Raw genomic sequence first — 107,845 nt, 5'->3', positions numbered from 1 at the left:
TTCGCCGTAGCGTTGCCGACCAGGAAGGTCCTGTCATTGATCTCGGTCATTCCGCCCACGCCGGTGATGTGGACGTACTGGTTGTTCGACATGCCGTGACCGTTCGAGGTGATGGTGATCGAGCAGTCGTTGTTCTGACACTTCCGGACCGTGGCGCTGCCCGTGTAGGTGTCGTACCGGTTTCCATTCACCTCGCCGCCGCCGAGGCTATAGAGCTGGAAGGTGTCATTGGTCTTGTTCTTGACCAGGTAGGCCTTGTTGTTCAGCTGGGTCATGCCCGCCGCGCCGGCGATCCAGACAACGTCGTTGTTGCTGAAGCCGTGACCTGCCGAGGTGATTACGACGGGCTTCGCGGCGGTCGCCGCGCTGATGGGTTTGCCGGCGGTCCCCTCGAGGTTGATCACCGCGCCGGTGATCGGGGTCGAACCGATGGGCGTGCCGCGGATCGCAGCGGCGTTGGAGCCGACGTTCACGGCCATTGAATAGGGCACCAGGGCCAGCTTCGAATAATAGGGCGTCTGGATCGGCTGGACGATGATGTCGACCAGCTCCGTGGCGGCGGCCTTCAGGTCGATGATGCGCTGGCCGGCCATCGAGCCGGTGACGTCGAGCACCAGGGCCACCTCGATGTTGCGCGACGACCGGTCGACTTCCGAATGGCCGCCGACCGGCAGGTAGTCGTCCATCATCTGGCCGTAGGGCGGCAGGAAGATGTTGGCGACGAGGGTCTTCACCTGCACCCGGGCGTCGGCGATGACCACGTCGTCGTCGCTCAGGGTGAAGGTGGTCTGGTCCTCTTCGAGGGTGACGTTCGAATAGGCCTGCAGATTGGCTTTCAGGGCCGCGAGGCCGACCCGCCGCAGGTCCTCGTCCGCCGTATAGGGCGACCGCGCCGCCGCCAGGGTTGCGGCATCGAGGGCATCCTGCAGGTTCACCTTGACGGTCGACAGCCTGTGGACGTCGATCCCGCCGAAGGTCATCAGAATCAGCACCGGCAGGCTGAGGCCGAACAGCATCGCCACATTGCCGCGCTTGTCCCCGGCCACGCGCCGCGCAAGGCTGCGCGCGCCGCCGCAAACACCGTCAATCCAGGCCTTCAGCCCCATAGCCGTCCCAGCCGCGGTCCGTCGCGGGCGCAATCCACCCGCGATCATCCGCACAACTGTGACGCAACCCGGTTAAGAGAAGGTCCAACGCCGACGGTTAACCGTCGTCATTCGAATGACCCTGCGAGCAATCGCCGCTCACGCCTCCCAGCCGCAGGTCTTGCCGCGGTTCCGTTCGGTCAGCCAGACGTTCAGCGGCGCGAAATAGTCGGCGATCGCCGAGGCGTCGTTCTCGCGCTGGCCGGTGAAGGCCTGCATCGCCTCGGGCCATGGGCGCGACTGGCCCATCTCCATCATGGCGTTGAAGCGCTCGCCCACTTCCTTGTTTCCGTAGATCGAGCAGCGGTGAAGCGGACCGGTCCAGCCGGCCTGCTCGCAGGCGGCGCGGTGGAACTGGAACTGGTAGATGTGGGCCAGGAAGTAGCGGGTGTACGGAGTGTTGCCCGGGATGTGGTATTTGGCGCCCGGATCGAAGGCGTTGTCCGGCCGCGGCCCGGGCGGAACCAGCCCCTGATAACGCAGCATGTTGGCGGTCCAGGCGTCATTATATTCCGCCGGCGTGGTCTCACCGTCGAACACGTCCCAGCGCCAGCGGTCGACCATCAGGCCGAAGGGCAGGAAGGCGATCTTGTCGAGCGCCATCTTGAGCAGGAAGGGAATGTCCTCCTCCTCGCCCGGCACCGTGTCCAGCAGGCCGATCTGGTTCAGGTAGGTGGGGGTCAGGGCCGACAGGCCGACGAAGTCGCCGATGGCCTCGTGGAAGCCGTCGTTCGCGCCGTTCTTGAACAGGAAGGGCTGATCCTTGTAGGCGCGCTGGTAGTAGTTGTGCCCGAGCTCGTGGTGGACGGTGTAGAAGTCGTCGCCGTTCACCTGGGTGCACATCTTGATGCGGATGTCCTCGGCGTTGTCGAGGTCCCAGGCCGAGGCGTGGCAGACCACCTCGCGATCCTGCGGCCGGGTGATCATCGACCGCTCCCAGAAGGTCTGCGGCAGCGGGTCGAGGCCCAGCGAGACGTAGAAATTCTCGCCGGTCCTGACCATCTTCTCGGCGTCGTAGTCGGCGGCCTCAAGCAATTTGGTCAGGTCGTAGCTGGACTCGCCGCCCGAGGTCGGGGCCACGACGTCGTAGATGTTGCCCCACTGCTGCGACCACATGTTGCCGAGCAGGTCGGCGCGGATCGGGCCGGTCTCGGGCTGCACCGCGTCGCCGTATTTGGCGTTGAGCCGGTCGCGCACATAGCAGTGCAGGTTCTCGTAGAAGGGCTTCACCTGTTCCCACAGCCGGTCGGTCTCGGCCGCGAAGGCGTCCGGGTCCATGTCGTAGCCGGCCCGCCACATCGCGCCGGTGTCGGCGAAGCCGAGCTCGCGCGAGCCCTCGTTGGCGATCTCGACCATGCGGGCGTAGTCGGCGGCCATGACCGGGGAAACGGTGCGCCAACCCTCATAGAGCGCCTCCAGTTCGGCGGGGTCGCGCGACTCGGCCATCAGGATGGAGGCCTCGTCGAGGGTGATCTGTTCGCCCTTGAACTCGAATTTGCCGGTCGCATAGGTCGAGTCGAGACGAGTGGTGATCTCGGCCAGTTCGGTGGCCGCGCCGGGGCGGTTGGGCGCCGGCAGGACGATGCCGAGGCGCAGCAGGTTCAGCTTGCGCCGGACATCGGCGGGGACCTCGACGTCGTTGAAGCGGGCCGCGCCGTTGGCCAGCTCGACCTGCAGCTCGGTGTATTCGGCGTTGATCCGGCTCTCCAGCCACATGGTGTCGTGGGTGATGTTGGTGGCCCGGGTCCACTGGATGCGGGCGGCCTCCTCGCTGAGGTCGGCGAGGCGCTTCTCGGCGTCGGCGACGAAGGCGGTGGCGGCTTCCGCGGTGGCGGCCGGAACGGCGGCGGCCGGGGCGCCCGGGTTCTGCGCGTCGTTCCAGACATGGGGCTCGTGAGCCGCATAGGCGGCGCAGCCAGCCGTGGTCATGAGAGCGCAAACGGCGGCGGCCGTCATCAGGGTGCGTTTCATCGAAATCCTCCCGGGGCGTCGTATCAGGCGGTTGCTCCGCCTTGTCGACGCGCAGGTGAGGCGAGCGGAGCCGTTGCGTCAAGCGTGACGGCTAGTCGAGTACGCAGGCGGCGAGCCCGTCGTTGCGCACCGTGCCCATCGCCGCCTGCACCCGCGACGCGCGACGGCGGACGTAGGGACCGGGCGATGACGCGTTGTATCGCCGGGGCGAGGGCAGGATGGCGGCCAGCCGGGCCGCCTCGCGGGCGCTCAGGTCCGAGGCGGACTTGCCGAACCAGTGCCGCGCGGCCGCCTCGGCCCCGTAGACGCCCGGTGCCCACTCCGCCACGTTCAGATAGACCTCGACGATCCGGCGCTTGCCCCAGAGGGTCTCGATCAGGACCGTATAGCCGGCCTCCAGCCCCTTGCGGACCCAGTCACGGCCCGGCCACAGGAAGACGTTCTTGGCGGTCTGCTGGCTGATGGTGGAACCGCCGCGTAGACGGCCGGCGCCGCGTTTCTCCGCCCGGGCGTTGGCCTTCAACGCCTTCTCGATCGCCTTCATGTCGAAGCCGCGGTGCGCGCAGAAGGTCGAGTCCTCGGAGGCGATGACCGCCTCGACGAGGCGCGGCGAAATCTCGTCGAGCGACCGCCAGCGGTATGACAGGCCCTCCCCCTCCAGCGACCGGCTGACCATCAGGAAGGTCGTGGGCGGGGGAACGAAGCGATGGATGCCGACGCTGGCGAGCAGCAACAGAACGAGTGTCAGCAGCACCGTCAGTACTGGCCGCTTGCGCTTTCGTTTCGGGGGCCCCGCCATGGACGGATGGTGGCGCGGACAAGGGGGCCGACGCAAGGCCGATCCGGTCAGAGGTCGGCCACGCCCGCCTCGCCATCCTCGTCGGCCCAGGCGACGCGGCGGGCGTCGGGGCTCATGGCCAGGGCGGTGATCGGCGCGCTCTTTTCCGCCTTGAGGAAATTCAGGCCCTGCCCGGCCGGATCGGCCAGCCAGACCCGTCCGTCGCTGAGACCGGCGGCGAGAATCCCATGCCTGGGCTGCGACGCGACCAGCGCGACCAGGCTGCCCTCGTCGAAGCCGATCTCGGTGGCCTCGCGGCCCATCGGTCCGTTCGAGCCGATGAAGGGCCACAGCACCGCGCCCTGCGCCCCGGAGGTGGCCAGCAGCTGGCCGTTGGACAGGAAGCTCATCGAGCGAACCTTGGACGGATAGCCGCCCATGCGCAGGTTCTTCTGGTCCTTGACGCGCCAGCCGTGCAGCTGGCTGTCCTGCATGGCGGTGATGACGAAGGCGCCGTCGGGCGACCACGTCACCGCCGTGTGCGAGCCGGCCCACTTGAGGAAGGTCGGCTTCTGCTCGGCGATGCGGGCGAACCACAGGGCCGCGCCGCCGTAGGTCGAGGTCGCGATGCGCCGGCCCTTGGGCTCGAACGCCACGCCCGAGACGGTGCGTTCATGCGCGAAGTCACGGCGGAAGCCGGCGTCCTTCGCGTCGATCACCGACAGGGTCTTGCCGGCCGAGAAGGCGATCAGGCCGCTCTCGGCCGAGGCGTCGATGGCGTCGATCCACTGGCCCCTGGCCGTGGCCAGCACCCCGGCCTCGCCGCGCCGGTGCCAGATCACCCGGCCGTCGTCGCCGCCGGTGACGACGCCGTCGCCGGAGGGGTGGACGGCGGCGCACAATATGGCCCCGTCATGGGCGGCGCTGAACTCGCCGCCCTCGAAGCGCACCGAGCCGTCGCCGAGCGCGAACACCGCGCTGGCGTTGTCGAACAGGGCGGCGGTGACCTGGGCGTCGAAGGTGTTGGTCTTCATGAGGTCCGTTTAGAGGCCGCGGGCGGCGCGTCAACGCGCAACGGAGCGTCAGGCGCGAGGATGCGTCTCGACCCAGCGGCGGGTCATCAGGTCCGCATTGGCGTAGGCTTCCTGCAGCTCGACGTTCCAGTACGTCAGGCGGTCGAGCGGGATCGGCTTTCCGGACACGGCGCAGACCACATAGTCGCCGGTCTGCAGCACGTCGAAGTCCGGTGTGCCGTAATGCAGGATCGCCTGACGGGTCTCGACGGAGAGGGGTTTCGGCGGAGGGTTCACCAGGGCAGCTCCCGACCATTCCAGCCGACGAAGCGGTGTTCGCCGCTCCCGGCGTGGGCTTCGATCTGGTCGGCGATGCCGCGGGCGCTGGTCGGCACGTCGATGGTTGCGCCCCGGCCGCCCATGGCCGTCTTGACCCAGCCCGGATTGACCGACAGCACCGTCAGCTCCCGCGCCCGGCCCGGCCCGACCCAGAGGCTGCGGACCAGCATGTTCTGCGCCGCCTTCGAGGCGCGGTAGATGTCGTAGCCGCCGGAGGTGTTGTCGGCGATCGAGGCCATGCCGGTGGACATCAGGGCGATGACTCCGGTCTTCGGCCGCACCCGGTCCACCAGCGCCCAGGCGAGGCGCGCCGGGCCGAAGGCGTTTGTCTGCATGACCTGGTCGATCTCCCCGTGCGAGGCCGTGGTCATCTCCTCGGGCCCCATGATCCCGGCGTTGACGAACAGCAGGTCCAGCGGCCCTTCGATCCGGCTGGCGAGCGCCTGGATGTCGCTGTCACGGGTGACGTCGGCGCGGGCGGCGGTGAGCCGGCCCGCCCGGTCCATGGCGGTGAGTTCAGCCTCGGCCGCCGCGTCGCGGACGGTGGCGATGACGGACCAGCCGCGGGCCAGATACTCCTCGACCAGGCCGAGCCCTATGCCGCGCGAGGCGCCGACGATGAGGGCGGTCTTTGCATCGGCCATGGCCGGGCTCCTTCAGGTCCTCAGGCGGCGCAAGCCTCGAAACCCTTGCGCAGTTCCGCCTCGTCCAGGTCGCGGCCGATGAAGACGGCGCGGGACCAGCGGCGCTCGATCGTCCCCCACGGCTTCTGCAGTTCGCCCTCGAGGATCATGTGCACGGCCTGGAAGACCAGGCGGCGGTCCTCGCCGGCCACGTCGATGATGCCCTTGGCGCGCAGGATGTTCTGGCCCTGCTCGCCCAGCAGCCGGTCGAGCCAGGCGGTGAATTTGGTCCCGTCCATGGGCCGGTCCAGCGACAGGGAGATGCCCTTGATGTCGTCCTCGTGGGCGTGGCCGCGCGCGCCGTGGGCGTGCCCATGGTCGTGGTCGTGGTCGTGGTCATGGTCATGGTGATCATGACCGCAGTGTTCGTCGTGAACGTGGCCTTCCTCGCCGTGCGCGGGGTTGGCGAACTCGGGATTGATGTCGAGGATGCGCTCGAGATCGAAGCCGCCGAGGCCCAGCACCTGGTCCAGCGGCACATTGGCGCGTTCGGCGCGAGTGATGGGGGCGAGCGGGTTGAGTTTGCGCAGCCGCCGCTCGACCTCGGCCAGCTCCGCTTCCGAGGCGAGATCGACCTTGTTGAGGATGATGCGGTCGGCGAAGGCGACCTGCTCGCGCGCCTCCTTCGAGTCGTCGAGGCGGGCCATGACGTGTTTGGCGTCGACCAGGGCCGTGACGCTGTCGAGCTGGGTCTTGGCCTTGACGTCCTCGTCGACGAAGAAGGTCTGGGCCACCGGGCCGGGGTCGGCCAGGCCCGTGGTCTCGACGATGATGGCGTCGAAGGCGGGCTTGCCCGGGCGCTGGCGCTTCATCAGGCCGGCGACGACGCGGATCAGGTCGCCGCGCACGGTGCAGCAGACGCAGCCGTTGTTCATCTCGAACACGTCCTCGTCGGCGCCGACGACCAGGTCGTTGTCGATGCCGATCTCACCGAACTCGTTGACGATGACGGCGTAGCGCTTGCCGTGGTCCTCGGTGAGGATGCGGTTGAGCAGGGTGGTCTTGCCGGCGCCGAGGTAGCCGGTGAGGACGGTGACGGGGATCTTGTCTGACATGGGCCGCTAGATGGCGGCTGCGAGGCCGCTTGTGAAGGTCAGCAGTCGGGACAATCCGGCAGGGGGCCGGCTTCCAGCTGCAGGGTGGTGTGGCCGATGGCGAAGCGGGCGCGGGCCATGGCGTGCGCCTCGGCCAGCAAAGCTTCCGGATCGGACCGGTCGTGGACCAGATGGGCGGTCAGGGCCGTGTCTGTCGTAGACATCCCCCAGATGTGCAGGTCGTGCACGGAACTCACGCCCGGCAGCGCCAGAAACGCGCCGCGGATCGCCTCGACGTCGACGCCGCGCGGCGCCGCATCCATCGCCAGGTTGACCGAGTCCTTGAGCAAGCCCCAGGTGCCGAACAGGATCACCGCGACGATGACCAGGCTGACGATCGGGTCGATGATCGACCAGCCTGTGAACAGGATGATCGCTCCGGCGATGACCACGCCGATCGACACCGCCGCGTCGGCGAGCATGTGCAGATAGGCCCCGCGGGCGTTGAGATCCGAATGCTGGTCGCGCATGAACAGCAGGGCGGTGCCCAGGTTGATGACGAAGCCGATGCCGGCGACGATCATGACGATGCCCGACTGGACCTCCGCGTCGCCGTCGAGCCGCTGCGCCGCCTCGACCGCGATGGCGCCGCAGGCGAAGATCAGCAGGATGGCGTTGGCCAGCGCGGCCAGCACGGTCGCCTTGCCGTAGCCGTAGGTCTTCTGGGGCCCGCCCGCGCGCCGCGCCAGCCAAGCCGCTCCGCCGGCCATGGCCAGGCCCAGCACGTCCGACAGATTGTGGCCCGCGTCGGCCAGCAGGGCGGTCGACCCGCTCCACAGTCCGGCCCCGACCTCGCAGCCGACGAAGGCGAGATTGACGATCAGCCCGACGGCGTAGCGCCAGTCCCCGGTGTCGACGGGACCGTGGTGATGACCGTGCGCATGGCCATGATCGTGATGATCGTGGTCATGGTCGTGTGAGTGGGCGTTCGCCATCCGCAGAGCTTTAGTGCTGATGCATGACGACGAGAAGGCCGATCGCGATCAGGGCCAGGCCCAGCACCGCGCCTTCGTACCGGGCCCAGCGCTCGAGCCGCAGCACCGACCATCCGGTCCGGGCCAGCAGGGTGAACGCGGCCATGCCCAGCACCGTCCCCGCGGCGAACACGAGGGTCAGCGCCGTCAGCACGCCCACCCCGCCCTGCGCCTGATTCAGATAGAACGGCAGCAACACCTCGCCGGGCGACACCGCCATCATCACCACCAGCCCCCAGAAGGCGGCGGCGTGCGACACGGCCGGCTCGGGCAGGTCCAGCGGCGGACCGCCGGCCAGTTGCGGCCGCCGGATCAGCGCGCGGCCGAGATAGAAGACGCCGAACAGGAACAGCAGGATCGCCGACAGGTGGGGCAGCACGCCGCCGATCCACGGGTCGAGCGCCAGCCCGGCGACGACGATCAGGCTGCCCACCAGGGCGGTGGCGGCGATATGGGCGAGGCCCGCCGCGGTCACGGCCGCCAGCACCCGGCCCAGGCTCCAGCGCTGGGCCCGGCCGACCAGCACGAACGGCAGCCAGTGCGTCGGCAGGGCCGCGTGCAGGAAGGCGGTCGCGAAACCGCCGCCCAGCAGGGACAGAAGGATCATCTGATCGGAGGCGGGCGGCGTCATCACCGCTCTCTAGCGTGTTACTTTATAACAGTCGAGGCCGCGGCCGAGAATTCCGTTTCCGCCGCCTGGTTTCCGGGTTTTTCGGCCCGTCCGCGTTGACTCCGAGGGCGCCTTCCGTATATGTCGCCGCTCTTCGCCCGAGGGGAACCCCCGTCGGGCTTATTCTTTTTGCGTTTCGCTGAGGCTTCAACATGTACGCGGTGATCAAGACCGGCGGCAAGCAGTACCGGGTTCAGCCGGGCGACGTCATCGTGGTCGAGAAGCTCGACGGCGAGGCCGGCTCCAACGTGTCGTTCGGCGACGTGCTGATGCTGGGCGGCGACAAGGGCGTGACCCTGGGCGCCCCGATGATCGCCGGCGCGACCGTCGCCGCGACGCTGGTCGAAACCCGCAAGGGCGAGAAGATCAAGATCTTCAAGAAGATCCGTCGTCAGGGCTATCGCCGCACCAACGGCCATCGCCAGATGGAATCGGTCCTGCGCATCACCGGCATCGAAGGCGCCGGCGAAAAGGCCAAGTGGGACGGCGAAGCGTCGCTGATGACCAAGGCCGAGATGAACCTGCGCGCTCGCGGCCTGGCCCCGCGCGTTGAAGAAACCGAAGCCAAGCCGGCGAAGAAGGCCGCGGCTCCGAAGGCCGCCAAGGCCGAAGCCCCGAAGGCCGAAGCCGCCGCTGAAAAGCCGGCCGCCGCCAAGAAGGCTCCGGCCAAGAAGGCCGCGCCCAAGGCGAAGCCCGCCTCCACCGACGAAGCGTAAGAACGAAGAGACAGGAGCAAACCCATGGCTCACAAGAAATCCGGTGGTTCGTCGCGCAACGGTCGCGACTCCGAGTCGAAGCGCCTCGGCGTGAAGAAGTTCGGCGGCGAGCGCGTGCTGGCCGGCAACATCCTCGTGCGTCAGCGCGGCACCACCTTCCATCCGGGTGAGAACGTCGGCCTTGGCCGCGACCACACCCTGTTCGCCACCGTGCACGGCGCCGTGAAGTTCACCAAAAAGGCGAACGGCCGATGCTACGTGTCGATTCTTCCGACCACCGAGCAGGCTATGGCCGCCGAGTAAGCGCGAACGGAACATCTCCCGGATCGCGCAAGGCTCAAGAGCCGCGATCCGGACCAAGGGAATTATTTCCGCGGGGAGTCTGGATCACCAGGCTCCCCGTTTTCGTTCCCCGCCTCGAAGCCGCCCGAGCCCTCCAAGGAGGCGGCAGATCGAACGAGGCCGCATCATGTGCGTGATCGAACCCTCTCCCGTCGTCGAGACGCGGCGCCTGGCCCTGCGCGCGCCGGGCCCGCAGGACATCGGCCGTCTGGCCACCCTCGCCAACGATCCGGACATCGCACGCATGACCCTGCGCATGCCGCACCCCTATTCGGCGGACGACGCCGAGGCCTTCGTGCTGGCCGTGGCGGGGCAGGATCCGGCCCGCGCCGCGACCTTCCTGATCGAACATGAGGACCATGGCCCGGTCGGCGTCATCGGCCTGTTCGAGGACGGCGATCCCGCGCCCGAGGTCGGCTACTGGATCGGCCGGCCGTTCTGGGGTCGGGGCTATGCGACCGAGGCGCTGGAAGGCGCTCTGGTCTGGGCGTCACGCCGCTGGCGTCGCCGCGCCCTGGTCGCCGGCCACTTCACCGACAACCCCGCGTCGGGACGGGTGCTGGAGAAGGCCGGCTTCCTCTACACGGGCGAGGTTCGCCGCGGCTTCAGCAAGGCGCGCGGCGGCGACGCGCGGACGCGGCGGATGGTCTGGCTGGCTTGATGCGGGGGGCGCTATCGTTCGCCGCGCGGCGGCTCACTGCCTGAGCGCGACAGCCATACCGCCAGGCCGTCGGGTCGGGAGGCCCCCGGAGGGCCGACGACCGCGGCTAACCGAAAAGAGTCGGGCCGAACACCGCGGCCATGACGACCGCTCCGGCGCCGACGGCGACGATCGCGCCGGCGATGAAGGCCATCCATGTCCGCGCCGCGCGCTGGCGGCGCAGGCCGCTGGTCTTGACCGACCTCAGCATGACGCCGGGCTTGGGCCCGAAAACTTCCGAGCCTGAAATGTTGTGCTGGGACATGAACGCGCTCCCTGATCCACCGCCCCTTGCGGGTCAGGAGGACCGAAGCGGTGCGGACAAGGCGAAACAATGGCGAACGGCGCTCGCCCACCGATCCGTGATCGGGTGAACCCCGTTCGATCCGGCGCTCAGCCGCAGAATACCAGGCGGCCGCCCCAGGTCCGGTAGTAGCCGCTGCCCGGGTCGTAGGAGCGGTAGGTCGCGCGGCACCAGTCGACGCGGTCGGGGTCGCGGCCCTGGCCGTAGCGGCCCTGACCGCCCGGATAGACGACGTCGGGCCGCCCGTAGGCTCCGTGGTAAGCCGTCCCCGCCGACTGTCCGTGGCCATAGCTGTAGCTGTAGCCATGGCCGTAGCCGCGCCGCCGGGTCGCGTACCGGCTGTCGTGGCCATGGCCGTAAGCCCGGGCGTAGCGGCCGTCGTTGTGGCCGTAGCCCGCCAGCGTCCGATAATCGCGCCGCGCCTGGGCGCTGACGCGATGGCGCTGGTCGCGCCAGCGGGCGTCGCAATCGGTGCGGCTGGCGTCCCAGAAGGCGTCGCAGCGATAGTCCCCCGGCCGGTCCAGCTGGCTGCGCCAGTCGAAGGCGGACGGGGCCTGACCGCCCCGGTGGTGACCATGGCCGCTGTGGCCCCACGACTGGGCCGAGGCGGAGCCGGCCGCCAAGGCGCAGCCAGCGGTCAGGATCAGGGTGGTCAGGAACGGGCGGCGCATGGTTAATCCTCCAGAGCGGCCCGTTACGCGGCCTGAAAAGACAAACTGACGAACGCTACAGGGTGACGGAAACGCGCCCGCCCCGCGTATCGACGTGGCGCATCAGCACGACCCGCTCCTCGCCGTCGGCGCTGACCGGGGCGATGATGAACCAGCCGCCGTCCGGCAGGCCGGAGAAGCTGAAGCGGCCGTCCTCGCAGGTGGTCGAGCGGACGTAGGAGCGATAGTCGGCGTTGGGATCCGCCACGGTCCGGGCGCGGACGATGGCCTCGGGCACCGCGGCCCGGTCGGTCGAGCCGTAGAGGGTGCGGAAGCGGGCGCGGGTGTAGGGCGTGTCCGGGGTCAGGCCGATCGAACCGGTGCAGTCGAAGGCCTGTCCGTTGCGGCGATAGTCGATCCGTCCGTCGATCGAGGCGCGTCCGGCGGCCGTCGACCAGGCGAAGTCGTCGGCGCGGAACACGCCCGGGGCGCCGCCCGGCGCCGGCCCCGGACCGAAGCCGCCGCCCATCGGAACGGTCTCGCAAGCCGCCAGCAGGCCGCCGGCGGCCACGGCGGCGAGCAACGGAAGGATGAGTTTGCGGGATGTCGTCTGGGCGGCCATGGGCTCTCTCCGTCACGGGTGCGGGTCGAACATCCGATGAGACGATCAACGCCGCGGCAAGGTCAAGGTTGCGAGCCCCGGGACGCTGGTCCAAAAGCTCGGGCAACCCGGCGCAGACCGGGTATAGGGAATCCCCATGACAGTCACGTTTGACGACATTCTGGCGGCGCGGGACCGCATCGCCGGCCAGGTGGATCGCACCCCCGTGCGCTATTCCCGCAAGCTGTCGCAGCTGACCGGCGCCGAGGTCTGGATCAAGTACGACAACCTGCACTTCACCGGCAGCTTCAAGGAGCGCGGCGCCCTCAACCGGCTGCTGCAGCTGACGCCGGACGAGCGCAGGCGCGGCGTGGTGGCGGCCTCGGCCGGCAATCACGCCCAGGCGCTGGCCTATCACGGCGCCCGGCTGGGCGTGCCGGTGACCATCGTCATGCCCGAGGGCACGCCCTTCGTGAAGGCGGACGGCACCCGGGCCCACGGCGCCACGGTGGTGATCAAGGGCGCCGACTTCTCGGGCTCGACCGAGGAGGCCCACCGTTTCCGGGACGAGGAGGGCATGGTCTTCATCTCGGCCTTCGACGACGCGGGCATCGTCGCCGGCCAGGGGGTCTGCGGCCTGGAGTTCATGGAGGACGCGCCCGACCTCGACGTGCTGATCATCCCCGTCGGCGGCGGCGGGCTGATCGCCGGCTCGGCCATCGCCGCCAAGGGGATCAAGCCCTCGATCCGCATCTTCGGCGTCGAGGCGGCCATGTACCCGTCCTTCAATGCGAGACGCCGCGGCGAGACGGCGAAATGCAGCGGCCAGACCATCGCCGAGGGCATCGCCATCAAGGCGGTCGGCGACATCCCCTTCGCCCTGGCCGATCCGCTGGTCGAGGAGGTGCTGGTCGTCGACGAGGCGGACTTCGAGAAGGGCGTCGCCTTCCTCGCCACGCTGGAGAAGACGGTCGCCGAGGGCGCGGGCGCCGGCGGGCTGGCGGCCATGCTGGCCTACCCCGACAAATTCCGCGGCTTGAAGGTCGGCCTCGAGCTGACCGGCGGCAATATCGACTCCCGCATGCTGGCGGTGGTGCTGAACCGCGAACTGGTGCGCGAGAAGCGGCTGGTCGTGTACCGCATCCTCGGTGACGACCGCCCCGGCATGCTGTCGAAGATGAGCGCGGTGATCGGTGGTCTCGGCGGCAACATCATCGACGTGGTGCACAACCGCCTGGCGCTGGACGTCCCGGCCAAGGGCGCGGAGTTCGACATCATGGTCGAGACGCGCGGCGAGGCGCACGCCGACGAGATCAGACACGGACTGGAAGAGGCAGGCTATGCGCTACGGATGGGCTAGGACGGCGGCCGCGCTGGCCATGATGGCGGCGCTGGCGGCGTGCGGGCGCGGGGCTCCGGCCGGCGATCCGCAGGCCGCCGAGAACCTGCGCGAGGCCGAGTTCTTCATGACCTCGAACGCCCGGGCCAAGGACGTCCAGACCCTGCCGTCGGGCGTGCAGTACAAGGTGCTGCAGGCGGGACCGCCCGGGGGCGAGCGCCCGGACGGCAACGATCTGGTTCGCGTGGACTACGAGGGCTCGCTGACCGACGGCACGGTGTTCGACAGCTCGTTCGAGCGTGGCCAGCCGGCGGTGTTCACGGTCGAGGAGGGCATCTCCGGCTCGGTCATCCCCGGCATGCGCGATGCGCTCCAGCATATGAGCGTCGGCGACGAGTGGCTGGTCTACATCCCGCCCGCGATCGGCTACGGCGAGACGGCCGCGGGCGACATCCCGCCCAACAGCGTGCTGATCTTCCGGCTCAAGCTGCTCGACATCGCCCGGGCCCCCGGCGGTTCGACCGCCGTCGCCACGGCCCACGGCTGATCTAGTCGACGGCGGGCGGCGCCGGCATCAGGTCACCGAACGGCGCGGCGTCTTCCAGCGCCCGCCGGAACGACGGCCGCGCCATCAGCCGCCCGTGCCACGCCTTCAGCCGCGGCCGGTCGCCGAACGGGACCAGCCGCCGGGCGTAGGTCAGGATCGGCGCCGCGGCGCAGTCGGCCAGGGTGAAGGTCTCGCCCGCGCCCCAGGTCCGCCCGTCCGACAGCCGCTGCTCCAGCAGGTTCCACGCCGTGACGATCTCGCGTTCGTCGAGGGTCATCACCGCCTCGGGCGGCGGACCCGCGCGGCCGAGGCGGTGGAAAATGATCCGGTTCATCGGGCCGCCGACATAGGTGTCGATGATGCGGTCCACCCAGCGCGCCTCCATCGCCGTCTCCGGATCGGTCGGGATCAACCGTCCGCCGCCGGCCAGCCGGTCGAGATATTCGATCACGATGCTGGACTCGAGGATCGTCCGGCCCGCCGCCGGATCGACCAGCACCGGCATCTTGGCGAAGGGCGAGATCGCAAGGAAGGCGGCCATGACGGCCTCGTCCGCGTAGTCGACCAGCTTCGGCTCAAACGCCAGGCCCAGCTCGTAGAGGGCGACAAGGCCCTTCTGGCCATAGGCGGAATAGGGATGGGACCACAGCACCAGGGTCATCAGGCGGCTTCCTTTTGCGCATCCAGCCAGGCGGCGAGTTGAGCCATGCCGACGGCGGTGCCCTCCTCGCGCTCGGCCCACCCGTCCTCGCCGAAATAGACGCCCTGCTCGTTGAAGATCAGCCGCGCGCCATCGCGGTCCGGAAGCACCTCCACCGAGGCGATCGAAGCGGACAGTTTCCGCCCGCCCACGTGCATCACGAAGGCGAAGACGAACCGGCGGCCCGGAACGATATCGAGATAGGTCCCCTCGAACAGGTGTTCGGCGCCGTCGGCGCCGCCGCCCCGGCTGATCTCACGACCGTCGACGCGAAAGTCGAGCGTCTCGATAACGGGCGCGCGGACATCCTCGCATCCCATCCAGCGCTGTTTGACGTCGCGATCGGTGAAGGCGCGGAACACCCGCTCGGGCGCGGCGTCGTAGCGCCGCTCGATCGTGAAGGACCCGAAGAAGAGACGGTCGGCCGTCATCGCCCGCCTCCGTGTCCGTTGCGGCCGATGCGCAGGTGCGTCGCGCGTTCGCCGACGGTGCTTTCGATCAGCTCATAGCCCAGGGCCGGCAGATCGAGACCGGCCCAGAACGGCTCGCCCCGACCCAGCAGGACAGGCGAGACGGCCACGTGCATCTCGTCGATCAGGCCGGCGCGCAGGTACTGGCGGATCGTCTCCGCCCCGCCGCCGATGCGGATGTCCCGGTCGCCGGCTGCCGCGCGCGCCCGCTTCAGCGCCGCCTCGATTCCGCCGGTCTCGAAATGGAAGACCGTGCCGCCCTTCATCTCGAACGAGGCGCGGGGGTGATGCGTCAGGACGAAGACGGGACAGCGATACGGCGGCTCCTCGCCCCACCAGCCCTTCCATCCGTCGTCGGGCCAGGGCCCGCGCGAGGGGGCGAACATGTTGCGCCCGAGGATCCAGGCGCCGATCCCGTCCATGCCGCGTCTGGCGAACCCCTCGTCCACGCCGGTCTGTCCGTGACCCTTGCCGTACATCTTCTGAAAGGTGTCGGTCGGGAAGAACCATTCGTGCAGTTCCTCGCCGCCCACGCCCAACGGATCCTGCAGGCTCTGGTCGGGCCCGGCGCCGAAGCCGTCGACGGACACCGCGAAGCTGCTGACGCGAACCTTGCCGGCCATCACGAATGCTCCTTCAGTTCGCGGGCGAGCTTGTCGAGCATCTCGCCGCAGCCGTGCTCGCGCATGGCGATTTCCTGACGCGGGTCGCCACCGAAATAGGCGCCCTGTTCCGTATAGATCAGCCGCGTGCCCGAGCCGTCGGCGACCAGTTCGGTCGTGGCCAGCGAAGCCGAGGCGCGTTCCTTGCCCGCCGCGGTCACCCGGCCCATCACATAGCTGACGATGATGCGTCGGTTATCGACGATATCCAGGTGCTCGGTGTCGTTGAACCAGGTCTCGTTGCTCTCGTCGCCGAACCGGAAACTGCCGCCGGCATAGCCCCCGACGCGGAAGTCGTACGTCCAGTCGTGGATGGTCCAGTTCTCGCCCTCCACGAACCAGCGGCGGAAGGCGACGGGGTCCGAGTACGCTCGGAACACGCGCTCGGGCGAGGCGTCGTAGCGGCGCTCGATGGTGAAGGTCCCATGAGCGATCTCGGGATTGGGGATGGTCATGACCCTGGCTCCTCGTCGGGCTTCGTTTCGTCCAGAAAGGCGCCGAGCCGGTCGAGGCTGCGCTCGACGGACCGGCGGCGGTCGTTGATCCAGCGCTCGGCGGCGCTGAGTGTTCGGGGATCGACGCGGCAGGTGCGGACGCGGCCGACCTTCTCCGAAACCACCAGGCCCGCGCCCTCCAGGATCTTCAGGTGCTGCATCACCGCCGACACGGACATCGGCAGGGGTTCGGCCAATTGGCTGACCGTGGCCGGGCCGGCGGACAGCCGTTCGACCATGCGCCGCCGGGTCGGATCCGACAGGGCCTGGAAGGCGAGATCGAGCGGCTCCTGATACTGAAGCATTCACTTAAGTATCATGACGCACGCCGCCGCCGCAAGCCCCTGCGCCGCAACCCCTCGTTAATCGGCGCAGCGCACGCTTGAGCTTGTCCACCTCCGGAGCGGCGTGATGTCGACCATCCAGACCTCCACCTATCGCCGTCAGCGCGATCATTTCGAGCCGCAGGACGCCGACCCGCAGGAGCAGCGGCGGCTGCGCGGCCTGCTCGAGCAGATCGACTATTCGGCCTTCGTGGCCAATCGTGAGGTGATCGCCGCCGCCCTTCCCGGACTGGACGCCCAGGTGTTCCAGCGGCTGGCGGTCCAGACGGCGGCCGCCCGCGCCAAATGGGTCGGCGAAGCCCTGCGCCAGAGCGAATCGGGCGCGCCCTCGACGGTCGACCAGATCGCCCGGCTGACCTCGGCCCGCACGGCCTATGAGGAATTGGCCGAGGCCTATGAGGGCCTGCGCCGCATGGTCGAGCGCGGCTATCTGGCGATCAAGACCGCCTAGGCTCCGGGCGTCAGCGGCTGCGGCCGGGTCGCGATCGGCGCGTCCGGATCGGCCGGTGGGCGTTCGGCCGTGGTCGGCGGCGGGCCGGCCGGCGCGGCCGGAACGATCTCGATCCGCGGCGCGGTCGCCGCCGGCGCCACGGCCGGCGTCGTGGCGGCGGGCGTCGGCGCTTCGTACGGAACAGGGGCGGACGGCTGCACCGACGCGGGCTGGAGCGCGGGGCGGGTCGCGGCCGGACGCTCGGCCGTCGGGGGCGCGGCGCGGACCGGAGAGGGAGCCGCCACGGAAACCGCCTCGACGAGCGGCTGTTCAGGGAGGGGGACAGCCTCGACGGCGGAGGCGATCTCGATTGGCGCGGGAGTCGGGACGGACGCCTCCGTAGACGGGGCCGGCGGGGGCGAAGCGGCGGGCGGCTGCGTCAGCATCCATCCGCCGACGGCGAGGGCCGCGAGCACCACCGCGGCCGCTCCGGCATAGAGGGGCGCGCGGCCGACGGAGCGCCGGCGCGTGGCGGCCGGAGCCGGCGTCGGAGCCGTCGCCGGACGGGCGGGGGCCTCGACCGAGGCCGCGGTCGGGCGCCGGGGTTCGGCGATATCCGGAAGCGGCGCGAGCGGCCGCACAGCCAGATCGGGCTCGGAGGCCGGGCGACGGGCGGGCGGCTCCGCCAGGGGTGCGGCGGGCTTGGGCGTCGGTGCGCGCTCGGGGGCCGGGCCCGCGCGCGGGATCAACGACCCGCTCAGAATGGCGCCCCGGGGCGAGGGGGCCGGGGCGGCCTTCGGCGGCTCCGGCAGCGGCGGGAGACGCTCGCCCTTCGGCAGCGGGCCGGCCCGGAACACGGTCGCCGGGGGGCGGCCCCAGGTCACCGGGCGGCGGGCGAAGGGGGCGGGCGAACCGTTCGGGGACTGGTTGTCGTCGGTGGGCATGAACTCTCCCGCGCCGGCGAGGCGCGCTTCAGAAACGCGAAGACCGGGCCAGATTGCGGAGCGATCTGGCCCGTTTCGTGACGCCAGCCTGACGATCAGGGTTCTTCAATACTAGTTTTTCAGCCGATATCCGGTCCGGAACATCCAGCCGACCACCCCCAGGCAGATCAGGAAGAAGCCCAGCGTCGCCGCGAGGCTGATCCCGATGCCCACGTCGCCGCTGCCGAAGAAGGTCCAGCGGAATCCGGAGATCAGATAGACGACCGGATTGAACAGGGTCACGGTCCGCCACGCCTCCGGCAGCATGTCGATCGAATAGAACGACCCGCCGAGGAAGGTCAGCGGCGTCACCACCAGCATCGGGATCATCTGCAGCTGTTCGAAACCGTTGGCCCAGATGCCGATGATGAAGCCGAACAGGCTGAAGGTCGTCGAGATCAGGATCAGGAAGGCCAGCATCTCGACCGGATGCAGGATGTTCAGGGGCACGAACAGCGCCGCCGTGGCGAGGATGATCAGCCCCAGCACCGCCGACTTGGTCGCCGCCGCCCCGACATAGGCGATGACGATCTCGAGCGGCGACACCGGCGCCGACAGCAGCTCGTAGATGGTGCCGGTGAATTTGGGGAAGTAGATGCCGAACGAGGCGTTGAAGATCGACTGGGTGAACAGGCTCAGCATGATCAGGCCCGGCACGATGAAGGCGCCGTAGGGCACCCCGTCGATCTCGGTCATGCGGCTGCCGATGGCCGAGCCGAAGACCACGAAATACAGGGCCGTGGTGATCACCGGGGTGACGATGCTCTGCCACACCGTCCGCAGGGCGCGCGCCATCTCAAATTTGTAGATGGCCCAGACGCCATAGCCGTTGAAGGTCAGGCTGTTCATGCGGCCGCTCCCTTGTCGCGGTGGACCAGGCTGACGAAGATATCCTCCAGTGAGCTCTGGCTGGTGTTCAGGTCCTTGAAGGCGATCCCCAGGTCGCTGAGCTTGCGCAGCAGCGACGGCACGCCCGTCTTCTCCTGATTGGAATCGAAGACGTATTCGAGTTCGTGTCCCTCGGCCTTGAGCGTCACGTTCCATTCGACCAGGTCCGCCGGCACGGCGTCCAGCGGGTCCTGCAGGTTCAGGGTCAGGGTCTTCTTGCCCAGCTTCTTCATCAGGGCGGTCTTCTCCTCGACCAGGATCAGTTCGCCCTTGAGGATCACCCCGACCCGGTCGGCCATCTCCTCGGCCTCCTCGATGTAGTGGGTGGTCAGGATGATGGTGACGCCGCTCTCGCGCAGGCGGCGGACCAGGTTCCACATGTCGCGGCGCAGCTCGACGTCGACGCCGGCGGTCGGCTCGTCGAGGAACAGGATGTCGGGCTCGTGGCTCAGCGCCTTGGCGATCATCACCCGACGCTTCATGCCCCCGGACAGGGTCATGATCTTGTCGTTGCGCTTCTCCCACAGCGACAGCTCGCGCAGGACGCTCTCGATATGGGCGGGATTCGGCGCCTTGCCGAACAGGCCGCGGCTGAAGGTCACCGTGGCCATCACCGTCTCGAAGGCGTCGGTGGTCAGCTCCTGCGGCACCAGGCCGATCTTTTCGCGCGCCCGGCGGTAGTCGGACTGGATGTCATGGCCGTCGGCGATGATCGTGCCCGTGGTCGGGGTGACGATGCCGCACACCACCGAGATCAGCGTGGTCTTGCCCGCGCCGTTCGGACCCAGAAGCGCGAAGATCTCGCCCTTGCCGATGGTCAGATTGATGGGTTTGAGGGCCTGGAGGCCCGACTTGTAGGTCTTGGTCAGACCGTCGATGGAGATCACAGGCTGCATGCGCGCCCTCCCTGAGCGCGCAGCAGATATGCGTCCGCCTGCCGCACCTCAAGGCCGGAGCGAAGATAGCGGAGCCATATTTCACTCCAGGGGTTACGCACGCCGTGCCGAACGCCCTCGCCTCCCTCCGTCACAGTCTCGCGCGTCTCGGCGACATGGGGCGTCGACGGTCGCCCTTGCTGCGGCGCGTTCCGCCGCTGCACGACCTGGTCGAACTGGCGGCGCGGATCGGCTACGGCGCCCGGGGCTTCGTCTATCTGTCGGTCGGCGTGCTGATCCTGCTGGCGGCGGTCGATCTGATCGGCGACGCGGTCGGCACGAAGGGCGCGCTGGCCTGGCTGGCGCAGAGGCCGCTCGGCCGGTTGTGGGCCTTCCTGATCGGGCTGGGCCTCGCCGCCTTCGTGATGTGGCGGGTCCTGCAGGCCGTGTTCGACGCCGATCATGAAGGCGTGTCATGGCGAGCGCTGGGCACGCGCCTGAGCCAGATGTTCAGCGGCCTGAGCTACGCCGCCCTGGCCGTCGCCGCCTTCGGCCTCATGGCGGGGACGCCGGCCGATCCCGCCAGCGAGGGAGTGACCCGGAGCCAGAGCCAAGCCGCGGCCGTCCTCGACCTGCCGCTGGGCCAGTGGCTGCTCGTCGCCGGCGGCCTGACGATCTTCGGCATCGGCGTGAGCAATATCGTCAAGGCCTGGCGGGAGGATTTCACCGAGTACCTGGCCTGTTCGGCCCGGCTGTGCCGGCGCGTCGCACCGCTGGCGCGGGCGGGACACGTCGCCCGCGGCCTGGCCTATCTGCCGCTCGCGAGTCTCGTCGTCCTCGCCGGTCTCGACGCGCGCGCGTCCGAAGTCACCAGTTTCGGATCGGCGCTGGACGCGGTGGAACGCCAGCCGGCCGGACCGTGGATTCTGGCCCTGGCGGCGTTGGGGTTCGTCGCTTTCGGGGCCTTCTCATTCGTCGAGGCGCGGTTCCGGCGCATCCGACCGCCGCGCGAACTCAAGGCCCCTCTCTGAGCCGCAGGGCTGCACGGGCCGGTCGCGTCGTCGGTCGGGGAGGCGTAGACTGATCCGTCCGCCGTTTCCCGCGTTCTGATCTCCGTCATCTTGTGGAGGCCGCCATGGCGCGCCTGAAGCCGATCACCGCAACCCTCGTCCTGCTTACGCTTGCCGGGTGCGGCGGCGGCGAGGCCCTCGATCCCATGGCCGGCTTCGGGCCCAACCCGGTGCTGCCGGAGCCGCAGCGCTCCCTCATCCCGGTGGTCCATGTCGCCGAGGCCGTGGGCTGGCCGGCGGGGCGGACCCCGACACCCGCTGCCGGATTCAGGGTGCAGGCCTTCGCGTCCGGACTGGATCATCCCCGCTGGCTCCACCGCCTGCCCAACGGCGACATCCTGGTGGCCGAGACCAACGCCCCGCCCAAGCCGGAGGGCACGGAGGACGGCGGCATCCGCGCCTTCTTCCAGAACCTTTTCATGAAGAAGGCGGGGGCCGAGGTCCCCAGCGCCAACCGCATCACCCTGCTGCGCGACGCCGACGGCGACGGCGTGGCCGAGACGAAGACGGCGTTTCTCGAGAACCTGATGTCGCCGTTCGGCATGGCCCTGGTGGGAGACACCCTCTACGTCGCCAATGCCGACGCCGTCGTCGCCTTCCCCTACCGGACCGGCGAGACCCGGATCACGGCCGCGCCGCGCCGGGTCGCCGACCTGCCCGCCGGCCGCAACCACCACTGGACGAAGAGCCTGGTGGCCAGCCCGGACGGGTCGCGCCTCTATGTCGGGGTCGGCTCGAACTCCAACGTCGGCGAGAACGGGCTGGACGAGGAGGTCGACCGGGCCGCGATCCTCGAGATCGACCCGGCGACGGGCGCGCGCCGCGTCTTCGCCTCGGGCCTGCGCAACCCCGTCGGCCTGGCCTGGCAGCCGGACAGCGGCCGGCTCTGGGTCTCCGTCAATGAACGGGACGAGCTCGGCAACGACCTGGTTCCCGACTACATGACCTCGGTGACGCCGGGCGGCTTCTACGGCTGGCCGTGGAGCTATTACGGCCAGATCGTCGACGACCGGGTCGAGCCGCCCAACCCGGCCATGGTGGCCCGGGCCATAAAGCCGGACTACGCCCTGGGCGCCCACACCGCCTCGCTGGGGCTGACCTTCGGCGAGGGCGAGCTGTTTCCGGCCCGCTATCGGGGCGGGGCCTTCGTCGGCCAGCACGGCTCGTGGAACCGCAATCCGCGCAACGGCTATGAGGTCATCTTCGTGCCGTTCGTGAACGGCGTCCCGGCCGGACCGCCGGAGGATATCCTGTCCGGCTTTCTCGACGACCAGGATCAGGCCATGGGCCGGCCGGTCGGCGTCCAGTTCGACGCGCGCGGGGCCCTGCTGGTGGCGGACGACGTGGGCAACGTCATCTGGCGGGTGTCGCCCGCCTGACAGGCGAAGCCCCGGCGAAGCGATCCGCCGGGGCTCGTCCATTCAGGCTTCGGATCAGTCCGCCGGCTGGATCACGATGACCGGCGTCTGACCGGGCGCCGGCGTGGTGTTCAGGGTCGCCGTATAGGGCTGCGGGCTCACCGGTTCGACCGGGGCCACGACGCGGGGCGTGGGCGCCCGCGCCGGGGTGGCGGTCCGGACCGGAGCGACCCGGCGGGTGGGAGCTGGCGCGGTGCGGCGGACCACGGGCGCCGGCGCGGGCGGGGTCTCGGCCGCCGGGGCGGCTTCGACGGGGGCGACTTCGGCCGCCAGGGGCTGGGGCGGCAGCACGGGCGCGGTCGCGGCGGGTTCGGCCAGCGGGGCGGGAGCGGGGGCGTTGCGATCACCCATCACAAGCGCCGCGGCTGCGACGCCCAGCACCAGCACGCTGACCGGGGCGAGGATCATCCACGTCTTGACCCCGCTCTTGCGGTTCCGGACGCCGCGGCGGTTACGCGCGTAGACGGGAACGAAGGGCTCCTCGCGAACGCCTTCGATGGGAGCGTGCGGCGGCTGGGGCCGGTCATGAGGGTAGGTCAGGGTCATCACGTTCCTCCAATTCAGTGATTACCGAACCCTCTCGCCAGATCACGGTTCCGCGAACCCGTGAACGCCCCGAAGAAACACTGTTGTCGACACAGTTTCGCCCGCCAGGGTCCAGCTTTGTGGCGAACCTCTACTCTTCGCATTCAGCCAGATGCTCTCGGCAGCGGGCGTCGCCTCCCGAAATGACCTTCCGGTGCTTGACGTTACGGAATAGCCGCTTCGGCGCCACGGCCCGACGTAAACCGGCGTTCGACGCCTCGCAAAGCCGCTCAGCATTCCCCCGCCGGTTGACCCGGACCGGCGGCTTGTTCATCACCATCAGAAGCGTCTTTTGGCGGAGTGGATGGGACTATGGGGCTGGTGGCGAACATCCGGCGCGACATGCGGTTCGCGAAGGGGCTGCGCCGACTGCTCAAGCGCATCAAGCCGATCGACCTCGACAGCCCGGATCTGGTCTGTGACGACTGGGAAGAGGCGGTCGACAAGTTCCCGGACCACGTGGCCATCCAGGACGATCGGGTCGCCCTGACCTATCGCGAGCTGGACGCCATGGCCAACCGGTTCGGCCACTGGGCCCAGAGCCGGCGGCTGAAGCGCGGCGACACCATCGCCCTGGTGATGCTGAACCGGGCCGAATACATCGCCGCCTGGATGGGCTTCTCCAAGGTCGGAGTGGCCACCGCCCTGATCAACACCAACCTGACCGGCCACGCCCTGGCCCACTGCCTGTCGATTTCCAACGCCTCCCAGGTGGTCACCGACGTCGAGTCGTGGCGCAAGGTCGAGGAGGCCCGCCCCTTCGCCGGCCGCAACCTGATGCTCTGGGTGCTCGGGCTCGCCGACGCCGACGAGGCCGACGAGCGCCGCGGCCTCGACAAGCCGGTCCGGGGCGGATCGTCGGTGCGCCCGGCCCGCTCGGTGCGTTCGGGTCTGACCAACCGCGACACGGCCCTGTACATCTACACCTCGGGCACCACCGGCATGCCCAAGGCCGCCAAGGTCACCCACGCCCGCGCCCGCACCTATATACGCGCCTTCGCCGGGGCCACGGCGGCGACGGACAAGGACGTCACCTTCAACGTTCTGCCGCTCTATCACTCCACCGGCGGTCTCGTCGGCATCGGTCCGGCCCTGCTCAACGGCGGCAAGCTGGTGCTGCGCAAGCGCTTCTCGGCCTCGAACTTCTGGCCAGACGTGAAGGCGTCGGGCGCGACCCTGTTCGTCTACATCGGCGAGCTGTGCCGCTATCTGGTCAATTGTCCGGAGAATCCCGATGAGCGGGCGCACAAGCTGCGGCTGGCCTTCGGCAACGGCCTGCGCCCCGATGTGTGGGCCGACTTCCAGACCCGCTTCGCCGTCCCCGAAATCCTCGAGTTCTACGGCTCGACCGAAGGCAACGTCTCGCTGTTCAATTTCGACGGCAAGCCGGGGGCCATCGGCCGCGCGCCCGGCTTCCTGAAGAAGCAGATCAATTTCCGCCTCGTGCGCTTCGATATCGACAGCGAGGAGCCGGTGCGCGGTCCCGACGGCCTGTGCCAGCCGGTCAGGGCGGGCGAGGTCGGCGAGGCCATCGGCCGGATCGGCGACGACACCCGCCACGCCTTCACCGGCTACGCCGACAAGACCGCCTCGGAAAAGAAGATCCTGCGCGACGTCTTCGTGCGCGGCGACCGCTGGTTCCGCACCGGAGACCTGATGAAGCAGGACTCCGAGGGCTACGTCTATTTCATCGACCGGATCGGCGACACCTATCGCTGGAAGGGCGAGAACGTCTCAACGGCCGAGGTCGAACAGCGGCTGGCCGACGCACCCGGCGTCCGGGAGGTCATCGCCTACGGCGTGCCGGTGCCGGGCCACGACGGCAAGGCCGGCATGGCCGCCCTGGTCATCGACGGCCGCTTCGGGGCCCGGGCCTTCGCCGACTGGGTTGACCAGGAACTGCCGGTCTACGCCCGGCCGGCCTTCCTGCGCATCATCAAGTCCGCCGACACCACCGGCACCTTCAAATACCGCAAGATGGACCTTGTCGCCGACGGCTTCGATCCCGCCCGGGTGGACGGGCCGATCTACGTGCGGGGCGGCAAGAGCGGCTACACCAAGCTGAGCGACGCGGCGCGGCAAGCGATTCTGGGCGGCGAGACGCGACTCTAGGCGCGGATGCAACCGGGCCTTAATGTTTAACGGCGAAGGTCTGCGTCTCGCGCGCAGGACTACCGCCCCTCCATGTTCCAGATAATCGGCATCGTGCTGCTGTTCGGCCTCGTGTTCGGCAGCTACATCATCTCCGGCGGCAAGTTCGAGGTGATCCTGCACGCCCTGCCGCACGAGATGATGGCCATCGGCGGCGCGGGCCTCGCCGCCTTCCTGATCTCCAACAGCGTCCCGGTGCTGAAGTCGACGATGAGCGGCCTGGGCAAGACCTTCGCGGGCCCGAAGTGGAAGAAGCAGGACTATACCGACCTGCTCTCTTTGCTGTTCCAACTGACCAAGACGATGAAGTCCAAGGGCGTCATCGCCCTGGAGAGCCACATCGAGAAGCCGGCCGAAAGCCCCATCTTCCAGAAATACCCCAAGGTGCTGAAGGACCATTTCGCCACCGACTTCATCTGCGACACCCTGCGCATGATGACCATGAACCTCGAGGATCCGCACCAGATCGAGAGCGCCATGGAAAAGCAGCTGGAGAAGCATCACCACGAGGCGCTCGGCGCCCCGCATGCCCTGCAGCAGCTGGCCGACGCCCTGCCGGCGCTGGGCATCGTCGCCGCCGTGCTGGGGGTCATCAAGACCATGGGCGCAATCACCGAGCCGCCCGCCATCCTCGGCGGCATGATCGGCGGCGCCCTGGTCGGCACCTTCCTCGGCGTCTTCCTGGCCTATGGCCTGGTCGGCCCTCTGGCGGCGCGGCTGAAGGCGATCGTCGACGAGGAGTCCGCCTTCTACAAGATCATCCAGTCGGTGCTCGTCGCCCACCTGCACGGCAATGCGGCGCAGATCTCGGTCGAAATCGGCCGCGGCGACATCCCGTCCTCGGCCCAGCCGTCCTTCCTCGAGCTGGAAGAGTCGCTGCAGGGCGCGCCCAGCGAGGCCTGACGACCCGCGGGTCACGGGACCATCACGCGCCCTCACCAACCATCACGGTTTCGGGAACAGCGGATGGCCCCGCCGGTTACCCGCGCGACCGATCGTGGGAGCGGGCGGCTGTTTCGCCCGGCGATCGCTCGGAGGAACACGCATGAAGCTGATGATCATCACCGCCGCAGCCCTCGGGGCCCTGACGCTGACCGCCTGCACCCAGGCGGAGGACACCACCGCCGAGGACGCCACGATGGCGGGCGAGGCCGCTACAACGACCGCGCCCGCGACCGATGGGGCCATGGCTCCGGCGGACGGCGCGACGCCAGACGCGACGACCTATCCCGACGCCACGACTCCGCCGGGCGAGACGCCGCCGACCCTCCCGCCCGAGAACGCCACCACCTCGCCGGCGACGACATCGCCGCCGCCGATGTAGGCTTTCAGGCGATGGATCACGAAAGGGGACTGTCGCCGCAGTCCCCTTTTTCGTGCGACATGACGACAGTTCACGAACGCGTGAGAATTTCGCTTGCGTATCGGCTCACGAACCCGTTATCTCGGACCTGCGAGGATTCATGACCTCGTTGACCCTTCTGAAGGAAGAAACACCATGCGCATCGTTGCTCTGATCGCCGCCTCGGCCGCCGCTCTGGCCCTGGCCGCCTGCCAACCCGCCGAGAAGACCGAAGAAGCCCCGGCTGCCGAAGCCACCGTCGAAGCCCCGGCTGCTGACGCCGCGATGGCCCCGGCCGCCGACGCGACCGCCCCGGCCGCCGACGCCGCCGCCACCACCGAGGCCCCGGCTGCCGAAGCCGCCGCCGAAGCTCCGGCCGCTCAGTAATATCTGGGTTGCGGACCTTCGGGTCCGTTCGGAAAGGGTCGCCCTCACGGGCGGCCCTTTTTCGTTGCGCGGCGCGGACCGTGGAGCTTGCGCCAAATTCACTTGCGGCTTCGGTCCGACCGTCGGTATCTCGGAGCGTCGGGACACTGTCGTCCGTTCGAACGAAGGATCTCCCCATGCGCATCGTCGCCCTGATCGCCGCCTCGGCCGCCGCCCTGGCCCTGGCCGCCTGTAACAACAACGCCGAAGAGAAGGCCCCGGAAGCCGCGTCCGAAGCCGCCGAGGCGTCCGGCATCGCCGACCAGTCCGCCGTCACGGTGACCGAGGAACAGGCCGCCGCCGACGCCAAGGCCGCCGCCGACGCCGCCGCGGCGTCGGAAATGGCGCAGGCCGAGCCTGCCCCGGCCACGCCTGTCGAAGGTCACTGACGCCGTCCGGCGATCGAAGCCGAACACGGGGGCCGTTCGAAAGGACGGCCCCTTTTCGTCGCTCCCTTCCCGGGCTACGGCCCGCGGCATGACTGACGACCGTTCGCCCCGACTGGTCTGGACCGAGGACGGCGCGCCGCGCTCAGGCCGCTTCGACGACGTCTATTTCTCGCGCGAGGACGGCTTGGCCGAGAGCCGGGCGGTCTTTCTCGCCGGCTGCGGCCTGCCCGAGGCATGGCGCGGCCGCGGGCGCTTCACCGTCGCCGAACTGGGCTTCGGCACCGGCCTCAACATCGCCGCCCTGCTGGATCTGTGGCGCCGCGAAGGCCCGGCGGAGGGCCGGCTGCACATCTTTTCCGTCGAAGGTTTCCCGCTCGGTCACGACGAGGCGGCCCGGGCGCTGGAAGCCTGGCCGGAACTGGCCGAGCCCGTTCGGGCCCTGCTGGACGTGTGGCCGCCCCCGACCCCGGGCTTTCACCGCATCGACCTGCCCGGGTTCAACGCCACGCTCGATCTCGCGGTCGGCGAGGCCGCCTGGGCCCTGTCGCAGTGGTCGGGCCGCGCCGACGCCTGGTTCCTCGACGGCTTTGCGCCCTCGACCAATCCGGAGATGTGGTCGGACGCGGTGCTGGACGGCGTGGCGGCCCGCTCGGCGGCGGGCGCCCGGGTCGCAACCTTCACCGTGGCCGGCGCGGTGCGGCGGGGTCTGTCGGAGCGGGGCTTCGCCGTCGAGAAACGGCCCGGTCACGGAAGGAAGCGCGAGCGGCTGGAGGCGCGCCTGCCGGGCGCCCGCGAGGCCGAAGCCGCGCCCGCCGTGGCGATCATCGGCGCGGGTATCGCCGGAGCCGCCCTGGCCAAGGCGTTCGCCGCCCTTGGCCTGACCTGCACGGTTGTCGAGGAAAGCCGCCCCGGCGCCGGCGGCTCGGGCTTTCCGTCGGCCCTGGTCACGCCCCGGCTGGACGCGGGAGACACAGGCATCGCGACCCTCTACGCCCAGGCCCTGTCCCGCGCTCGCGCCCTCTACGCGGCGGTTCCTCGCGCCATTCTCGCGGAGGGGGTGCTGCAGCTGGAACAGACGGCGCGGGACGTCGGCCGCTTCGCCAAGATCGCCGCCCAGGACATCTGGCCGGACGGGGCGATGGCGCCGCTGGACGACTCCGCCTGCGCCGGGCGGTTGGGCGAGCCCGTGGAAACCGGCGGCCTGCTCATGCGCGACGCCCTCGCCCTTGATCCACGTCCGGTGCTCGATATCTGGCTCGCCGAAGCCAATCGGACGACGGCGAGCGTGGCGCGGCTGGAGCCGGCCCCCGGCGGCTGGCGGCTGCTCGACCGGTCCGGCGAGCCAATCCTCGAGGCCGCGATCGTGGTGGTCGCCGCCGGCTGGGGCGCCGCCGCCCTCGTCCCCGACCTGCCGCTAGGCCCGGTGCGCGGCCAGGCCGACTGGGTCGAAGGGGTCGCGAGCGCGCCCGCCGCCTGGGGCGGCTATGCGACGCCGACCGCCACGGGCTTGCTGTTCGGGGCGACCCATGATCGGGGCGACACGTCGGTAGAGGCCGATTCCGGGTCGGCGGCGCGCAATCTCCGGACCCTCGGCGCGCGCCTGCCGCAGTTGGCCGCGCGGGTCGCCGCCGCGGGGCCGGCCCGCGGCCGCGCCGCCGTCCGGGCCACGACGCCGGACCGGCTGCCCTTGGCGGGCGCGCTGGCTCCGGGCCTGTTCGTCCTGAGCGGACTCGGCTCGCGCGGCTTCTGCGCCGCGCCCCTGCTGGCCGAGCACGTCGCCGCCCTGACGATCGACATTCCCTCGCCGCTCCCGGCGGCTCTGGCGAAGCGCGTCGAGCCGAACCGATTCGTGATGTCCACCCCTCTTGCGAAACCTTCGCAGGGGGTGGACGCTGACGGCGCGGCAGGCGTGCGCGCCGCGCCGAACGGAGATCGATCATGACCCGTCTCGTTTCATCCGCCGCCGTCGCGGCCATAACCGCCCTGGCTGCCTCCTGCGCCCCCGTCGACGGCGCCGCGTCCGGCGCCGGCGCTTCCGCCCGAGCGGAACGCCAGTGCTTCAACACCGAGCAGGTGCGTAACTTCCGGCAGGGCGAGACCGGCCGACTCTACGTCCGGGCCTTGCAGGACCAGGTCTTCGAACTGAACACGTCCGGCGGCTGCATGGATCTGGACATCGCCCACCGGTTGACCATCACGGCCGACCCGCCCTTGGGCGGAAGCCGCATCTGCACGGGCGACTGGGCGCGGATCACCCTGCCCGGCTCGGCGGCGCCCAGCGTCATGTGCCGCGCGCGGGTGGATCGTGCGCTGACCGCCGAAGAGGTCGCGGCCCTGCCTGACGCCCACAGGCCGTGAGGCCGGGGAGTCCCAGGTCCCGATCGATCGCCGTCGTCGCCGTCGCCGCGCTGGCGCTCGGCGCCGTCGCGCCCGCGCCGCCGACCACGCCGGCCGACGAAGGATCGACGGAGCGGCAGTGCTTCCGGCCGCAGACGGTGCGCAACTATCGGACCGACCACGACACGACAGTCTATGTCCGCGACCTGCGGGGCCAGGTGTTCGAGTTGCAGACGACCGGATGCCGCGGCCTGTCGGCCTCGCGAACCCTCGGAATTTTGGCGCAGACCGGCGGCAGGGCCTGCGTCGGCGATTCCGTGACCGTGTCCACGGCCGGTCCCTCGCTTATGGGCGAGAACAACTCGGTCTGCTCGGCGCGGGTCACCCGCAAGCTCAGCGAAGCCGGGGTCGAGGCCCTGCCGTCGCGCCTGCGCCCCTGACTCAGGCTTTCTGGGCGTAGCCGAGGCGCTGGTTCAGCTTTTCGATCAGGTCGATGGCGGTGTCGGCGATGATCGAGCCGGGCGGGTAGACCGCCGCCGCGCCCATGTTGATCAGGGTCTGGACGTCCGACGGCGGTATCACCCCGCCGACCACGATCATGATGTCCGGGCGGCCGAGCTTCTCCAGCTCGGCCTTCAGCTCGGGCACGAGGGTCAGGTGGCCCGCCGCCAGCGATGACGCGCCCACCGCATGCACGCCGCGCGTCACCGCCTCCTTCGCGGCCTCGGCCGGGGTCTGGAACAGCGAACCCGCCGTGGCCTCGAAGCCGAGATCGCCATAGGCGGTGGCGATGACCTTCTGGCCCCGGTCGTGGCCGTCCTGGCCCAGCTTGGCGATCAGGATGCGGGGCGGTCCGCCGTCGTTCTCCACGAAGGCGGCGACCATGCCGCGGGCGCGGGCGATCTTCGGATCGTCGCCGGCCTCCTTCGCATAGACGCCCGAGACCGTCTTCACCGTGGCCACGTGGCGGCCGAAGGCGGCTTCCAGCGCGTCGGAGATCTCGCCGACGGTGGCGTAGGCGCGGGCGGCCTCGACCGACAGCTGCAGCAGGTTGGCGTTCCCGCGCGCGCCTTCGGTCAGGGCGTCGAGCGCGGCCTGCGTCCTCGCCTCGTCGCGCTCGGCGCGGAGGCGCTTCAGCTTGTCCAGCTGGGACGCCAGCACGGCGGCGTTGTCGACCTTGAGCACCGGGATGTCGTCGACGTGGTCGGCGAGGTAGCGGTTCACACCGACCACGGTCTGCTGGCCGGTGTCGATGCGGGCCTGGGTCTTCGCCGCCGACTCTTCGATGCGCAGCTTGGGCACGCCGGCCTCGATGGCCTTGGCCATGCCGCCCAGCGCCTCGACCTCGGCCATGTGGGCGCGGGCGCGTTCGGCCAGTTCGTGGGTCAGGCGCTCGACATAGTAGCTGCCGCCCCACGGATCGATCACCTTCGTCAGCCCGGTCTCCATCTGCAGCAGCAGCTGGGTGTTGCGGGCGATGCGGGCCGAGAAGTCGGTCGGCAGGGCCAGCGCCTCGTCGAGGCTGTTGGTGTGCAGGCTCTGGGTCTGGCCGCCCGCCGCCGCCATGGCCTCGACCATGGTGCGGGAGACGTTGTTGAACACGTCCTGCGCCGCCAGCGACCAGCCGGAGGTCTGGCAGTGCGCCCGCAGCGACAGGGAGCGCGGGTCCTTGGCGCCGAATTTCGACACCGCCTCGGCCCACAGCAGGCGACCGGCGCGCAGCTTGGCCACCTCCATGAAATAGTTCATGCCGACGGCCCAGAAGAACGACAGGCGCGGCGCGAACCGGTCGATGGCCATGCCGGCCTCGACCCCGGCCTTCATGTATTCGATGCCGTCCGCCAGCGTGTAGGCCAGCTCCAGATCGGCCGAAGCCCCGGCCTCCTGCATGTGGTAGCCGCTGATCGAAATCGAGTTGAATTTCGGCGCGTGCTCGGCGGTCCAGGCGAAGATGTCCGAGATGATCCGCATGCTCGGTTCGGGCGGGTAGATGTAGGTGTTGCGGACCATGAACTCCTTGAGGATGTCGTTCTGGATGGTCCCGGTCAGGTCCTTGTGCGCGACGCCCTGCTCCTCGGCCGCCACGATATAGAGCGCCAGCACGGGCAGGACCGCGCCGTTCATGGTCATCGACACGCTCATTTTGTCGAGCGGAATGCCGTCGAACAGGGTGCGCATGTCGTAGATTGAGTCGATGGCCACGCCGGCCATGCCGACGTCGCCCTTCACCCGCGGATGGTCGCTGTCGTAGCCGCGGTGGGTGGCCAGGTCGAAGGCGATCGACAACCCCTTCTGACCCGCCTCGAGGTTGCGACGGTAGAAGGCGTTCGACGCCTCGGCGGTGGAAAAGCCGGCGTACTGGCGGATGGTCCACGGGTTGGACGCATACATCGTCGGGTACGGACCGCGGTGATAGGGCGCGATGCCGGGCAGGCCGTCGATGAAGTCCAGCCCCTCCACGGTCGAGCCGTCGTAGGCGGTCGGGACTGTCAGGCCCTCGGGGGTCTTCCATGGGTCGCGGGCCGGGCCGGCGCCGACGGGGCCGAGGTCCAGGTCGATCTTCGCGAAATCGGGGAAGCTCATCGGCCGGCCTCCTGCGCTTCGAAGGGGGCGGCGAGGCGGATCGGAGTCAGGGGCACGCAGGCGTCGCCGCCGCCTTCCGGGACGGCGAGGCGGTCGGGCTCGACCGGGGCCGGGCGGGGGTGCTGGTCGACGAATTTGGTCACCCCGACCATCTGGGCCGCGCCGCTTTGGAGCGCCGCCTCGAGCGACTGCCGGGCGCGGGCCACGCGGGGCTGGAGCAGGTGGCCGCGCAGGGCCTCGACGATGCCGCCCTCGGCTTCGATGATCCGGAACTCGGCCCAGCCGGCCTCGGCCAGTTCGCGGGTGCGGTGGTCGAGGAACCAGGACCCCGCCGCCGGATCGTCAACCCGGCCGACGTGGGCCTCTTCCATCAGCACCAGCTGGGTGTTGCGGGCCTGCCGCCGGGCGAAGGCGTCGGGGCGGCCGCTTGCCCGCGAGAAGCCGTCCAGCACAACGGCGTCCGCGCCGCCGACCGCGCCCGCGAACCCGGCGGCCGTCAGCCGGAGCAGGTTCGGCCACGGATCGCGCGCCGACAGCATCCGCCGCGAGGACCGCGCCTCAATGACGGCGGGCGTCTCCGCCCCGAAGGCCCGGCTGAGCGAACGCCACATCAGGCGCAGGGCCCGGACCTTGGCGAGGCTGTCGAAATATTCCTGGTCGGCCGCGACGCCGAGCACCACGCCCTTCAGCGCCTGTTCCGCCGTCATGCCGACCTCGACGGCGGCCTTGACCAGCGCCACGGCGTTGGCCGCCGCGAAGGCCAGTTCCTGGCCGATCGAGCCGCCCGCCTCATGGACCACACGGCCGCTGGCGAGGAAGAAGCTCGCCTCCGGATAGGCGCCGGCATGCCGGGCCGCCGTGTTGGCGGCCAGCGTCAGGTGCTCCTCCAGCGAGCGTGGAGCCTCGCCGGTTTCCGCGAAGGCCGAAACGGGATCCATGTGGAACATCAGCCGGGCCCGGGGCGAGCCCTTGGCCGCCACCGCCAGCGCATTGGCCGCTTCGGGACCGTCGAGCCCGGCGTCGAGCCCGACCGCCGCCAGTTCCAGCGCCACGCCGTCAAGCGCGCGCGCCAGCGGCTCGCTGTCGGCCAGCGCCGCGCCCTTCAGCACCACCGACGCGGCCCCGCCCTCGAGGTCGGTCAACACCGCCGCGTTGACGGTCGCCGGATCGTCGCCCTCGACGAGGCTGCGCAGGTCCCAGGGCCGGCCCTCGGCGTCCGAGGGCCTCGGCGCGAACAGCGGTTCGACGCCCGTCGCCGCCGCGTACAGCGGCCGGACCACGAGTTGGTCTGCGTCGAGGTGCAGCAGGCTTTCGAGCGGACGGTCCTTCAGCGCCTTCTCGGCGAGCGTCTTCCAGTCGGCAGGGGACGGGGTCGGAAAGGTCATGGCGTCTCCATTGCCCTCACGGGCGCGCCGGGTCCAGATCAGGAGTCCACACATCGCCGGCAGGATTGATGCGCCACCGCGACGGTTGCGGTTCAGCTTGCCTGACCTACATCGGTCAGAACCACAGCAGGAGCTTCAGATGGCCGACCTTTCCGCCTTTCCGATCACCCAGCGCTGGCCGGCGCAACATCCCGACCGGCTGCAGCTGTATTCGCTGAACACGCCCAACGGGGTGAAGGCCTCGATCATGCTGGAGGAAACCGGCCTGCCGTATGAGGCGCACCTGGTCGACATCACGAAGAACGAGACGTGGGGCCCCGAATTCCTGTCGCTGAACCCGAACGGCAAGATCCCGGCCATCATCGATCCCGACGGCCCGGGCGGAAAGCCGCTGGCCCTGTTCGAGTCGGGCGCCATCCTGTTCTATCTGGCCGAGAAGACCGGCCAGTTCCTGCCCGCCGATCCGGCGCGGCGCTACGAGACCCTGCAGTGGGTCATGTTCCAGATGGGCGGCATGGGGCCGATCTTCGGACAGGTCGGCTATTTCAACAAGTTCGCCGGCAAGGCCATCGAGGACAAGCGGCCGCTGGAGCGCTACGTCGCGGAATCGAAGCGGGTTCTCGGCGTTCTCGACGGGCGGCTGGAAGGCCGCGACTGGGTCATGGACGAGTACACCATCGCCGACATCTCGATGCTCGGCTGGGTGCGCAACCTGATCGGCTTCTACGAGGCCCGGGACCTGGTCGGGTTCGACACGCTGACGAATGTCCCGGCGTGGCTGGAGCGCGGCCTCGCCCGCCCGGCGGTGCAGCGCGGGCTGGAGATCCCGAAGAAGCCCTGATTCAGTAGCCGATGACGGTGGGCAGCGCCTGCCAGACGATGGCCACCGTCGCCACGCCGCCGCCGAGCAGGGCCAACTGATCCCCGAACCGGGTGGACGGGTCGGCGCCCCGGCGGCGGCGCGCGGCCCATCCGGTGATGGCCAGCGCCGCGAGCAGGCAGACCCCGCTGAACGCGAGGCCGGCCATCCGCCACGCCGGATCGTCGGCCCGGCTGACCACATCGGCCAGGCTGGCGATGGCGTAGACGCCCATGAAATGGACGGTCCAGACGATCAGTCCGCCCAGCATCCACGCCCAGCGCCGCATCGCTCAACCCCCCGGAAACAGCCGGGTCAGCAGGGTGACGAACGCCCCCTGCCCGGCCGAGAAGACGATGAACAGGGCGATCAGGTCGTAGGTGGAGGGCCGGTCGGTCCGCACGTGGCCGGCCAGCCAGCGCAGCACGGCGTACAGGCCCATCAACGCCACGACGGCGGCGAAGACTCCCTGCCACGCCAGGAAGGCGTAGACAGTCGCGCCCTGGGTGTTGACCTCGGGCCGCAGCCCGGTCGCCCGCCACGCCGCAAGGTCCCAGAACCAGGCGGCGACGATCAGGGCGGCGGCGGCGGCCATCATCAGCGCCGCGAGGACGGCGCTCCGCCGCCGGTTCAGCCGCAGTGACCGGCACGCCAACCCTGCCAGCAGGGCCGCCCCGACGTTCGCCGCCAATACGCCGGCCATCGACATCAGCCCCGGCGGCGGGCCCCAGACCTCGGGATGGCGGCTCCACAGGAAGACGTAGCTGAAGCCCATCAGGCCCGCGACCATGCCGGCGACCACCAGGGTGATGACCATGGCCCACCAGCCGTGGCTGGACGGCCCGCTGGCGTAGGTCGGCACGGTGATCCCGGCTCCGATGTCGACCGTCTTTTCCGCCAGCGGACGATCGAGGAACCAGCACCACTGCAGGATGCAGTAGATCCCCAGCACGCCGCTGATCCCCGCCGGCCAATACGCCTTGACCGTCAGCAGCAGGAAGAAGCCGGCTGTGAACACCGCCGCCCAGACGTGCCAGGCCGAGGGCCTGGGCATCCGCTGCAGATACTGCGGCTCGGCGTTGAGGGTGGAGGTGACGATGGTCTCGCGCTCGCCCGTCGCCGTACCGGGCAGGAAGTAGCGACCGGCCTCGATATCGCGCGCCAGACCCTTCTGGTCCCACAGCGGATACAGGCTCTTCACCACCGGGATCGAGCGGACCGAATAGAGGCCGGTCGGGGCCCATTCGAGGCCCGGGCCGTCGAACACATTGCCCGCGTCGCGCCCCCCGAATGGGCGGAAATTGCGGATCATGTCGACGACCCAGACCAGCACCGCCAGTGCGAACAGGAAGGACCCGGCCGTCGAGATCAGGTTGGGCCATTCCCAGCCCCGGTCCGGCAGGTAAGTGTAGACCCGCCGCGGCATGCCCATCAGCCCGGTCAGGTGCATCGGCAGGAAGGTCAGGTGCATGCCGGCGAACATCAGCCAGAACACCCATTTGCCCAGCCGCTCGCTGAGCGGCCGGCTGCTCGTCATCGGCAGCCAGTAGTAGATGGCCGCGAACATGGGGAAGACCATCCCGCCGATCAGCACATAGTGCAGGTGGGCGACGATGAAGTAGCTGTCGTGGGCCTGCCAGTCGAACGGGACCATGGCGACCATGACCCCGGTCAACCCGCCCATGACAAAGATGATCAGCCCGCCGACGACGAACAGGCCGGGGGTGCTGAAGCGCATCCGGCCCGCCGCGATGGTGGCGATCCAGGCGAAGACCTGCACCCCGGCCGGGATCGAGACGGCCATCGACGCCGCCGAGAAGAAGCTGGTCGATATGGTCGGCATGCCGGTGGTGAACATGTGGTGGGCCCACACGCCGAAGCTGATGAAGCCCGTGGCCAGCATGGCCAGCACCACCAGCCGGTGGCCGACCAGCGGCGTCCTCGCCATGGCCGGGATGATGGTCGACATGGCCCCGGCCGCCGGCAGGAAGATGATGTAGACCTCGGGGTGGCCGAAGAACCAGAACAGGTGCTGCCACAGCAGCGGATCGCCGCCCTTGAGCGGATCGAAGAAGGGCCAGTTCAGGGCGCGCTCGACCTCCAGCAACAGCGTCGAGAGGATGATCGACGGGAAGGCGATGATGATCATCCCGGCGAAGATCAGCATGGCCCAGGCGAAGATCGGCAGCTTGTCGAGGGTCATGCCGGGGGCGCGGGTGCGCAGCACGCCGACGATGATCTCGATGGCTCCGGCGATGGCCGAGATTTCGATGAAGCCGATGCCCAGCAGCCAGAAGTCGGCGTTGATCCCGGGCGACCACGCGGTGCTGGTCAGGGGCGGATACATGAACCAGCCGCCGTTCGGGGCGAGGCCGAAGAACAACGAGGCGAAGAAGGCCAGGCCGCCGATCAGATAGGCCCAGAAGGCGTAGGCGCTGAGCCTCGGGAAGGGCAGGTCGCGCGCCCCGAGCATCTGCGGCAGCAGCAGCACGCCAAGCGCCTCGACCGCCGGCACGGCGAACAGGAACATCATCGTCGTGCCGTGGACGGTGAAGAACTGGTTGTAGGTCTCCTGCGGCAGGAAGCCGTTCATCGGCAGGGCGAGCTGGGTGCGCATCAGCACCGCGAGGATGCCCGCCAGCACGAAGAACAGCATGGCCGCGCCGACGTAGTAGACGCCGACGAAATTGTTGTTGATGGCGGTGATCCACTGCCACACTTTCGGGCCGCACCAGACCTCCTCGAGCGCCTCAAGCTCCCCGGCGGGCCGCTCCCCCGCGGTGGGGAAGCGCTCGTAGAGGGCCGGGTCGAAGCCGGTTTCGCTCTTCACTTCAGGCTCTCGAGCCAGGCCGAGACGTCACGCAGCTCCTGACCGGTCAGCACCGGATAGGCCGGCATGCGGTTGCCCGGCTTGATGGCCTGGCTGTCGGAGATCCAGCCGGCCATGGTCCCGTGGTTGTTGGGCAGGATGCCCGCGCCGAGGGTGCGGCGCGAACCGACGTGGCTGAGGTCCGGCCCGGCCAGTCCGTTGAAGGCCGTCCCCGCCACCGTGTGGCAGGCCCCGCAGCCGGCGCGGGCGAACACCGCGGCGCCGGGGCCCGGCAGACCGGCCGTGGGGGCGGGCGCCCCCTGCCGGGCGCGCCACGCCGCGAACTCGCGCGGCTCATGGGCGACCACCACCAGCCCCATCAGCGCATGGGGGCCGCCGCAGTATTCGGCGCACTGGCCGCCGTAGGCGCCGGGGGCGTCGGCCTGCACCCGCATCAGGTTGCGGCGACCGGGGATCATGTCGACCTTGCCGCTGAGGCGGGGGATCCAGAGGCTGTGGATGACGTCCGCGGAGTCGAGTTCGAGCACCACCGGGCGGCCCACCGGGATGTGCACTTCGTTGGCGTCCTGCAGCACCTCGCGGCCGGGGCCGTCCAGATAGGCGACCCGCCACCACCACATCTCGCCGGTGACCCGCACCCGCATCTCGCCGGCCGCCGGCTCCTGCGTCAGGTGCGAGGTCAGGCCGAGGCCGTAGACCAGCAGGGCGCTGAGCACCACGACAGGAAAGGCCAGCCCGCCGATCCACACCAGCCGCTCGCCGCCCAGCCGCGCTCGCCAGCGGCGGGGGCCGAACAGGGCGAGGCCAAGGGCGGCCAGAACCACCAGCAGCACCGCCGCGCCCATGGCGAACAACACCCACGCCAGCACGTTCAGCGGCCCCGCGAACGGCCCGGCCGGGTCCAGCGCCGGCGGCGGCCAGCCGGCGATCCCCTCCGGCGCCAGGTCAGCGGTCATCGAGCGTATAGAGATAGGCCGCGACGTCGCGGGCTTCGGCCTCGCTGATCGCCGACGGCGGCATGGCCGTGCCCGGCGCCAGCGACGGAGGGTCGAGCAGCCAGGCGGTCAGCAGGTCGGGCCGGTTGGGCAGGCGGCCGGCGATCAGCGGGCTGGCCCCGAACCCGTCCAGCGACGGTCCGGCCCGGCCCCGGGGCCAGTCGACGCCCGGAATGGCGTGGCAGGCCGCGCAACCGACCCGCTCGATCACGGCCAGGCCGCGCGCCGGGTCGGCCCCGGCGATGGTCCGGGGCGGCAGGGTCTTCTCCCCACAGGCGGCCAGCAGGACCACCGCCAGCGGCGCCCATCGCGTCATTCCCGTCCTGCCCGATGAACTGGTCAGCCATCCTGCCCCTTTCGGGGATCAAACCCGTGCTCAGCGTCACGGTTCCGGCGGCGGAACCGCAAAGGTCGGCGGTTGTTGGTTTCGGGTGCGCCTGATCCCTGCCGTCCTTGCCCTCGCGACCGCCGCCGCGGCCTGCACGCCGGCGACCAACCGGACCGGCGAAGCCTTCAGCGCGGACGGCGAAATCATCGCCCTGGGCGGCGGCGAGGGCGGCGCGGCCAACGCCTGTTTCGTCTGCCACGGGCTGGACGGCGCCGGAGACGGCGTCAGCGTGCCCCGTCTCGCCGGGCTCGACGCCGGCTATCTGCAGAAGCAGCTCGAGGACTACGCCAACGAGACCCGGGCGGACGCGGTGATGGGCCCGGTCGCCCAATGGCTGGACGACGGCGACCGGCGCGCGGTGGCGGCCTGGTACGCGGCCCTGCCGCCGCCCTCGGGTGAGACGGGCCCGGCGACGCCTGCGCCGCCCGTCTATCTCTCTGGCGCGCCCGATCGCGGCGTCATCGCCTGCGCCAGTTGCCACGGAGCCGGCGGTCAGGGAGTCGGTCGGGGCAACCCGGCCATCGCCGGCCAGCCCGCCGCCTATACGCTGGAGCAGCTGCGGCGCTGGAAGAAGGCCGAGCGCCGCAACGACCCGCGCGGGGTCATGGCCGACGCGGTAGCGGGACTGACCGACGCCGAAATGCGGACCATAGCCGCCTGGCTCGAGACCTTGCCCAATGTTCCGCCGCCAGCCAGCGACGCTGCCAGCGCGTCCGCCGCCGCGGCAGTTGCGGCACGACCGGAAGCATCCCGTGGAACACGTCGTCCCGGTCGATGAAATGGTGCTTCAGCGCCGCCCCGACGTGGATCGGGATCAGCATCAACAGGGTGACGACCAGCCCCCAGTGCATCCATTCCGAGACCGCCTCGATCCGCCAGCGCTGGACGAAGCTCAGGTCTCCGAACGGCATCAGCGGCCACGGCGTTAAGCCGATCAGGGTCAGCTCCTGCTCACGCGCCGTGGCCGAGATCATCGCCCAGCCGGTCAGGGGCAGACCGAAGAGGCAGGTGTAGAAGACGTAGTGGGTCACATGCGCCGCGGTGCTTTCCCAGCCGGGCTTGTCGGCGTCGTTGATCGGCCCGGGGGCCAGGGCGCGCCACAGGCCCCGCCCCATGGCCAGCACCAGCATCAGCACCCCGACCAGATAGTGCAGGTCGTGCGCCGCCACCTTGTCGCCGCCGACCGGCAACCGGCCCATCCACCAGCCCCAGAACAGCTGGAAGATGACCAGAGCCGCCATGGTCCAATGGAAGACGATGGCCACCGGCGAATAACGGCCCTCGTCGTGGTGGCCGGCCGCCCATTCGAGGATGTTGACGATCAGCCGGTCGATCATGCGGGGCTGGCCCTCCGGGCGTCGGGCCCGAGCCAGCGGCCCAGCATCCATAGCGCCGCCGCCAGATAGACCGCCGCAGCCGGGGCCCACATGATCAGCCCGGCCGCCTGCTGGTCCTCGAGCGGGCTCAGCCCCCAGGCGGCGGTGGTCAGGAAGTGCGGCGCATAGACCGGCTGGCCGGTGAAGGTCAGCAGCGCCCCCAGCAGGCCCATGGCCACCATGGCCAGCAGCAGGGCGGCCACCGCCGCCGGCGCCGACGCGCGGCGCACGGCGCTCCAGAACCAGACGGCGGAGCCGAGCAGGCTGAGCTGCATCAGCCAGTAGGCGGCGTCGTTCGACAGGGCCCAGCCATAGGCCGTGGGCGCGTGCCAGCCCCAGAACACCGCCGCCTGCGCCGCCGTCGCCAGCGCCAGCGGACCGACCGGGCGTCGCGGCGACGCGACGGCGATCAGGGGGGCGGCGACGGCGACCAGCAGGACGTGGTGCACCGTCCGCGCCGCGAACAGGGCCGAGCTCAGCGCGCACAGCGGCGAGACGAAGACCACGGCGAGGACCAGGACGGCGGCGGCGCCCGAAACCCGCGCCCGCCCGGACGTCCGCCACAGCACCAGCGCCAGCCCGGCCGCCAGCGCCGCGATCAGCACCGGGTCGAGATTCCAGCGGGTCAGCCACTCGCCCGGCCCCGGACCGGGCCCGCAATAGGGCGCCCAGATCGCCGGGGCGCCGGGGCTCATCGCTCCGGCAGGGCGTAGGCGATCACATAGTCCCCGGGCGGCGTCTCCATGAAGTGGTGGCCGCCCGCCATGATCACCAGATATTGCCGCCCGTCCTGCTCATAGACCATGGGATTGGCCTGGCCGCCGGCCGGCAGGACGTCCGACCAGACCGTCTCGCCGGTCTCGATGTCGATGGCGCGGATCAGGTCGTCGGTGGCGGCGGCGACGAAGATCAGCCCCCCCGCCGTGACCACGGAGCCGCCGTTGTTGGGCGTGCCGATGTCGATCGGCAGCATCGAGGGAATGCCGAACGGCCCATTCTTGCGCGCCGTGCCGAGCGGACGGTCCCAGACGGTCTGGCCGGTGCGGATGTCGATGGCCCGGATGCCGCCGTAGGGCGGTTGCTTGCACAGCATGCCGGTCGACTTCATGCGCCAGCCGGCGTTGACGTCGATGGCGTAGGGCACGCCGGCCTGCGGATCGCCCGCGCCTTCCGCGCCCGCCCCGCCCTTCTCCGCGCGCGGGTCGCCGCGCGGGAACCAGCCCTTCTCGTCGGCCTCGGCGCGCGGCACCAGCCGGTTGTAGTTGGGCATGTCGTTGTAGTTGGCGATGATCCAGCCGCGCCGCGGATCGACCGCGACCCCGCCCCAGTCCGAGCCGCCGTTGTAGCCGGGATACTGGATCCAGCGCCGGTCGCTGGTCGGCGGCGTGTACATGCCGTCGTAGGCGGCCTGGCGGAAGCCGATGCGGCAGATCATCTGGTCGATCGGCGACATGCCCCACATGTCGCGCTCGGTCAGATCGCGCTTCGCCAGGGTGTGGAACAGCGAGAAGGGCTGGGTCGGGGTGCGGTCCTGCGCCTCGACCCCGCCCTGCGGCACGCGGCGCTCCTCGACCTGGGTCAGGGGCCGCCCGGTGCGTCGGTCGAGGATGTAGAGGTCGCCCTGCTTGCTGGGCAGGACCAGGGCCGGGATCATGGCGCCGCCCGCGGGATAGTCGATCAGCGTCGCCTGCGAGCCGAGATCGTAGTCCCAGACGTCCTTGTGCACGGTCTGGAAGGTCCAGGACGGCCGTCCGGTGGTCACGTCCAGCGCCACCAGCGCGGTGGCGTAGCGGTTTTCCTCCGGGGTGCGGTTGCCGCCCCAGTAGTCCGCGGCGGAATTGCCCATCGGCAGATAGACCAGCCCCAGCTGCTCGTCGCCGGACGCCGTGGTCCACATGTTCGGGGTGCCCAGGGTGTAGGTCTGGCCTTCCGGGGGACGACCGGTCAGCGCGGGCTGCCCCAGGTCCCAGGCCCAGCGCAGCGCGCCGGTGACGGCGTCGAAGCCCTGGATCACGCCCGAGGGCGCCTTGTCGTACTGGCCGTCCAGCACCTGATGGCCGGTGACGACGACGCCGCGCACGATGGTCGGAGCCGAGGTGATCGACACCATGCCCGGGATGACCCTTCCCATGCCGACCTTGATGTCGACTGAGCCGTTGGTCCCGAAGTCGGCGCAGGGCCGGCCCGTGCGGGCGTCCACCGCGACCAGCCGGCCGTCCAGCGTGCCCTCGATGATCCGGGCGGCGCAGGGAGCGGCCGCAGCCGTCGCGGCGGGGCGGGCCGGCGCGGGCGCCGGTTGCGCCGCGGGGGTGGCCGGAGCCGGAGCCGCGGCCGGCGTCGCCGTCACGGGAGCGGCGGGTGCGGGGGCGCTCGTATCGTAATAGGCCAGGCCCCGGCAGGCGGTCGTATAGGGAATCCAGTCCTCTGAAACCTGCGGGTCGTAGCGCCAGCGCTGCTCGCCGGTGCGGGCGTCCAGCGCGATCAGCACGTTCATGGCGGAGCACAGGTAGACCGTGTCGCCGACCTTCAGCGGCGTGGTCTCGGCGCCCCATTTCTCGTCGGGGACGTCGCCGGTGCGGAAGGTCCAGGCGCGCTCGAGCTGGTCGACGTTCTCGCGGTTGATCTGGGTCAGCGGCGAGAAGCGCCGGGCGCTGTAGGTGCCGCCATAGGCCGGCCAGTCGGCGCCGACGTCGCGAAGGGACGGCTCCGACATCGCCGCCAGCGCGACCGACTGCGCGCCCGCCGGGGCCGCCGGCCGGTTGGCCTGGGCCACCACCACGCCGGCGATCAGGGCGCCGACGACGAACACCGCGGCCCCGCCCAGCGCCAGCCGCCCGCCCCGACGCCCGTCGAGGACTGGAAACGATGCGATGACGAAGGCCAGCAGCACCGCCGGCGCGATCACGCGCGGGACCAGGGCCCAGCCGTTCAGCCCCACCTCCCACAGCGCCCACAGCACCGTCAGGACGAAGACGCCGATGTAGATCCACGCCCCGAGCAGGCTGAGCCGGAACAGCAGGACGCCCGAGGCGATCAGCCCCAGGCCGGCCAGCAGATAGTAGAAGGAGCCGCCCAGCGACAGGAGCCATCCGCCGCCGATCGCCAGCACCAGTCCAATCAGGATCAGAAGGATCGCGAGTATGCGCACCGCGACGCCGCCCAGGCCCACACCCTTCTCGATCCGCGCCATGTCAGACCCCGCTGTTCAGCTTCCCTGCAGGGGCAAACCGCCGGAACGCGGCGCGGTTCCGGTTTTTCCGCGCAGCGCGCGGCCCCGTCAGCGCTCCCGCTCGCTTTCGGCGTTGGTTTCGGCGTCGTCGCCCGAGCCGGAGCCCGGCCCTCCAGCCGAGGGGGGATAGGGCTGCTTCTGCTTCGCTCCCGCCCCGGCCTCTCCGACCCTCTGCTGACCCAGACTCTGGTTCTGATGGACCGTCCGGCCCTTGTCGGTGGGGTTTCGCGCGCCCATCAACGTCGGCCTCCGAGTTCGCGTTGCACCTGGCGAAAGTCGGTTCCGACCCGCGCCACCGCCAGCCGGACCGCCTCGGGCGTCACGGCGAAGGTCTCGGCGAGACGCCGCACGTCCGGCTCGGGCAGGGTGTCCGCGGCGCCGGAGCCGGGCGCCAGCCGTGCGGTCGACTCCGGCGGCATGAATGTCCTGGAAGCCGCTCCCATCTGATCCTCCACCGTGGCCCTGCGCCGAAAACGCGTTACGCCCGCCAATGGCTCCTGTGTCGGCCATCCGACGTTATCCGGCGGTGGCGCGGAGGGAACCCGCCTCACGGTCGTCCCGTTGGCTGGTCATGGACAAGACTGACGACAAGCCCCCGTCAAAAGTCTCCGGCCTCGTGGTCGGCGGCCTCGGCGGGTCCGAAGACGAACTGCTTGAGGCCGGGCAGGAGGAGGTTTTTTCGCGGACCGAGGTCGAGAGCGGCCGGATCGAACATCATACCGAGGCCGGCGGGCCCGGCGTCGATCAGGGCGGCGACCGCAAGCCCGGGGCCTGAGCCGGGGCCACGCCTGTATTTTGCGGCTCCGCTCGAACTTCCGCGCCCGCCGCCGGTTGGACTGCCGAAACCCCAGGCGGGAGCCGCCCCATGCACGCGCAACAGATGATCGCCGCCCACCCGCACGTCCGCGGCGAGGTGAACACCGCCCTCGCCCGCTGCATCGAAGCCTGTTTCGACTGCGCCCAGGTCTGCGTCTCCTGCGCCGACGCCTGCCTCGGCGAGGCCAATGTCGCCTTTCTGGTCCAGTGCATCCGGCTCAACATGGACTGCGCCGACGTCTGCCTGACCAGCGGTCTGATCGCCACCCGCCGTTCGGGCGGCGATGTGCCCCTGATCGAGGCCCAGCTGAAGGCCTGCGAACTCGCCTGCGGCCGGTGCGCGGCCGAATGCGAGCGTCACGCGGCCGAGCATGAGCACTGCCGTATCTGCGCCGAAACCTGCCGCCACTGCGAACGGGCCTGCCGCGAGGCGATCGCGAGCCTGCCCGGCGGCGACGCGCCCCGCCACTGAACCGGATCAGGCCGCGCGGCGCGCCCGGTCAGCCGCGGCGGCCAGCGGCTCGAACAGATGTCGCGCCAGGTGGCGCACCACCGGGGCCGCCACGCCGTCGCCGGTCACGTGGTAGGCGTCGTTGTAATTGCGGGGCAGCACATAGTCGTCCGGCAGGCCCATCAGCCGCGCCGTCTCCCGCGCCGAGATCAGCCGCGACCGCACCCGCGCCCCGTCGACCACGAGGATAATCTGGCGGCTCGACCCGCCGGAGGGGGTCCTCAGGCAGCCGGCCACGTCGTCGAAACGCACTTCGGCCCGCTGCACCCGCTCACCCGCCGCGTCGATCCGCGTGCGGCGATAGACGCCGCCGACCATGCGCCGTCCGGCCCGCCGGGCCGCCTCGACCTTGGCGGCGTTGACCGGCGACATCATGTCCAGCAGCCGCTTCGTCTCGGCCTGATTGTGCCACGGCACGCTGTCCGGCTCGTCCTCGATCAGGTCCGCGAAGGTGGCGGCGCGCCGACCCGGAGTCGGCGCGTTCCACCACAGCAGCGTGTCCCGAAGGGCCTCCGGCAGCGCCGCCACGGCCCGCTTCAGGGCGGGGGTGTGGAACGGCTCGAGCGGCCCGGGAGCCAGCAGTTCCGGGGCGATCTCCACCCCCTCGCGCACCCCGATCACGAACAGCCGGGGCCGGCTTTGCGGCACGAACAGGTCGGCGTTGATGACCAGGGCGCCGCAGCGGTAGCCGGCCCCGGCGAAGGTCCGGCAGATCGCTGCGAAATCCCGCCCGCCGTGCGAGGTCAAGGCCCCGCAGACGTTCTCGACCGCCACCATCCGGGGCGCCCGTCCCTGTCCGGCCAGCCCGCGGATCACGTCCCAGAAGGCGTAGAAGGTCCCGGACCGCTCGCCGCCGAGCCCGGCCCCCACCCCGGCCAGCGACAAGTCCTGGCAGGGAAAGCTGCCCCAGACCAGATCGGGCGCGCCCGGCAGGTCGGCCGCGTCCAGCCCGCGGATGTCGCCGACCGTCAGCTCGCCGCCCGTGCCCCAGTTTGCCTGGTAGGCGAAGCCCTTCTTGGCGTCGAAGTCGTTGGCGAACAGGCAGGTCCAGCCCTCGCCCAGCCCGGCGCGGGCCATGCCGCCGCCGGCGAAGAACTCATAGAAGGCTGGCAAGCGTCGTCCTCCCGTCTGAAGCGGCCCGAGGGCGTGCGCCGACTATGGAGGAGGAAAATGGTGGACGCGACAGGGATTGAACCTGTGACCCCTTCGATGTCAACGAAGTGCTCTCCCGCTGAGCTACGCGTCCGCCGAGACGGCCCCGGGTCACCCCGGGGGCAGGAAGGCGCGGTCTATAACCCGACGCCCTCGCTGACCGCAAGGGCCATATTGGCGGGCCGCGCTCACAAGGCTCAGCCTTGTCGACCCGACGCGGCCCGGCGCTTCGCGGCGCCCAAGCAGCGATACGCCGCGCGTATCGCGTTAGCGCCCAAAAATGCTCACGCCGCCACCATCCGCTCGACTTCGCCGACCAGGTCGCGCAGATGCACGGGCTTGGACAGCACCTTGGCCTGCGGCGTGGCCTGGGCCGCCGACAGGGCGACGGCGGCGAAGCCGGTGATGAACATGATACGGATGCCCGGCTGCCGGGCGGCGGCCACGCGGGCGACCTCGATGCCGTCGGCTCCGGGCATGACGATGTCGGTCAGCAGCAGGTCCCACGGGCCCTGATCGAGGGCGTCGATGGCGTCGTCGCCGTTCTCGCAGTCGACCACGGAATGGCCGGCCCGCTCGAGCGCCCGCGTCAGGAAGCCCCGAAGCGAATGGTCGTCCTCGGCCAGAAGAATGCGCGCCATGAAGTGTTTTCGCCTCGTGTTGTCAGCGGACGCTACGACCGGATCGGTAAACCCGTCATGAAAATCCCCGTTCGGGCGAACCGGTCCGGCGCCGCGAACCTGTGGATCAATGCGCGAAACACGGTATGGGATCGGGCATGGCGGACAGTCCCGAACACACGGCAGGCGAGGCGGCGTTCAGCGTCGTCACGCCCGAAACGCCCGGCCGGTTCGTGTTCGCCTCGCCGCACTCCGGCGACCTCTATCCAGCCGACATGGACGCCGCGCCGGACTTGGCCGCGACCAGTCTGCGCAGCGCCGAGGACGCCCTCGTCGACCGGCTGATCGCACCGGGCGTGAAGCGCGGCGCGGCCCTGCTGCTGGGGCGGGTCGGCCGCGCCTACGTCGACCTGAACCGCGACCCGGACGATCTCGACCCCGCCCTGGTCGAGGGGCTGGAGGGACGAACCGCCTCGCCGCGGACCGTCGCCGGCTACGGCGTCATTCCGCGCCTGACCGGCGACGGCCGCCCGCTCTATGACCGGCGGCTGGGGGTGGACGAGGCGCGGGCCCGGATCGGCCGCGCCCACGCGCCCTATCACGCCGCCCTCGACGACCTGATGCACGCCGCCCGGGCCCGCCACGGCGAGGCGGTGCTGGTCGACTGGCATTCGATGCCGGCGCGGGCGACGCAGGGGGTCGGCGGCGCGCGCGGGCCCGACGTGGTGCTCGGCGACCGCCACGGCGCCTCGTGCGCGACGGCGCTGACGCGGCGGCTGCGGCGGGCGTTCGAGGCGCTGGGCTGGCGGGTGGCGCTGAACCAGCCCTATTCCGGCGGCTGGACCACCCAGGCCTGGGGCCGTCCGGCGGAAGGGTTCCACGCCGTCCAGATCGAGCTGAACCGCGCCCTCTATCTGGATGAGGCGACGCTGGAGCCGGGGCCGGGCTGGTCGCGCTGCGCCACGGGCGTGGCCCGGGTCATCGACGACCTGCTGGCCGACCAGACTCCCCTCGCCCGGACATAAAAAAAGCCGCGCCCGAAGGCGCGGCATTGAAGTCTTTAGGGAGGAAACGCCCAGGAAGGGCATGACGCCTCGCGGCGTCGAAAACCAAGCTAGTGTGCAGTGCACAATACGTCAACGGGTTAGTTCACGCCTGACTTCACGCTGTGTAACGGCAGGCTTCACCGCAAATTGCGCGCCGTAACCGTTTTCTGCGGTGAAAATCGCCCCACCGCCAGCGCGCATGCGAAACAGCTTCACTGTGGCGGCAGATGCCGCTCCAGCAACCGCCGGGCCGTGCGCACCGCTCGCGCCGCCGGCGACCCGGCCTGACGCCAGACCAGCAGGCAGAACACCGCCGCCACCCCGAGCGCCAGCCACAGCGCCCCGAACAGCCAGGCCGCCGCCGCCAGCGCGAAATAATAGCCCCGCACCCCCTGGCTGAAGGCGCTCAGCGCCGGGTTCAGCAGATTGGCCGCCGCCTCGCCCAAGGCCACGCGGTCGCCCTCGGTGTGGACCTCGGGCGCGGCCCCGATCACCGCGAGGGTGTAGTTCATCTGACGGATCGACCAGATGAAATCGAGCAGGCCGCGCGCCAGGCAGAGCAGCACCAGCGCCAGCTTGACCTCCAGCAACCGGATCGGCATGGCCTCGCCCCCGACCGAGGCCACGCCCATCAGCGCCTGGTCCCCGCCGAACAATATCCCCGCCACCGCCGCGATCAGCAGCAGGTTGGTCGAGGCGAAGAAGCCCGCCGAGTTGATGGTGTGGCCCATCAGCTGGCTGTCGACGATCCGCACCTCGCGGTGGGTCATGACCATCATCCAGGCCCGCCGCACCACCAGCATGTCGTCGTTGAGCGAGCCGCTGCGCCGCGCCAGCAGCGCCAGAAGCGGGCCGTAGCCCAGCCAGCACAGGAAGAAGAGCGCCAGCGCCAGACTGTCCGTGATCGTCATCACCGCTCCATCTCCACCGCCCGCCCCGTCGTGCCGCGTGGAACCTCCGGAGGCAAGTCCGGCTTGCGTCGGGCAGGCTGCGCGCCTATCACGCCCGCCTCCCCGCTACCGCACTGCACCATAGACGAGTCCCGTCATGAATATCGACGCCATTCCCGCCGGCCCCAACCCGCCCTGGGACGTCAACGTCATTATCGAGATCCCGCAGGGCGGCCTGCCGGTCAAATACGAGATGGACAAGGCCTCCGGCGCCCTGTTCGTCGACCGCTTCCTGCACACGGCCATGTACTATCCGGGCAACTACGGCTTCATTCCGCACACCCTGTCGGACGACGGCGATCCCTGCGATGTGATCGTGCTGAACCCGACGCCGGTCGTGCCGGGCTGCATCATCCGCTCGCGGCCGATCGGCGTGCTGAAGATGGAAGACGAGGCCGGCGGCGACGAGAAGATCCTGGCCGTGCCGGTCGACAAGCTGAACCCCTACTACACCGACATCGCCAGCTACCGGCAGCTGCCGGCCATCCTGGTCGAGCAGATCGAGCACTTCTTCACCCGCTACAAGGACCTGGAAAAGGGCAAGTCGGTCACGGTCAAGGGCTGGGGTGACGCGGGCGAGGCCGCCGAACTGATCGTCGCCGGCATGCGGGCGCACCAGGAGAAGCTGAAATCCGCCGGCAAGGCCGCCAACGCCGCCTGAGGCGTTGCTGGCCTCCGGGCCCGCGGAGGCGTAGGATCGCGTCGATACAGGGCCAACGCCTCGATCCGGCTAAGTCGATTTCCGGCGGACGGATCATTCCGCTTTCCCCTAATCGGCGAAGATGCCTCCGGCCACGCTTCGCAACCATCTGCTCGATCGTCTGTCCGCGGACGACCGCAAGGCGATTCTCGCCGCCACGACCTCGTTCGAGTTTGAATTGGGCCATGTTTTCTCCGAGGCGGGAGACGCAGTGGGCCATGTCCACTTCGTCCTCAGCGGCATTATCTCGGCCGTCGCCGGCATGCAGGACGGCCGCACCGTCGAGACCTTCATGGTCGGTCGCGAGGGGGTCACCGCGCCCGGAGCGGTCAATGTCCCGGTGCGCACCTATTCCCGCCTGGTCGGCCAGTCCGCCGGCCAGTCGCTGCGGATCGAGATCGCCCGTCTAAGGGCTCTGTGCGACGAACGCCCGGACCTGCGCATGGTGGTCGCGCTCTACGCCGCCGGCCTGCAGGGCGAGCTCGAACAGTCGGGCGCCTGCAACGCCCTGCATCGTTCGGATCAGCGCTTCTCGAAATGGCTGCTGCGCTGCCATGACCGGCTGGACGGCGACACCCTTCACCTGACCCAGGAGTATCTGGCCAGCCTGCTCGGCTCGCAGCGGACCACCGTCAACGAGGCCGCCCAGGGCCTGCAAAAGGCCGGAGCGATCACCTATTCCCGCGGGCGAGTGACCATCGTCGACCGGGCCGCGCTCGAGCGGGCGGCGTGCGAATGCTACCGCCACGGCCAGCGCTCCAGCCTCGACATTCCCCAGCCGCAGTAGCCCCGCCGGCCCGGTTCAGGGCCGCTCGACGCACATGGCCACGCCCATGCCGCCGCCGATGCACAGAGTCGCCAGGCCCTTCTTCGCGCCCGACCGCTTCAGCTCGTGCAGCAGGGTGGTCAGGATACGCGCGCCCGACGCCCCGATCGGATGGCCGATGGCGATGGCCCCGCCGTTGACGTTCACCCTGGCCGGATCCAGCCCCAGTTCCTTCAGCACGCACAGCGACTGCGCCGCGAAGGCCTCGTTCGACTCGACCAGATCGAGGTCGGCGACCGTCCAGCCGGCCTTCTCCAGCGCCTTGCGCGAGGCCGGGATCGGACCCGTCCCCATCAGCGCCGGATCGACGCCGGCGGTGGCCGAGGAGACGATCCGGGCCAGCGGCTCCAGCCCCCGCGCCTTGGCGTCGTCCGCGCTCATCAGCACCAGCGCCGCCGCGCCGTCGTTGAGCCCCGAAGCGTTGGCGGCCGTGACCGTGCCCTCCTTCGAGAAGGCCGGGCGCAGCGACGCCATCGCCTCCAGCGTGGCGCCGTGGCGGATGTACTCGTCCTTGTCGACAACGACCTCGCCCTTGCGCGAGGCGATGGTCACCGGCGCGATCTCGGCGTCGAAGCGGCCGGCCTTCTGGGCCGCCTCGGCCTTGTGCTGGCTGGCCACGGCGAAGGCGTCCTGATCGGGGCGGCTGATGCCGAAGCGGTCGGCGATGTTCTCGGCCGTCTGGCCCATGTGATAGCCGTTGAAGGCGTCCCACAGCCCGTCCTTGATCATGGTGTCGACGAAGGACAGGTCGCCCATCTTCTGGCCGGCGCGCAGCTGCTGGGCGTGCGGGGCCTGGCTCATGCTCTCCTGGCCGCCTGCGACGACGATGCGGGCGTCGCCGAGGGCGATCTGCTGGGCGGCGATGGCCACGGCGCGCAGGCCCGAGCCGCAGATCTGGTTCAGGCTCCAGGCCGGAACCTCCTTCGGGATCCCCGCGCCCATGGCCGCCTGCCGGGCCGGGCCCTGACCGGCCGCGGCCTGCAGCACATGACCCAGGATCACCTCGTCGACCTCGTCCGCGCCGACTCCCGCCCGCTCCAGCGCCGCCCGGATGGCGACCTCGCCCAGTTTCGACGCCGGCAGGCTCGACAGCGCGCCCAGGAAGGAGCCGACCGGCGTGCGGGCGGCGGAGACGATGACGACGTCGGTCATGGCGGAGACTCGGATTGGACTTCGGGGAGGCGCTGCAATTAGCCCCAAGCTCACCGCGCCGCCACTCCCCGGGCGCGTGACCGGCTGTGGCGTTTGTGCCGCACAGGATCGCTTTCCACGCCCGAAGCCCGGCTGTTCAGCGCCGGGTCATCGGCCAGACCCATATTGACGGGAACGAATGACGGGCGAACGCCTTGAAAGGCCAATGCTCATGCGGCTGAAGACCATATTCGACCGGGTCTGCATTCCAGACGAACTCGACATGATCGAGCACTATCGCACGCCGGCCGAAAAGACCGCCGACCTGGTGGTGCACGTGGTGGGCCTGACCCTGGCCGCGGTCGGCGGCGTCGTGCTGGCGGTGATGGCCGCGTTCTATTCCGGCGTCGGGACCGTGGTCGCCACCGCCGCCTACGCCCTGTGCCTGGTCGTGATGCTGACCGTTTCGACGATCTACAACCAGACCCGCCCCTGCGCGGCGCGTCCGATCCTGCGACGCATGGACGAGGCGGCGATCTTTCTGATGATCGCGGGCAGCTACACCCCTTTCACCACCCAGCGGTTCGAGGGGGCGTGGTCGATCGGCTTCACCGTGCTGGTCTGGTCCGTGGCCCTGGCCGGCGTATTCGCCAAACTGGTGGCGCCGCGACTCTCCGACGCCTTCTGGAGCGGCGTGTACATGATGTTCGGCTGGCTGGCCGTCATCGCGCTGAAGCCGATGATGGACACCGTCCACCCCATCGCCCTGGGCCTGCTGGTGCTCGGCGGCCTGATCTACACCGCCGGCGTCTTCGTCTTCATCAGCCCGAAGGTGAAGTTCCGGAGGGCGATCTGGCACGGCTTCGTGGTCACCGGCGCGACGGTCCACTGGGCGGCGGTGCTGGTCGGCGTCGTCCTCGCCCCCGGCGCGGCGGGCATCGGCTAGACTTTCTCCTCCGCAACGCAGCATAGTGCGGCGTTGCAACAGGATCGGGGACTGCGCGTGGCCGACAAGAAGCCCGGAGCCGGCGAGACCGTCGTCATCAAGAAATACGCCAACCGGCGGCTCTACAACACCGCGACCTCGGCCTATGTCACCCTCGAGGACCTGGCCCGCATGGTCCGCGAGGGCACGGAGTTCGTGGTCTACGACGCCAAGACCAACGACGACCTGACCCGCCAGATCCTGACCCAGATCATCTTCGAGGAAGAAAGCCGTGGCGAGGCCCTGCTGCCCGTCCAGTTCCTGCGCCAGCTGATCGGCTTCTACGGCGGCCAGATGCAGGGCGTCCTGCCGAGCTATCTGGAGATGTCGCTCGACAGCTTCAGCCGCCAGCAGGAGCAGATGCGCGGCCAGTTCTCCAAGGCGTTCGGAGCCGCCCCCGGCGCCGGCCTACTGGACGAGGCGGTCAAGCGCAACATGGCCATGTTCGCCGAGGCCATGAAGATGTGGCCCGGCTTCAACGCCGCCGGCGCCGCCCGCCCCGCCGCTGCTGCTGCGCCCGAACCGGCCGCCGCCGATCCGCTGGCCGAGATGCGCCGCCAGATGGACGAGATGCGCGCCCAGCTCGACAAGCTGTCCCAGCCCCCCGGCAAGGGCGGCTGACGGTGTCCGACGAAATCCGGCCCGTCGGTCCGGTGCGGCGCCGCGACGAGCGCCGCGAGGCGGACCGCCGCGCCGCCGAGCGCCGCGCCCCCCCGGGTCCGGGCTCGACCTCCCGCGCGCTTGTGCCCACCGACTTCCCGGCGGACCCTGCCGCCCCCCCGGCAAGACCTGCCCCGACCGCCCCGACCGACGCCACCCCCGCCGCCTTCGCCGCCCAGGTCATGGGCCAAACCGGCCAGCGGCGCGGCCTGAGAGGCGGCCCGCCCGTGCTGGACGCGGCCCGCTCCACCTACCTCGGCGCCAACTACTCGGGCGCCGCCGAGCGCCGCCCGAAGCCCGGCAAGGCGACCGACACGGACGTCTGACCCAGCGGCACGGTCCTTGCTGACGACAGGCCTGAACGCCTCCGTCCGGGACCGCCGCCCATGCTGACCTTCCTCGCCCGCACCGTCGACCTCACCGTCGTGGCCCTGATCTTCGTCGCCTTCAGCTGACCTTGCGCCGACGCGCGCGCGCGGCTAGTCACTCGGCCGTCATCGGGGAGTAGCCGCCCGCATCTCCAGCGGGGTTCGCGTCAACATACTTCCTCTTCCCGGAGAGGATGGCGCTTACAGCTTCGGGGGCCTCAAGCAGTTCCGCGCCGCGCGCGGAACGGTAGGCCCCACGAAACATGGCAAGACCGCTGGCATTCGCAGGGGATTTCCACGCGGAGCCCGGCTGCGAACGCCACAGGTCTGTCCGCCGAGGCTCCGCGCACGAAGACGATTTGAACGCCTTCCTGATCTCCACCGGCCTCGTCTCCATCGCGGAGATCGGGGACAAGACCATGCTGCTGGCCATCGTGCTGGCGGCGGCGTGGCGCCGGCCGCTGCCGATCCTGCTCGGCATTTTCGTCGCCACCCTGGGCAACCACGCCTTCGCCGCCCTGGCCGGGACGGTGCTGGGCCATTTCATGCAGGGCGACTGGGTGCGCTGGGTCGTCGGCCTCGCCTTCCTCGGCTTCGCGGCGTGGGCCCTGATCCCCGACCGGTTCGACGAGGCGCCCGACACCACCGAAAAGACCTTCTCCGGCGTGTTCTGGACCACGACCGCGGCCTTCTTCGTCATCGAGATGGGCGACAAGACCCAGATCGCCACCGTCGTCCTCGCCGCCCAGTTCCAGTCGCTGCCGCTGGTGGTGGCCGGCTCCACCCTCGGCATGATGCTGGTCAACGCCCCGGCGGTGCTGCTCGGCGAGGCCGCGGCCCGCAAGCTGCCGCTGAAATGGATCCGCGCCGCCGCCGCCGCCGGTTTCGCGGCGACGGGGGTTTGGGTCCTGCTCGCCGGCTGATACAGAAGCCTCCTCCCCGAGAAAGCCCCTGTTCCGAATGCGTCTTTTCCTACGCCTCGCCGGCGCCGTTGTGCTCACGGTCTTGCTGACCCTGATGCTCGCGCCGAGCGGGACCATCGAAACCGCCGAGCAGGTCTGGGACAAGGCGGCCCATTTCGTCGCCTTCGGGCTGATCCTGTGGAGCCTGGGCGTGATGTTCCGGCGGCTGCCCCGGGCCTGGGCGGCGCTGCTGGCGGTGGCGATCGGCGCGGCGGTGGAGGTGCTGCAGCGCTTCACCGGCCGGGATCCCAGCTGGGGCGACCTGCTCGCCGACATCCTCGGCGTCGCCGCGGCCCTGGCCCTGTGGGCTCTGTGGCGCGGCTTCCGCCCGCGCGAGGCGTTTCAGACCTCGAACACGCGATAGGGCGTCTCGCCCAGGGTCCGCAGCACCGGCAGGGCCACGTTGTAGACCGGCGTGCCCTTGTTGGTGCGCCCCTCCGGCTGGCCCCGGTGCGCATGTCCGTGCACCACCAGGCTGATGTTGTCGTAGCGGTCGATGGTCTCGCCCAGCCGCGACGAGCCGAGAAAGGCGTGGATCTCCGGCGGCTCGCCCATCACCGTGTCGACCACCGGCGAATAGTGCAGCAGCACCACCGACCGCTCGGTCCTCAGCATGCGGATCGAATTCTCGATATGGTTGGCGTCGTCGACCGCCTCCTGCACGAAGGTCTTGATCGCCGCCTCGCCGAACGGGCTCAGCATGTAGCGGCCGAAGCCGCCGATGAAGCCCTTGCCCCCCGCGAAGCCGACGCCGTCGATCTCGTAGGCCTGGCCGGTGAGCATCTTCACCCCCGCGTCGCACAGCATCTCGGTCACCTCCTCGGGATGACCGCACTCGTGCTCGTGGTTGCCCAGCACTCCGACCATCGGAATCTGGCAGCCGCGCAGGTCCTCCAGCAGTATCTCGACCTCGCGCGGCTTGCCGAAATTGGTCAGGTCGCCGCACAGGCACAGAACGTCGGCGTCCTCGTGGACCCGGTCGAACAGTTCGCGGTGCGGCCGGTCGTGGGCCTCGCCGACGTGCAGGTCGCCGACGGCGGCCACCCTCAGCTTCTTCGGCGGCCCGGGCTCCAGCCCCGGCTGCGGCGTCTGCGGATCCGGATGGACCTCGGTCATGACGCCGACCCCGCGCTCAGGCCGCGGGCATGGCGCCCAACGTCAATGCGTGGATTCATGCCGCTCCTCCAATCCCTTGCCGACGACGTCGCCGAATCCCCACTCGGTGATGTCGGCGATATAGTCGCGCGGACTGAACAGTCGGCCGCGGCAGACCTTGACCCGCGGCGACGGCAGGTCGACCTGGGCGTGCAGCCGCCCCGTCAGTTCGCTCATCAGCCAGGTCGGCACCCGGCCCCGCTCCGTCGGATAGGCGAAGCGGAAATTGAGCAGGTGCGCCATCAGCACCTCCCAGTAGAGGTCCATCTGGTCGAGCAGGAATTTCCAGTCGATGGCGTCCGACTGCTTCAGGATCACGTGGTTCACGTCCGCTCCGTCGAAGCGGTAGCGGTCCTGGATGAACACCTTGGACAGGATCAGCGCCGTCGGCGGAGTGATGCCGACCTTGTGCCCGTAGACATCGATCGCGTCGTCGCCGAACCAGCTGTCGTTGACCGCGATCGTGCCGTTGGACATGGCGAAGATGACGTCGAAGAAGAACCGCTCGTCCTTCCACACCTTGGCGATCCAACGCTCGTCCTCGACATCGGTGCGGTAGCCGCGGGCCTGGAAGAAGGCGAGGATGCGCGGGTAGTCGCCCGGCTTGCAGAACACGTCCAGATCCTTGGTCGGCCGCCGGATGCCGGTATAGGCCGTCACCGCATAGGTCCCCGACAGCAGGAAGGGGATGCCGCTCTCCTTCAGCAGGCCGAGCGCCTCCTCGTAGAAGGCCACGGCCTCTTCCGGCGGATGGAAGCTCGGGTCGGTGACGGTGTCTGACATGGTCCTGGCCCTGGGGCGAGGGTTTGGAAACGGTCGCGGTTGGCGCGGAGTTCCTTGGCCATAGCTCGCCATGCATCTGATTTGTTTACGGGTCGGCTCTAGACGTGGGACTCAGATGGTGGCCGGGGAGGGTCCGCTTGAAAGGTCGTTGGCGTCTGTTCAGGCACGACGCGGGTCGGGTCGCCGGTCCGCCCGCCCTGGCCTATGTGGTGATGTACGCCGCCGCCCTGGCGGTGGGCTACTGGACCATGGCCCGGTTCGGCACGGCCACGATCTGGCTCGCCAACGGGGTCGTGACCGCGGCCCTGCTGCAATTGCACCGCCGCCCGGCCCTCGCGGTGCTGGCGTCCTGCGCGGCGCTCGACATCCTGATCAACGGCGTGCGCGGAACCTCCGCCCTGTATCTGGGCGCCAATGTCGTGCTCAACCTCGGCATGGCCGTGGCCGCCGCCGTGCTGGCGCGGCGGGTGTGCGGCGCGGCCCTCGATCTGCGCCGCCCGGGCCGGTTGACCCGGTTCACGGCGTTGGCCGTGGCGCCCGCCACGGTCGTCGCCGGCCTGTTCAGCATGGGTCTGCTCGCGCTGATCACCACGAAACCGTGGGCGATCTGGCTCTTCAAGTTGCAGAGCTACATCGCCGTCGAGGCGCTGGGCCTGCTCCTGGTCACCCCGATCCTGCTGCTGCTGGCCCGCCGCCACCGCTTCCTCGGCGCCGCCCGCGCGTCCCGCGCCGAGGCCGCGAGCCTGATCGCCCTGATGCTGGCGGTGACGGTCGGCGTCTTCTGGCAGGACGAAGCGCCGCTGATGTTCCTCGTCTTCCTGCCGATGATGCTGATCGGCCTGCGTCTGTCCCCCGCCTGGTCCGCCGGGGCCCTGATCGGCCTGGCCGCGATCAGCGGCGCGGCCACCCTGATAGGTCATGGACCGGTCCACCTGACCCGGCTGGCCGACCTGCCCGGGCTCGAGGGCGTGCCGCCGATGGTTCGCAGCCTCGGCGTCTACAACCTGTTCCTGCTGGCCATGGTGGTCACCGTCCTGCCGATCTCGACGGTGATGACCGAGCGGCGCCGGCTTGAGGCCCGGCTGCGGGCCCGCACCGCCGCCGCCCAGGAGGCGCGCCGCGTGGCCGAGGACGCCGCCGCCGCCCGGTCCCGCTTCCTGGCCATGATGAGCCACGAGATGCGCACGCCGCTGAACGGCGTGGCCGGCTTCGCCGATCTCCTCGCGGGGCGTACGGACCTTGACGCCGAGGCCGTGCGCCAGGCGCGCCAAATCCGCGAGTCCAGCGACGGCTTGCTGATGCTGGTCGAGGACATCCTCGACTTCGCCCGCGGCGAGGACGCCGTCTCGCTGGAACCGCTGGACCTGGCCGCCGTCGCCCGCGAGGCCATGGCGCCCAGCCGCGCCGCCGCCGACGCCCTGGGACTCAGCCTGGGCGTCGACGACCGCCTGCCGATCCGCGCCCGCTTCCTCTGCGACCGCCGCGCCCTGCGTCAGGCCCTGCATCCGCTGATCGCCAACGCGGTCAAGTTCACCACCGAGGGGGGCGTCTCCGTCCGCCTCGACCGGGCCGGCGAGGGCGTCGCCATCCGCGTCTCCGACACCGGCTGCGGCATCGCGCCCGACCACCACACCGAACTGTTCCAGGCCTTCTGCCAGGCCGACGCCTCGACCACCCGGCTTCACGACGGCGTGGGCCTCGGCCTCGCCCTGGTGGCCCGTCACGTGAGCCGGCTCGGGGGTCGGGTCGAGGTCGACAGCCGCCCCGGCGAAGGCTCGACCTTCACCCTGCATCTGCCCCTCACCCGGGCTCCTGACGCCGCCGGGGACGCGCCCCTCCCGGCCCCCGCCCTCGCCGCCGGGCCCGAGGCCAGAGCCCCGGCCGGCGCGTCGACGGCCGCCAGCACCCCGCGCGTGCTGGTCGTCGACGATCATCCGGTCAATCGCGAAGTCGCCCGCATCATGCTGCAGGCCTTCGGCTGCGAGGTGATCGAGACCTGCGACGGCCACGAGGCTGTGCAGGCCGCCGCCGCCCACGCCTTCGACCTCGTGCTGATGGACGTGCGCATGCCGCGCATGGACGGGCTCGAGGCCACCGGCCGCATCCGCGCCCTGCCGGACGCCGCCCGGGGCGCCGTCCCGATCGTCGCCATGACTGCCGACGCCATGCCTGAGGACGTGACCCGCTGCCTCGCCGCCGGCATGAACGCCCATCTGGCCAAGCCGGTCAGCCAGGCCGCCCTGTTCGCCATCGTCTCGCGCGCGCTGTCCGGCGACCTGCCCGTCGCCAACGTGGTCGAGGCGGCTTAAGCCGGGGATGAGGGATGACGGGTCGATGGGCGGTCCCTGGACCCCGTCCCTGACCCCTACCCCTGATAATTCCCCTTGAACGGAAACCGCCGCGCCCAGAACTCGCGCAGCTCGGGCAGGGCGTCGACCCGCCGCATGACCTCGCCCATGCGCGGCGCCACCTGATGGAAGCGGGCCCGGTGCGGCGTCCAGCGGCTGGCCGTGGCCACATACAGATCCAGCACGGTCAACTCCGGCCCCAGCAGGAAGCGGTCGGGCGTAATCTGGCTCTCCATCCGGCCCCAGCACTCGGCGATCCGTTCCGCCGTCCGCGCCTTGACCGTCGCCTGCGCCGCCGCATCCTCGCCCGCCAGTCGGCTCGGGTCGTCGCGGACCCAGTACATCGAATAGATCGAGGCGGGGATGAAGGTCATCCAGCGCAGGAACTGGGCCCGGCGCGGGTCGCACGGCTCCGGTCCCAGCGCCGCCTCCGGATGCTGCTCGGTCAGCCAGATCAGGATCGCCGCGCTCTCGGTGATCGTCTCCCCGTCCGGCGTGACCAGCGCCGGTATCTGCCGCATGGGATTGACCGGCGCCACCTTGTCGCGCTCGGTCTCGCCCTCCCAGGTCACCGCCTCGACGACCTCGAAGGGCGCCCCGATCAGGGTCAGCGCCGCCTCCACCGGAACCGAGCCGGACCCGGCCGCGCCGTAGACTGTGTAGGTCATGCGTCCTCCTGCTTCGGAGGTCGACCCCCGGATCAGCCCAGGGCGATCAGCAGGCCCATGACGGTGGCGACCTCGACGAAATTCCCTACGCCATGCGCGACGATCGGGGCCACGAGACTCTTCGACCGCTCCATAAGCCAGACGTATGTCAGGCCCCATACGAAGGCGTAGATCTGCTGGGCGATGGCGATGTTCAGCGGACCACGCAGGAAGCTGTCGTAGTGGGCCACGCCGAACAGCAGGGCCACCAGCACCCCCGCCACCGGGATCTCGAACCGGCCGAGGCGGACGCGGCCCGGCGTCAGCACCACCAGCATGCCGACCAGCAGGCCGCGGAAGATGGTCTCCTCGCCGAGACCGGTGGTGACCATGGCCAGCAGCCATTCCGCCGCCGGCACGGGGGCTGTCGGATAGTCCCCCGGCGCCACGCCGCCGAGCAGCTGCGGCCAGTAGTCGGCGACCAGCATGATCAGGCCCATGCCGACGCCGATCAGCGCCGCCAGCCCGATGTAGCTTCGCCCCGGCGGCCATCTGACATGCCCGTCCGCCTGCGGCAGGACCTTTTTCATGACGCCGATGCCGATGAGGCCGACGAGGCCCTGCAGCATGATGGCGACGAAGACGAACAGGCCGACGTGGTCGCTCCAGCCCTCGCCGCCGTTGCGGAAGATCCATCGGGCGGCCTCCCGCGCCGGCACGAGACAGACCTGCATCACCACGGCCGCGAGCAGCAGCGACAGGACGGTGCGGACCGGTCCCGCCGTGAAGCCGGTGATCTGGAAGAACGGGCGCGGGGCGGAGGGGAGGACGGTGCTCATTCGACGAGCGTGGCGGCTCAGCCTGCTCCGGTCTTGAACGAATGGTGCAGGGCGCGCCACTGGCCGGGCGTACGGCCGGTCAGCGCCCGCACGTCCCGGGTCATATGGGCCTGGTCGGCGAAGCCCTCCGCGGCGGCGATGTCGCTCAGCTCTTCCCGGCCGACGATCAGGCGGCTCCACGCCCGGCGCGTCCGCGCCTCGACCCGATAGCGCGCCGGCCCTACCCCATAGGCCGCGGTGAATCTCCGCCAGGCGGTCTGCCGGACCACGTCCCATTGGCGGGACCATGCCGAAGCGGCCGGCGCCGTTGCCTCGGACAGGGCTTTGGCGAGGACATCGACGTCATCCTGGAGTCCGCCCGGACCGGGCGTCAGCGCCTCCAGCAGCAAGGCCTGCCCATCGCGAAGATCCCGCTCCGCCAGCCGCGCCAACCTGTCCGCGTCGTCGATGCGCATCCGGCTCGACGTGCGGGCCCACAGCGTCGGCAGGGGCAGGTTCAGCACCGTCGTCCGCCGCAGGGGCGCCCGATCCAGATGCGCCGAGAACGCCGCGTGGATGAGCACGTCGCCAGGCCCCGCCCGATAGCGCCCGCCGTCTCCCGCCTCCTCGTAGCCGCCGGACAGGACTATGGCCGCGTAGGGCGTGTCGTGCCGATGCCGCGGAATGGCCGCGCCGGGCTGGAGCAGGTCGATGGGAGCGGCGGTCATCACGAAGGCCACCTTACATCCCCAGGCTCATCCCCAACAGAATGGGCCGCCCTACCATATCTAGCGGTCGTGGAAAAAGTGATCGCAATATAGCCGCATTTTGGCTTGGCGAACGGTCCCCGGAGTCGCATGGTTACGATCCACCTTCCGGATTCGCCGACAGAGTAGCTTCGATGAACGCGCACGTCCCCATCACCGCTTCCACCCCCGGCCTCCTGACCGCCTCGGCGGCCTACAAGCCGTTCCGCTACCCGTGGGCGTTCGACATGTGGAAGAAGCAGCAGCAGGTCCACTGGATGCCCGAGGAGGTGCCGCTGGGCGAGGACTGCAAGGACTGGGCAGCCAATCTGACCGACAGCGAGCGCAACCTGCTGACGCAGATCTTCCGCTTCTTCACCCAGGCCGACATCGAGGTCCAGGACAACTACATGGAGCGGTACGGTCGGGTGTTCAAACCGACCGAGGTCAAGATGATGCTGGCGAGCTTCGCCAACATGGAGACCATCCACATCGCGGCCTACGCCCTGCTGCTCGAGACCATCGGCATGCCCGAGAGCGAGTTCGGGGCCTTCATGGAATACGAGGCCATGCGCGACAAGCATGACTTCATGGGCAAGTTCGGGGTCGAGACCGACGGCGACATCGCCCGCACCCTGGCCATGTTCGGCGGCTTCTCCGAAGGCCTGCAGCTGTTCGCGTCGTTCGCCATGCTGATGAACTTCCCGCGCCAGAACAAGATGAAGGGCATGGGCCAGATCGTCTCGTGGTCGGTGCGCGACGAAAGCCTGCACTGCGAGGGCATCATCAAGCTGTACCACGCCTTCAACAAGGAGACCGGCGCGGTCACCAAGGCCGTGGCCGACGACATCGTCGAATGCTGCCGCACCGTGGTCGAGATGGAGGACCGCTTCATCGACCTGGCCTTCGAGATGGGGCCGGTCAACGGCATGACCCCCTCGGACATCAAGGCCTATATTCGCTTCATCGCCGACTGGCGCCTGCGTCAGCTGCACCTGCCCGAACTGTTCGGGGTCAAGGAAAACCCGCTGCCGTGGCTGCAGTCGATGCTGTCGGGCGTCGAGCACGCCAACTTCTTCGAGGCCCGCGCCACCGAATACTCCAAGGCCGCGACCAAGGGCTCGTGGCACGGCGCCGCCGGCGTCTGGGACAGTTTCGACGCCATGATGCAGAAGCGCCGGATCGAGGGCGTCGACGCCTGAACCGGGCCCGGGTCAACGTCGCCCTCGTCGGCTTCGGCTATGCCGGACGCACCTTCCACGCGCCGCTGATCTCGGCCTGCGCCGGGCTTGAACTGCATACGGTGGTGACAAGCCAGGCCGGGGCGCTCGCCGCCGCCGGGCCTTCGGCCCGGCCGGTCGCCACACTCGACGAAGCTCTCGCCGACCCGGACATCGGCCTGGTGGTCATCGCCACGCCCAACGCCCTGCACGCCCCGCAGGCCCGGGCCGCGCTTGAGGCGGGCAAGGCGGTGGTCATCGACAAGCCCTTCGCCCTCGACCTCGCCGAAGCGCGGCAGGTCGCCGACCTGGCGGAAGCGCGCGGCCTCCTCCTGTCGGTCTTCCACAATCGCCGCTGGGACGCGGATTTCCTCGCCCTCAGGGCCGAGCTCGACAGCGGCCGCCCAGGGCCGATCCATACCTTCGAGAGCCATTTCGACCGCTACCGGCCGCTGGTGCGGGACCGCTGGCGTGAACGGGACGAACCGGGCGGCGGCATCTGGCATGACCTCGGCCCCCACCTGATCGACCAGGCCCTCGTCCTGTTCGGCCGCCCCCTCGGCGTGACCTGCGACCTCGCCGTGCTGCGCGAGGGCGGCCGCGCCGCCGACTGGGCCCACGCCGTCCTCCGCTACGCCGACAAGCGGATCATCCTGCACGCCGACATGACCAGCCCCGCGCCCGGCCCCCGGTTCGCCGTCCACGGGGCCCGCGCCAGCTGGCTCAAGTCCGGACTCGACGCGCAGGAGGAACAGCTCAAGGCGGGCCTGTCCGTCGGCGGCCCCGGCTGGGGCGCCGATCCCTCGCCCGCCGTTCGGGTCGATGGAGCCACCGGCGCGCGGGAGACCGTCCCCGGCCCGCCCGGCGACTACCGCGCCTATTACCAGGCGGTCGCCGCGGCCCTGTCAGACGGCGCGCCAAACCCGGTCCCGCCGGACCAGGCGCTGGCGGTCATGGAGGTGCTGGAGGCGGGGATCGAAAGCGACCGGCGGCGGGCGGAGGTTCAGATGCCCGCGTACCATTCGTAGCCCCGGTCCTCCCAGTAGCCGCCCTTGCCGCCGCCGATGTGGGCGAAGCTCTCCACCGCCTCGATGCGGCGGATGTATTTGGCGTGCTTGTAGCCCAGCTGCCGCTCGACCCTGAGCCGCAGCGGCGCCCCGTGCGGCACCGGCAGGACCTCGCCGTTCATGTCGTAGGCCAGGATGGTCTGGGGGTGGCGGGCGTCGATCAGGTCGATGCTCTCGTAATAGCGCTCGCCATCCTCGCGCTGGTCGAGGGCGTCGAAGCAGTGGAAGACGATATAGCGCGCCTCGGGCTTCATCCCCGCCTCGTCCAGCAGGGTCTCCAGTCGCACCCCGGTCCATTCGCCGATCGAGGTCCAGCCCTCGACGCAGTCGTGCTTGGTGATCTGGGTCCGCGCCGGCCGCGACCTCAGATCGGCGAGGCTGAGCGACAACGGCCGCTCCACCAGGCCGTCGACGACCAGCCGGTAGCCGGCGAAGCCGTCCGCCTTCAGCGCCTGATAGTCCGCCGCCGCCGGGTCGATCGAGCCGTTGGGGCGGAAGTCCGGCGAGATCTCGGCCCGGCTGTAGGTCGGGGCCAGGGCGTCGCGGGGAATGATCAGGCGCTGCACCCGGCGGGTCAGTCCCTCGCCCATGCGACGCGCCTGCTCGGACAGCCGCCAGCTCGCCTCGCCGCAGGCGGAGACAAAGCCCGCGGCGGCGGCCGCCAGCGCGCCGGTCAGCCAGCGGCGGCGGTTCATGGCGCCTCTCCCTCGTCACGTCGCCGCCGAAGCTTCGGCCCCGCCGTCGAGCCCGGCGGCCCGATCACGAACCAGCCGGTGATCATCGACCGCATGTTGTTGAAGAAGCCGGTCCAGATCACCAGCCCGACGTGGACGACGATAAAGGCGACGATCAGGCCCGCCGAGATGAAATGCAGCGTCCGCGCCGACTGCCGCCCGCCCATGATCTCCAGCAGCACCGTCCCGATGGCGTTGAAGCCCGGCGACATCGACAGGCCGGTGATCAGCATCATCGGCAGGATGACCAGCACCATGGCCACATAGGTCAGCTTCTGGATGACGTTGTAGGTGCGGACATGGTCGTCCGCGGGGAAATGCAGCCGGGCGTGCTCCTTCACCGCCGGCCAGAATCCGCGGATTTCGCGTCCCGTCGGCCAAAGCCGCCGCCGGAAGCGTCCGGTGGCCAGCGACCAGACCAGATAGACCAGGCCGTTGATGACGAAGATCCAGGCGAACAGGAAATGCCAGTTGCGCGCCTCCGCCAGATTGCGGCCCTGCGGGATCAGCAGCCAGTCCGGAACCGTCGGCGTGCTCAGCCATGGATCGGCGAAGGTCGAGCGCAGGCCCCAGTAGAGGTGCGGATGCGCCGCCAGGATGTTCAGCCCGCTCATCAGCAGGACCACCACGGCGACGACGTTGAGCCAGTGGGTGATCCGCACGACGGCCGGATGCCGCCAGACGTCGACGCGGCCTCCGGACCGCGGCCGGTCCGCGCGCCGGTCTTCGGCGGGCTCGGCGGGCGGATCGGCGACGGCCTCGGTCACGGCGGCGTTCCCTTCCAGGTCGCCGCAACGGTGTCACGAGCCTCGGCCGACCGCAACGCCGCCGTCGGTCCCGGGCGTCACTCCACGGGCGGGACAGGCATCGCCGGCGGCGGCGGCAGGTCCGGCGGCGGTGGCGGCGCCGGGATCGTACACACCCGGCCGGCGGCCCTGCAGGCGGCCATTTCAGCCTCCCAGGCGGCGTGGTCGCGTTCCCACTGGGCGCGGGCGGCGGCGGCGGCCGAGTTGCGGGCCTCCCACTGGGATCGCTCGGCCTCAAGCCGGGCGGTCTCTTCGCGCCAGTTCGCGTTCCGCTGCTCGAAGGCGGCCCCCGCCTCGGCCTCGGCCTCGGCGGCGGCGGCGTTGCGGGCGGCGACCTCGGCGTTCAGCCGCGCGGTCGCGGCGACTTCGGCGGGAATCTGCTTCGAGTCTGGCGCCCGGTGGTACGTCTCGCCGCGCAGGCGCAGCCATTCCTCCGAGCCGGGTGTGGGGCTGGCGGACTGGGGCGGCGGAGGCTGGGCGATGGCGGGGGCGGCGAGCGCCAGGGCGGCGGCGGCGGTCAGGGTCAAACGGATCATCACGAGGCTCCTCGGAACTGCGCGGCGGCCGGTCCGGCCGTCTTGTGGCGATCGCGACAGATAACGCCGATCAGGCGATTTGGCGCCGCGCCTTCACCAGTCCGGCAGGCGGAGCTCGAACGTGGTGCCCTCCGGGCCCGTGTCGACCAGCGCGAGATCCCCGCCGTGACTGACCGCCAATTCGCGTGAGATGGTCAGGCCGAGGCCGGTGCCGTCGGAAGCGCGGCCGCTGACGAACGGTTCGAACAACCGCTCGGACAGGCGCGGCGGAATGCCCGGCCCGTTGTCGGCGACGCGGATGATCACCGTCCCGCTCTCGTCGACGGCGCTGACCCTGATCACGCCCTTGCGGCCGACCCGGGTGGCGTCGCCCTCGATAGCCTGGCGGGCGTTGCGCATCAGATTGACGAGAATCCGGTGCAGCTGGTCCGGGTCGGCATGGACGGTGAACCGGGCCGGGACCGCCTTCATCAGCCGCACCCCCGCGTCGGACAGGCCGGCGTCCTCGGCCGCCGCCGCCACTGCGGGCCCCAGGGCGAAGCGACTGCGCTGCGGCTCGGGCTCCTCGCTGCGGCCGTACTCCAGCACGTTGCGCGACAGGGCCGCCGCCCGGCCGAGCGCCCGCTCCAGCCGGGGCAGCGCCTTGGCCACCTGAGGATCGGGTGAGTCGGCCAGCCTCTCCGAGGCGATCTGGGCCGAGGTCAGCATGTTGCGCAGGTCGTGGTTGATCTTGGCCACCGCCTCGCCCAGCGCCACCAGCCGGGCCCGGGACCGCAACGACTGGCGGACCTCGTCCTGCATCCGCGCCAGCTCGCGCTCGACCCGCCCGATCTCGTCGTGGCGGTCGCTGGGCGGATCGCCTTCCGCCTCGGGGTCGAGGGCGAACCGCTCGATCGAGCGGGTCACCCGCCGCAACGGCTGCAGCACCAAGAAGGCCAGGCCGCCATACAGCAGGCCGCCCGCGACGAGGGAGATCAGCAGCGACGTCAGCAGGCTGTTGACCAGGAAGGTCCGCAGCTCGAGCTTCAGCGGCTGGGCGGGGGCGAGGACCTCGATGAAGTCGCCCGAGCGATAGCGGGGCCGCGCCTGCACCCGGACCGACCGGTCGGGGTGGCCGAACAGGGTCCGCCAAGGGTCGAAGATGCGGGCCGCCGGCCGGTCCTCGCGCAGGTCGATCAGGTCCGGCGTGCGCGGCAGGTTCGGGGCCTGCAGCAGCAGACGGCGCACGCCCTGGTCCCCGACGACCACGGCCTGCACGCCGCCGATGGCCAGCAGTTGTTCGGCGACGTCGTCCTCGACGGCGGAATAGGGCAGGGCCTCGACCCCCACCGAGGCCAGTTCGGCCGACTGCAGCCGATCCAGCAGCCAGCGCTCGTGGAAGCTGGCGGCGCTCGGAGCGATGATCAGCACCTCGACCACCACGGTGAAGATGAAGGTCAGCAGCAGCAGCCGCCACGCCAGCGCGTCAGGCCGGTGGACGCCCAGCCGGTCGCGCCAGTCGGCCGGCAGGCGCAGGCGCCGTCCGACATCGCTCAGCAGGGGCCGCTCCGCGCTCATGCGGTTCCTAACGCAAAGCTTGGACCAATGGCTGCGTCGTTCACGCCGGGCCCCGTCGCCGCAGCGCCGCCTGCACGGCCTTCATCGCGAACGGCAGCACCACCGCCAGCACGAAGACACCCGCCATCGGGGCCCAGAACTGGTTGAACAGGGCCTGGACGTCCGGATCGGGATCGGCGACCAGCAGGGTGTTCAGCCGCGCCCCGATCCAGCAGTAGATGATGTGCGCCGGCAACAGGCCGATGACCGTGGCCACCGTATAGGGAAGGAGCCGTACGGCCATCATGCCGGCCGCGATATTGATCATGTGGAACGGCACCACCACCGCCAGCCGCGAGGCCAGCACGTACCAGAACGTGTCCTTGTCTATGGCGCCGCAGACCTTCTGCATCAGACCCTTGTCGCGCTCGGCCTTGCGCCGCAACGCCTCGCCCAGGGCCGATCGGGTGACCGCATAGACCACCAGGGCCCCGGCCGTGGCGGCGATCGAGGTCGCGACGCCCCCGACCCACGGCCCGAACAGATAACCGGCGGTGATGGTGACGAAGAAGACGCCCGGCACCACGCTGGCGGTCAGGACCGCGAACAGGACCATCAGGATCAGCAGGCTGAACAGATAGTTCTCGGCGGTGAAGGCGCGAAACGTCTGGCCGTGGTCGCGCAGGGTGTCCAGCGACAGGTAGCGGTTCCAGCCCATGGCGAAGATAAGGACGATCACGCATCCCAGCGCGATCAGGGGCAGGAAGCGTTTGACCCGATGCATCGTCTCTCCGCTGACCGCTCGCGGCGTTGACACCACGGGCTTCCCCGCTTATACGCCCGCCCTTCCCGCGACGGACCTCTTTCCGCCGCCCACCTTGTTTTCAGTCCCAGGAGCCGACCGTGAAGCGGACCTATCAGCCGTCGCGACTCGTGCGCAAGCGCCGTCACGGCTTCCGTTCGCGGATGGCCACCAAGAACGGACAGAAGATCGTTCAGCGCCGCCGCGCCAAGGGCCGCAAGCGCCTGACGGCCTGATCGCGTTCCGCTCATGGCCTGAGCGGTTGATGGATCAGTCTTTCAAAATCGAACGCCTGAAATCGCGGCCCCAGTTCCTGGCGGCCGCGAAAGGCGTTTCAGAGGCCCGCGGCGCCGTGGTCGTACAGCGGCTGGACCGGGGCGACGGCGATCCGGTGGTGCGGCTGGGCTTCACCGCCACGCGCAAGGTCGGCAACGCCGTCATCCGCAACCGCGCCAAGCGCCGCCTCCGGGAGGCCGCGCGGGCGCTGGCGCCGCAGCTGGCGGTCCCCGGCAGCGACTATGTCTTCATCGCCCGCATGGGCACGGCGAACCGTCCTTGGGACCGTTTGCTTGACGATGTGAAATCGGTGCTTACAAGGCTCGCGACCCCGCGGCCGGCGCCCCATGTCGCGCCCCAAGCCCCCTCTTCGCCCGCCGGCCAGGACCGCTGATCTCCATGCCCCCCCAGAATAACAGCCGCAACACGATCGTCTTCATCGTGATCGCGGGCCTCATGCTGCTGGCCTACAACTTCTTCGTCATGGAGCCGCAGACGCAGCAGCGTCGCGCGGCGCAGCAGGCGGCGGCTGAATCCACGGCCGGCCCGGTCACCGCTCCGGCGACCAGCGCCGCCGTCTTCACCGAGGACCGCACCGTCGCCCTGGGCCGCAACGGCGCCGTGCGGGTGCCGATCCAGACCGGCAACCTGACCGGCTCGCTGTCGTTGACTGGCGGCCGCATCGACGACCTGTTCCTGACCCGCTACCGCGAGACCATCGACAAGGACTCGCCGGCCGTCGAACTGTTCCGGCCCGAGGGCATGAAGCACGCCTTCTTCGCCCAGTTCGGCTGGGTCGGACCCAATGTTCCCGGCGGGGTTCCCGGACCGGCGACGCCGTGGCGACTGACCCAGGGATCGACCCTGACGCCGACGACCCCGATCGTGCTGACCTGGGATAACGGCGCCGGCCTGCGCTTCACCCGCCGGATCAGCATCGATGATCTGTACATGTTCACGATCACCGACACCGTGGCCAACTTCAGCGCCCAGGCGGTGACCATCACGCCGGCGAGCAGCATCCAGCGCCAGGGCGTGCCCGACACCCTCGGCCGGAACCAGGTGTTGCACGAAGGCGCCATCGGCACCTTCGGCGACGGCGAGGCCTATTCGACCACCCAGCTCAAGTACAAAGGCTGGGCCAAGAAGCCCTCCGTCAAGCACGAGTCGACCGGCGGCTGGCTGGGCATCACCGACAAATACTGGCTCGCCGCCCTTGTCCCCACGCAGGACGAGAAGATCGACGCCGAGTTCCGCGTCACCGACGCCGGAGGCCTGGACATCCACGCCGCCGGAATGCTGGGCGAGCCGGTCACCATCCAGCCCAACACCCAGATCAACGAGACCCAGCGCCTGTTCGCCGGCGCCAAGCGCAACGAAATCCTCGCCGGCTACGAGAAGTCGCAGGACCTGCCGCGCTTCGTCTACGCCATCGATTGGGGGTTCCTGTTCTTCCTGACCCGCCCGATCTTCTGGCTGATCGAATTCTTCTACAGCTTCCTGGGCAACTTCGGCCTCGCCATCCTGGCCCTGACCCTGTTTGTCCGCCTGCTCATGTTCCCGCTCGCCAACAAGAGCTACGAGAGCATGTCGAAGATGCGGAACCTCCAGCCCAGGATGGAGGAGATCAAGAAGAAGCACCCTGACGAGCCGCAGAAGCAGCAGCAGGAGCTGATGGCCCTGTACCAGAAGGAGAAGATCAATCCCCTGGCCGGCTGCCTGCCGCTGCTGCTCCAGATCCCGGTCTTCTACGCCGTCTACAAGATGCTGTTCGTGACCATCGAGATGCGTCACCAGCCCTTCTTCGGCTGGATCCGCGACCTCTCGGCGCCGGACCCCACCACCATCTGGAACCTGTTCGGCCTGATTCCCTGGGACCCCACCTCGGCGCCGCTGGTCGGCACGCTGCTGGGCGGCACCTTCGCGCTCAGCATCCTGGCCATCTTCTACGGCCTGACGATGTGGCTGCAGATGTCGATGAGCCCGCAAGCGCCCGATCCGATGCAGCGCCGCATCTTCCAGTTCATGCCGATCGTGTTCACCTTCATCATGGCCACCTTCCCGGCCGGCCTGCTGATCTACTGGGCGTGGTCGAACATCCTGACCATCTTCCAGCAGTACGTCATCATGCACCGCCTGAAGGCCGAGAACCCGATCGACACCTTCCTCGCCCGCTTCAAGAAAGCCTGAGTTGGACGATTTCACCCCCGAGGAACTGGAGCAGGCGCGCATCCTGTTCGCGCGCCCGGCCACCTTCGTCATGGGGGCGGCGAAGATCGAGCAACTGCCCGAGCCGGACCTGCCCGAGATCGCCTTCGCCGGCCGCTCCAACGTCGGCAAGTCCAGCCTGATCAACGGCCTGGTGGGGATGCACAAGCTGGCCCGGGCGTCGAACGAGCCGGGGCGGACGCGCGAGGTCAATTTCTTCGACCTCGACGGCCGCATGCGGCTGGTCGACCTGCCCGGATACGGCTGGGCCAAGGCGTCGAAGGCGACGGTGAAGAAATTCCAGGACCTGGGCCGGGACTACCTGCGCGGCCGGGTCACGCTGAAGCGGGTCTACCTGCTGATCGACGCCCGTCACGGCCTCAAGAAGGTCGACGACGAGGCCCTCGACGCGCTCGATCTCGCCGCGGTCAGCTACCAGATCGTCCTGACCAAGGCCGACAAGCTGAAGAAGGGCGAGGCCGAAAAGGTCCAGGCCGCCACCCTGAAGGCCATATCCAAACGGCCCGCCGCCTATCCGGCGGTGATCGTCACCTCGGCCGAGAAGGGCGACGGCCTGCCGGAACTGCGCGCCGAGATCATGCGCACCACGGGCGTGACGCTCTAATCCGCTTGCGCGGCCCCCCGCCCGGTGATCGGGTGGAGCCATGCAGACCCGCCACATCCAGACCGATCGCCTCAACCAGCAGGTCCTCGAGGCCGGCTCGGGGCCGCTGGTCCTGCTGATCCACGGCTTCCCCGAACTCGGCGTCAGCTGGCGGGCCCAGGTCGAGGCGCTCGCCGCGGCCGGCTACCACGCCGTCGCCCCGGACATGCGCGGCTACGGCGGAACCGACAAGCCCGCCGACACCACCGGCTACGGCATCCTCGACCTCGTCGGCGACATGGTCGATCTGGTCCGGGCGTTGGGCGAGACGTCCTGCGTGGCGGTCGGTCACGACTGGGGCGCGCCGGTCGCCTGGCATTGCGCCCTGACCCGGCCCGACCTGTTCCGCGCCGTCTTCGCCCTGTCCGTGCCGTTCCAGCCGCGCCGGCCAACGGGCCCGCCCACCGCCGCCATGGCCGCGCTGTCGAAGCGCGCGGGGCTGGGCCAGCTCTACATCAGCCAATTCCAGGCGGCCGACGCGCACGAAGCCTTCGAGGCCGATCCCGCCGCCGCCCTGCGCAAGGCCTTCTACGCCTATGACGGCGCGACGCCGGACGGCCGCCAGTCGACCGGCTTCTTTCCCGAGGGCGAGACCTTCATCTCCACGATCCCCAACGACGCCACCCTGCCGCCGTGGATGAGCGAGGCGCATTTCCGGGAGTACGTCGCCGCCTTCTCCGCCGGCGGCTTCAAGGGACCGGTCGACTGGTACCGCAATCTCGACCGCAATTGGGCCGGCACGGCCTTCCTGCAGGACGCCCGCGTCCGCGTTCCCGCCGCTTTCGTGGTCGGCGAGCGCGACCCGGTCCGCCACTACGCCGGCGCCCACGAGGCTGGCCTGAAGGACTGGGCCCCCGACCTGCGGACGCAGGTCGTCGTCCCCGGCGCGGGCCACTGGATTCAGCAGGAGCGGCCGGACGAGGTGAACCGGCTGCTGCTCGACTTCCTGCGACAGCCCGGCGTGGGCGCCTAGGCCGCTTCGGCCCTCAGTCCGGCCACGGCGTCGGCGGTGATTTCCAGACTGTGAAGGCGCGCTTCGAGGTCGTGGATCATGCCGGTGACCATGACCTCGTCCACGCCGGTCAGGGCGATGAACTCCGCCAGCCTGGCCCGCACCGTGTCGCGGCCTCCGATGGCGGAGTATTTGAGCCGGCCCTGCACCGCCGCCTGCTGGCGCGCGTCCAGCACCGCGTCGATGTCATCCACCGGCGGCTTCAGCTTGCCCGGCTTGCCGGTGACCACGGCGGCGAACGACTGCTGCATCGAGGTGGACAGCCGGCGGGCCTCCGTGTCGGTCTCGGCGGCGAAGACGTTGATCACGGCCATGGCGTACGGCCGGTCCAGCGCCGCCGAGGGCCGGAAGCCGGAGCGATAGGTCTGCAGCGCCTGCAGCAGCAGCTCGGGCGCGAAATGGCTGGCGAAGGCGTAGGGCAGGCCCAGATGGGCGGCCAGTTCGGCGCTGAACAGGCTGGAGCCGAGCAACCAGATCGGCACGTTCGAGCCCTGTCCGGGATAGGCCGCCACCCGCTGGCCCGGGGCCGCCGGAGCGAGGAAGGCCTGCAGTTCCATCACATCGCGCGGGAACTGGTCGGCGGCCTCGAAATAGCGGCGCAGGGCCCGGGCGGTCTCGCCGTCAGTCCCCGGCGCCCGGCCGAGGCCCAGATCGATGCGGCCCGGGTGCAACGCCTCCAGCGTGCCGAACTGCTCGGCCACCACCAGGGGCGCGTGGTTGGGCAGCATGACCCCGCCCGATCCGACCCGGATGGTCTCCGTCGCCGCCGCCACATGGGCCAGCACGACGGCGGTCGCGGCGCTGGCGATGCCCGGCATGTTGTGGTGCTCGGCCAGCCAGAAGCGAGTGTAGCCCAACCGCTCCGCGGCCCGGGCCAGTTCGGTGGTCTCCAGCAGGGCGCGGCGGGCGTCCCCACCCTCCAGGATCGGCGACAGGTCGAGAACGGAGAATGCGGTCATGCCGCCTAGATCGGCGCGCCGCGGCCAAATTCAAGCGAGTGGTCCTCCCGGGCTCGCAAATCCTCCGGTTGCATGCCGCGCGGTTTTGGCGGAGAGTGATGGCGCGTTTGGAGGAACCGCTGTGCGCTTTTCATCCTGCATCGCCGCTGTCGTACTCGCCGCCTCGGCCCTTCCCGCCGCCGCGCAGCAGCCGCCGCCGCCGAACCACAACGGGCCGCCGCCGTCGGGGCAGGCGAGAATGATAATGAACCGGTCCTACACGGGGATGATGCCGGCCATGCGGGCCAGTTACGAGACCTTCCTCGACTCCGCCTCCGGCAACAATATCGGGCCGCAACCCCTCGCGCGGATCGACCTCGCCAATCGGGTCAGCACCCTCATCGACCTCGGGCGTTGCACCGACGCGCGCAACGAAGCCCGCGAAGCCGGCGACCGCCTGATGGCGCTGCGGGCGCGGCGACTCTGCCCCAGGGACCGCTCACCGACCTAGTCTCTCGCATTGGAGGAGATCGTATGAAACGCCTGTCGTCCTGCCTGATCGCCGCCTCGCTTCTCGCCGCCGCCGGCCCGGTCGCGGCCCAGCAATCGCCGGGGGCCACCGCGCGGTCGCCGATGCAGGCCACCCGCGCGCCCTCCATGGCCCAGTCCGCATGGACGCGGGCAGGCCATGAGGCCGCCGCCCTGCCGGCCCAGTCGCTCCAACGCGTCGATCTCGCCAACCGGGTCAGCGCCCTGATCGAGCTCGGCCGCTGCACCGAGGCCCGCGACGAGGCGCGCGAGGCGGGCGATCGTCAGATGGCGATCAAGGTCCGGCAGCTCTGCCGCGCCGATCGCGCCGCCACCAGCTGAGCGCCTAGACCGGGTGCGTCGGTTCCGGCTTGACCCCGGCCGGCGCCGGCTCGGGAGTCGAAGGCACGTCCGGCAACGGGATGAACTCGACGTCGTCCTCCGCCGGCAGGGCCATGCGCCCGGCCTTCCAGTCCGCCTTGGCCGCGTCGATCTTGTCCTGTGAGGACGAGACGAAATTCCACCAGATCAACCGCGGCCCCACCGGCTCGCCGCCCAGCACCATGACCGAGGACGGCTTCAGCGCCCGCACGGTCGGCTCGGCGGTCGGCTCCAGCACGATCATCTGGCCCTCGTGGAAGGACCGGTCGCCGACCTCGATCTCGCCTTTGGCCACATACAGCGCCCGTTCGCTGTAGCCGCCCGCCCCGCGCCCCGGCGGCGGCGTGGTGCGCACCCCCTCGGCCAGCTCCCAGTGCACGTAGAACAGCGGCGACGAGGTCGGCACGGCCGCCTTGGCCCCATAGGCCTCGCCGGCGACCAGCCGCGCGAACAGGCCGCCGTTCTCATAGGCCGGCTGATCGGCCTCGCCGTGATGATGGAACGACGGGTCGATGTCCTCGGCCTCGTCCGGCAGGGCGATCCATGCCTGCATGCCGTGCATCGGCCCGCCCTGGCTCTTCTTCAGCGGATCGGTGCGCTCGGAGTGGACGATGCCCTTGCCCGCGGTCATCCAGTTGACCTCGCCCGGGCGGATGGCCTGCACCGCCCCGGTGTTGTCCCGGTGCATGATCTCGCCCTCGAACAGATAGGTCAGGGTCGACAGGCCGATGTGGGGGTGCGGCCGCACATTGATCGATTCCGCGCCGGGCGCGAACTCGGCGGGCCCCATCTGGTCCAGGAAGATGAACGGTCCGACCATGCGCCGCGCGTGGAACGGCAGCACCCGCCCGACCTCGAACCCGCCCAGGTCCTTGCGGCGGGCGTCGATCACCATCTCGATCATCTGCGTCTCTCCGGCGCCGTGTGCGCCGAACCGGACTATCCGACGTGCGGGGTGACTATGCCAAGAGGCAGGGCCGTCACATTCTTCACGCCGCGGGTGACGATATGGCTCTCGCAGTCGGAGACGATGCCGAGGCTGAGCAGCTTCTCGCGCAGGAACTGGTCGAAGGCGTGCATGTCGGAGGTGATGATCCGCAGCACATAGTCCTCGCGCCCGGTAATGGTGGCGCACTGCACCACTTCCGGCCACCGGGCCACGGCGGCCTCGAACACGTCGAGATTCTCGGTCGACGGCAGGCTCAGCTTGACGATGGCGTAGACCTCGAAGTCGAGCCCCAGCTTGGTGGCGTCGAGCAGGGTCACCCGCTTGCGGATGAAGCCCGTATCCTCCAGTCTCTTGATCCGGCGCCAGCACGGCGAGGCCGACAGACCGACCCGCTCGGCCACCTCGGCCACGGACAGTCCGGCGTCCTGTTGCAGGATGTCCAGAATTCGGGCGTCCACGGGATCCAGATCGTCGGCCAAGGCGTTTCTCCGGTTCTTGTTATGGCGCAATAAAATACCCGTGAACCGGCATATGCAAGGTCAAAATCGAGCGAGCCTTGACTGAAGGACCATGCTACAGGGCGCCGGAGGAAACGCGGTCGGATCAACCGGACAGCAGGACGGAATGAAAAAGCCAAACACCCAGCCCCTGTCGCTGCGCGTGCCCGAACCTTCGGGCCGCCCCGGCGACACGCCCGACTTCAGCCATCTCAAGCTCGACGCGCCCGGCGCGGTCGACCGGCCGTCGGTCTCGACCGCTCCGTTCGACATGCGCGACCACGCCTTCCGGCTGGTGCGCGTGCTGGACGACGCCGGCCAGGCGGTCGGTCCGTGGAATCCGAAGCTGGACGCCGAGACCCTGCGGCGCGGCCTCAAGGCCATGATCCTGACCCGCGCCTTCGACGACCGGATGCATCGCGCCCACCGCCAGGGCAAGACCAGCTTCTACATGAAGTGCACGGGGGAAGAGGCCATCGCGGTGGCGCAGGGCATGATCCTGTCCCGCGAGGACATGGGCTTCCCGACCTATCGCCAGCAGGGCCTGTTGATCGCGCGCGGCTATCCGCTCGCGACGATGATGAACCAGATCTATTCCAACGCCTCCGACCCGATCAAAGGCCGCCAGCTGCCGATCATGTATTCGGCGAAGGACTTCGGCTTCTTCACCATCTCGGGCAACCTCGGCACCCAGGTGCCGCAGGCCGTCGGCTGGGCCATGGCCAGCGCCTACAAGGGCGACGACAAGATCGCCATCACCTGGATCGGCGACGGCGCCACCGCCGAGGGCGACTTCCACAACGCCCTGACCTTCGCCAGCGTCTACCGCGCGCCGGTGATCCTCAACATCGTCAACAACCAGTGGGCCATCAGCTCCTTCCAGGGCATCGCCGGCGGGCTTGAGACCACCTTCGCCTCCAAGGCCATCGGCTACGGCCTGCCGGCCCTGCGGGTCGACGGCAACGACTTCCTCGCCGTCTGGGCCGCGACCCAGTGGGCCGAAGAGCGCGCCCGCACCAATCAGGGCGCGACGGTGATCGAACTGTTCACCTACCGCGGCGCCCCGCACTCGACCTCGGACGATCCCAGCCGCTACCGGCCGGGCGATGAACACGAGAAATGGCCGCTGGGCGACCCGATCGCCCGCCTGAAGCAGCACCTGATCGCGCTGGGCGAATGGTCTGACGAGCAGCAGACGGCCGCCGAGGCCGACGCCGTCGAACAGGTCCGCGCCGCCGGCAAGGAATCCGAAGCTATCGGCACCCTCGGCCAGTCGCGCCCCTCGGTGAAGACCATGTTCGAGGAGGTCTACGCCACGGACGACTGGCGCATCACCGAACAGCGCCGCGAGGTGGGAGTCTGACCATGAGCCAGCAAACCACCTTCACCGAAGCCGACCGCACCGACGGCGTCGAGCCCGACATGGTCGACCAGAACCACGCCCCGAAGTCGGAGGCGCCCGCCAACGGCGTCCAGCCGATGAACATGATCCAGGCGCTGAACTCGGCCCTGCACGTCAAGATGGCCGAGGACCCCAACGTGCTCAGCTTCGGCGAGGACGCCGGCTATTTCGGGGGCGTCTTCCGCGTCACCGACCAGCTGCAGCAGAAGCACGGCCTGACCCGCAGCTTCGACGCCCCGATCAGCGAATGCGGCATCGTCGCCGCCGCCATCGGCATGGGCGCCTACGGCCTGCGCCCGGTCGTCGAGATCCAGTTCGCCGACTACATCTATCCGGCCTACGACCAGATCGTCTCCGAGGCGGCCAAGCTGCGCTACCGCTCGGCCGGCCAGTTCACCTCGCCCATCGTGGTGCGTTCGCCCTACGGCGGCGGCATCTTCGGCGGCCAGACCCACAGCCAGTCGCCGGAAAGCCTGTTCACCCACATCGCCGGCCTCAAGGTCGTCATCCCGTCCAACCCCTATGACGCCAAGGGCCTGCTCATGGCGGCGATCGAGGACGACGACCCGGTCATCTTCTTCGAGCCGAAGCGCCTCTACAACGGCCCCTTCGACGGCTGGCACCAGAAGCCTGTTAGCCCGTGGAAGGCGCAGGACCTGGCCCAGGTCCCGACCGGCAAATACGTCGAGCCGATCGGCAAGGCCCGGGTCATGCGCGAGGGCGCCGACGTCACCATCCTCTGCTACGGCACCATGGTCTGGGTCTCGCTGGCCGGGGCCGAACACGCCGGCGTCGACGCCGAGGTCATCGACCTGCGCACCCTCGTGCCGCTAGACATCGAGACCATCGAGGCCAGCGTGAAGAAGACCGGCCGCTGCGTCATCGTCCACGAGGCGCCGAAAACCTCCGGGTTCGGCGCCGAGTTGTCGGCGCTGGTGCAGGAGCGCTGCTTCTATCATCTGGAGGCGCCGATCGGGCGGGTGACCGGCTGGGACACCCCCTATCCCCACGCCTTCGAGTGGGAGTATTTCCCCGGCCCCGAGCGGGTCGCGGACGCCCTGAAAGCCGTCATGTCGGGAGGCCGCTGAGATGGGTCGCTTCGTCTTCAAACTGCCCGACGTGGGCGAAGGCACCGCCGAGGCCGAACTGGTCGGCTGGCACGTCAAGGTCGGCGACGTGGTCGCCGAAGACCAGATCATCGCCGACGTCATGACCGACAAGGCGACGGTGGAGCTGACCAGCCCGGTCGCCGGCAAGGTGCTGGCCGCCCATGGGGAACCGGGCCAGCAGCTGGCCGTGGGTTCGCCGCTGATCGAGTTCGAGGTCGAGGGCGCGGGAAACGCGTCGGCTGAAGCCGCTCCGGCGCCGGCCAAGGCTGAACCGGCGCCCGCTCCGAAGGTTGAAGCGCCCAGGACTGAGGCTGCGCCCGCCGCCGCGCCGGCCTCCGCGGGCGGCAATTTCGTCTTCAAACTCCCCGACGTCGGCGAAGGCACGGCCGAGGCCGAACTGGTCGGCTGGCACGTCAAGGTTGGCGACGCTGTGACCGAGGACCAGCTCCTCGCCGAAGTCATGACCGACAAGGCCACCGTCGAACTGACCTCCCCTGTCGCCGGAACCGTCGTCGCCCTGCACGGCGAGCCGGGCCGGCAACTCGCCGTCGGTGGACCGCTGGTGTCGTTCGATGTCGAGGGGAGGGGCAATCAGGCGGTTGCGTCCGCTCCGGCCGCCGCGCCTCCGCCGAAGGCCGAGGCCGCTCCAGCTGCTGTGACGAAGGCCCCCGCCCCTGCGTCGCCCGCCAAGGCTCCAGCCAGGGCTGTCGCCGAAGCCTTCACCACTCGCGCCGCCGGCCAACGCCCGCTGGCCTCGCCCGCGGTCCGCAACCGCGCCCGCGACCTCGGGATCGAGCTCCAGTTCGTTCCCGGCTCCGGCCCCGCCGGCCGCATCGAGCACGCCGACCTCGACGCATACGTTTCCTCTGGCGGCCGCGGATCGTCCGCCTCCGGATCATCCAACGCCTCGACCTACGCCCAGGCCGAGGGAACCACCGAGACCCGCATCATCGGCCTGCGCCGCAAGATCGCGGAGAAGATGGCCGAGAGCGTCCGCCGCATCCCCCACATCACCTACGTCGAGGAGATCGACGTCACCGCGCTGGAGGAGCTGCGCGCCCACCTCAACGCGGCGAACAAGGGCAGCGACAAACCGAAGCTCAACGTCCTGCCCTTCATCGCCCGCGCCATCGTCGTGGCCCTGCGCGACCAGCCGACCATCAACTCGCACTACGACGACGAGGCCGGCGTCCTGACCAGCCACGCCGCCGTCCACCTCGGCATCGCCGCCCAGACGCCGAACGGCCTGATGGTCCCGGTCGTCCGCCACGCCGAGGCGCGCGACCCCTACGACACCGCCCTCGAGATCGCCCGCGTCTCCGCAGCCGCCAAGTCCGGCAAGGCCAGCCGCGAGGAACTGTCGGGCTCGACCATCACCATCACCTCGCTGGGCACATTGGGCGGCGTGGTCCACACCCCGATCATCAACCACCCCGAGGTCGCCATCGTCGGCCCCAACAAGATCCAGGAGCGGGTCGTGGTGAAGGACGGCCAGATGGTCGTGCGCAAGATGATGAACCTGTCCTCCAGCTTCGATCACCGGATCGTGGATGGGCATGACGCGGCGGTCTTCGTGCAGCGGATCAAGGGGCTTCTGGAGCATCCGGCGACGCTGTGGATGGGGTGAGGGCGGTGAGAGCGATCTTTCTCGCCGCGACGATCGGGCTGCTGGCCATGGCCACGCCCGTTCTCGCCTGCGAAGTAGTCCTTACTCTCGGACCTGTCGGGCCGCCTCCAGCGAGTTTGACGTGGGCCGCGGGTCGCGTTTCATCCGTTGAATTAGCGGGCGAGGAGCGTGCCGAACAAGGTGCCCGTCGGCAATGGACGATTAGCGTCGCCTTGGATCGCGTCATTTTCGGGCTGCCGTCCGCCAACGACCAGACCATTGCCTACACGCTGTTTACCGGGGGCGACATGTGCGAGCCCCGGGACCCTCCTGCGGTGGGGGATCGCATTGCTCTGAGTCTCATTTCTCAGGGCGGTGCGTGGACGGCCGCCGACGCGATGGACGAGCAGATCGCCGATGAAATGGCCGCTGAGATGCGCCTCTCCGATCAGGACTAGCAGCAAGCTGATGACCCAGACCCTCACAACCAAAGTCCTCATCATCGGCGCCGGCACCGGCGGCTATGTCGCCGGCATCCGTTGCGGCCAGCTGGGCCTCGACACCATCCTCGTCGACGCCTCCGACGGGCTCGGCGGCACCTGCCTGAACGTCGGCTGCATTCCGTCCAAGGCCATCATCCACGCCGCCTCGAAATTCGAGACGGTGTCCAAGGCCGCCGACGGCGGCACCCTCGGCATCACCGCCGCCAAACCCGCCATCGACCTGTCGCAGACGGTCGCGTGGAAGGACGGCATCGTCAAAAAACTCAACAACGGCGTCGCGGCCCTGCTGAAGAAGTCGAAGGTCAAGGTCATCAAGGGCTGGGCGACCTTCACCGACGCCAAGACCTGCACGGTGAAGACCGCCGACGGCGACGTCACCATCAGCGCCGAACACGTCATCCTGGCCACCGGCTCGGACCCGGTCGAACTGCCCTTCCTCAAGTTCGGCGGCGACGTCATCTCCTCGACCGAGGCCCTGTCGCTGGACAAGGTGCCCGGCAAGCTGGTCGTCGTTGGCGGCGGCTACATCGGGCTCGAACTCGGCATCGCCTTCCGCAAGCTGGGCGCCGAGGTCGCCATCGTCGAAATGGCCGACCGCCTGCTGCCGCTCTACGACAAGGCCCTGACCGATCCCGTCGCCAAATGGCTGGAGAAGCACGGCGTCGAACTGCACCTCGGCGCCAGGGCCGGGTCGTTCGAAAAGGGCCAGCTCAGCGTCACGACCAAGGACGGCGCCGCCATCAAGCTCAAGGCCGACAAGGTCCTCGTCACCGTCGGCCGCAAGCCCCGCACCCAAGGCTGGGGGCTGGAGAACATGGGCGTGGCCATGGCCGGGCCGTTCGTCAAGATCGACGCCCGCTGCGCGACCAGCATGACGAACGTCTGGGCCGTCGGCGACCTGACCGGCGAACCCATGCTGGCCCACAAGGGTTCGGCCCAGGGCGAGGTCGTCGCCGAGATCATCGCCGGCCACGACCGCCGCTTCGACCCGGTGACCATCGCCGCCGTCTGCTTCACCGAGCCCGAGATCGTCTCCGCCGGGCTCGGTCCGCAGGACGTCGAAGGTCGCGACGACGTCATCCAGGCCGTGTTCCCGCTGGCCGCCATCGGCCGCGCCCTGGCCATCGAGGCCGGCGAGGACGGCGGCTTCGTCCGCGTGCTGGCTTCGAAGACCGACCACCGCCTGCTCGGCGTTCAGGCCGTCGGCCAGCATGTCTCCGAACTCAGCAACAGCTTCGCCCAGATGCTCGAGATGGGCGCGGTGCTGGAAGACGTCGCCGGCGTCATCCACGTCCACCCGACCCTCGGCGAGGCCTTCCACGAGGCGTCCCTGCGCGCGCTCGGCCACGCGATCCACATCTAGGGATTAGGGAATGGGGAATGGGGATTAGGGAAGAAGACCGCGTCGGCGCACGACTCCCCCCTTGCTCTAATCCCTAATCCCTAATCCCTAATCCCCATTCCCCATTCCCTAATCCCTCCGCCCCGTCGCCGAACCGTCATCGGACCGTCGGCGCTCCCGTCACAAACCTGTGGTCCAAGCGCCCTCGACCTCAACCGTTGTCGGAGCTGAATCCATGAACCGCACCCTGTTCGCCGCCGTCTCGGCGATCGCCCTCGTCGGGCTGACCGCCTGCGGCGAGAACCAGAAGGCGGGCGCGCCGGGCGGAACCTCGGGCATCCTCGCGGTCGGCTCGTCGACCGTCTTCCCGTTCGCCAGCCGCGTGGCCGAGAATTTCTCCCGCACCTCGGACGGCGCCGCGCCCCGGGTTGAGTCGCTGGGCACCGGCGGCGGCATCCAGCGCTTCTGCGAAGGCGTCGGCCAGGGTACGCCGGACATCGCCAACGCCTCGCGGCCGATGAAGAAGTCCGAGTTCGAGCTGTGCCAGAAGAACGGCGTCACCGACATCGTCGAGATCAAGATCGGCTTCGACGGCATCGTCATCGCCACGGCCCGAACCGGCGAGAGCATGAACTTCCGCCTGCAGGATCTCTACCTCGGCCTCGCCAAGGAAACGCCCGGCGCCGGCGGCGCATTCGTCGCCAACCCGGCCACGACCTGGAACCAGGTCAATCCGGGCCTGCCCGGCCAGCGCATCCAGGTCTACGGCCCGCCGCCGACCTCGGGCACCCGCGACGCCTTCCTCGAACTGGGCATGGCCCCCGGCGCCAAGCTGATCCCGGCCCTGGCGGCCGTGGACGAGGCCGATGGCGACCGCTTCGAGACGCTGGCCCACACCCTGCGCGAGGACAACGGCTGGATCGACTCGGGCGAGAACGACAACGCCATCGTCCAGACCCTGACCCGCACGCCGGGTTCGCTGGGCGTGTTCGGCTTCTCCTTCCTCGAGCAGAACATGGACACGGTGAAGCCGCTGACCATCGACGGCATCGCCCCCTCGGCGGACACCATCGCCGACGGCTCCTATCCGCTGGCCCGCAGCCTCTACATCTACGTCAAGAAGCAGCACGTCGGCGTCACCCCGGGCCTGAAGGAGTTCGTGATGGAGTTCATGTCGGACGCCTCGGCCGGCCGCGGCGGCTATCTGCAGGACCGCGGCCTGGTGCCGCTGCCGGCGGACGAACTGGCCGCCCAGCGGGCCATCGTCACGGCCATGACCCCGATGGCCAGCCCGCAGTAGACGCGAGCCCCACCGTCGAAGGCAGAACGCCGCGGGTCCGCAAGGCCCGCGGCGTTTCGCTGTCGGGCTCCAGGAGGCGTCGTCACAAAACCGGCGGCGAACCGTCATCAGGCTGAGTCCGGGCGGTCGAATTAGCGTCACCGCAACCTCACTGGACCGTCGCCGGACTGGAGCAAAAGCGTCGCGGCATGGCGATAATTCGGGGCCTGACCTGACGACATCCGGTCGGGCGGGGCAAACCGAAGGACTACATCCGTGCGACATCAATCCCTGCTGGCGGGCGCCGCGCTCGCCGTCGTTTCCATGCTGGCGGCCGGCGCCGTCCAGGCCCAGGAGGCCGAACCCACCACCATCACCTGGAAGGGCGCGCCCGAGCTGAAGTGGGGCGAGTTCACCTTCAAGCCGCGCGGCCGGGTCTATTTCGACTATGTGGACCAGGACGTCGACCGCGCCACGGGCCTCGACTTCGGCGCCTCGGAAAGCCGCATCCGCACCGCCCGCCTCGGCTTCCAGGGCAGCTGGGCCGACCAGTGGTCCTGGGTCGCCGAGGCCTCGATCGCCAACGGCGAGGCCAACTGGGAAGACCTGCTGCTCGAGTATTCGCCGACCGACAACACGGCCATCACCCTCGGCAACTTCAAGAGCCTGTCGCTCGAGAACCTGACCTCGTCGCGCTACACCACCTTCATGGAGCGGGGCCCGTTCAACGACCTGATCGACGCCGGCCGGGTGATGACGCTGGCGGCGCGCACCGGCGGCGACAACTGGTCGATCGCGGGCGGCGTGCACGGCGACTCGATCAATGACTCGTCCTCGGGCGGCGACGAACAGCGCGGCGTCTTCGTCCGCGCCCACCTCGCCCCGATCGTCACCGACGACATGAAGCTGCACATCGGCGCCTGGGCCCGCGACCGCGATCGCGGCGACGACTCCGCCTTCCGCTACCGGGTGCGCAACAACACCAACTACGGCGACCGCTACACCGACGCCGGCTCCTCGCCCTTGGGCGCGGGCGAGAGCGACACCGCCATCGGCCTGGAAGCCGCCGCGGTCTGGCGCTCCTTCTCGGTGCAGGGCGAATGGGCGACCGTCGACGCCGACCTGACCGGCGGCGGCGAGGCCGGCGCCGACGCCTACTACGTCTTCGCCTCCTTCTTCCCGACGGGCGAACAGCGCAAATACGACGCCGGGTCCGGCGAGTTCGGCCGGGTCAGCATCCGCGAGCCCGTGACCAAGGGCGGCATGGGCGCGGTCGAGCTGGCGGTCCGCTACGACGCCGCCGACCTGACCGAGTTCGCCGGCGTGGCCACGGCCGGCGAATATTCGGCCGTCACCGTGGGGGCCACCTGGTACCCGTTCCCCTATGTGCGGTTCCTGGCCAACTACACCGACGCCGAGAACAAGGCCCAGGTCGCCGCCTCGGACGTCGACGTCCAGACCCTGCAGGTCCGGGCGCAGTTCGACTTCTAGGGGCAACGGCGACGGCGCTTGTCATCCCGGCCGAAGCGAAGCGAAGAGCCGGGACGCCCCAGCCACAGACCTCCCCCTCCCGGAAGCTGCGTCAGCAGCTATCCGGGAGACAGGTCAGGGCAAGCGCAGGACCAACCCGTCCCCCGGATAATCGCGCCGCGATTTCCGGGAGTAGGGGATTCACGCGCACCTCGTCCCGGCTCACCGCTTCGCGGTGTCCGGGATGACAAACGTCATATTCTCGCTGTCCGATAGGGCCTCTACGCCGCCGCCTTCTTCCGCAGCCGCGCGATCCTGCGCAGCCGGCGCCAGAAGCGCCCGCGTTCCGGCTCCGGATACGGCTGCAGATTCTCGACGAACTGCTCCGCCGAGGCCCGCCAGCTGAACTTTTCGGCATAGGCCCGCACCGCCGCCCGGTCGCTTTTCAGCGCTTCGAGGCAGGCGACGCGCAGGTCCTTGTCGATGGCCCCCGCGTTCGAATTCGGGATGATGTCGATCGGCCCGTGCGCCGGATAGGCCGCCACCGGCGTGCCCGTGGCCATGGCCTCCAGGATCACCAGGCCGAAGGTGTCGGTCCAGCTCGGGAAGACGAACACGTCGGCGTCGCGGAAACAGCGCGCCAGCTCCTCGCCGAACCGGGCTCCGAGGAATTTGGCCTCCGGATATTTCTCCTGCAGCTCGGCCCGCGCCGGGCCGTCGCCGACGACGATCTTGGTGCCCGGCAGGTCGGTCTTGAGGAAGGCCTCGATGTTCTTCTCGACCGCCACCCGGCCGACGTTGAGCCAGAACGGCCGCGGCCAGTCCTTGCCCCCCAGCTCGTCATAGATGCGCTCGAGGTCGGGGTTGAACTGTTCGGTGTCGACGCCCCGCGACCACGGCGAGACGTTCCTGAACCCATGCGCCAGCAGTTCGTCGCGCAGCGTCGGCGTGGCCACCATCAGCCGCCCCGACGGCTTGTGGAACCATTTCATGTAGGCGTAGCCGACCTGCACCGGGATCGGGAACCGGGCCGAGACATATTCGGGGAATTTGGTGTGGTAGCTGGTCGTGAAGGGCAGCTTCCATTCGACGCAGATGCGCCGGGTGGCGATGCCGATCGGCCCCTCGGTGGCGATGTGCACCGCCTCAGGCTCGAAGGCGCGCAGACGTTCGCGGATCTCCTCCTCGGCCCCCAGCGCCAGCCGGATCTCCGGATAGGTCGGGCACGGGATGGTCTTGAACTGGCTCGGCTCGATGACCTCGACCTCGTGGCCCATGCCGCGGCATTCGGCGATGGTCCGGGTCAGGGTGCGGACGACGCCGTTGACCTGGGGCTCCCAGGCGTCGGTGGCCAGAACGATGCGCATGTGGGCCGGGAGGCTCCGCCGTTGATCGGGGGAACGGTCTAGCGCCTCAAGTTCCGGTTGGCGAGACGTCGCAGCCTCTCCCGCTCGCTTCAAAAAGGCGATAGAGGCCGCTCATGACCGCACATGTTTCCGCGCCGGTGGCGCTTTCTCAGGATTGGGACACGCTGGACCGGGGCAAGTTCGCCGACGAGACGGCGGCCGTCCGCGCCCTGCTGGAGCAGATTCCGCTGTCGCCCGAGGGCCGCCAGGCGGTGGTCGACGAGGCCATCGACCTGGTCGAGCGGGCCCGCCGCAGCAACGAGCGCCAGGGCGTGGTCGAGAGCTTCCTGCAGCAGTTCAGCCTCGGCACCCGCGAGGGTCTGGCGCTGATGTGCATGGCCGAGGCCCTGCTGCGCATCCCCGACGAGGACACCCGCGACGCGCTGATCGCCGAAAAGATCAAGTCCGCCGACTGGGCCAAACACCTCGGCCAATCCGACAGCCTGTTCGTCAACGCCTCGACCTGGGGCCTGATGCTGACCGGCAAGCTGGTCGACGTCGACGAGGACGCCAAGCGCGACCTGCCCGGCTTCGTGCGCCGCGTCGCCGGCCGCATCGGCGAGCCGGTGATCCGCCAGGCCGTGGCCGCCGCCGTGCGCATGATGGGCGAGCAATTCGTGGTCGGCCGCACCATCAACGGCGCCCTCAAGCGCTCGGCCCGCGAGGGCTGGCTGTGCAGCTTCGACATGCTGGGCGAGGGCGCCCGCACCACCGCCGACGCCGAACGCTACGAGGTCGTCTACGCCCGCGCCATCGAGGCGGTCGGCAAGGTGCGCCGCGACGACCCCGGCATGCGCGGTCCCCAGACCGGCCACGGCGTCTCGGTCAAGCTGTCGGCCCTGTCGCCGCGCTATGAGGCCACCCATGAGCCGCGCGTCTGGGCCGAGCTCTATCCGCGCGTGAAGCGGCTGGCCCTGATCGCCGCCAAATACGACATCAACTTCTGCATGGACGCCGAGGAGGCCGACCGCCTCGCCCTGTCGCTGAAGCTGCTCGACGCCCTCGCCCACGACGCCGACTTCGGCGAATGGAAGGGTCTCGGCCTCGCCGTCCAGGCCTATCAGAAGCGCGCCCCCGAGGTCGTCGCCCGCATCGCCGAACTGGCCCGCGTCTCCGGCCGCCGCATCATGGTGCGTCTGGTCAAGGGCGCCTATTGGGACACCGAGATCAAGCGCGCCCAGATCATGGGCCGGCCCGACTATCCGGTGTTCACCACCAAGGTCGCCACCGACGTCAACTACCTGGTCTGCGCCCGCGCCATCATCGATGCGGCCCCGCACCTGTACGGCCAGTTCGCCACCCACAATGCCGTCTCGCTCGCCGCCGTGCACCGGATGGCCAAGGAGTCCGGCGTCGCCATCGAGTTCCAGCGCCTGCACGGCATGGGCGAACCGCTCTACGACGCCGCTGAGGCCGCCTGGTCCGACGAGCAGCTCACCATCCGCGCCTACGCCCCGGTCGGCGGCCATGAGGAGCTGCTGCCCTACCTCGTCCGCCGCCTGCTCGAAAACGGGGCCAACTCCTCCTTCGTCCACGCCCTGCTCGACGAGCGCGTCCCCGCCTCGACCGTCGCCTTCGATCCCGTCGCCGTCCTCGAAAGCCAGCCCGGCCCCCACCCCAAGATTCCGGTCCCCCAGCACATGTACGGAAATCGCCTCAACTCCCTCGGCCGCGACTATTCCCAGCAGGAAGAGCGCGAGCGCCACGCCGTCGCCCTGGAGCTGATCGACCGCGAGAAGCTCAACTCGGGCCCGATCGTCAGCGGCATTCTGCGCGCCGGCCAGAACCCGACCGATGTGACCAGCCCGTCGGACCGCGACGACGTGCTCGGCTACGTCTCCGAGGCCACCGAGTCGGAAATCCACCAGGCCATCGAGATCGGCGCCCGGGCCCACTTCGTCTGGGACGAGGCCGGCGGCGCCGCCCGCGCCATCGTGCTGCGCAACATGGCCGACGCGCTCGAGGCGGACATGGACCGCTTCGTCGCCCTGCTGGCCCGCGAGGCCGGCAAGACCCTCAACGACGGCGTGGCCGAGGTGCGCGAGGCGGCCGATTTCTGCCGCTACTACGCCCTGCTCGCCGAGCAGCAATTCGGCGGCCCCGAGGTCCTGACCGGCCCGGTCGGCGAGACCAACCAGCTGGTCCTGCACGGCCGCGGCGTCTTCGCCTGCATCAGCCCGTGGAATTTCCCGCTGGCCATCTTCACCGGCCAGATCGCCGCCGCCCTCGCCGCCGGCAACGCCGTGCTGGCCAAGCCGGCCGAACAGACCCCGCTGGTCGCCGCCGAGGCGGTGCGCCTGTTCCACAAGGCCGGCCTCAAGCCCGACCTGCTGGCCCTCGTCCCGGGCCGGGGCGAGACCGTCGGCGCGGCCCTGGTCTCGCACCCGGGCATCGACGGCGTCGCCTTCACCGGCGGCACCGACACCGCGCGCGCCATCAACGCCGCCATCGCCAGGCGGGAAGGCGCGATCATCCCCTTCATCGCCGAGACCGGCGGCCTCAACGCCATGTTCGTCGACACCACCGCCCTGCGCGAGCAGGTGCTGGACGACGTGGTGCTCTCCGCCTTCGGCAGCGCCGGCCAACGCTGCTCGGCCCTGCGCGTCCTCTATGTGCCGAAGGACTCGGCCGAGGTGCTGATCGAAGGCCTCAAGGGCGCCCTCGCCGCCCAGAGGGTCGGCGACCCCGCCGATCCGTCCACCGACATCGGCCCCGTCATCGACACCGAGTCGCGTCAGGCGCTGGAGGCCCATCTGGCCCGGCTTGAGAAGGAGGCGAAGATCATCGCCCGCGCCGAACTGGCCGAAAGCGCCAACGCCGGGGCCGGCTCGGGCGACTATTTCGCCCCGACCATCGCCGAGATCCCGACCCCGGACTTCCTCGAGCGCGAGGTCTTCGGCCCGATCCTGCACATCTACCGCTACGACCCCGCCGATCTGCGTCAAGTGGCCGAGAAGCTGGCCGCCCGCGGCTACGGCCTGACCCTGGGCGTGCACAGCCGCATCGAGGCCTTCGCCGCCAAGGTCATCCGCCTCGTCCCGGCCGGCAACGTCTACATCAACCGCTCGATCACCGGCGCCGTGGTCGGCGTCCAGCCCTTCGGCGGCGAGGGCCTCAGCGGCACCGGTCCCAAGGCCGGCGGCCCCAACAGCCTGATCCGCTACGCCTCCGAAAAGGCCATCAGCAACAACATCGCCGCCCAGGGCGGCGACCCGGCGTTGTTGAACCTGTAGCGATCTCAGGGGGAGCGATACCTTGTCATCCCGGAAAGCGCGCAGCGCTTATCCGGGACGGGACCGGCATCCCATCAGCCCCTCCCGGAAACCGCGCAGCGGTTATCCGGGAGCCAGCCGGCCGCCGCTCCGGCCGGTGATCTCGCACAGGATCCCGTCCGCCCAACCTGTCTTCCGGCTCAGCCCTGCGGGCAGTCCGGAAGGATGGAACAGGGAGCGCACCCCGTCCCGGCTCTCCGCTTCGCTTCGGCCGGGATGACAAGAGCTTCGCTATTCCGACGCTCCCCGCTCCCCCCGCGCCGCCTCCCGGAACAGCCACGCCGCCAGCAGCCAGCCCAGCGCGAACACGCCGACGATGCCGAACACGATGTGCTCATAGGCCAGGGCGAGGAAGGCGGTGGCGAACTGGGCCACGGCCGTCACCAGCATGGCGACCGCCATCCCCTTCGGCCGGAACCGCGCCACGAACGCCCCGACGAGGGCGATGGCGATGACGCCGAAGAAGATCTGGTTCAGCGGATTGTTCTCATTGCCGATGATGCCGACGGCCAGGTTCGACCAGGTGATCAGGAAGCTGGTTCCCACCGCCACGATCATGCCGGCGCGGTAGGCCAGCTGGCCGGACAGCCTCAGCCCCGCCTCGGCCAAGCCGGCGGCGACCAGCAGCATCACGGCCCAGACGATGAAGTCGAACGGCGTCCACGGCAGGCCCGCAAACAGCCGGGCCGCCAGCGGCACGAGCCAGGCGACCGCCGCCCCGCCCCAGACCACCGCCCGCAGCCAGCGGGTCAGCCGCGCGTCGCGCAGCGCTTCGTTCGTCACAGTCATTTCGTCTCTCCCGTCGTCATCGACGTCCGGATTGCGCCACAGCCGGCCCGGCAAGGCATGAGCGAATTGTGAGCCCGCGCTGAAAAGCGCCCCGCCGCGTCCCTCACCCGGAGTCCCCCGGCCGCCACGGCGCATAGGGCCCGCGCTCGATCCGGTCACCCCCGGTCGTCCAGCGCAGCGACTGGATCTGCAGCCCCGTCGCCCCGGCCGGCAGGCGCGACTGCAGCTCCAGCCCGCCGCCCGGCGCCAGCCGCTCGATGCGGCCGCTGAATCCGCCCATCGCCCGGCCGTTGCGGTCGAGGAAGCGGATCTCGATCGCCACCGCCGCGCACAGGCCGTCGCCATGATTGGTCAGGGCGCCGCGCCAGGTCCGGCCGCCCAGCGGCTCGCGCACCAACTGGTCCCGGCTCAGCGCCAGCTCGTCCCTGCGCCGGCCGATGATCGGGGCGCAGGCCGCCCAGGCCGCAGTGCTCGCCATCGCCGCACCTCCATCGATGATGGCGGCCACACTGACCCGCGCGGCGGGTGAGCGGCATGAGCGAGTCCTGAGCTTTTGCTGAAACCGGCGGGGAGAGCGGCGACGGGCGGCGCCCGCCGGTCTGTCGTTCCCGGGGTAGTTGGAAGGTGGGCACGAAACAGTTTCGTTCAAGAATTGCCGCGCCGCGATTTATGCGCAGTGTGTCGAACCCTCGAAACCGGACGGGAGGGTTCCATGCGCGTGCTGTTGTCGACCTTTGGATCGCGTGGAGACGTCGAGCCGATGGCGGCCCTCGGGGCGGCTTTGCAAGCTCTCGGCGCGGAGGCGGTCGTGTGCGCCCCGCCGGACCCGGAGTTCGCGGCCCTGCTGACCCGCGCCGGCGTGCCGCTGGCCCCGGCCTTCACCCCGGTGCGCCAGTGGGCGGCCGACGCCATGGCCAACCGTCCGCCCATGAGCCTGCCGGAACGCGCGGCGATCGTGATGGCCGCCCAGTTCGAGGCCATCTCCACGGCGGCCGAGGGCTGCGACGTGGTGCTGACGACCGGCCTGTTCCCGTCCACGGCCGCCGCCCGCTGCGTCGCCGAAATCCGGGGCCTCCCCTACATCTACACGGCCTACTGCCCGCTGTTCGTGCCGTCGGAACACCAGCGGCCCTTCGCCTATCCGGCCCATCCCCATCCGCCGGGGGAGACCGACAACCGGGTGCTGTGGGCGCGCGACATCCAGTCGATGAACGCGCTGTTCGGCGGGGCCTACGCCGGCCTGCGCGCCTCGCTCGGCCTGCCGCCGGTCGACAACGTCCGCGACCACGTCTTCACCGACCGCCCGTGGCTGGCCTCGGACCCGATGCTGAGTCCGTGGGAGCCGACGGACCTGCGCGAGGTGGTGCAGACGGGCGCATGGATCCTGCCCGACGACCGCCCCCTGCCGACGGGGCTGGAAACCTTCCTGAACGCCGGCCCGCCCCCGGTCTATGTGGGCTTCGGCAGCATGCCCCTGCACGCCTTCCAGGACGCCGCCCGGACCGCCATCGGGGCGGCGCGTGCACAGGGCCGCCGCGTGATCCTCGCCCACGGCTGGGCCGACCTGGCCCTGATCGACGACCGGGATGACTGTTTCGCCGTCGGCGACGTCAACCAGCAGACGCTGTTCAGCCGCGTCGCCGCCGTCGTGCATCACGGCGGCGCGGGAACCACGACCACGGCCGCCCGGGCCGGCGCGCCCCAGGTGGTGGTCCCCCAGATCGCGGACCAGCCGTACTGGGCCGGACGGGTCGCCGCCCTGGGCGTCGGCGCCGCCCACGATGGTCCGACTGCGACGGTGGAGTCCCTGTCGGCGGTGCTGGGGACGGCCCTCGAGCCCGAGGTTCGCGCCCGGGCGGCCGCCGTCGCCGGGACGATTCGCGCGGACGGGGCGAGGGTGGCGGCGAGCTTGCTGCTGGAGAGCGTCCGCTCCGGGTGACCGGCGCGCTCCCCTGTCCTCCCGCAAGGCGGGGAGGAAACCGCCTACCCCTTCGGCCATCCTCCGGCCCGGCTCAGCGCGCTGGGCGTCGGGCGGCCGATCTTCTCGCCGATCCAGCGCGCCGCGCCGATCAGGGCGTCGAGGTCGTATCCGGTCTCGAACCCCGCCCGCTCCAGCATGTAGACCAGGTCCTCGGTGGCGATGTTGCCGGTGGCCCCCGGCGCGAACGGACAGCCGCCGATGCCGCCGACCGAGGCGTCCAGCACGTCGATCCCCGCCTCGACCCCCGCGTAGGCGTTGGCCAGTCCGGTGTTGCGCGTGTCGTGAAAATGCAGCCGCAGCACCGCGTCGGGCGCCGCCCTGCGCGCCGCCTCGACCTTCCGCGTCACCGCCCACGGATCGGCGACGCCGATGGTGTCGGCCAGGGCGATCTCGGCCACGCCGAGCGCGCCGATCCGCCCGACCAGGTCCTCGACCTGCCCCACCGAAACCTCGCCGTCGAACGGGCAGCCCCAGACGCAGGACAGGGTGGCCGACAGCGACGGCGCCGCCCCCGGCGCGCCCGCCGCATTGGCCCGGCCCGCCATGATGTCCGACAGCATCGAGACCTGCTGGTCGACGCCCATGCCCTGGTTCTTCAGCCCGAAGCCGTCGGTCGCCGACATGGCCACATTGACCTCGTCGACGCTGGTGCCCAGCGCCCGGTCGTAGCCCTTGCCGTTCAGCACCAGGCCGATGCGGCTGCGCCCCACCTCGTGCGGCAGGGCGGCCATGACCTCTTCGGCCCCGGCCATCTGCGGCACGTATTTCGGATGCACGAAACTGACCGCCTCGATGCGCCGCGCCCCCGCCGCCTCGAGCCGCCGCACCAGTTCGGCGCGGACGGCGGGCTCGAGCACCGCCTTCTCGTTCTGCAGCCCGTCGCGCGGACCGACCTCGACGATGGTGATCGGCCGGCTCACGGTGCGGTCCCGCTTCCCGCCGGGGCGTAGACGGTCAGGCTGACGTCGTCGCCGCGCGAATAGTTGTGGCCGTTGACCACGCCCACCGCCCGCCCGGTCACGCCCAGCCGGGCCGAGGCGGCGCGGAAGGCGTCCGCGTCGCGGGCCTCGACGATCACCGGCCGGCCCTCGGCCAGCGCCCTGGCCGCGCCCGCCGCATCGGTCAGCTCGGTCGCGCGGCCGGTCAGGAAGACGAAGCTGGGCTCGTGGAAGCCGGTGATGGCCACCGGCCCCGGCCGGCCCTGGCGCGGATGCAGGTCGGCCCGCATCAGCACCTTCTGCAGCTGCGGCGCGACAGCCAGCGGCCGCAGCTGGCGGATGGTCCCGGCCAGCCCGGCGTGGGCCACCAGCCCCAGGGCGATGGAGACCAGCACCGCCGCCGTCGCGGCGCGGTGCAACAGCAGGAAGGCCCCGATCAGCGCCGCCAGCGCCGCGAACACAATGGTCAGGGTCGCCCAGGTCTGGGCCGTCGACCGCCCGAACTCGGTCAGGCCGAAGACGGTGATCAGCACGATCGCCAGTCCGCTGATCAACGACAGGGCCGCGCCCGAATAGCGCGACACGGGCCCGATCGGCCGGGTCAGCGCCGCCGCCGCCAGCAGGGCGATCGCCCCGAACGTCGGCAGGGTGTAGTGGGCCAGCTTGGTCGGGGTCAGCTCGAAGATCAGCCAGGCGGGGACCAGCCAGCAGACCAGAAAGCGCACCGCCGGCTCCGCCCGCCTCCGCCAGCCGGTCGACAGCGCCGCGGGCAGCAGCAGGGCGGCCGGGAACATCAGCACCGGCGCGAGCAGCAGGAAATACCCCGGCGGGGCGCCGTGGCTCTCATGCCCGCCCGACAGCTTGGGCGCCAGGTCGCCCATGATCGCCTCGCGCCAGAAGCCGCCGTCGGTGGCGATGGTGATGGCGATGGCCCACGGTCCGACGATCAGGACCATCAGCGGCAGGCCCCAGCCCCAGCCAAGCCGCGCCAGCCACTTCACGTCCCGGTCCCACAGCGACAGCAGCAGGATGGCGGGGACGACGACGATCAGCCCGATCGGCCCCTTGATCAGGATCGACAGGCCCAGCCCCAGCCAGAACAGCAGCTTGTGCGGTCTTCGCGGCTTCTCGCCGGCCCGGGTGGCCAGGTAGATCCGCGCCAGCCCGGCCATGGCCATGGTCACCGAGGCGCACAGCATGGCGTCGGTCTTGGCGATGCCCGCCTCGGTCGACAGCAGGAAGCTGGCCCCCATGATGGCCCCGGCCAGGAAGCCCGCCCTCTGGCCGAACATCGCCGCCCCGGCCCAGGCCACCGCCGCCGCGGCTAGCATGGCCCCGAGCAGAGACGGCAGACGGTAGGGCTGGATGTCCCGGTTCTCGACGCTTGAGGTGGCCGCCACCGCCACGGCCTGCATCCAGTAGATGCCGACCGGCTTCTTCCAGCGCGGGTCGTCCTGGAAGCGGATGTCGATATAGTCGCCGCTCTCCAGCATCTGCGACGTGGCCTGGGCGTAGCGGCTCTCGTCGCGGTCCAGCGGCGGCAGCAACGCAAGCACCGGCAGACCGGCCAGCAGGGCGATCAGGGCCGCCAGCAGCGGGCCCCGCCAGCCGGCGATGAATCGGTCGAGATCGGGGCGCATCATGTTCATCTTCCTAACACGCCGTTTCGCGCCGCGTCATCGTCCAGGCAAACGCGACCCGCGCGGCGGGCCGCTGCTTGAGCGCGGGTCCCTCCCGCTGCCGCCCGAACTCCGCTAGACAACCCCCATGATCGAACAGACCCCCGACATCTCCGTCGTCGTTCCCGTGCATGACGAGGAAGGCGCCGCCGGCCCGCTGGCCCGCGAGATCGCCGCCGCCTTCGCCGGGCGCTCGTACGAGATGCTGTTCGTCGACGACGCCTCGAAGGACGGCACCCTCGCCGAGCTGCGCGCCCTGATGGCCGAGCTGCCGGCCCTGCGCGTGCTCAGCCACGGCTCGAACGCGGGCCAGAGCCGGGCCGTGCGCACCGGCGTGCTGGCCGCCCGGGGTCCCATCGTCGTGACCCTCGACGGCGACGGACAGAACCCGCCCGCCGACGCGCCCCGGCTGGTCGACCTGCTGGCCGCCTCGCCGCCCGAGGTGGCCCTGGTCGGCGGCGTCCGCGCCCGCCGCCAGGATTCCGCAGCCAAGCGCCAGGCCTCTCTCTGGGCCAACCGCATCCGCAAGAAGCTGCTCTCGGACGACGCCGACGACACCGGCTGCGGCCTCAAGGCCTTCCGCCGCGAGGTCTTCCTGCGCCTGCCCTACTTCGATCACATCCACCGCTACCTGCCGGCGCTGATGATCCGCGAGGGCTACCGGAACCGCTATCTCGACGTCGATCACCGCCACCGCGAGACCGGCCGTTCGAAATACACCAACTGGGGCCGCCTGGTCGCCTCGCTGTCGGACCTGCTCGGAGTGGTGTGGCTCAAGTCGCGCTCGCGGCGGCCGGGGACGATCGCGGAACTCTGACGGTTCGCGCGGCAGGCGAGCGGCCGTAGCGGTGCGTGTCGAACAGCGCTATTCATCGTTAACAAGCTCGGCCGTCGAGATTGGAGCCAGACCCATGCTGATCGCCATCCCGCTTCTGTTCATTCCGGTCGCCTTCTACGCCATCGTCGTCCTGTCGGGCTGGATGGGAACCGGCGGCGGCGTCGCCGCGGCGGAACAGGCGCTGCGCGATCCGCTGTTCTCGATCCCGATGGTCTCCGGCAGCGGCTGGAACGTCGGCACCGGCGACCTGATCCTGTTCCTGGGCCTGATCCTGCTGTTCTTCGAACTGCTCAAGTCGACCTCCAGCCAGAAGGTGGCCATCGTCAACCACGCCCTGTCGATGATCCTGTTCGTCTTCTGCCTGGTGGCCTTCCTGCTGTTCCCCGGCTTCGCCACCTCGACCTTCTTCCTGATCCTGACCATGGTCATGCTCGATGTGCTGGCCGGCTTCATCGTCACCATCATCTCGGCCCGCAAGGACCTCGAGTTCGGGGCGGGCTGAAGCGGCAAGGACAGGGATTGGGATTAGGGATTAGGGATTAGAGCCGGGCTTGTGCCGGGCATCATGCGTTCCTCTGAAGCACGACCAGACCCTTCCGTCGCCCAGGTCCCCAATCCCTAATCCCTAATCCCTAATCCCCCTCATCCACCGGCAGGACGTGCGGCGCCTGCGGCCGCGCCGCCTGGCGCCGCTGGATGGCGTAGGCGACCAGCCACAGCGCCATGGCCCAGGCCGCGCCGACGCTCCAGCCCGCCAGCACGTCGGTGGCCCAGTGCGCCGCCAGATAGACCCGGGTCAGCCCGACGATCAGGGTCAGCAACACCGCCACCCCGATGACATAGGCCTTGAAATGGCGCTCCGGGAACGCCCGGGTCAGCATCACGCCGATGCTCAGGTAGAAGACCGCCGACAGCAGGCTGTGCCCAGACGGGAAGCTGGCGCTCATCGTCTCCACCGCCCGCAACGCCTCCGGCGGCCGGTCGCGCCCGAACAGCGCCTTCAGCCCCTCGCTCAGCCCCACCCCGCCGATCAGGCTCAGGGTCAGAAGCAGCGCCGACAGCCGCTTGCGCTGCAGGATCAGGAAGCCCAGCACGATCATCGCGAACAGGGTCAGCACCGCCGTGCCGCCGAGGGCCGTCAGGTCCAGCGCCGCCGTCTCCAGCCAGCCCGGACCCCAGGGGTCCGCCGGCGTCGCCCCCGGGCGCATCGCCTCCAGCACCGCCTCGTCAAAAGCGCGGCCGTCCGCCTCGGTCATGTCGTCGGCCAGTTCGACGAAGGTCATCACCCCGAGCGTCGCGATGAACAGGGCGCTGATCGCGGCGATTTCCGCGCGGGCGATGCGCGCGGCGCGGCGGGCGAAGGCGGCGATCTGGTCGGGGGTCATCGGGCCGAAACGGTCCCGCTTGCGGGACGTTCCCCTCACGCGTTCGTGATCAAAAATTCGCCGCCTCCGTCATGCCTCTGTCATGCCGTCCTCACGGCCTGTCCACAGGCTCATCCCCCGCCTTGAAGGCGATTCGGATAGAAAGTGATCGTCAACCCCGTTGACGGTTGGTTAGCCATCTGCGCCCCATATGTGGGCTTGGGGAGCGCTTCGGCCACAAGATGATGTGGTCAGCGGCGCGAGCAACTTTGTTCGATCCAGTTCAGGGCAGTGACGATTATGGCCGGCGGCGAAGCGTTGAAGACAGTGGATTTCCAGTCGGTTGCGGCCGCGGACGCCGCTGACCGACCCCAGCTCAAGGTGGTCCCCTCGATCCAGATCGACCGGTCGCGCGACGACCTGCTGACCGACTTCGGCAAGAAGACGCTGGAGGACCGCTACCTGCTCGCCGGCGAGAGCTACCAGGACATGTTCGCCCGGGTCGCCAACGCCTACGCCGACGACGCCGATCACGCCCAGCGCGTCTACGACTACATGTCGAAGCTGTGGTTCATGCCGGCCACCCCGGTGCTGTCCAACGGCGGCGCCGACCGCGGCCTGCCGATCTCCTGCTTCCTCAACGCCGTCGGCGACAGCCTCGACGGCATCCAGTCGGTGTGGAACGAGAACGTCGCCCTGGCCTCGAACGGCGGCGGCATCGGCACCTACTGGGGCGGCGTCCGCTCCATCGGCGAGAAGGTCAAGGGCGCCGGCCAGACCTCGGGCATCATCCCCTTCATCCGCGTCATGGACTCCCTGACCCTGGCGATTTCGCAGGGCTCGCTGCGCCGCGGTTCGGCCGCGGTCTACCTCGACGTCCACCATCCGGAGATCGAGGAGTTCCTCGAGATCCGCAAACCGTCGGGCGACTTCAACCGCAAGTCCCTGAACCTGCACCACGGCATCAACATCACCGACGAATTCATGGAGGCGGTTCGCGACGGCAAGCCGTTCAACCTGCTGTCGCCGAAGTCGAAGGACGTGATGAAGACCGTCGACGCCCGCGCCCTGTGGCAGAAGATCCTCGAGATCCGCCTGCAGACCGGCGAGCCCTATCTGATCTTCTCCGACACCGTGAACCGCCAGATGCCGCAGCATCAGCGCGACCTCGGCCTGTCGGTCAAACAGTCCAACCTGTGCTCGGAAATCACCCTGCACACCGGACGCGACCACCTCGGCGTCGACCGCACCGCGGTCTGCTGCCTGTCCTCGGTCAACGCCGAGACCTTCCTGGAATGGCGCGAGGAGCCGCAGTTCATCGAGGACGTCATGCGTTTCCTCGACAATGTGCTGGAAGACTTCATCCGCCGCGCCCCGCCGGCCATGGCCGCGGCCGTCTATTCGGCCAAGCGCGAGCGGTCGGTCGGCCTCGGCCTGATGGGCTTCCATTCCTTCCTGCAGGCCCAGGGCGTGGCTTTCGAAAGCGCCATGGCCAAGTCGTGGAACATGCGGCTGTTCAAGCATCTGCGCCGCGAGGCCGACAAGGCCAGCCGCCTGCTGGCCGAAGAGAAGGGCGCCTGCGAGGACGCCGCCGAGCGCGGCGTCATGGAGCGCTTCAGCCACAAGCTGGCCATCGCCCCGACCGCCTCGATCTCGATCATCTGCGGCGGAACCAGCGCCGGCATCGAGCCGATCCCGGCCAACATCTACACCCACAAGACCCTGTCGGGCTCGTTCGCGGTCAAGAACCCCTATCTGGAGAAGGTGCTCGGCCAGAAGGGCATCGACACCAGCGAGGTGTGGAACTCGATCCTCGAGCACGAAGGCTCGGTTCAGCATCTCGACCAGCTGACCGACGACGAGAAGGCCATCTTCAAGACCGCCTTCGAACTCGACCAGCGCTGGATCGTCGAACTGTCCGCCGACCGCGCCCCCGAGATCTGCCAGGCCCAGTCGATCAACCTGTTCATCCCGGGCGACGTCGATAAATGGGACCTGCACATGCTGCACTGGCGCGCGTGGGAGACCGGCGTGAAGTCGCTCTACTACCTGCGCTCCAAATCGGTTCAGCGCGCCGCCTTCGCCGGCGCCGAGGACAAGGCCGAGGCCGAGATCGACCCCAACCAGCCCGACCTCTTCAGCGCCGCCCGCACCGACTACGACGAGTGCCTCGCCTGCCAGTGAGGCGCGCGCCACCGTCTCCCTCTGTTCGCGCCGCGAAGGGGGAGGAGCCGGCGCAGCCCTGACGCCGTGCCGGCGGTTCGCGGATCCATGGTCGGGTTCAGCGGATAACCAGGGTTGAACGCCGCGATAAGGTCGGTGGGAACACCACATGCCCCGCGGGCCGCGCCACGGTTCCGGGCCGAACGCCCGCAATCCGCCGACCTCCCCGACCTTTCCCTTCGTTCCTTCTCCATTCTGTACTTTACAATACAAAGTACTTGATGCAGGATCATCCGACACCTGACACTCTTTCGCGGGACCGGAACCATGATGACCGAGAAGATCGAAGACCCCGCCGCCGACATCGCCTGGATGCGCCGCCTCGCCGAGGAAGGTCGCGAGGCGCCGATGCAGGGCGCCTCCATCCTGTTTATGGCCGGCGTGCTCTATGGCCTCGCCAGCCTGTTCCAGTGGGCCGTCATGGCGAACCTGCTGCCGTTCGCCACCCAGGATGCGCTGTCGATCGGCTGGATCGCGGCCACCCTTCTGTTCTTCGTCGTCCTGGCGGTCGTGATCACCCGCCTGAAGCGCCAGCCCGGCGTCGTCACCACCGCCAACCGCGCCTCGGGCATCGCCTGGAGCGCCATGGGCTGGGGCATCTTCGCCCTTTTCACCTCCTTCGCCGTCGTCGGCTACCGCCTGGGTGAAGAGGCGTCGCTGGCGATGGTCGGCCTGGTCCCGTCGATCATCATGGTCTTTTACGGCATCGGCTGGTCGGTCAGCGCCGTGATGCAGAAATCGCGGCCCCTGTGGGTCCTGTCCCTAGGCTCCTTCGTCGCCGCGCCCGTGCTTGCCGCCTTCACCGGCGAGTCGATCCAGTACCTGGCCTACGCCGTCGCCCTGTTCCTGCTCATGGCCCTGCCGGGCTTCCTGCTGATGCGGGCGGCGAGGGGCTGAGCGTGGCGGACGATTTCGACATCAACCGCCTCGACGAGGTCATCCACGGTCGCGTCCGCCTCGGCATCATGGCCGTCCTCGCCGGGGTGGAGAGCGCCGACTTCAACACCCTCAAGGCCAGGCTCCAGACCACCGACGGCAACCTGTCGGTCCACCTGAGAAAGCTCGAGGACGCCGGCTTCGTCGCCGTCACCAAGCGGTTCGAGGGCCGCAAGCCGCTGACCGAGGCGACGATGACGGCCAAGGGCCGGCGCGCCTTCGTGGCCTATCTCGACGCCATGCAGGGTCTCGTCGGCCAGGGAGGATTGAAGCCCGGATGACGACGGTGGGAAGCGCCGCGGGGCTGGGCTAGAGAGGCGGCATGACCGGCCGCATCCATCGCTTCGACGCCCTCGATAATTTCCGTGACTACGGCGACTACGCTTCGGCGGCCGGCCGGCGGGTCGCCGCCGGACGGCTGTTCCGTTCAGCCCATCACGCCCGCGCCACCGACGCCGATCTCGAACGGCTGGCCGAATTCGGCCTCGCCGCCGTGGTCGACCTGCGCCGCCCCGGCGAGCGCCGCGACCAGCCCTCGCGCCGCCCGCCCGGCTTCGCGGGCCAGGTCATCGAGAGCGCCCGCGACGACGGCGGCGAGGCCCCGCACATCACCTTCCTGAAGACCGCCGACCTGACCATCGACGCCGGCCGCCGCTTCATGACCGGCGTCTACCGCCACCTGGCGTTCGAGCCCGCTCACCTCGACCTGTTCGGTCGCTATTTCCGCGCCCTCGGCGACGCCGACGGGCCGGTGCTGATCCACTGCGCGGCCGGCAAGGACCGCACCGGCCTGCTCGCGGCCCTGACCCACCACCTGCTCGGCGTCCACCGCGACGACATGGTCGAGGACTTCCTGCTGACCAACACCGCCGTCGACCTGCCCGGCCGCGCCCCGGCCATCGCCCGCCAGCTCGAGGCCATGACCGGACGCCCCGCCGCTCACGACGCCGTGGTCGCCTTCCTCGGCGTCGAACCGGTCTATCTGGACACCGCCCTGGCCGAAATCGCCGCCCGCCACGGCTCGGTCGACGCCTATCTGGAACAGGCGCTGGGCGTCGACGCGGCCCTGCGCGACCGCATCGGCGAGCGGCTGGCGGCGTGATCCAGCCCCTGCCCGCCGGCGAGACCCGCGTCCGTCCGTGGCGCGACCCTCTCGCCGTGGCGACAGGTCTGCGGGATCGCGACGGCGCCCTGGCCCTGCTCTCGGACGGCGGGCCGCTCGGCCGCTGGTCGTTCGTCGCGGCCGATCCCGACTGGAGCGGCGGCGAGGACGGACTCGACCTGTTGCGCGACCCGGCCCTGTCGCACAACGTGGTCGGCCTGGTCGCCTACGACGCCGGAGCCCGCCCGGCCACCGGCCGCCGGCCCCAGGTCTGGCCCGACCTGATGCTGGCCCGCTACCCAGCCATGCTCGCCTTCGACCATGAAACGCGGACCGTCACCGCCGCCGGACGCGGCCTCGACCCCGCCGCCGCCGGGCGGGCGGCGGACCGGGCCGACGGCTGGCTGACCCGTGCGGTTGACGTCCCCACACCGCTCCCGCCGGCTTCGATCATGGACGCCGAAGCCCCGCCCGAAACCTACCTCGCCGCCGTCGCCGACGTCGTCGCCCGCATCGCCGCCGGGGAGCTGTTCCAGGCCAATATCGCCCGCGCCTGGTCCGGCGAGCTGAAGGCCGACGCCGATCCCTTCGACGTCATGCTGCGGCTGGCCGGGCGCGCGGCGGCCTACGGCGCCTTCTGGCGTCTGGGCGAGCGGGCCCTCGTCTCCAACTCGCCCGAGCTGTTCCTGACCTTCGATCCCGCCAGTCGCCGCATCGAGACCCGGCCGATCAAGGGCACCCGCCCCCGCGACGCCGATCCCGCCCGTGACGCCGCCCTCGCCGCCGAGCTCCGGGCCAGCGCCAAGGACCGCGCCGAAAACCTGATGATCGTCGACCTGATGCGCAACGACCTGTCGCGCGTGGCCGAGCCCGGCACGGTGACCGCGGAGCGCCTGTTCGAGATCGAGACCCACCCGACCGTGCACCACCTCGTCTCGACCGTGACCGGCGTCGCCCGGGCGGAGACCGGCGTCGCCGACCTGCTGGCCGCGTCCTTCCCTCCCGGCTCGATCACCGGCGCGCCCAAGCATCAGGCCATGAAGGTGATCGCCGCCCACGAACCGCCGCGCGGTCCCTGGTGCGGCAGCCTGTTCCATATCGGCGGCGACGGAGCCCTGACCGCCTCGGTGCTGATCCGCACGGCCTCGTTCGAGCGATCGGAGGACGGTTGGCGCTTCCGGGCCCTGGCCGGCGCCGGCATCGTCGCCGACAGCGACCCCCGCTCCGAACTGGCCGAGACCGAGGTCAAGATCCTCGCCCTGCGCGAGGCGCTAGGCGGCCGGGGGTAGGCAGTCGGTGCAGAGCGTCTTGTCCGCCGTCCGCGGCCGCAGATAATAGGTGTGCGAGAACCGTGTCAGCCCCGGCATCACATAGTCGGCGGCCGAGTCGTAGTCATAGGTCGCCTCGGCCACGATCACGCTCTCGCCCTCGGTGATCAGATCGGCCGGCAGGGTCATGGTCGAATCGACGGCGCGGGGCGCCAGGCCCTCCGCCCGGCTCCAGCCCACCGTGGCCACGCCGCCGATCATGCTGACGCTGGACACCCGCTGCTGCAGCGTCGTCGTCGGGAACGGCTTCATGACCAGCCCGCCGATATCGAAGATGTCGTCGATGGTGGCGGCCGAGATCGACTCTTCCTGCGCCACCAGGTCGGCGACCATGGCCGAGACGTGGCCCATGCGCTTCTGCGCCATGAAGCCTTGGCAGATCTCCGTCATGCTCATGTAGAAGGCGATCAGGATCGGCGCGATCATCGCGAACTCGATTGCCGAGACTCCGCGTTCGTCGCCCGTCAGCCGTCGGATGAGACTCCGCTTCTTCATCCCGCCGGCTCGTTCCGGAAGGCGGTGGTGGCGGTCAGCACAGCCGTGCCGCTGCCTATCTGCGACAGGCCCTGGGACAGAAAGGCGGTCAGCAACGGGTGCCGGTACCAGGCCCGCACCAGGACGAGGTCGCCGGGGTTGCCGTTGGCGTAGGTCAGGCCGCTGGGATCGAAACCCTCTTCCGCCAGCGGATCAGGCGGCGTGATGTTGAACTGCGGAATGACCCGGACATCGATCGTGACCCGCTCGTCGCAGGTGTCAGAGAAGATGCTCATGCGGCTGCACAGGTTGTCCTTGAACTGCGCCGCGGTCATGCCCTGGGCGCTGGCCTGGCCCGTCCGGACCAGGCGGCCCGTGTCGATGGCGGCGTTCTCCAGCACGGAATCGAGCGTGAAGATCAACGCCACTTCGAGAATGGCGAAGATCATGAAGCAGAAGGGCAGAGCCACAAAGGCGAACTCGACCGCCGTTGAACCGTCGCGGTTGCCCAGCAGGCCGCGCCGCAGAGGGCGGGCTCCGGCCGGCCGGGAGCGGCGGGTGATCACGGCGTCTATTGGCCTGCGGCTGCGGGACCGCTGGTGCCCCGCATGGACGGCGAGCAGGAGGTGGCGCAGGCCATTTCGGTGGACTGGGCGCCGCGCCACACCCGGACCCGGCCCGCGCCGTCTCCGGCCGTCACGACGACCTGACTCTGGAACACGGTGCGCCCGATCGGATCGACGGCGACCACCTCGGTCACGCCATAGCCCTTGCCCGTGATGTACAGGGTGTTGGCGTCGACCACGGTGACGTCGGCGATCTCCGGGTTGCCGACAATGACGGAACTGGCCGGGCCGCTCAGCTGCACCCGCTGGGCCTGATCGACCTCGACGCTGATGCGGCCCGATTGCGCAACGGCCAGGCCGGGGCCGGCCAGCAGGACGGTTGCGGCCAGAGCGAGGAGCAGGCGTTGATTGAGGGTCATGGCGACGGTGTCCATAGAGCGCACACGCGCGAAAGCGTGACCGGGAACATGCCGGCGAAACCTCAATAAAGTTTGAAACCCCCTAGGGAATACAGGGCCAGACCAGTCGCGGCGGGGTGAAGGGGTGCGTCAATCGTCAAGCTGGGGAGTTTTTACAGTAAATCTTCCGGTAACCACGCCCGGCGACCCCCCCTTAACCGATATGGCCGATAACGACGATGCGTTTTGGGGGTCAAGCGGGCTACCGGCTCCCCCCGTCGTTCAGTAGCTCGCTTCCTCTTCTACAAAGGGAACCATGACCATGAAGACGTTCATTTCCAAGTTCATGTCCGACGAGTCGGGCGCCACGGCCATCGAATATGGTCTGATCGCCGCCCTCATCGCCGTCGTGATCATCGCGGCCGTGACCGCCCTGGGCGGCACGATCAATGCCAACTTCGAGAAGGTCACTACCGAGATGCAGAAGAACGGCGTCGCCCCGGCGGCGTAAGTCGCTCCAGGCGCACGTTCAGTGCCAAAGGGGGGGTCGGAGCGAAGTCGCTCCGGCCCCTTCTTCGTGCGCCGATGTCTGCTGAAACCCCGCCTTAACGCCGGCCGTGCAGAGTCGCTGAATGGACGCACTCGCACTTGTTTGCCTCGGCATTCTGCCGGCGCTCGTAATCGTCGGCGGGCTTCACGACCTTACGACGATGAAGATCCCGAACTGGGTGTCGGGCTGTCTGATCGTCGCCTTCTTTCCAGCCGCCCTGTTGATCGGGCTTCAGCCGATGGGGGTGGCGATCCATGTGGCGGTCGCGGTCGCGGCCCTGCTGATCGGCATGGGGCTGTTCGCTCTTCACCTCCTGGGCGGCGGCGACGTCAAGCTGATCGCCGCGGCCTGTCTGTGGCTGGGGGCGGCGGGGGCCGGCGTGTTCGTGCTGATGACGGCGGTGATCGGCGGCTTGCTGTGCCTCGCCCTGATCCTCGCCCGGACGTGGCTGCGACCTTATCTGACTGGCCGGTCGGGCTGGGTCACCCGGCTGATGGAGCCGAAAGGCGATATTCCGTACGGCGTGGCGATCGCCGCCGGTGTTCTGGTCGCCTGGCCGACGTCTCCGCTGATGACCGCCTTCCTCGCGGGTTAGCCGTCGCCTCGGCGCCCCCCGGCGACCCGGGGTTGCGCACTTAGGCCCACGTTAACCCGCGCCCGGCATGTTCGTTAACGGCAGGGGGCCGAAGGACCGATTTCACAGGTCTTGCCCGGCTTTGCCGGAGACAGTCGATGAAGCCCGCCCGTATCATCGTGATCTGCGTCGCCGCCGTGGCCGCCATTGGGCTGGCCCTCGTCGTTCGCGCCATGGGATCGCCTTCAGGGGAACCGACCGCCGTCGCCACCGCCGCGCCCGTCGAGACCCGGCCCATGGCCAAGGTTCTGGTCGCCGCAAAGGACCTGCAGGCGGGTCGGCGGCTCGACGAGTCCGACCTGGAATGGAAGGACTGGCCCGTCGACGACGTCAATCCGGCGTTCATCACCGACGGCTCGGTGCCGATCCCCGCCGCCGGCGAGCCCGCGGCCGCCGAAAAGGCCGACGCCAAGCCCACGGGTGCGGTCGCCGCCGTAACCCGGGCCGCCGCCAATCTCGCAACGAGCGGGGCCAAGGCCGACTATGTCGGTTCGGTGGTGCGCGAACCCATTCTGGCCGGCGAACCTATCGTGATGCGCAAGATCGTCCGGGCCGGCGACAGCGGCTATATGGCGGCCTATCTGGAGCCGGGCATGCGCGCGATGGCCATCCGCGTCACGGTCGAGACCGCCGCCGGCGGCTTCATCCTTCCTGGCGACCGGGTCGACGTCGTGCTGACCCGCCAGAGCACGCTCGGCAACATGGCCGGGGCCGAGGGCGGCGCGTCCAAATTCAGTTCCAGCACGGTCATGCAGAACATCAAGGTTCTGGCCATCGACCAGTCGACGCGCGCCGGCGACGACGCGCAGACGGTGATCGGCGCGACGGCGACCCTCGAGGTCGGCCCGCGCGACGCCGAGGCCCTCGCCCTCGCCAAGTCGGAAGGCGAGCTGAGCCTCATCCTGCGCTCCTATGCCGACACCGGCGGCCCATCCGGCCGGGTGAACGCCCAACGCCAGTCCTCGGCCGTTCGCGTCTATCGCGGCGGCGCGCCCGAAGTGGTGGTCGTCCAATGAAGCACCCTCTGATGCGGCTCACGGCGGTCGCCGTCGCCGGCCTGCTAGCCGTCGCCCTGCCGCCCGCTTCACCCGTGCAGGCCCAGACCCGCGCCAACGTCTCCATGGGCGCGCAGTCGCAGCTGATCAGCTTGCCCCGCGGCTCTTCGATGGCCGTCGATCTGCCGGCTGACGCGCGGGACGTGATCGTGCCCAACCCGCTCGTGGCCGAGGCCATGCTGCATTCGCCGCGCCGGATCACCATCATCGGGCTTGCACCCGGCGAGACCGACGCCGTCGTGCTGGATAACGCCGGCCGCGCGATCCTGTCGTTGCGGATTCGCGTCGACGCCGGCGTGTCAGCGCTTCAGGACACGCTTAGCCGGATGATGCCGGGCTCGCAGGTCCACGCCGAGGCGGTCAACGACAGTGTCATTCTGACCGGACAGGTCAGCAGCCCCGGCGAGGCCGACCGCGCCGCCCAGGTCGCGCGCGCTTTCGTCTCGTCCTCCGACAAGGTCATCAACATGATGACCATCGCCGGCTCCGATCAGGTAATGGTCAAGGCTCGCGTCATCGAGGTGCAGCGCACCGCGATCAAGCAGCTGGGCCTGGACGTCACCGCCGTGCTGAACAGCGTCGGCGACGGCCTTTCCTTCGCCCAGGCCGCCACCTTCGGCGTGTCGGGCAGCCAGCTGGGCGGCGGCGTCCTCAACTACCTGGACAACAGCGGCGACGGCAACAGCCTGGACACCAGCCTGCGGGCCTTCGAACGCGCCGGCCTGGTGCGTATCCTGGCCGAGCCCAACCTGACCTCGGTCAACGGCGAGAACGCCGAGTTCCTGGCCGGCGGGGAATTCCCGGTCCCGGTCGGGCGCAGCGTGGACGCCAGCACCGGCCAGATGACGGTCGGCGTCGAGTTCAAGCCGTTCGGGGTGCGTCTGGCCTTCCGTCCGATCGTGCTGTCGGGCGGCCGCATCTCGTTACAGCTGTCGACCGAGGTTTCCGAGCTCACCACGGCAGGCTCCTTCACCCTGGGCGGCACCAACGACGATCCCCTGGTCATTCCCGCGCTGAACGTCCGCCGCGCCTCGAGCACCGTCGAACTGCCATCCGGCGGATCGATGATGATCGCCGGCCTGTTGCGCGAGGACACCCGCCAGAACATCGACCAGCTGCCGGGGATCGGCAGCCTGCCGGTGCTGGGCGCCCTGTTCCGCTCGCGCGACTATCTGTCGGGCGAGACCGAGCTGGTCATCATCATCGAGGCCTACATCGTCTCGCCGACCTCGCCCGGACGGCTGCAGACGCCCGCCGACGGCCTGATCATCGCCAATGACGCCCAGACCCTGCTGTTCGGCCAGTTAAACCAGCAATACCGCGGCTCCGCCGGCCCGGCGACGGACGACGCCGGCTGGACCGGCCCCGTCGGCTACGTGATCGAATGAGGTTCCCCGTGAAACCCGCCTCTGCAGCCATCGCCGTCCTCGCGCTCGGGCTCTCCGTCACGGGCTGCGCCTCGGTGTCGGGGAGCGAATCCACCACGCCCCTGACCCCGGTGTCGCGCTACTCGCTACAGGTCGAACCCGGTCTGGACCGGATCGCCCTCGCGGTTCACGACCAGGGCCTTTCGGACAACCAGCAGGCCGCGCTGCGCGATCTCGCCGCCCGCTACGACGCCTCGGGCCAGGGTTTCGTCCGCATCGAATCCCCGGCGGGCAACGACCCGGCGGCGGTCGAGCAGGCCTATTCCGCTCGCACCGCCCTGCAGGCCGCGGGAGTCCCGGTCGATCGCATCCAGATGGCCGCCTACGCCGCGCCCGACCCGAGGGCCCCGGTGCTGGTCGGCTTCGAGTCCCTGCGCGCCCACGTGCCCAACTGTTCCGCCGAGCCGCGCAGCATGGTCGGTCGCTTTTCCAATCAGAGTTCGGGGGGCTTCGGCTGCGCTATCATGGCCAATATGGCCGCGCAGATCGCCGATCCCCGCGACATCGTCGCCGCGCGCGCCATGACGCCCGCCGATTCCGGCCGCGCGGCGGTGGTGTTCGATAACTACCGCAGGGGCCAGGCCAGTTCGACCCCGCAGGAATCCCTCGTGAACGGCCAGATCTCACGGGCCGTGGAATAACCTGAATGACCAACGCCTTCGCCCCACGCCCGGTTGAGGACTTCGAGGACGAGTTCGATCTCGACATGGGTTATGTCGCCTCGGGTCCCGCCTCGGGCGTGCGCCCGGGCGATGATCTCGACGCGCCGTACGCCCCGGGCGGGGACGCGAGGGGCATCGACGACGAGGCGGCTCGCCCGCCGCTGCAGTTCACCACGCCGGCCGTCGCCGCCGCGCCCGCGGCTCGGGCCCATTCGGCCGAGCCGTTCGAAGGCCAGGTCCCGGTCGTGGCCGGCTTCAATCCGGTGGGCGATCTTGTCGCCGGGGCGTCGGCGGCCTTTTCCCCGCCCGCGCTCGGCGGGGGCGGTCCCGAGGTCTCGGTGCCGCGCATCGCCATCCACGTCTTCGCCGAGCGCCAGGACACCCTGGCGGCCGCCGAACGCGCCGGCCAGGACCGTCGCCTGTCGCGCGCCACCACCCAGATCCGCGTCGGCGGCGTGGCCGCGGCGGTCGAGGCCTACCAGCACGAACCGACCCCGCCGCTGATCATCGTCGAATGCCTGAAGGATCCGCAGACCCTGCTGTGGGAAGTCGACCAGCTGGCCGAGGTCTGCGACGCCGGCACCAAGGTGGTGGTGATCGGGGCGACCAACGACATCCTGCTGTTCCGGGAACTGATGCGGCGGGGGGTCAGCGAATATCTGGTCGCGCCGCTGCAGCCGCTGCAGCTGATCGCTGCCATCGGCGGCCTGTTCTCCGACCCGGCCCAGCCGTTCGTCGGCCGCTCGATCGCCTTCGTCGGAGCCCGCGGCGGCACCGGCTCCAGCTCCGTCGCGCACAATACCGCCTATGCGATGAGCGAGCGGATCGGCGCCAATACGGTGATCGTCGATTACGACCTGCCGTTCGGCACCGCCGGGCTCGACTTCAACCAGGACCCGCTGAACGGCGTCGCCGACGCCCTGAGCCAGCCGGATCGCCTCGACCCCGTGCTGCTGGACCGGATGATGGTCCGCTGCACCGACAAGCTGAGCCTGTTCGCCGCCCCCGCCACCCTCGACGTCGACTGGGACATTTCGCCGGAGGCCTTCGAGGAGGTCA

The 107,845-nt window shown here is 69.9% G+C and carries 117 protein-coding genes, 1 tRNA gene, 1 pseudogene and 1 riboswitch (2 of these 120 running past the window's edge); of the genes and pseudogenes, 60 read left to right on the top strand and 59 right to left on the bottom strand.

Going from position 1 to position 107,845, the window contains the following annotated elements; translation table 11 throughout:
• The 9 genes from ACSQ1L_RS11145 to ACSQ1L_RS11105 form a co-directional block, all read right to left on the bottom strand.
• On the bottom strand, window positions 1-1,106 hold the 5' portion of the coding sequence (locus tag ACSQ1L_RS11145) for a ubiquitin-activating E1 FCCH domain-containing protein (RefSeq protein ID WP_435994813.1). The gene continues 772 nt to the left of window position 1, outside the view; the window shows 1,106 of its 1,878 coding nt (coding positions 1-1,106); its start codon is at window positions 1,104-1,106; the stop codon falls past the left edge of the window.
• Window positions 1,107-1,244: 138 nt separating this feature from the next.
• The gene (locus ACSQ1L_RS11140) at window positions 1,245-3,116 is read right to left on the bottom strand and encodes a M2 family metallopeptidase (protein ID WP_435994812.1); all 1,872 of its coding nucleotides are present in this window, start codon (window positions 3,114-3,116) and stop codon (window positions 1,245-1,247) included.
• A 91-nt stretch (window positions 3,117-3,207) separates the two neighbouring features.
• Window positions 3,208-3,915: a monofunctional biosynthetic peptidoglycan transglycosylase gene (gene mtgA / locus ACSQ1L_RS11135; RefSeq protein ID WP_435994811.1), complete on the bottom strand. Its 708-nt coding sequence runs from the start codon at window positions 3,913-3,915 to the stop codon at window positions 3,208-3,210.
• A 47-nt stretch (window positions 3,916-3,962) separates the two neighbouring features.
• Entirely contained in the window at window positions 3,963-4,928 is a 966-nt protein-coding gene (locus ACSQ1L_RS11130; RefSeq protein WP_435994810.1) for a WD40 repeat domain-containing protein, read from the bottom strand.
• Window positions 4,929-4,976: 48 nt separating this feature from the next.
• On the bottom strand, window positions 4,977-5,204 hold the full coding sequence (locus ACSQ1L_RS11125; protein ID WP_435994809.1) for a DUF2093 domain-containing protein: 228 nt from the start codon (window positions 5,202-5,204) through the stop codon (window positions 4,977-4,979).
• A complete protein-coding gene (locus ACSQ1L_RS11120) occupies window positions 5,201-5,890 on the bottom strand; it encodes an SDR family NAD(P)-dependent oxidoreductase (RefSeq protein ID WP_435994808.1) in 690 nt (229 codons plus the stop codon). Before ACSQ1L_RS11120 ends, ACSQ1L_RS11125 begins: the two co-directional genes overlap by 4 nt.
• A 20-nt stretch (window positions 5,891-5,910) precedes the next feature.
• Complete coding sequence (locus tag ACSQ1L_RS11115) at window positions 5,911-6,984, bottom strand: CobW family GTP-binding protein (protein ID WP_435994807.1); 1,074 nt, start codon at window positions 6,982-6,984, stop codon at window positions 5,911-5,913.
• A 38-nt stretch (window positions 6,985-7,022) separates the two neighbouring features.
• A complete protein-coding gene (locus tag ACSQ1L_RS11110) occupies window positions 7,023-7,958 on the bottom strand; it encodes a cation diffusion facilitator family transporter (protein ID WP_435994806.1) in 936 nt (311 codons plus the stop codon).
• A gap of 10 nt (window positions 7,959-7,968) precedes the next feature.
• On the bottom strand, window positions 7,969-8,628 hold the full coding sequence (locus ACSQ1L_RS11105) for a hypothetical protein (protein ID WP_435994805.1): 660 nt from the start codon (window positions 8,626-8,628) through the stop codon (window positions 7,969-7,971).
• Window positions 8,629-8,819: 191 nt separating this feature from the next.
• Here ACSQ1L_RS11105 and rplU point away from each other — a divergent pair, with 191 nt between their 5' ends.
• The 3 genes from rplU to ACSQ1L_RS11090 all read left to right on the top strand — a co-directional run bounded on the left by rplU (window position 8,820) and on the right by ACSQ1L_RS11090 (window position 10,386).
• On the top strand, window positions 8,820-9,383 hold the full coding sequence (rplU, locus tag ACSQ1L_RS11100) for a 50S ribosomal protein L21 (protein ID WP_435994804.1): 564 nt from the start codon (window positions 8,820-8,822) through the stop codon (window positions 9,381-9,383).
• Between the two features lie 24 nt (window positions 9,384-9,407).
• The gene (gene rpmA / locus ACSQ1L_RS11095; protein WP_435994803.1) at window positions 9,408-9,686 is read left to right on the top strand and encodes a 50S ribosomal protein L27; all 279 of its coding nucleotides are present in this window, start codon (window positions 9,408-9,410) and stop codon (window positions 9,684-9,686) included.
• 166 nt (window positions 9,687-9,852) lie between these two features.
• On the top strand, window positions 9,853-10,386 hold the full coding sequence (locus ACSQ1L_RS11090; RefSeq protein WP_435994802.1) for a GNAT family N-acetyltransferase: 534 nt from the start codon (window positions 9,853-9,855) through the stop codon (window positions 10,384-10,386).
• Between the two features lie 106 nt (window positions 10,387-10,492).
• Here ACSQ1L_RS11090 and ACSQ1L_RS11085 read toward each other — a convergent pair whose 3' ends face one another.
• The 3 genes from ACSQ1L_RS11085 to ACSQ1L_RS11075 form a co-directional block, all read right to left on the bottom strand.
• The gene (locus tag ACSQ1L_RS11085; RefSeq protein ID WP_435994801.1) at window positions 10,493-10,690 is read right to left on the bottom strand and encodes a hypothetical protein; all 198 of its coding nucleotides are present in this window, start codon (window positions 10,688-10,690) and stop codon (window positions 10,493-10,495) included.
• Window positions 10,691-10,818: 128 nt separating this feature from the next.
• On the bottom strand, window positions 10,819-11,400 hold the full coding sequence (locus ACSQ1L_RS11080) for a BA14K family protein (RefSeq protein ID WP_435994800.1): 582 nt from the start codon (window positions 11,398-11,400) through the stop codon (window positions 10,819-10,821).
• A 55-nt stretch (window positions 11,401-11,455) separates the two neighbouring features.
• Entirely contained in the window at window positions 11,456-12,001 is a 546-nt protein-coding gene (locus ACSQ1L_RS11075; protein WP_435994799.1) for a hypothetical protein, read from the bottom strand.
• 136 nt (window positions 12,002-12,137) lie between these two features.
• On the opposite strand from ACSQ1L_RS11075, the gene ACSQ1L_RS11070 reads away from it, so the two are divergent.
• Together ACSQ1L_RS11070 and ACSQ1L_RS11065 are read left to right on the top strand one after the other, a co-directional pair.
• Complete coding sequence (locus ACSQ1L_RS11070; RefSeq protein ID WP_435994798.1) at window positions 12,138-13,340, top strand: threonine ammonia-lyase; 1,203 nt, start codon at window positions 12,138-12,140, stop codon at window positions 13,338-13,340.
• Window positions 13,321-13,866 (top strand): FKBP-type peptidyl-prolyl cis-trans isomerase, encoded by a 546-nt coding sequence (locus ACSQ1L_RS11065; RefSeq protein WP_435994797.1) that lies wholly within the window; start codon window positions 13,321-13,323, stop codon window positions 13,864-13,866. Before ACSQ1L_RS11070 ends, ACSQ1L_RS11065 begins: the two co-directional genes overlap by 20 nt.
• A gap of 1 nt (window position 13,867) precedes the next feature.
• Here ACSQ1L_RS11065 and ACSQ1L_RS11060 read toward each other — a convergent pair whose 3' ends face one another.
• Genes ACSQ1L_RS11060 through ACSQ1L_RS11040 form a run of 5 tightly spaced genes read right to left on the bottom strand, consistent with a single transcriptional unit; the run spans window position 13,868 to window position 16,497 of the window.
• Window positions 13,868-14,527 carry a glutathione S-transferase family protein gene (locus ACSQ1L_RS11060; RefSeq protein ID WP_435994796.1) on the bottom strand — a complete coding sequence of 220 codons (660 nt, stop codon included), beginning with the start codon at window positions 14,525-14,527 and terminating at the stop codon, window positions 13,868-13,870.
• Entirely contained in the window at window positions 14,527-14,997 is a 471-nt protein-coding gene (locus ACSQ1L_RS11055) for an SRPBCC domain-containing protein (RefSeq protein WP_435994795.1), read from the bottom strand. Before ACSQ1L_RS11055 ends, ACSQ1L_RS11060 begins: the two co-directional genes overlap by 1 nt.
• Window positions 14,994-15,659: a dihydrofolate reductase family protein gene (locus ACSQ1L_RS11050; RefSeq protein WP_435994794.1), complete on the bottom strand. Its 666-nt coding sequence runs from the start codon at window positions 15,657-15,659 to the stop codon at window positions 14,994-14,996. The genes ACSQ1L_RS11055 and ACSQ1L_RS11050 overlap by 4 nt, the downstream gene beginning before the upstream one ends.
• Window positions 15,659-16,153 carry an SRPBCC domain-containing protein gene (locus tag ACSQ1L_RS11045; protein ID WP_435994793.1) on the bottom strand — a complete coding sequence of 165 codons (495 nt, stop codon included), beginning with the start codon at window positions 16,151-16,153 and terminating at the stop codon, window positions 15,659-15,661. Before ACSQ1L_RS11045 ends, ACSQ1L_RS11050 begins: the two co-directional genes overlap by 1 nt.
• Window positions 16,150-16,497: an ArsR/SmtB family transcription factor gene (locus ACSQ1L_RS11040; protein ID WP_435994792.1), complete on the bottom strand. Its 348-nt coding sequence runs from the start codon at window positions 16,495-16,497 to the stop codon at window positions 16,150-16,152. The genes ACSQ1L_RS11045 and ACSQ1L_RS11040 overlap by 4 nt, the downstream gene beginning before the upstream one ends.
• Window positions 16,498-16,603: 106 nt before the next feature.
• On the opposite strand from ACSQ1L_RS11040, the gene ACSQ1L_RS11035 reads away from it, so the two are divergent.
• Window positions 16,604-16,987 (top strand): hypothetical protein, encoded by a 384-nt coding sequence (locus ACSQ1L_RS11035; RefSeq protein WP_435994791.1) that lies wholly within the window; start codon window positions 16,604-16,606, stop codon window positions 16,985-16,987.
• Here the strand turns inward: ACSQ1L_RS11035 and ACSQ1L_RS11030 are convergent.
• The 3 genes from ACSQ1L_RS11030 to ACSQ1L_RS11020 all read right to left on the bottom strand — a co-directional run bounded on the left by ACSQ1L_RS11030 (window position 16,984) and on the right by ACSQ1L_RS11020 (window position 19,733).
• On the bottom strand, window positions 16,984-17,910 hold the full coding sequence (locus ACSQ1L_RS11030; RefSeq protein ID WP_435994790.1) for a hypothetical protein: 927 nt from the start codon (window positions 17,908-17,910) through the stop codon (window positions 16,984-16,986). The genes ACSQ1L_RS11035 and ACSQ1L_RS11030 overlap by 4 nt on opposite strands.
• Before the next feature lie 111 nt (window positions 17,911-18,021).
• A complete protein-coding gene (locus tag ACSQ1L_RS11025; RefSeq protein WP_435994819.1) occupies window positions 18,022-18,789 on the bottom strand; it encodes an ABC transporter permease in 768 nt (255 codons plus the stop codon).
• 5 nt (window positions 18,790-18,794) lie between these two features.
• Window positions 18,795-19,733, bottom strand: coding sequence for an ABC transporter ATP-binding protein (locus ACSQ1L_RS11020; protein WP_435994789.1), 939 nt, complete (start codon window positions 19,731-19,733; stop codon window positions 18,795-18,797).
• A 176-nt stretch (window positions 19,734-19,909) separates the two neighbouring features.
• Between ACSQ1L_RS11020 and ACSQ1L_RS11015 the strand changes: the two genes are divergently transcribed.
• Both ACSQ1L_RS11015 and ACSQ1L_RS11010 read left to right on the top strand, forming a co-directional pair.
• Window positions 19,910-20,743: a DUF1206 domain-containing protein gene (locus tag ACSQ1L_RS11015; protein ID WP_435994788.1), complete on the top strand. Its 834-nt coding sequence runs from the start codon at window positions 19,910-19,912 to the stop codon at window positions 20,741-20,743.
• A gap of 104 nt (window positions 20,744-20,847) precedes the next feature.
• The gene (locus ACSQ1L_RS11010; RefSeq protein WP_435994787.1) at window positions 20,848-22,161 is read left to right on the top strand and encodes a PQQ-dependent sugar dehydrogenase; all 1,314 of its coding nucleotides are present in this window, start codon (window positions 20,848-20,850) and stop codon (window positions 22,159-22,161) included.
• A gap of 54 nt (window positions 22,162-22,215) precedes the next feature.
• Here ACSQ1L_RS11010 and ACSQ1L_RS11005 read toward each other — a convergent pair whose 3' ends face one another.
• Window positions 22,216-22,746: a hypothetical protein gene (locus ACSQ1L_RS11005; protein WP_435994786.1), complete on the bottom strand. Its 531-nt coding sequence runs from the start codon at window positions 22,744-22,746 to the stop codon at window positions 22,216-22,218.
• 351 nt (window positions 22,747-23,097) lie between these two features.
• Between ACSQ1L_RS11005 and ACSQ1L_RS11000 the strand changes: the two genes are divergently transcribed.
• The 8 genes from ACSQ1L_RS11000 (at window position 23,098) to ACSQ1L_RS10965 (ending at window position 29,870) form a co-directional block, all read left to right on the top strand.
• Window positions 23,098-24,897 (top strand): long-chain-acyl-CoA synthetase, encoded by a 1,800-nt coding sequence (locus tag ACSQ1L_RS11000; RefSeq protein WP_435994785.1) that lies wholly within the window; start codon window positions 23,098-23,100, stop codon window positions 24,895-24,897.
• Window positions 24,898-24,969: 72 nt separating this feature from the next.
• Complete coding sequence (gene motA, locus ACSQ1L_RS10995; RefSeq protein WP_435994784.1) at window positions 24,970-25,839, top strand: flagellar motor stator protein MotA; 870 nt, start codon at window positions 24,970-24,972, stop codon at window positions 25,837-25,839.
• A 142-nt stretch (window positions 25,840-25,981) separates the two neighbouring features.
• Window positions 25,982-26,260, top strand: coding sequence for a hypothetical protein (locus ACSQ1L_RS10990; protein WP_435994783.1), 279 nt, complete (start codon window positions 25,982-25,984; stop codon window positions 26,258-26,260).
• Between the two features lie 174 nt (window positions 26,261-26,434).
• Window positions 26,435-26,665 (top strand): hypothetical protein, encoded by a 231-nt coding sequence (locus ACSQ1L_RS10985; RefSeq protein WP_435994782.1) that lies wholly within the window; start codon window positions 26,435-26,437, stop codon window positions 26,663-26,665.
• A gap of 176 nt (window positions 26,666-26,841) precedes the next feature.
• Window positions 26,842-27,093 (top strand): hypothetical protein, encoded by a 252-nt coding sequence (locus ACSQ1L_RS10980; RefSeq protein ID WP_435994781.1) that lies wholly within the window; start codon window positions 26,842-26,844, stop codon window positions 27,091-27,093.
• A gap of 88 nt (window positions 27,094-27,181) precedes the next feature.
• On the top strand, window positions 27,182-29,035 hold the full coding sequence (mnmC, locus tag ACSQ1L_RS10975) for an FAD-dependent 5-carboxymethylaminomethyl-2-thiouridine(34) oxidoreductase MnmC (protein WP_435994780.1): 1,854 nt from the start codon (window positions 27,182-27,184) through the stop codon (window positions 29,033-29,035).
• Window positions 29,032-29,451 carry a DUF6491 family protein gene (locus ACSQ1L_RS10970; protein WP_435994779.1) on the top strand — a complete coding sequence of 140 codons (420 nt, stop codon included), beginning with the start codon at window positions 29,032-29,034 and terminating at the stop codon, window positions 29,449-29,451. Before mnmC ends, ACSQ1L_RS10970 begins: the two co-directional genes overlap by 4 nt.
• Window positions 29,448-29,870, top strand: a complete 423-nt coding sequence (locus tag ACSQ1L_RS10965) for a DUF6491 family protein (protein WP_435994778.1) — start codon at window positions 29,448-29,450, stop codon at window positions 29,868-29,870. The genes ACSQ1L_RS10970 and ACSQ1L_RS10965 overlap by 4 nt, the downstream gene beginning before the upstream one ends.
• A 1-nt stretch (window position 29,871) precedes the next feature.
• Here the strand turns inward: ACSQ1L_RS10965 and scpA are convergent, their stop codons facing one another.
• A complete protein-coding gene (gene scpA, locus ACSQ1L_RS10960) occupies window positions 29,872-32,013 on the bottom strand; it encodes a methylmalonyl-CoA mutase (protein ID WP_435994777.1) in 2,142 nt (713 codons plus the stop codon).
• Entirely contained in the window at window positions 32,010-33,398 is a 1,389-nt protein-coding gene (locus ACSQ1L_RS10955; protein ID WP_435994776.1) for a methylmalonyl-CoA mutase family protein, read from the bottom strand. Before ACSQ1L_RS10955 ends, scpA begins: the two co-directional genes overlap by 4 nt.
• Window positions 33,399-33,537: 139 nt before the next feature.
• On the opposite strand from ACSQ1L_RS10955, the gene ACSQ1L_RS10950 reads away from it, so the two are divergent.
• Complete coding sequence (locus tag ACSQ1L_RS10950) at window positions 33,538-34,239, top strand: glutathione S-transferase N-terminal domain-containing protein (RefSeq protein ID WP_435994775.1); 702 nt, start codon at window positions 33,538-33,540, stop codon at window positions 34,237-34,239.
• 1 nt (window position 34,240) lies between these two features.
• Here ACSQ1L_RS10950 and ACSQ1L_RS10945 read toward each other — a convergent pair whose 3' ends face one another.
• From ACSQ1L_RS10945 to ACSQ1L_RS10930, 4 genes are read right to left on the bottom strand one after another with little or no spacing between them, the layout of a single operon-like run.
• Complete coding sequence (locus ACSQ1L_RS10945) at window positions 34,241-34,546, bottom strand: hypothetical protein (protein ID WP_435994774.1); 306 nt, start codon at window positions 34,544-34,546, stop codon at window positions 34,241-34,243.
• 3 nt (window positions 34,547-34,549) lie between these two features.
• Entirely contained in the window at window positions 34,550-37,087 is a 2,538-nt protein-coding gene (locus tag ACSQ1L_RS10940) for a cbb3-type cytochrome c oxidase subunit I (protein ID WP_435994773.1), read from the bottom strand.
• Window positions 37,084-38,043: a cytochrome c oxidase subunit II gene (locus ACSQ1L_RS10935; protein WP_435994772.1), complete on the bottom strand. Its 960-nt coding sequence runs from the start codon at window positions 38,041-38,043 to the stop codon at window positions 37,084-37,086. Before ACSQ1L_RS10935 ends, ACSQ1L_RS10940 begins: the two co-directional genes overlap by 4 nt.
• Window positions 38,033-38,398: a c-type cytochrome gene (locus ACSQ1L_RS10930; RefSeq protein WP_435994771.1), complete on the bottom strand. Its 366-nt coding sequence runs from the start codon at window positions 38,396-38,398 to the stop codon at window positions 38,033-38,035. Before ACSQ1L_RS10930 ends, ACSQ1L_RS10935 begins: the two co-directional genes overlap by 11 nt.
• Between ACSQ1L_RS10930 and ACSQ1L_RS10925 the strand changes: the two are divergent.
• Window positions 38,325-39,083 (top strand): annotated as a pseudogene (locus ACSQ1L_RS10925) (c-type cytochrome); the annotation flags it as partial. The gene ACSQ1L_RS10930 and the pseudogene ACSQ1L_RS10925 overlap by 74 nt on opposite strands.
• On the opposite strand, the gene ACSQ1L_RS10920 reads toward ACSQ1L_RS10925, so the two are convergent.
• The 5 genes from ACSQ1L_RS10920 to ACSQ1L_RS10900 form a co-directional block, all read right to left on the bottom strand.
• Complete coding sequence (locus ACSQ1L_RS10920) at window positions 39,073-39,807, bottom strand: cytochrome b (protein ID WP_435994770.1); 735 nt, start codon at window positions 39,805-39,807, stop codon at window positions 39,073-39,075. The pseudogene ACSQ1L_RS10925 and the gene ACSQ1L_RS10920 sit on opposite strands and share 11 nt — an antisense overlap.
• Entirely contained in the window at window positions 39,804-40,541 is a 738-nt protein-coding gene (locus tag ACSQ1L_RS10915; protein WP_435994769.1) for a cytochrome c oxidase assembly protein, read from the bottom strand. Before ACSQ1L_RS10915 ends, ACSQ1L_RS10920 begins: the two co-directional genes overlap by 4 nt.
• Window positions 40,538-43,036, bottom strand: a complete 2,499-nt coding sequence (locus ACSQ1L_RS10910) for a membrane-bound PQQ-dependent dehydrogenase, glucose/quinate/shikimate family (protein WP_435994768.1) — start codon at window positions 43,034-43,036, stop codon at window positions 40,538-40,540. Before ACSQ1L_RS10910 ends, ACSQ1L_RS10915 begins: the two co-directional genes overlap by 4 nt.
• 87 nt (window positions 43,037-43,123) lie before the next feature.
• Window positions 43,124-43,312: a hypothetical protein gene (locus ACSQ1L_RS10905; protein ID WP_435994767.1), complete on the bottom strand. Its 189-nt coding sequence runs from the start codon at window positions 43,310-43,312 to the stop codon at window positions 43,124-43,126.
• The gene (locus tag ACSQ1L_RS10900) at window positions 43,312-43,494 is read right to left on the bottom strand and encodes a DUF3606 domain-containing protein (protein ID WP_435994766.1); all 183 of its coding nucleotides are present in this window, start codon (window positions 43,492-43,494) and stop codon (window positions 43,312-43,314) included. Before ACSQ1L_RS10900 ends, ACSQ1L_RS10905 begins: the two co-directional genes overlap by 1 nt.
• A 152-nt stretch (window positions 43,495-43,646) precedes the next feature.
• On the opposite strand from ACSQ1L_RS10900, the gene ACSQ1L_RS10895 reads away from it, so the two are divergent.
• Both ACSQ1L_RS10895 and ACSQ1L_RS10890 read left to right on the top strand, forming a co-directional pair.
• Window positions 43,647-43,850, top strand: a complete 204-nt coding sequence (locus tag ACSQ1L_RS10895; RefSeq protein WP_435994765.1) for a hypothetical protein — start codon at window positions 43,647-43,649, stop codon at window positions 43,848-43,850.
• Between the two features lie 90 nt (window positions 43,851-43,940).
• Window positions 43,941-44,363 carry a four-helix bundle copper-binding protein gene (locus ACSQ1L_RS10890; RefSeq protein ID WP_435994764.1) on the top strand — a complete coding sequence of 141 codons (423 nt, stop codon included), beginning with the start codon at window positions 43,941-43,943 and terminating at the stop codon, window positions 44,361-44,363.
• Window positions 44,364-44,369: 6 nt separating this feature from the next.
• On the opposite strand, the gene ACSQ1L_RS10885 is transcribed toward ACSQ1L_RS10890, so the two are convergent.
• From ACSQ1L_RS10885 to cpdR, 3 genes are all read right to left on the bottom strand, one after another.
• Entirely contained in the window at window positions 44,370-45,515 is a 1,146-nt protein-coding gene (locus ACSQ1L_RS10885; protein WP_435994763.1) for a DNA cytosine methyltransferase, read from the bottom strand.
• A gap of 58 nt (window positions 45,516-45,573) precedes the next feature.
• Window positions 45,574-45,648: transfer RNA gene (locus ACSQ1L_RS10880), tRNA-Val, on the bottom strand.
• A 190-nt stretch (window positions 45,649-45,838) separates the two neighbouring features.
• Window positions 45,839-46,195 (bottom strand): cell cycle two-component system response regulator CpdR, encoded by a 357-nt coding sequence (gene cpdR, locus ACSQ1L_RS10875; protein WP_426027145.1) that lies wholly within the window; start codon window positions 46,193-46,195, stop codon window positions 45,839-45,841.
• 137 nt (window positions 46,196-46,332) lie between these two features.
• Here cpdR and ACSQ1L_RS10870 point away from each other — a divergent pair, with 137 nt between their 5' ends.
• Complete coding sequence (locus tag ACSQ1L_RS10870; RefSeq protein ID WP_435994762.1) at window positions 46,333-47,199, top strand: N-formylglutamate amidohydrolase; 867 nt, start codon at window positions 46,333-46,335, stop codon at window positions 47,197-47,199.
• Window positions 47,200-47,432: 233 nt separating this feature from the next.
• Here the strand turns inward: ACSQ1L_RS10870 and ACSQ1L_RS10865 are convergent, their stop codons facing one another.
• Window positions 47,433-48,131, bottom strand: coding sequence for a DUF599 domain-containing protein (locus tag ACSQ1L_RS10865; RefSeq protein WP_435994761.1), 699 nt, complete (start codon window positions 48,129-48,131; stop codon window positions 47,433-47,435).
• A 136-nt stretch (window positions 48,132-48,267) separates the two neighbouring features.
• On the opposite strand from ACSQ1L_RS10865, the gene ppa reads away from it, so the two are divergent.
• Window positions 48,268-48,831, top strand: a complete 564-nt coding sequence (gene ppa, locus ACSQ1L_RS10860; RefSeq protein WP_435994760.1) for an inorganic diphosphatase — start codon at window positions 48,268-48,270, stop codon at window positions 48,829-48,831.
• A gap of 121 nt (window positions 48,832-48,952) precedes the next feature.
• Entirely contained in the window at window positions 48,953-49,657 is a 705-nt protein-coding gene (locus tag ACSQ1L_RS10855) for a Crp/Fnr family transcriptional regulator (RefSeq protein WP_435994759.1), read from the top strand.
• A 15-nt stretch (window positions 49,658-49,672) separates the two neighbouring features.
• On the opposite strand, the gene ACSQ1L_RS10850 is transcribed toward ACSQ1L_RS10855, so the two are convergent.
• Complete coding sequence (locus tag ACSQ1L_RS10850; RefSeq protein WP_435994758.1) at window positions 49,673-50,848, bottom strand: acetyl-CoA C-acetyltransferase; 1,176 nt, start codon at window positions 50,846-50,848, stop codon at window positions 49,673-49,675.
• Window positions 50,849-51,053: 205 nt separating this feature from the next.
• Between ACSQ1L_RS10850 and trhA the strand changes: the two genes are divergently transcribed.
• From trhA to ACSQ1L_RS10825, 5 genes are all read left to right on the top strand, one after another.
• Window positions 51,054-51,773, top strand: a complete 720-nt coding sequence (gene trhA, locus ACSQ1L_RS10845) for a PAQR family membrane homeostasis protein TrhA (protein WP_435994757.1) — start codon at window positions 51,054-51,056, stop codon at window positions 51,771-51,773.
• A gap of 57 nt (window positions 51,774-51,830) precedes the next feature.
• A complete protein-coding gene (gene phaR / locus ACSQ1L_RS10840; protein WP_435994756.1) occupies window positions 51,831-52,433 on the top strand; it encodes a polyhydroxyalkanoate synthesis repressor PhaR in 603 nt (200 codons plus the stop codon).
• Window positions 52,434-52,435: 2 nt separating this feature from the next.
• Window positions 52,436-52,798 carry a hypothetical protein gene (locus tag ACSQ1L_RS10835; RefSeq protein WP_435994755.1) on the top strand — a complete coding sequence of 121 codons (363 nt, stop codon included), beginning with the start codon at window positions 52,436-52,438 and terminating at the stop codon, window positions 52,796-52,798.
• Between the two features lie 161 nt (window positions 52,799-52,959).
• Window positions 52,960-53,148: riboswitch (yybP-ykoY riboswitch) on the top strand.
• A 51-nt stretch (window positions 53,149-53,199) separates the two neighbouring features.
• A complete protein-coding gene (locus ACSQ1L_RS10830) occupies window positions 53,200-53,763 on the top strand; it encodes a TMEM165/GDT1 family protein (protein WP_435994754.1) in 564 nt (187 codons plus the stop codon).
• Between the two features lie 37 nt (window positions 53,764-53,800).
• The gene (locus ACSQ1L_RS10825; protein ID WP_435994753.1) at window positions 53,801-54,166 is read left to right on the top strand and encodes a VanZ family protein; all 366 of its coding nucleotides are present in this window, start codon (window positions 53,801-53,803) and stop codon (window positions 54,164-54,166) included.
• On the opposite strand, the gene ACSQ1L_RS10820 is transcribed toward ACSQ1L_RS10825, so the two are convergent.
• Window positions 54,145-54,918 carry a metallophosphoesterase family protein gene (locus ACSQ1L_RS10820; protein ID WP_435994752.1) on the bottom strand — a complete coding sequence of 258 codons (774 nt, stop codon included), beginning with the start codon at window positions 54,916-54,918 and terminating at the stop codon, window positions 54,145-54,147. The genes ACSQ1L_RS10825 and ACSQ1L_RS10820 overlap by 22 nt on opposite strands.
• Before the next feature lie 42 nt (window positions 54,919-54,960).
• Window positions 54,961-55,740, bottom strand: a complete 780-nt coding sequence (locus ACSQ1L_RS10815) for a hypothetical protein (protein WP_435994751.1) — start codon at window positions 55,738-55,740, stop codon at window positions 54,961-54,963.
• Window positions 55,741-55,877: 137 nt separating this feature from the next.
• Here ACSQ1L_RS10815 and ACSQ1L_RS10810 point away from each other — a divergent pair, with 137 nt between their 5' ends.
• Window positions 55,878-58,049, top strand: coding sequence for a response regulator (locus tag ACSQ1L_RS10810; RefSeq protein ID WP_435994750.1), 2,172 nt, complete (start codon window positions 55,878-55,880; stop codon window positions 58,047-58,049).
• Window positions 58,050-58,105: 56 nt separating this feature from the next.
• On the opposite strand, the gene ACSQ1L_RS10805 is transcribed toward ACSQ1L_RS10810, so the two are convergent.
• From ACSQ1L_RS10805 to ACSQ1L_RS10795, 3 genes are read right to left on the bottom strand one after another with little or no spacing between them, the layout of a single operon-like run.
• Complete coding sequence (locus ACSQ1L_RS10805) at window positions 58,106-58,756, bottom strand: glutathione S-transferase family protein (protein WP_435994749.1); 651 nt, start codon at window positions 58,754-58,756, stop codon at window positions 58,106-58,108.
• Window positions 58,757-58,788: 32 nt separating this feature from the next.
• Window positions 58,789-59,574: a CPBP family intramembrane glutamic endopeptidase gene (locus ACSQ1L_RS10800; RefSeq protein WP_435994748.1), complete on the bottom strand. Its 786-nt coding sequence runs from the start codon at window positions 59,572-59,574 to the stop codon at window positions 58,789-58,791.
• Between the two features lie 17 nt (window positions 59,575-59,591).
• Window positions 59,592-60,281 carry a helix-turn-helix domain-containing protein gene (locus ACSQ1L_RS10795; RefSeq protein ID WP_435994747.1) on the bottom strand — a complete coding sequence of 230 codons (690 nt, stop codon included), beginning with the start codon at window positions 60,279-60,281 and terminating at the stop codon, window positions 59,592-59,594.
• 173 nt (window positions 60,282-60,454) lie between these two features.
• Here ACSQ1L_RS10795 and ACSQ1L_RS10790 point away from each other — a divergent pair, with 173 nt between their 5' ends.
• On the top strand, window positions 60,455-61,501 hold the full coding sequence (locus ACSQ1L_RS10790) for a ribonucleotide-diphosphate reductase subunit beta (protein WP_435994746.1): 1,047 nt from the start codon (window positions 60,455-60,457) through the stop codon (window positions 61,499-61,501).
• Entirely contained in the window at window positions 61,423-62,547 is a 1,125-nt protein-coding gene (locus tag ACSQ1L_RS10785; RefSeq protein WP_435994745.1) for an oxidoreductase, read from the top strand. Before ACSQ1L_RS10790 ends, ACSQ1L_RS10785 begins: the two co-directional genes overlap by 79 nt.
• Here the strand turns inward: ACSQ1L_RS10785 and ACSQ1L_RS10780 are convergent.
• The 5 genes from ACSQ1L_RS10780 to ACSQ1L_RS10760 form a co-directional block, all read right to left on the bottom strand.
• Entirely contained in the window at window positions 62,523-63,281 is a 759-nt protein-coding gene (locus ACSQ1L_RS10780; protein ID WP_435994744.1) for a molybdopterin-binding protein, read from the bottom strand. The two genes, ACSQ1L_RS10785 and ACSQ1L_RS10780, sit on opposite strands and share 25 nt — an antisense overlap.
• The gene (locus ACSQ1L_RS10775) at window positions 63,278-64,087 is read right to left on the bottom strand and encodes a cytochrome b/b6 domain-containing protein (RefSeq protein WP_435994743.1); all 810 of its coding nucleotides are present in this window, start codon (window positions 64,085-64,087) and stop codon (window positions 63,278-63,280) included. Before ACSQ1L_RS10775 ends, ACSQ1L_RS10780 begins: the two co-directional genes overlap by 4 nt.
• 77 nt (window positions 64,088-64,164) lie before the next feature.
• On the bottom strand, window positions 64,165-64,662 hold the full coding sequence (locus ACSQ1L_RS10770) for a cell wall hydrolase (RefSeq protein ID WP_435994742.1): 498 nt from the start codon (window positions 64,660-64,662) through the stop codon (window positions 64,165-64,167).
• A gap of 93 nt (window positions 64,663-64,755) precedes the next feature.
• The gene (locus ACSQ1L_RS10765) at window positions 64,756-66,219 is read right to left on the bottom strand and encodes a sensor histidine kinase (protein ID WP_435994741.1); all 1,464 of its coding nucleotides are present in this window, start codon (window positions 66,217-66,219) and stop codon (window positions 64,756-64,758) included.
• A gap of 40 nt (window positions 66,220-66,259) precedes the next feature.
• The gene (locus ACSQ1L_RS10760) at window positions 66,260-66,982 is read right to left on the bottom strand and encodes a TVP38/TMEM64 family protein (protein WP_435994740.1); all 723 of its coding nucleotides are present in this window, start codon (window positions 66,980-66,982) and stop codon (window positions 66,260-66,262) included.
• Window positions 66,983-67,101: 119 nt separating this feature from the next.
• On the opposite strand from ACSQ1L_RS10760, the gene rpmH reads away from it, so the two are divergent.
• The 5 genes from rpmH to ACSQ1L_RS10735 are packed head-to-tail and all read left to right on the top strand — an operon-like array spanning window position 67,102 to window position 71,121.
• Complete coding sequence (gene rpmH / locus ACSQ1L_RS10755) at window positions 67,102-67,236, top strand: 50S ribosomal protein L34 (protein ID WP_123288089.1); 135 nt, start codon at window positions 67,102-67,104, stop codon at window positions 67,234-67,236.
• 29 nt (window positions 67,237-67,265) lie between these two features.
• Entirely contained in the window at window positions 67,266-67,670 is a 405-nt protein-coding gene (gene rnpA / locus ACSQ1L_RS10750) for a ribonuclease P protein component (protein ID WP_435994739.1), read from the top strand.
• A 5-nt stretch (window positions 67,671-67,675) separates the two neighbouring features.
• Window positions 67,676-69,466, top strand: a complete 1,791-nt coding sequence (yidC, locus tag ACSQ1L_RS10745) for a membrane protein insertase YidC (protein ID WP_435994738.1) — start codon at window positions 67,676-67,678, stop codon at window positions 69,464-69,466.
• 1 nt (window position 69,467) lies between these two features.
• Entirely contained in the window at window positions 69,468-70,109 is a 642-nt protein-coding gene (gene yihA / locus ACSQ1L_RS10740) for a ribosome biogenesis GTP-binding protein YihA/YsxC (RefSeq protein ID WP_435994737.1), read from the top strand.
• Window positions 70,110-70,149: 40 nt separating this feature from the next.
• Window positions 70,150-71,121 carry an alpha/beta fold hydrolase gene (locus ACSQ1L_RS10735; RefSeq protein ID WP_435994736.1) on the top strand — a complete coding sequence of 324 codons (972 nt, stop codon included), beginning with the start codon at window positions 70,150-70,152 and terminating at the stop codon, window positions 71,119-71,121.
• Here ACSQ1L_RS10735 and ACSQ1L_RS10730 read toward each other — a convergent pair.
• Entirely contained in the window at window positions 71,118-72,119 is a 1,002-nt protein-coding gene (locus ACSQ1L_RS10730) for an LLM class flavin-dependent oxidoreductase (protein WP_435994735.1), read from the bottom strand. The genes ACSQ1L_RS10735 and ACSQ1L_RS10730 overlap by 4 nt on opposite strands.
• 244 nt (window positions 72,120-72,363) lie before the next feature.
• On the opposite strand from ACSQ1L_RS10730, the gene ACSQ1L_RS10725 reads away from it, so the two are divergent.
• Complete coding sequence (locus ACSQ1L_RS10725) at window positions 72,364-72,609, top strand: hypothetical protein (protein WP_435994734.1); 246 nt, start codon at window positions 72,364-72,366, stop codon at window positions 72,607-72,609.
• A gap of 23 nt (window positions 72,610-72,632) precedes the next feature.
• Window positions 72,633-72,968, top strand: a complete 336-nt coding sequence (locus ACSQ1L_RS10720) for a hypothetical protein (RefSeq protein WP_435994733.1) — start codon at window positions 72,633-72,635, stop codon at window positions 72,966-72,968.
• 4 nt (window positions 72,969-72,972) lie between these two features.
• Here the strand turns inward: ACSQ1L_RS10720 and ACSQ1L_RS10715 are convergent, their stop codons facing one another.
• Both ACSQ1L_RS10715 and ACSQ1L_RS10710 read right to left on the bottom strand, forming a co-directional pair.
• Window positions 72,973-73,911, bottom strand: a complete 939-nt coding sequence (locus ACSQ1L_RS10715; RefSeq protein ID WP_435994732.1) for a pirin family protein — start codon at window positions 73,909-73,911, stop codon at window positions 72,973-72,975.
• Between the two features lie 35 nt (window positions 73,912-73,946).
• Window positions 73,947-74,435: an Lrp/AsnC family transcriptional regulator gene (locus ACSQ1L_RS10710; protein WP_435994731.1), complete on the bottom strand. Its 489-nt coding sequence runs from the start codon at window positions 74,433-74,435 to the stop codon at window positions 73,947-73,949.
• 145 nt (window positions 74,436-74,580) lie between these two features.
• On the opposite strand from ACSQ1L_RS10710, the gene ACSQ1L_RS10705 reads away from it, so the two are divergent.
• From ACSQ1L_RS10705 to ACSQ1L_RS10675, 7 genes are all read left to right on the top strand, one after another.
• Complete coding sequence (locus ACSQ1L_RS10705; protein ID WP_435994730.1) at window positions 74,581-75,816, top strand: 3-methyl-2-oxobutanoate dehydrogenase (2-methylpropanoyl-transferring) subunit alpha; 1,236 nt, start codon at window positions 74,581-74,583, stop codon at window positions 75,814-75,816.
• Window positions 75,817-75,818: 2 nt separating this feature from the next.
• Window positions 75,819-76,943: an alpha-ketoacid dehydrogenase subunit beta gene (locus tag ACSQ1L_RS10700; protein WP_435994729.1), complete on the top strand. Its 1,125-nt coding sequence runs from the start codon at window positions 75,819-75,821 to the stop codon at window positions 76,941-76,943.
• A gap of 1 nt (window position 76,944) precedes the next feature.
• Window positions 76,945-78,591 carry a 2-oxo acid dehydrogenase subunit E2 gene (locus tag ACSQ1L_RS10695; RefSeq protein ID WP_435994728.1) on the top strand — a complete coding sequence of 549 codons (1,647 nt, stop codon included), beginning with the start codon at window positions 76,945-76,947 and terminating at the stop codon, window positions 78,589-78,591.
• 212 nt (window positions 78,592-78,803) lie between these two features.
• Window positions 78,804-79,028 (top strand): hypothetical protein, encoded by a 225-nt coding sequence (locus ACSQ1L_RS10690; RefSeq protein WP_435994727.1) that lies wholly within the window; start codon window positions 78,804-78,806, stop codon window positions 79,026-79,028.
• Between the two features lie 10 nt (window positions 79,029-79,038).
• On the top strand, window positions 79,039-80,436 hold the full coding sequence (gene lpdA / locus ACSQ1L_RS10685) for a dihydrolipoyl dehydrogenase (protein ID WP_435994726.1): 1,398 nt from the start codon (window positions 79,039-79,041) through the stop codon (window positions 80,434-80,436).
• Between the two features lie 214 nt (window positions 80,437-80,650).
• On the top strand, window positions 80,651-81,715 hold the full coding sequence (locus ACSQ1L_RS10680) for a substrate-binding domain-containing protein (RefSeq protein WP_435994725.1): 1,065 nt from the start codon (window positions 80,651-80,653) through the stop codon (window positions 81,713-81,715).
• Window positions 81,716-81,970: 255 nt separating this feature from the next.
• Entirely contained in the window at window positions 81,971-83,185 is a 1,215-nt protein-coding gene (locus ACSQ1L_RS10675; protein WP_435994724.1) for an OprO/OprP family phosphate-selective porin, read from the top strand.
• Between the two features lie 260 nt (window positions 83,186-83,445).
• Here the strand turns inward: ACSQ1L_RS10675 and ACSQ1L_RS10670 are convergent, their stop codons facing one another.
• Complete coding sequence (locus tag ACSQ1L_RS10670; RefSeq protein ID WP_435994723.1) at window positions 83,446-84,531, bottom strand: glycosyltransferase family 4 protein; 1,086 nt, start codon at window positions 84,529-84,531, stop codon at window positions 83,446-83,448.
• Window positions 84,532-84,644: 113 nt separating this feature from the next.
• Between ACSQ1L_RS10670 and putA the strand changes: the two genes are divergently transcribed.
• Window positions 84,645-87,803, top strand: a complete 3,159-nt coding sequence (gene putA / locus ACSQ1L_RS10665; RefSeq protein ID WP_435994722.1) for a bifunctional proline dehydrogenase/L-glutamate gamma-semialdehyde dehydrogenase PutA — start codon at window positions 84,645-84,647, stop codon at window positions 87,801-87,803.
• A 270-nt stretch (window positions 87,804-88,073) separates the two neighbouring features.
• Here the strand turns inward: putA and ACSQ1L_RS10660 are convergent, their stop codons facing one another.
• Window positions 88,074-88,631 carry a hypothetical protein gene (locus ACSQ1L_RS10660; RefSeq protein WP_435994721.1) on the bottom strand — a complete coding sequence of 186 codons (558 nt, stop codon included), beginning with the start codon at window positions 88,629-88,631 and terminating at the stop codon, window positions 88,074-88,076.
• 103 nt (window positions 88,632-88,734) lie between these two features.
• Window positions 88,735-89,109: an FxLYD domain-containing protein gene (locus ACSQ1L_RS10655; protein WP_435994720.1), complete on the bottom strand. Its 375-nt coding sequence runs from the start codon at window positions 89,107-89,109 to the stop codon at window positions 88,735-88,737.
• Window positions 89,110-89,343: 234 nt separating this feature from the next.
• Between ACSQ1L_RS10655 and ACSQ1L_RS10650 the strand changes: the two genes are divergently transcribed.
• The gene (locus tag ACSQ1L_RS10650) at window positions 89,344-90,570 is read left to right on the top strand and encodes a glycosyltransferase (RefSeq protein WP_435994719.1); all 1,227 of its coding nucleotides are present in this window, start codon (window positions 89,344-89,346) and stop codon (window positions 90,568-90,570) included.
• 44 nt (window positions 90,571-90,614) lie between these two features.
• Here ACSQ1L_RS10650 and ACSQ1L_RS10645 read toward each other — a convergent pair whose 3' ends face one another.
• Window positions 90,615-91,532, bottom strand: coding sequence for a hydroxymethylglutaryl-CoA lyase (locus ACSQ1L_RS10645; protein WP_435994718.1), 918 nt, complete (start codon window positions 91,530-91,532; stop codon window positions 90,615-90,617).
• Window positions 91,529-93,193, bottom strand: coding sequence for an ArnT family glycosyltransferase (locus ACSQ1L_RS10640; protein ID WP_435994717.1), 1,665 nt, complete (start codon window positions 93,191-93,193; stop codon window positions 91,529-91,531). Before ACSQ1L_RS10640 ends, ACSQ1L_RS10645 begins: the two co-directional genes overlap by 4 nt.
• Before the next feature lie 124 nt (window positions 93,194-93,317).
• Here ACSQ1L_RS10640 and ACSQ1L_RS10635 point away from each other — a divergent pair, with 124 nt between their 5' ends.
• On the top strand, window positions 93,318-94,046 hold the full coding sequence (locus tag ACSQ1L_RS10635; RefSeq protein ID WP_435994716.1) for a glycosyltransferase family 2 protein: 729 nt from the start codon (window positions 93,318-93,320) through the stop codon (window positions 94,044-94,046).
• A gap of 94 nt (window positions 94,047-94,140) precedes the next feature.
• Window positions 94,141-94,569 carry a hypothetical protein gene (locus tag ACSQ1L_RS10630; RefSeq protein WP_435994715.1) on the top strand — a complete coding sequence of 143 codons (429 nt, stop codon included), beginning with the start codon at window positions 94,141-94,143 and terminating at the stop codon, window positions 94,567-94,569.
• 130 nt (window positions 94,570-94,699) lie between these two features.
• On the opposite strand, the gene ACSQ1L_RS10625 is transcribed toward ACSQ1L_RS10630, so the two are convergent.
• The gene (locus tag ACSQ1L_RS10625; RefSeq protein ID WP_435994714.1) at window positions 94,700-95,491 is read right to left on the bottom strand and encodes a phosphatase PAP2 family protein; all 792 of its coding nucleotides are present in this window, start codon (window positions 95,489-95,491) and stop codon (window positions 94,700-94,702) included.
• A 240-nt stretch (window positions 95,492-95,731) separates the two neighbouring features.
• Between ACSQ1L_RS10625 and ACSQ1L_RS10620 the strand changes: the two genes are divergently transcribed.
• The 5 genes from ACSQ1L_RS10620 to ACSQ1L_RS10600 all read left to right on the top strand — a co-directional run bounded on the left by ACSQ1L_RS10620 (window position 95,732) and on the right by ACSQ1L_RS10600 (window position 100,981).
• Window positions 95,732-97,615 (top strand): ribonucleoside-diphosphate reductase subunit alpha, encoded by a 1,884-nt coding sequence (locus ACSQ1L_RS10620; protein WP_435994713.1) that lies wholly within the window; start codon window positions 95,732-95,734, stop codon window positions 97,613-97,615.
• Window positions 97,616-97,924: 309 nt separating this feature from the next.
• Window positions 97,925-98,551, top strand: coding sequence for a hypothetical protein (locus ACSQ1L_RS10615; protein ID WP_435994712.1), 627 nt, complete (start codon window positions 97,925-97,927; stop codon window positions 98,549-98,551).
• A 2-nt stretch (window positions 98,552-98,553) separates the two neighbouring features.
• Window positions 98,554-98,871 carry a winged helix-turn-helix domain-containing protein gene (locus ACSQ1L_RS10610; RefSeq protein WP_435994711.1) on the top strand — a complete coding sequence of 106 codons (318 nt, stop codon included), beginning with the start codon at window positions 98,554-98,556 and terminating at the stop codon, window positions 98,869-98,871.
• A 41-nt stretch (window positions 98,872-98,912) separates the two neighbouring features.
• Window positions 98,913-99,692 (top strand): tyrosine-protein phosphatase, encoded by a 780-nt coding sequence (locus ACSQ1L_RS10605; protein ID WP_435994710.1) that lies wholly within the window; start codon window positions 98,913-98,915, stop codon window positions 99,690-99,692.
• On the top strand, window positions 99,689-100,981 hold the full coding sequence (locus tag ACSQ1L_RS10600; RefSeq protein ID WP_435994709.1) for an anthranilate synthase component I family protein: 1,293 nt from the start codon (window positions 99,689-99,691) through the stop codon (window positions 100,979-100,981). Before ACSQ1L_RS10605 ends, ACSQ1L_RS10600 begins: the two co-directional genes overlap by 4 nt.
• Here ACSQ1L_RS10600 and ACSQ1L_RS10595 read toward each other — a convergent pair.
• From ACSQ1L_RS10595 to ACSQ1L_RS10585, 3 genes are read right to left on the bottom strand one after another with little or no spacing between them, the layout of a single operon-like run.
• On the bottom strand, window positions 100,964-101,515 hold the full coding sequence (locus tag ACSQ1L_RS10595; RefSeq protein WP_435994708.1) for a TadE/TadG family type IV pilus assembly protein: 552 nt from the start codon (window positions 101,513-101,515) through the stop codon (window positions 100,964-100,966). The genes ACSQ1L_RS10600 and ACSQ1L_RS10595 overlap by 18 nt on opposite strands.
• Complete coding sequence (locus ACSQ1L_RS10590; RefSeq protein ID WP_435994707.1) at window positions 101,512-102,060, bottom strand: TadE/TadG family type IV pilus assembly protein; 549 nt, start codon at window positions 102,058-102,060, stop codon at window positions 101,512-101,514. The genes ACSQ1L_RS10595 and ACSQ1L_RS10590 overlap by 4 nt, the downstream gene beginning before the upstream one ends.
• Window positions 102,061-102,065: 5 nt before the next feature.
• On the bottom strand, window positions 102,066-102,479 hold the full coding sequence (locus ACSQ1L_RS10585) for a pilus assembly protein N-terminal domain-containing protein (RefSeq protein WP_435994706.1): 414 nt from the start codon (window positions 102,477-102,479) through the stop codon (window positions 102,066-102,068).
• Window positions 102,480-102,780: 301 nt separating this feature from the next.
• Here ACSQ1L_RS10585 and ACSQ1L_RS10580 point away from each other — a divergent pair, with 301 nt between their 5' ends.
• The 6 genes from ACSQ1L_RS10580 to ACSQ1L_RS10555 all read left to right on the top strand — a co-directional run.
• A complete protein-coding gene (locus tag ACSQ1L_RS10580) occupies window positions 102,781-102,969 on the top strand; it encodes a Flp family type IVb pilin (protein WP_435994818.1) in 189 nt (62 codons plus the stop codon).
• Window positions 102,970-103,090: 121 nt separating this feature from the next.
• The gene (locus ACSQ1L_RS10575; protein WP_435994705.1) at window positions 103,091-103,603 is read left to right on the top strand and encodes an A24 family peptidase; all 513 of its coding nucleotides are present in this window, start codon (window positions 103,091-103,093) and stop codon (window positions 103,601-103,603) included.
• A gap of 137 nt (window positions 103,604-103,740) precedes the next feature.
• Complete coding sequence (gene cpaB, locus ACSQ1L_RS10570; protein ID WP_435994704.1) at window positions 103,741-104,658, top strand: Flp pilus assembly protein CpaB; 918 nt, start codon at window positions 103,741-103,743, stop codon at window positions 104,656-104,658.
• On the top strand, window positions 104,655-106,085 hold the full coding sequence (locus ACSQ1L_RS10565) for a type II and III secretion system protein family protein (protein ID WP_435994703.1): 1,431 nt from the start codon (window positions 104,655-104,657) through the stop codon (window positions 106,083-106,085). The genes cpaB and ACSQ1L_RS10565 overlap by 4 nt, the downstream gene beginning before the upstream one ends.
• 8 nt (window positions 106,086-106,093) lie before the next feature.
• Entirely contained in the window at window positions 106,094-106,765 is a 672-nt protein-coding gene (locus ACSQ1L_RS10560) for a CpaD family pilus assembly protein (RefSeq protein ID WP_435994702.1), read from the top strand.
• Window positions 106,766-106,770: 5 nt separating this feature from the next.
• On the top strand, window positions 106,771-107,845 hold the 5' portion of the coding sequence (locus ACSQ1L_RS10555; protein ID WP_435994701.1) for an AAA family ATPase. 497 nt of this gene lie beyond the right edge of the window; the window shows 1,075 of its 1,572 coding nt (coding positions 1-1,075); its start codon is at window positions 106,771-106,773; its stop codon lies beyond the right edge, outside the window.

Source organism: Brevundimonas sp. LjRoot202 (genome assembly GCF_964253355.1).
GTDB lineage: Bacteria > Pseudomonadota > Alphaproteobacteria > Caulobacterales > Caulobacteraceae > Brevundimonas.
This window is presented reverse-complemented; position numbering and strand designations above follow the sequence as displayed.

Excerpts from the sequence above, each read along its gene's own strand:
- ACSQ1L_RS11140 (WP_435994812.1), bottom strand. The coding sequence starts at position 3,116 with ATGAAACGCACCCTGATGACGGCCGCCGCCGTTTGCGCTCTCATGACC.
- mtgA (WP_435994811.1), bottom strand. The coding sequence starts at position 3,915 with ATGGCGGGGCCCCCGAAACGAAAGCGCAAGCGGCCAGTACTGACGGTG.
- ACSQ1L_RS11130 (WP_435994810.1), bottom strand. The coding sequence starts at position 4,928 with ATGAAGACCAACACCTTCGACGCCCAGGTCACCGCCGCCCTGTTCGAC.
- ACSQ1L_RS11120 (WP_435994808.1), bottom strand. The coding sequence starts at position 5,890 with ATGGCCGATGCAAAGACCGCCCTCATCGTCGGCGCCTCGCGCGGCATA.
- ACSQ1L_RS11115 (WP_435994807.1), bottom strand. The coding sequence starts at position 6,984 with ATGTCAGACAAGATCCCCGTCACCGTCCTCACCGGCTACCTCGGCGCC.
- ACSQ1L_RS11110 (WP_435994806.1), bottom strand. The coding sequence starts at position 7,958 with ATGGCGAACGCCCACTCACACGACCATGACCACGATCATCACGATCAT.
- ACSQ1L_RS11105 (WP_435994805.1), bottom strand. The coding sequence starts at position 8,628 with ATGACGCCGCCCGCCTCCGATCAGATGATCCTTCTGTCCCTGCTGGGC.
- rplU (WP_435994804.1), top strand. The coding sequence starts at position 8,820 with ATGTACGCGGTGATCAAGACCGGCGGCAAGCAGTACCGGGTTCAGCCG.
- rpmA (WP_435994803.1), top strand. The coding sequence starts at position 9,408 with ATGGCTCACAAGAAATCCGGTGGTTCGTCGCGCAACGGTCGCGACTCC.
- ACSQ1L_RS11090 (WP_435994802.1), top strand. The coding sequence starts at position 9,853 with ATGTGCGTGATCGAACCCTCTCCCGTCGTCGAGACGCGGCGCCTGGCC.
- ACSQ1L_RS11085 (WP_435994801.1), bottom strand. The coding sequence starts at position 10,690 with ATGTCCCAGCACAACATTTCAGGCTCGGAAGTTTTCGGGCCCAAGCCC.
- ACSQ1L_RS11080 (WP_435994800.1), bottom strand. The coding sequence starts at position 11,400 with ATGCGCCGCCCGTTCCTGACCACCCTGATCCTGACCGCTGGCTGCGCC.
- ACSQ1L_RS11075 (WP_435994799.1), bottom strand. The coding sequence starts at position 12,001 with ATGGCCGCCCAGACGACATCCCGCAAACTCATCCTTCCGTTGCTCGCC.
- ACSQ1L_RS11070 (WP_435994798.1), top strand. The coding sequence starts at position 12,138 with ATGACAGTCACGTTTGACGACATTCTGGCGGCGCGGGACCGCATCGCC.
- ACSQ1L_RS11065 (WP_435994797.1), top strand. The coding sequence starts at position 13,321 with ATGCGCTACGGATGGGCTAGGACGGCGGCCGCGCTGGCCATGATGGCG.
- ACSQ1L_RS11060 (WP_435994796.1), bottom strand. The coding sequence starts at position 14,527 with ATGACCCTGGTGCTGTGGTCCCATCCCTATTCCGCCTATGGCCAGAAG.
- ACSQ1L_RS11055 (WP_435994795.1), bottom strand. The coding sequence starts at position 14,997 with ATGACGGCCGACCGTCTCTTCTTCGGGTCCTTCACGATCGAGCGGCGC.
- ACSQ1L_RS11050 (WP_435994794.1), bottom strand. The coding sequence starts at position 15,659 with ATGGCCGGCAAGGTTCGCGTCAGCAGCTTCGCGGTGTCCGTCGACGGC.
- ACSQ1L_RS11045 (WP_435994793.1), bottom strand. The coding sequence starts at position 16,153 with ATGACCATCCCCAATCCCGAGATCGCTCATGGGACCTTCACCATCGAG.
- ACSQ1L_RS11040 (WP_435994792.1), bottom strand. The coding sequence starts at position 16,497 with ATGCTTCAGTATCAGGAGCCGCTCGATCTCGCCTTCCAGGCCCTGTCG.
- ACSQ1L_RS11035 (WP_435994791.1), top strand. The coding sequence starts at position 16,604 with ATGTCGACCATCCAGACCTCCACCTATCGCCGTCAGCGCGATCATTTC.
- ACSQ1L_RS11030 (WP_435994790.1), bottom strand. The coding sequence starts at position 17,910 with ATGCCCACCGACGACAACCAGTCCCCGAACGGTTCGCCCGCCCCCTTC.
- ACSQ1L_RS11020 (WP_435994789.1), bottom strand. The coding sequence starts at position 19,733 with ATGCAGCCTGTGATCTCCATCGACGGTCTGACCAAGACCTACAAGTCG.
- ACSQ1L_RS11010 (WP_435994787.1), top strand. The coding sequence starts at position 20,848 with ATGGCGCGCCTGAAGCCGATCACCGCAACCCTCGTCCTGCTTACGCTT.
- ACSQ1L_RS11005 (WP_435994786.1), bottom strand. The coding sequence starts at position 22,746 with ATGACCCTGACCTACCCTCATGACCGGCCCCAGCCGCCGCACGCTCCC.
- ACSQ1L_RS11000 (WP_435994785.1), top strand. The coding sequence starts at position 23,098 with ATGGGGCTGGTGGCGAACATCCGGCGCGACATGCGGTTCGCGAAGGGG.
- motA (WP_435994784.1), top strand. The coding sequence starts at position 24,970 with ATGTTCCAGATAATCGGCATCGTGCTGCTGTTCGGCCTCGTGTTCGGC.
- ACSQ1L_RS10990 (WP_435994783.1), top strand. The coding sequence starts at position 25,982 with ATGAAGCTGATGATCATCACCGCCGCAGCCCTCGGGGCCCTGACGCTG.
- ACSQ1L_RS10985 (WP_435994782.1), top strand. The coding sequence starts at position 26,435 with ATGCGCATCGTTGCTCTGATCGCCGCCTCGGCCGCCGCTCTGGCCCTG.
- ACSQ1L_RS10980 (WP_435994781.1), top strand. The coding sequence starts at position 26,842 with ATGCGCATCGTCGCCCTGATCGCCGCCTCGGCCGCCGCCCTGGCCCTG.
- mnmC (WP_435994780.1), top strand. The coding sequence starts at position 27,182 with ATGACTGACGACCGTTCGCCCCGACTGGTCTGGACCGAGGACGGCGCG.
- ACSQ1L_RS10970 (WP_435994779.1), top strand. The coding sequence starts at position 29,032 with ATGACCCGTCTCGTTTCATCCGCCGCCGTCGCGGCCATAACCGCCCTG.
- scpA (WP_435994777.1), bottom strand. The coding sequence starts at position 32,013 with ATGAGCTTCCCCGATTTCGCGAAGATCGACCTGGACCTCGGCCCCGTC.
- ACSQ1L_RS10955 (WP_435994776.1), bottom strand. The coding sequence starts at position 33,398 with ATGACCTTTCCGACCCCGTCCCCTGCCGACTGGAAGACGCTCGCCGAG.
- ACSQ1L_RS10950 (WP_435994775.1), top strand. The coding sequence starts at position 33,538 with ATGGCCGACCTTTCCGCCTTTCCGATCACCCAGCGCTGGCCGGCGCAA.
- ACSQ1L_RS10945 (WP_435994774.1), bottom strand. The coding sequence starts at position 34,546 with ATGCGGCGCTGGGCGTGGATGCTGGGCGGACTGATCGTCTGGACCGTC.
- ACSQ1L_RS10935 (WP_435994772.1), bottom strand. The coding sequence starts at position 38,043 with ATGACCGCTGACCTGGCGCCGGAGGGGATCGCCGGCTGGCCGCCGCCG.
- ACSQ1L_RS10930 (WP_435994771.1), bottom strand. The coding sequence starts at position 38,398 with ATGACGCGATGGGCGCCGCTGGCGGTGGTCCTGCTGGCCGCCTGTGGG.
- ACSQ1L_RS10920 (WP_435994770.1), bottom strand. The coding sequence starts at position 39,807 with ATGATCGACCGGCTGATCGTCAACATCCTCGAATGGGCGGCCGGCCAC.
- ACSQ1L_RS10915 (WP_435994769.1), bottom strand. The coding sequence starts at position 40,541 with ATGAGCCCCGGCGCCCCGGCGATCTGGGCGCCCTATTGCGGGCCCGGT.
- ACSQ1L_RS10910 (WP_435994768.1), bottom strand. The coding sequence starts at position 43,036 with ATGGCGCGGATCGAGAAGGGTGTGGGCCTGGGCGGCGTCGCGGTGCGC.
- ACSQ1L_RS10905 (WP_435994767.1), bottom strand. The coding sequence starts at position 43,312 with ATGGGCGCGCGAAACCCCACCGACAAGGGCCGGACGGTCCATCAGAAC.
- ACSQ1L_RS10900 (WP_435994766.1), bottom strand. The coding sequence starts at position 43,494 with ATGCCGCCGGAGTCGACCGCACGGCTGGCGCCCGGCTCCGGCGCCGCG.
- ACSQ1L_RS10895 (WP_435994765.1), top strand. The coding sequence starts at position 43,647 with ATGGACAAGACTGACGACAAGCCCCCGTCAAAAGTCTCCGGCCTCGTG.
- ACSQ1L_RS10890 (WP_435994764.1), top strand. The coding sequence starts at position 43,941 with ATGCACGCGCAACAGATGATCGCCGCCCACCCGCACGTCCGCGGCGAG.
- cpdR (WP_426027145.1), bottom strand. The coding sequence starts at position 46,195 with ATGGCGCGCATTCTTCTGGCCGAGGACGACCATTCGCTTCGGGGCTTC.
- ACSQ1L_RS10870 (WP_435994762.1), top strand. The coding sequence starts at position 46,333 with ATGGCGGACAGTCCCGAACACACGGCAGGCGAGGCGGCGTTCAGCGTC.
- ACSQ1L_RS10865 (WP_435994761.1), bottom strand. The coding sequence starts at position 48,131 with ATGACGATCACGGACAGTCTGGCGCTGGCGCTCTTCTTCCTGTGCTGG.
- ppa (WP_435994760.1), top strand. The coding sequence starts at position 48,268 with ATGAATATCGACGCCATTCCCGCCGGCCCCAACCCGCCCTGGGACGTC.
- ACSQ1L_RS10855 (WP_435994759.1), top strand. The coding sequence starts at position 48,953 with ATGCCTCCGGCCACGCTTCGCAACCATCTGCTCGATCGTCTGTCCGCG.
- ACSQ1L_RS10850 (WP_435994758.1), bottom strand. The coding sequence starts at position 50,848 with ATGACCGACGTCGTCATCGTCTCCGCCGCCCGCACGCCGGTCGGCTCC.
- trhA (WP_435994757.1), top strand. The coding sequence starts at position 51,054 with ATGCTCATGCGGCTGAAGACCATATTCGACCGGGTCTGCATTCCAGAC.
- ACSQ1L_RS10825 (WP_435994753.1), top strand. The coding sequence starts at position 53,801 with ATGCGTCTTTTCCTACGCCTCGCCGGCGCCGTTGTGCTCACGGTCTTG.
- ACSQ1L_RS10820 (WP_435994752.1), bottom strand. The coding sequence starts at position 54,918 with ATGACCGAGGTCCATCCGGATCCGCAGACGCCGCAGCCGGGGCTGGAG.
- ACSQ1L_RS10815 (WP_435994751.1), bottom strand. The coding sequence starts at position 55,740 with ATGTCAGACACCGTCACCGACCCGAGCTTCCATCCGCCGGAAGAGGCC.
- ACSQ1L_RS10805 (WP_435994749.1), bottom strand. The coding sequence starts at position 58,756 with ATGACCTACACAGTCTACGGCGCGGCCGGGTCCGGCTCGGTTCCGGTG.
- ACSQ1L_RS10800 (WP_435994748.1), bottom strand. The coding sequence starts at position 59,574 with ATGAGCACCGTCCTCCCCTCCGCCCCGCGCCCGTTCTTCCAGATCACC.
- ACSQ1L_RS10795 (WP_435994747.1), bottom strand. The coding sequence starts at position 60,281 with ATGACCGCCGCTCCCATCGACCTGCTCCAGCCCGGCGCGGCCATTCCG.
- ACSQ1L_RS10790 (WP_435994746.1), top strand. The coding sequence starts at position 60,455 with ATGAACGCGCACGTCCCCATCACCGCTTCCACCCCCGGCCTCCTGACC.
- ACSQ1L_RS10780 (WP_435994744.1), bottom strand. The coding sequence starts at position 63,281 with ATGAACCGCCGCCGCTGGCTGACCGGCGCGCTGGCGGCCGCCGCCGCG.
- ACSQ1L_RS10770 (WP_435994742.1), bottom strand. The coding sequence starts at position 64,662 with ATGATCCGTTTGACCCTGACCGCCGCCGCCGCCCTGGCGCTCGCCGCC.
- ACSQ1L_RS10765 (WP_435994741.1), bottom strand. The coding sequence starts at position 66,219 with ATGAGCGCGGAGCGGCCCCTGCTGAGCGATGTCGGACGGCGCCTGCGC.
- ACSQ1L_RS10760 (WP_435994740.1), bottom strand. The coding sequence starts at position 66,982 with ATGCATCGGGTCAAACGCTTCCTGCCCCTGATCGCGCTGGGATGCGTG.
- rnpA (WP_435994739.1), top strand. The coding sequence starts at position 67,266 with ATGGATCAGTCTTTCAAAATCGAACGCCTGAAATCGCGGCCCCAGTTC.
- yidC (WP_435994738.1), top strand. The coding sequence starts at position 67,676 with ATGCCCCCCCAGAATAACAGCCGCAACACGATCGTCTTCATCGTGATC.
- ACSQ1L_RS10735 (WP_435994736.1), top strand. The coding sequence starts at position 70,150 with ATGCAGACCCGCCACATCCAGACCGATCGCCTCAACCAGCAGGTCCTC.
- ACSQ1L_RS10730 (WP_435994735.1), bottom strand. The coding sequence starts at position 72,119 with ATGACCGCATTCTCCGTTCTCGACCTGTCGCCGATCCTGGAGGGTGGG.
- ACSQ1L_RS10725 (WP_435994734.1), top strand. The coding sequence starts at position 72,364 with ATGAACCGGTCCTACACGGGGATGATGCCGGCCATGCGGGCCAGTTAC.
- ACSQ1L_RS10720 (WP_435994733.1), top strand. The coding sequence starts at position 72,633 with ATGAAACGCCTGTCGTCCTGCCTGATCGCCGCCTCGCTTCTCGCCGCC.
- ACSQ1L_RS10715 (WP_435994732.1), bottom strand. The coding sequence starts at position 73,911 with ATGATCGAGATGGTGATCGACGCCCGCCGCAAGGACCTGGGCGGGTTC.
- ACSQ1L_RS10705 (WP_435994730.1), top strand. The coding sequence starts at position 74,581 with ATGAAAAAGCCAAACACCCAGCCCCTGTCGCTGCGCGTGCCCGAACCT.
- ACSQ1L_RS10700 (WP_435994729.1), top strand. The coding sequence starts at position 75,819 with ATGAGCCAGCAAACCACCTTCACCGAAGCCGACCGCACCGACGGCGTC.
- ACSQ1L_RS10695 (WP_435994728.1), top strand. The coding sequence starts at position 76,945 with ATGGGTCGCTTCGTCTTCAAACTGCCCGACGTGGGCGAAGGCACCGCC.
- lpdA (WP_435994726.1), top strand. The coding sequence starts at position 79,039 with ATGACCCAGACCCTCACAACCAAAGTCCTCATCATCGGCGCCGGCACC.
- ACSQ1L_RS10680 (WP_435994725.1), top strand. The coding sequence starts at position 80,651 with ATGAACCGCACCCTGTTCGCCGCCGTCTCGGCGATCGCCCTCGTCGGG.
- ACSQ1L_RS10670 (WP_435994723.1), bottom strand. The coding sequence starts at position 84,531 with ATGCGCATCGTTCTGGCCACCGACGCCTGGGAGCCCCAGGTCAACGGC.
- putA (WP_435994722.1), top strand. The coding sequence starts at position 84,645 with ATGACCGCACATGTTTCCGCGCCGGTGGCGCTTTCTCAGGATTGGGAC.
- ACSQ1L_RS10660 (WP_435994721.1), bottom strand. The coding sequence starts at position 88,631 with ATGACTGTGACGAACGAAGCGCTGCGCGACGCGCGGCTGACCCGCTGG.
- ACSQ1L_RS10655 (WP_435994720.1), bottom strand. The coding sequence starts at position 89,109 with ATGGCGAGCACTGCGGCCTGGGCGGCCTGCGCCCCGATCATCGGCCGG.
- ACSQ1L_RS10650 (WP_435994719.1), top strand. The coding sequence starts at position 89,344 with ATGCGCGTGCTGTTGTCGACCTTTGGATCGCGTGGAGACGTCGAGCCG.
- ACSQ1L_RS10640 (WP_435994717.1), bottom strand. The coding sequence starts at position 93,193 with ATGATGCGCCCCGATCTCGACCGATTCATCGCCGGCTGGCGGGGCCCG.
- ACSQ1L_RS10635 (WP_435994716.1), top strand. The coding sequence starts at position 93,318 with ATGATCGAACAGACCCCCGACATCTCCGTCGTCGTTCCCGTGCATGAC.
- ACSQ1L_RS10630 (WP_435994715.1), top strand. The coding sequence starts at position 94,141 with ATGCTGATCGCCATCCCGCTTCTGTTCATTCCGGTCGCCTTCTACGCC.
- ACSQ1L_RS10620 (WP_435994713.1), top strand. The coding sequence starts at position 95,732 with ATGGCCGGCGGCGAAGCGTTGAAGACAGTGGATTTCCAGTCGGTTGCG.
- ACSQ1L_RS10615 (WP_435994712.1), top strand. The coding sequence starts at position 97,925 with ATGACCGAGAAGATCGAAGACCCCGCCGCCGACATCGCCTGGATGCGC.
- ACSQ1L_RS10605 (WP_435994710.1), top strand. The coding sequence starts at position 98,913 with ATGACCGGCCGCATCCATCGCTTCGACGCCCTCGATAATTTCCGTGAC.
- ACSQ1L_RS10595 (WP_435994708.1), bottom strand. The coding sequence starts at position 101,515 with ATGAAGAAGCGGAGTCTCATCCGACGGCTGACGGGCGACGAACGCGGA.
- ACSQ1L_RS10585 (WP_435994706.1), bottom strand. The coding sequence starts at position 102,479 with ATGACCCTCAATCAACGCCTGCTCCTCGCTCTGGCCGCAACCGTCCTG.
- ACSQ1L_RS10580 (WP_435994818.1), top strand. The coding sequence starts at position 102,781 with ATGAAGACGTTCATTTCCAAGTTCATGTCCGACGAGTCGGGCGCCACG.
- ACSQ1L_RS10575 (WP_435994705.1), top strand. The coding sequence starts at position 103,091 with ATGGACGCACTCGCACTTGTTTGCCTCGGCATTCTGCCGGCGCTCGTA.
- cpaB (WP_435994704.1), top strand. The coding sequence starts at position 103,741 with ATGAAGCCCGCCCGTATCATCGTGATCTGCGTCGCCGCCGTGGCCGCC.
- ACSQ1L_RS10565 (WP_435994703.1), top strand. The coding sequence starts at position 104,655 with ATGAAGCACCCTCTGATGCGGCTCACGGCGGTCGCCGTCGCCGGCCTG.